The following is a 115,343-nucleotide window of genomic DNA, read 5'->3' on the forward strand; positions in this document are numbered from 1 at the left end:
CTCCCTTAACTTTTTTTATTACTTTCTTCCGCCTTTCCTTAACTCCATAATTCAACTTAAATGACCAATCTACGGCATAAACACATCCTACCTTATCTATATTCGCATCGAATGCAAGGAATTACATTACATGCATAGATCAATGAGCTATTGTAAGTTGGCAAGAGACTCGATAAATATAAAAAGAATGAACATTCATGAATCATGAGCTGTTTAATTAGAAAGAAAACAATCTTTATGGAAGAAAATCTATTCAATCAACTTGCAAACAAATATGATACGCCGGAAAGAAAAGAATTAGCAAAGATCATTGCCGGTGAAATCAAAACAGAATTAAAAAAATCAAAGAACCAGACCCTAATCGATTATGGATGCGGCACAGGGCTCGTTGGATTAGAGTTAGCCGCACTGGTAGACCGACTGATACTTATGGATTCTTCCGAACAAATGTTAGAGATCACAAAGAAGAAAATTGAAAAAGCGAATCTTCGAAATGCGGAAGCTATCGATTCCGATTTCACCAAAACAGGATCGGATACGAAAGCGGATATCATATTAGTTTCGTTAGTTCTGCTTCATATACCAGCTACCCAAGAAATTCTAAGCCAATTTTATTCAGCTTTGCATCCACAAGGAAAACTGATGATCGTCGATTTTGATAAAAACGAAAACATCAACCATCCGAAGGTTCATAATGGATTCGATCATTCGAATTTAAAATCCCTACTTACGGATGCGGGATTCCATTCTACGGAGATACGAACCTTCTATCATGGAAAAAATATCTTTATGAACCGGGATGCTTCATTATTTCTGTCCATCAGTCAAAAATAGTTAAAAACATTATATTTAAAATTGAGGATGCATAATATATTAGATATTATGCCATATCCTACACAAGGAATTCGTATAACTACGAATTTATGGGCGTCCATTCGCTACCGCCTTTACACAATTAGAATATTTATTCCTGAAATCGCCCCCCTTTCTTGAAATTATTTGACAGGTTCTTCAAAAACAAGCCCTCATAGATAAATTCAATTAAGGAAAAAAGATGAAAAAGATCTTTCTTATTTTACTCGTTGCTCTTTTGGCAAATGCAACAAACTGCGCTATGTTTCGCGAAGGGATTCAGCCTCCGAAAGCGGAAAACCCGATCAACCTCACCAAAGTAAAACCGGGAAAAACATTGGGTTATACGGTTCAATTTTCCGCAGCAGTCAACGGAAACGCTGTGACACCACATCCTGCTTATATCAGCATCTGGAATGAAATCATCGCAAAGGAATTGACCGGCTTAGGAACTTTCAAAGAAACAACTCCTGATAAAAAAGATGCGGATTTATTTTTCGAATGTGAAGTCAAAGACGTAGGAAAAGCAAACATTGGCTTAGCTTTACTCACAGGCTTAACATTATACATTTTCCCTTCCTCTGCATCTACGGAAGAAACTTTAAAAATCAACGTAAAAAACAAATCGGGCAAACTGTTAGGAACAGTGGAAAAAACGGAAGCATCTACAGTATGGCAACAAATTCTTTTGATCTTTGTAGCTCCTTTCGCATTTCCTACTGTAGTTGCGAAAGAACTAAAAAGAGACATCACCCATTCCGCTCTAAAAGAGATCGTCGAAAAAGGCTACATCAACTAATATAAGTTTTATTTTTCTAAAATGAGTTTTTATATCACAAATTTACGTAAAAACTCATTTTATTTTCCCGAATTTAGAATCGCTCACAACTATCTAGGAAAAAATAAAACTCTATTGTTACCTCCGTCGGCAACATAAAGCCCCGTCCTGTCTATATCCATCCCATAAGGATCATTCAATTCCTTATCAGAAAGCCCTGCAGCGTTCCCGGTGAAAGAACCGTTTTGCCCCCAGACTCGAGTGGCGATCGTTGCGTTTCCTTCATAACCTAAAATCCGATGGTTCCCTCTGTCCGAAATATACACATTTCCCGCATAACAACTTACGAACCAAGGATTACTCAACGTGGACGCAGTTGTTCCCACAACATTTGTCGTAAAATTTCCGTTTTGCCCGTACACTCTAGTTGCGGTAGTAGAAATACCCGGGTAAAATAAAACCCGGCTGTTGTTTGTATCCGCAACATATACACCGTCCTCATTTATGCATATCCCTCTAGGATTGTCCAAGGAATCCGCACTAATTCCTCCGTTGTTGGAAGTATTCGAAGTAAAACTTCCGCTTTGTCCGTACACTCTGGTCGCAGTTGTGGATGTTCCGGGATAAAATAGAATACGGTTATTGAAAGTATCCACAATATAAACTCCCGTGGAATCAGTGACGATTCCTTCCGGATTCGCCAATCCATCCGCTCCCGCTCCCACATTTACCGTAGTAAAATTTCCGTTTTGCCCGTACACTCTTGTGGCAGTCGTAGAGGTCCCCGGAAAAAATAAAACCCTACTCCCATATATATCGGAAACATAAACTCCCGTTGCATCCACGGCAATATCCGGAACATTTGCTCCAGGGACTCCGTAAAAAGTATTGTCAGTAACCGAACCAGTGTTTGCTGTTGTGAAGTTTCCTCCCTGACCATAGACTCTGGTTGCGGTTGTAGATGTTCCCGGATAGAACAAAACACGGTTATTTTCCTGATCCGCAACATAAAGACCTGAAGAATCGAGCGCAGGTTTGAAAGGGGAATGTAAACCGTCCGCAGTTGTGGAAATATTACTAGAAGTAAAATTCCCAGCTTGTCCGTACACTCTGGTCGCAGTTAAACTGGGAGGATTAAGTTGAACAACAGTTACTGTATAATTTTTCTGTAAACCGTCGCCGCCAATCACCGTATAGGTTCTAGTAACTGTAAAATCATTTGAAGTTACCCCGCTGACTTGCACCACTCCATCCACCAAAACAACCTCTCCCTCGTGGACAAAACTCATCACCAAAGAAGAGACATTCGAAAAGGAAACAACTACATTGATGTTCTCTCCATCGATCGTCCCAGAAACCTTAGGGGATGTAACGAAAAAGGAAAGGATCTCCGGAAAATGAAACGGGCGGACCTTTGTTCCACAGAGAGAAGAAGCATCCTTTGCCGCAGCTCGAAGGAAAAGGATTTTCAAAAAATCATTACTTCTGGTATCGCATGGATTTTCGAAAACAGGAGATTGGCAGTGGGTAAAGGAAAGGATTCCTGCAACAAGAAGGCAACGGACAAAAAGGAAAAAGATAGAAAAGGAACCTTTTTTCATCTGAATTTTCCGTTACGTTGAACCTATTTTATACAGATTTTGTTTCCAAACGGACGCAGAGTCAATTCTTTACCTCACCCAAACCACCTCCTCTTTTACAAAAATTAGAATAGAAATAAATTGCCAAAATTAGAGATTCCCAAATCGTCACATCATCTTATGAAAGACAAACACTCAGTAAAAACAAAATCGGACGTCATTTTGATCGGTGCGGGAATTATGAGCGCCACTCTAGGAGTTCTACTCAAAGAATTGAATCCCGGTTTGACGATTACCATTTTGGAAAGGTTAGATGCCGCCGCCAGAGAAAGTTCCAACGCTTGGAACAACGCAGGCACAGGCCACTCCGCTTTTTGCGAATTGAACTATACTTCTGAAAAACCGGACGGGCAGATAGATACGAAAAAAGCCCTTCAAATCGCTTCTTCCTACGAACTTTCCAAAGAGTTTTGGGCTTATTTGGTAGATAAGAGAAGAATCCTTCCTCCCGAAAGTTTTATCCATTCCGTTCCTCATTATAGTTTTGTTTGGGGGGAAGAAAACGTGTCTTTCTTGAAAAAAAGATACAATGCTCTTATAAAAGATCCTTTGTTTCAGGAACTTCAGTATTCCGAAGACAGATCCGTGATTTCGGAATGGATGCCTCTTGTGATGCAAGGAAGAGATCCTTACATCCCCGTTGCTGCCACACGCATGGACCTGGGAACGGATGTGGATTTTGGAAATCTAACAAGAGCTATGTTCAAGTATTTGGCTTCTTTCGAGGGAGTTTTTCTCAAGTTTTACGAGGATGTGAAAGATCTGGAAAGAGAACCGGATGGTCTATGGAATTTGACTGCCACAAATCTGCTCACAAAAGAAAAAGAACACCACGAAGCCGACTTCGTTTTTATCGGCGCAGGAGGAGGATCTCTCCCTCTTTTGGAAAAATCGGACATTCCTGAAGCGGAAGGATTCGGAGGATTTCCTGTCAGCGGCCAATGGTTGAGATGTAAAAACCAAGAAGTGATTTCTTCCCATTTCGCAAAAGTTTACGGTAAAGCTTCCGTAGGCTCTCCTCCTATGTCTGTTCCTCATTTGGACACAAGAATGATCAACGGGAAAAAAGAACTGTTATTCGGACCTTACGCAGGTTTCACGACCAAGTTCTTAAAAAAAGGATCTTACCTTGATTTGGTGAAATCTCTAGAGTTTGATAATATATTTCCTATGTTGTCCGCAGGGATGCACAACCTCCCTTTGACTAAATATCTGATCCACCAGGCTTTGCAATCCCACGAAGACAGAATCGAAGCTCTCAAAGAATACCTTCCGAATGTAAAGGCGGAAGATTGGGAATTGGAAGTGGCTGGACAAAGAGTTCAGGTCATCAAAGCGGACGAAGATGAAGGTGGAGTGCTTGAATTCGGAACTGAAGTAGTAGCGGCAAAAGACGGAAGTTTAGCAGCTCTTTTGGGGGCTTCTCCGGGAGCTTCCACTTCCGTGGCAATCATGTTAGAGGTATTAGCTGATTGTTTTCCGAAAGAGATTAAATCGGATGTTTGGGTTTCCAAACTGAAAGAAATGATCCCCAGCTTCGGTGAAAACCTGATCCAAAACCCTCATTTATGTTCTAAGACAAGAGAATACACTCACAGAGTTTTGAATCTTGAGAAACAAGCGCCAGGGACGGTAGCGGATATCCTTCCCCTTTCTCAAAAGGATGAACTGACTAGAAACAGTTAGGGGAAGATAGAAGCGAACGGCCCGGTCGCCGCAGAAAGGCGGCGAGGCGCCCACATAACGTAAATTAAAATTAGGTGGATTGTTTGGGATTTTTTTTAGTTATAAAGAAAGGATCTCATCCAATCTCTTCACAGAATATGTAGCGTGCTCTTTAAAAGGGAAGTTTCCTGTCGGATCGATATAAACGGTTTCCACTCCTGCGGACTTCCCAGCATCCAAATCATAAATATAATCTCCGATCATTAAGGTTTCTTTCGGATCCGCATTCCAAATCCGAAGCAGTTTAAAAATTCCTTCCGGGCTGGGTTTGGGTTCCGCATGTTCTCTGCAAAGAATGGTCTCTTGGGAGAAGTAACGAATTAGATCCGCAGCGTGCAAAGTTTCCACTGCATTTTCAAAACAATTTCTGGTGAGAATTCCCAATTGATTGGCTCCTTCTCTAATTTTGCGAAGAAGGTCATGCGTTCCGGGGGATGCTTGCGCTTGTTTTGCGATCTTCAACTCGATCGCATTTAGTTTTTTGTGTTTTTCCTCCGCTTCTTCCTTAGGAAGAAGTCCGATTCCCGTCAGTATATCCAAATGACCGGGAAGGCCTAATTCTTGTTTAATGGACGAGAAATCGTGCATGGCCAAAGTTAAAGTCCCGTCCATGTCAAAGATCCAGTTTTTTTTGGAGTGAAGAAGTTTCATGGTTACCATGTCAAAACTATCCGAGGAGGTAGTTTATGGAACTATTAAATCTTAAAATACAAGCAGCCATTCGAAAGAAAAGGCAAATGGTTTTACAACGCAATTTCAGAGCAAGACCCCCGAAACGCAGATACAACATTCGATTTTCATAAATGACAAATATAGATTTATTGCATGTTTTATATTTTTTTACAAAAAAACAAAAAAAAATGCATCAACCAACCAAACAAAAATTGGCAAATAATGTTTGCTTTACGATCATATATTTATCTTCCTAGAAACAGGAGAAAAACATGAAGTATGTTAAAATAATATCTGTTTGTATGCTCATTCTGAGCCTTTTCGAATGTAACGGACGTTCCAAGGGAAACGAAGACTTAATTTTAGCCTTAGGATTAAGCAGACTAACAAACGATTCATCCAATTCCACGGCGATTGATGCAAGCTCGGGAGGAATTGCAATTCTCAACCATAGTGTTCGATTGATCATTCCTGCAAATGCACTGCAAGAAAACGAAACAATCAGTTATCGCAAAATCACAAACCTTCCTTCCGAGAAAAACCAAGTAGTTCCCGTACAAGTAGGTTACGAGTTTGCTCCTCACGGTTTACAATTCAATGAACCAGCGATATTGGAAGTTTGTTACGATCATTCCGATTTACATCAAAAAGGTTTCGATGAAAAAACGGTTCAAATCCATTATTGGGATACAAAAACACAAGAATATATCAGTATGGGGGGACTTGTAGATACGGCTGCCCATTGCGTAAGATCCTCCATCTATCATTTTTCCAGCTATTTACTTACGGCACAAATCACAAGTGTAGGAGATAACCCTCCTTTGATCGGAGGTGCAACTTTTTTTCCTTCCACACCTATTGCAGGTTTACCGACTTATGTTCGTTCTAATATCACCGACTTCGACAATGGAGGCTCCATAGCAGGAGTTCTTTTTTACTTCAGAACTGCGGGCAGTTCGGCAGCATTCCAAGCGATAGAAATGCTTCCTGAAACGGAAGATGCATCCGGCAATTTTTACGGGGTATCTCTTCCTGATTATGCAATCACCTCAGCAGGATTAGAATATTATATTAAAGCCTATGACAGCTTGAATAAAAGTTCAACCTTACCGGCGAATGCTCCGATTACCTTCTCTACGAAGACTACGGATTCACCCGATCCAGTTTCTCCGATTCGATTCAATGCTACAATTGGTAATATGGCAGCGGGTTTCTCCAGAGATTTGACGATTCAAGTGAAAGGAGCATCCTCTCCCACTTACTTTCCTGTCATTCCTAGCTCATTCGGTTTTCCAGGAACATCAACTGCCAGCGGTTCCGTGTCCAAAGCAAGTTTAACTTCCATTCGTTATACGGCAAAAAAGATAGGTATCTCTTCTTTTGATGCAACTTATGGAACCCTATCAGTTTCTCAAAATATCAATATATTTCCAGGGACACTCAGCACAATCAAATGGTTAGATGAGAACGGAGTCTTCGTTCCTAATGAACTAATTGTAATGAAACAGGGAGAAGTCAAACAGTTCGATGTACAAGGCTTCGACGCATACAATAACTTCGTAATCGTATATCCTGAATTTACTGTCGATGGAAGCTTCGGTTCATTCGGTACAGGACCGAATGTTGGTAAGTTCACTGCAGGACCAGTTGCTCCGGGAGAATCCGCTGAAGGAAAGATTGTGGCTTCGGTAGGAACCAAAACCGCTGTTCGATTTGTTAAGGTAATTGAACCGACTTATATTTATGCCACTTTTCAAAACAACACCGGCAAAGGAGGAAGGTTAGGATTGAACGTATTCGATGTAAGTCAGCCGACCGTAAAAATAGGATTCGTGTCAGATTTTCTGAATTGGCCTGCCGGTCCAAAATTAGTTGGAGTTGTAGAAGGAACCGGTGCTTTGATGGTTTTTCCCGGTCAAACCATCAACTTCCAAGCGGAACATATGCAATTCACCTTACCGCTAACTCCAATGGAAGGAGTAAGCTGTACAACCTCCATTCCTTCCATAACAATTACAGAAGGAATGGGCAGAGTAGATGTAACGGTTGTTTGTAATTCAGTAGAATAAGGAAATTTCTTGTTTAGGGAGGGTTTTTGATAACCCCTCCCGATCTACTGCCCTTTTACGATTTCAGGAAACGATCGCATCAAATCGAATGCCGAATGATAGAATTTAACTCCATTCTGCTTAGCCCTGACTTTGGGGTTTGGAGACTTCCAATGAAAGAAATTGCAATCGATACGACCACAAGTTTCGACTACAAAAGCGAAAAATTACAAGTCCTCATTCGGAAAAACCAAATCCCAGCACTTCCTACAAATAAAGTTTCATTTCAGTATTCGCATCTTTGTAAGAAGCGATGGAGTCCGATCAAACCAACTAACCTTTGTATTCGATTCGAATCAGGGAGAGATCGTCCGTTGGCTCTCCCGCAGAATGAATAAGTCCGCTTCTCCTACAAATCCGATTTTATTCATAGAAACCGAATTTTCCATGTAATTTGTTTTTCCGTCTCTGTAGAGAATCTGGAACGGGTGTTCTGCGTTCCAAAAATGACATTTCCCGGTATCCTCTTCTATAATCCCTAAAATGGCGGACACAAGCATAGCTCCTTCGAAGCTGAGAAAAAATTGCGAAGCCCCTTATAAATTCCCCTCAGCCATTCTTCAGGAGAATCGGTTCAGGAACGCCCCGTTTTCGCTTAACAGTACGGAATGAACGGTAGAGCCCAATAATCCTGCCGCTCCTTACAGGGATTTTCCCATTGCATCCGCATTCAGATAAATCGTATAATATTTCCCGTCCGAAAATCAAATTCTTTCCGTGATGCATAGATCACCACCTTCTCGGAATCGTTGTTGTTTTTACCTTCAAAAGGCGGATCTTTTCGTGCGCCTCCTCTCTTTTGATGGCTCTTTGAAGATAATAGGTTCCGATTCCCAAAAGGGAAAGAAACAAGCCCTTCCCCGATCACCATGGATGCTTGTCCTCTGGAGGCGAATCTATAGATTCCCCCACCTGCAAAAACTTCCCTCCTTTCGATCCAAGTCCCAAGCAGATTGACACAAATATTCCTTGACGAGAATATAAAATATATTTTATATTCCTCTATGTGAATACAATGACTTTGAGCGCTTTGGCTGAACCCAATCGACTCCGCATCATAGAACTGCTCCGCAAAGACCCCCTTTCCGTGGGAGAAATCGCAGAGAGACTTTTTTTACGCCAACCTCAGGTATCCAAACACCTGAAAGTGCTAAATGAAGCAGGATTGGTAGGAGTGATGCCCAAGGCTCAGCTGCGTATTTACCAACTAGAGACAAAACCTTTCAAAGAATTGGATCTTTGGTTGGAGCCGTTTCGTGACCTATGGGAAAACAGATACGAAGAATTGGATGTTTTACTGGAAGAAATGAAAGCGGACGCAAAAAAAACAGGAATGTAAAGAGGATACCACCATGATGACAAACGAAAAATTAATCATCAAAACACCTTCGGACAAAGAACTAACATGGGTTAGAAAATTCAATGCGCCCAGAGAATTTGTTTTCGACGCACTTACAAAACCGGAGCTCATCCGAAGATGGTTACTTGGACCGGACGGTTGGTCTATGATTGTATGTGATGTGGATCTCAAAGTGGGAGGAGCCTATCGATATGTATGGAGTCATGCAGTCAAAGGAGAAATGGGAATGGGAGGAGTGTTTCAAAACATCCAAAAGCCCGAAAAACTAGTACATACGGAAGTATTCGACCAATCCTGGTATCCGGGAGAAGCGGTGATCACCTCGGATCTAATCGATAAAGAGGAAAAAACGGAACTCGTTGTAACTATGTTATTTGCTTCTAAAGAAGCAAGAGATGTAGTGATTCAGTCCAATATGGAGTCGGGACTCATCGCCAGTTACGATCGTTTGGCGGACATACTCTCCTCCGTTTGAGTTTCGTTTTTTAGAAAATAAAGACGGCATCTTACAAAGTAAAAATATAAGTAAGATGCTGCAAAAACAGACATCCATAAATATAAAACATGGCAATAAAAACAACCCGAGCTAAAGCGAAAAAGAAATCCTCCTCTTCCGGAGAAGTCGTAAAAAAAACGAATCCTACCGCCAAACAGTTCATAGAGAAATTGAACACTTTTCGCTCCGCGGAAGAGTTAAAAAAATATCATCGTTATTTCCGGTTCGACGAAAAATCCAAAACGGGAGATGCATTTATCGGGGTGAGAATGGGAACGGTTTTCGAGCTTGCGAAAGAATTTATTTCCATGGAACCTTCCGAAATCGAAAAATTATTGGAAAGCAGAATCCACGAAGTGAGAGCGGGAGGATGCAGCATCATGGGGAAACAATACAAAGCTCCTCGAACTACGGAAACTCGTAAAAAAGAGTTATACGATCTTTACTTGAAGAGGCATGATAGAATCAACGATTGGGATTTAGTCGACCTGGCCGCATATAAGGTTGTAGGCGGTTATCTATTCGAATTCGAAAAACCCAGAGAAATTTTATACGAATTGGCTCATTCTTCGAACCTATGGGAAAGAAGAACTTCCATCGTAAGCACGCTTCACTTCATCATGAAAAAGGAAACCGAGGATTGTTTTCGAATCGCAGAAATTTTATCGAAAGAGAAAGAAGATTTGGTAAACAAAGCGGTGGGATGGGCTTTGAGAGAAGCAGGGAAAGTGGATCGAAAACGACTGCTTCAATTTTTGGACCAACATGCATCCGTCATGCCAAGAGTCACTTTACGTTATTCCATAGAACGTTTGGAAGAAAAATTAAGAAAACACTATCTATCGCTCAAAAAAACTAACCATAATTAACTGTAAATAAATCTACACAGAGATTCCGAAAGAGTCGGAGACTTTTTTGGGGAACCACGGGTTGGTTTTGTTCTTAGCGGTGGCTTCGGCCAAGGATGACCGAAGCTCGTTCATCAGGACAGGAGATCCTGCAAAAAAGGGCAGGTATCCATCGAACCTTTTAACCGTTCGATTGCAATTGAGCGATGATTCCTTCTTTGCGATAATTCTCCTTATAGCGAGCATAATTGGCAGAAGTGCGAGTGATGATCTCTCTGTCTTTTTCCGTGATATCCCTGACGATTTTAGCAGGGCTTCCCATCACAAGCACCCCCGGTGGAATTTTTTTTCCGGGAGGGATGAGGGAACCGGCTCCCACAAACGACCATTCCCCGATTTCAACATCATCCATAATCATAGCTCCCATCCCCACAAAAGAATGATCTTTGAGAGTGCAGCCATGAATGGTGGCATGATGGCCTATGGATACATAATTTCCAATATGAACCGGATAGAGATCCCTGGCGACATGAACGAGAGTCATATCCTGAATATTCACATGATTGCCAATTTTGATGAAATTGACATCTCCTCGAAGCACACATTGAAACCAGATGGAAGATTCCTCACCGATCGTGACATCTCCCATGACGTCGGCAGTGGGGGCGACCCAGGCGGATGGGGAAATGATAGGCGTTTTGCCTTGAAAAGTATAAATCATACGTTTAGAACTCCCCTACTCATGACAATCTCAAGCCTTTTCGGATTTTAGCTTGCGTTTTTAGCTTTGTGCGAGCTATCGTAGTCTTAGATTCCATGGAATCCCAATCTCCACAACGCAATTTTTCTCAAAAACCTTTTCTTAGGAAATCTTCATGGCTATAGAAATCAAAGTCCCCGAGATGGGGGAATCCGTAACCGAAGCAACAATCAGTGCTTGGACCAAAAAAGAAGGCGACTCAGTAAAAGTAGACGAAGTGCTCGCCATCCTCGAAACCGACAAAGTCTCGTTAGAGATTCCTGCTCCCGTTTCCGGTGTTCTGAAAAACATCAGTAAAAAAGTAGGCGATGTAGTTCATGTAAGAGACATCTTAGGTGCCATCGAAGAAGGTGCGGTAGCGGCCGCTCCTGCAGCATCCGCTCCTACCCCTGCGGCAAGTTCTTCTCCTGCCGGTTCCGGAGCGACAAACGAAGAACTCCCACCTGCAGCCCGTAAGTTGATCGACGAAAACAAGTTAGATGCTTCTAAAATCAAAGGAAGCGGACGAAACGGTCAAATCACTAAAGAAGACGTTCTCGCTTTTATCGATTCTCAAAAATCGGCAGGTTCTTCCAACGGAACTTCCTCCAAAGCGGTGCAAACTCCTGAAATCGCAAAACAAGTTCCTGCCGCAGCAAGAAATGCAGGGCCTCGTGAATCTGTTGTTCCGATGACGAAGCTTCGTCAAACAATCGCTAGTCGATTAGTTCAGGCACAGCAAACGGCAGCCATCCTTACCACTTTCAACGAAGTGGATATGAGCGGAATCATGGACCTTCGCAATAAGTACAAAGAAAAGTTCAAAGAAGTTCATAATGTAGGTCTTGGCTTCATGTCCTTATTTACGAAAGCGGCAGTCGCTGCTCTCAAAGCTTTCCCTGCCATCAACGCAGAGATCCGAGGAACAGACATCGTTTATAAAAACTTCTACGACATCGGAGTCGCAGTCGGCGGTCCGAAAGGTTTGGTAGTTCCGATCGTTCGGGATGCAGACCTTCTCAGTTTCGCACAAGTGGAAGCTGAAATCGCTAGACTTGCAGGAAAGGTCAAAGACGGAAAACTCGCTTTGGAAGATATGGAAGGAGGAACTTTCTCCATTTCCAACGGAGGAGTTTACGGTTCCATGATGTCCACTCCGATCCTCAATCCTCCTCAATCTGCCATTTTGGGAATGCACAACATCGTCAAACGTCCGGTTGTTGTGAACGATGAAATCGTGATCCGACCAATGATGTATCTGGCTCTTTCTTACGACCACAGAATCGTAGATGGAAAAGAAGCGGTGCAGTTCCTAGTGAAAATCAAAGAATCTGTAGAAGATCCTACACGTCTTCTCTTCGAAGTATAAAGGCAGTTTATGGAAAATTATGATGTAGTCGTAATCGGTGCGGGTCCAGGCGGTTATGTGGCCGCCATCCGTGCCGCTCAATTGGGCAAAAAAGTAGCAATCATCGAAAAAAGAAAAACTCTAGGAGGAACCTGCTTAAATGTAGGTTGCATTCCATCCAAAGCACTTTTGGATTCTTCCGAAGAATACGATAAAGCAAAACATAAACTAGGTGATCATGGAATCACGATTTCTTCCGTCAAAATCGACATCAAGAAGATGATGGAAAGAAAAGAAAAGGTAGTGAACGAAGTCACTTCCGGCGTCGACTACCTGATGAAAAAAAACAAAATCACCCGTTACCTGGGTTTGGGTAAATTCGTTTCCAAAAATCAAATCCAAATCACTTCGGAAGACGGAAAATCGGAAACCATTTCAGGAACGAACATCATCATTGCGACAGGTTCCGTTCCGATCGAAATCCCTCCTCTTCCTGTAGACGCTAAAAACATCATCACATCCGACCATGCAATCTCTCTAGAATCGGTTCCTGAACACCTAATCATTGTAGGTGCAGGAGTCATTGGACTGGAGTTAGGTTCTGTTTGGGGCCGTTTAGGTGCAAAGGTAACCGTAGTAGAACTGATGCCTCGCCTTTTCGGAAATGCAGACGGAGCTACAGCTTCTCTTACGCAAAGAATTCTGGAAAAACAAGGAATCAACTTCCTATTCGAAACCAAAGTCCACGGAGCCAAAACCAAAGGGAAAAAAGTGGAAGTGGAAATCGAAGATAAGGAAGGGAAAAAATCCGTTCTGGAAGGAGACAAGGTTCTGGTATCCATCGGAAGACGCCCGAACACGGACGGACTCGGTGCCAAAGAAATAGGAATCGAATTCACCGAAAGAGGAAGAGTCAAAGTCAAACCGAATCATTTCCAAACAAACGTTCCTAATATTTATGCGATCGGTGACGTCATCGACGGACCTATGCTGGCCCACAAAGCGGAAGACGAAGGAATCGCGGTGGCGGAACTCATCGCAGGTAAATCCGGCCATGTCAACTACAGAGCCATTCCTTCCATCGTCTACACTTGGCCGGAAGTGGCTTGGGTGGGACTAGGTGAAGAGGAACTTAAGAGCCAAGGAATCGATTACAAAGTAGGCAAGTCCTTATTCAAAGCGAATGCGCGTGCGAAAGCGATGAACGAACCGGACGGACAAGTGAAAGTTTTATCCGATAAAAAAACAGATAAACTTTTAGGAGTCTACATCGTAGGTCCTCGCGCTTCCGACATGATTGCGGAAGTAGCAGTTGCATTCGAATTCGGCGCCAGTGCGGAAGACATCGCACGATCCACTCATGCCCATCCGACCCTTTCCGAAATTTTAAGAGAAGCCGCTATGGATGCGGATGCGAAATGGTCCATCCATTCCTAAGGAGACAAAGAAATGACTAGAGAACAGATGACTAGTTTATACGGTGATAACGTTGTCGTATTGGAGGAGTTATACGAACAATTCAAACAAGACCCCTCTTCTCTTTCTGCGGACTGGGTTCACTTCTTCCAAGATTTGGAAAGAAGTTCCACCTCCAACGGGAATGGGTTCAATGGAAACGGATATGTAAATTATTCCTCTTCCGAACACAGAAAAGACTCCTCTCTCAGCGATTTCGGAATCATCAACCTCCTCAATGCCTACAGAAGACAAGGGCACTTGGCGGCCAACTTAGATCCGTTAGGGATCAACAAGCCGAACAGAGAATTTATCGATCTAAAAATCCAAGCCCTCAAAGCAACGGACTTGGAAACGGAAGTAGATTCAGGTGTTGCCAATTTGGGAAAAACCAAATTGAAAAACGTAATCGATTGGTTCGAAAAAACATACTGTGGATCGATCGGATGCGAACACTACTATTTGGTGAACGACGAAGAAAGAGAATGGCTCCAAAACAGAATGGAACCTATCGCCAACCACGAACCTATCTCTAAAAAAACCGCATTACGTTTGTTTGAGAAACTCTACCAAGCGGATACTTTCGAGAACTTCCTGGCAAAAAAATTCGTAGGTAAAAAAAGATTCTCCCTAGAAGGGGGAGAATCCATGATCCCTATGCTAGACACTCTTGTCGAAGAAGCGGGAAGCCATAAAATGGATGCTCTTGTCATCGGTATGGCGCATAGAGGACGGCTCAACGTACTTGTAAACGTCATTCAAAAACCGGCAGGTCTGATTTTTGCCGAGTTCGAAGAAAAACTCAACCCCGGTCAACTCGGTTATGCGGACGTAAAATACCACTTAGGTTATTCCAACAACATCGCCACTCATTCCGGGAAAGAAGTAAAACTCTCTCTTGCATTCAACCCTTCCCATTTGGAAGCTGTAGATCCTGTCATCGCAGGTTCCGTTCGTGCCCGCCAAGAAATGGCAAAAGATTTGGACAGAGCCAAGTTTATGCCTGTCGCCATCCATGGAGATGCCGCCTTCGCAGGACAAGGTGTAGTTGCGGAAACTTTTAACATGATGAACCTGGACGGTTACACCATCGGGGGAACGTTCCATATCGTAATCAACAACCAAATCGGTTTCACGACTCTACCGAACGAATCGCGTTCCACATTGTATGCAACCGATCTTGCGAAAGGTTTCCAAGTTCCCATCTTCCATGTGAACGGAGACGATCCGGAAGCAGTTTACCGAGTCACAAAACTTGCGTTAGAATATCGTCAAAAATTCAAAAAAGACGTCATCATCGATTTGATCTGCTACAGAAGACTGGGACACAATGAAACGGACGAACCTAGTTTCACTCAACCTCAGATGTACGACATCATCAAAAAACATCCTAAGACAGTCACCTTGTATGAAGCAGCTCTTCTCAAAAGAGGAGACATCACAGAAGACGAAATCAAATTCATTAAGGATGGGATCACAGAAGGTTTGGAACTTTCCTTCAAACAAGCGAAAGAAAAAGACACACGCATCACCGTAGACACTCTCGGAGGTGTATGGTCTCGTTATTCCAAAGAACCTTTGGATTCCGATGTTCACACACAATTATTACAACAGCAATTAGGTGGAATCGTAAAAGCGGTCACAACCATCCCGGAAGGTTTTACTGCGAATCCGAAACACATTAAGGTTTTGGAAGACAGAAAAAAAATGGGAGCGGGAGAACTGCCGATTGATTGGGGTTTTGCGGAAGCTCTTTCTTTCGGATCCATTTTGGAAAACGGATTCCCTATCCGACTCGCAGGACAAGATGCGCAAAGGGGAACATTCTCTCACAGACACGCAACTCTGTCCGATATCTCCAACGGAGCCAAAGCGACACTGCTCAATCATATCAGCGACAAACAAGCGCGCATCGATATCATCAACTCTTCTCTGTCCGAATATTCTTGTTTGGGTTTCGAATACGGATACTCTTTGGCCGACCCTAGTTCTCTCGTTCTATGGGAAGCACAGTTCGGAGACTTTGCTAACAACGCACAGGTGATCTTCGACCAATTCGTATCCAGTTCCGAAATCAAATGGCAAAGGATGAGCGGACTTGTTTGTCTTCTTCCTCATGGATATGAAGGCCAAGGACCGGAACACTCTTCCGCTCGTTTGGAACGATTTTTACAACTCTGCGCATTGGACAATATGCAAGTGGCAAACCTGACCACACCTGCTCAGTATTTCCATATCTTGAGAAGACAAATCCTCCAAAGCTTCAGAAAACCTCTCATCATCACCACGCCTAAGTCCCTTCTTCGTCTGAAAGATGCAGCTTCCAGTTTGGAAGAACTAACAACCGGGGCTTTCCGAAAAATTCTACCGGACCCTGTCGCCAAACCGGAGAAAGTCGAAAAATTACTTTTCTGCTCAGGAAAAGTATACTACGACCTTCGCAAAGCGGTAGATACGGAGAAAAAGGAAAACGTGGCGATCGTGCGAGTGGAACAACTCTATCCTTTCCCTGAAACACACATCAAACAGATGATCGCAAGTTACTCCAAAGCAAAACGATTTGTTTGGGTTCAGGAAGAGCCGAAAAACCAAGGTGCTTGGTCTTTCATTCGAGACCGCATCGAAGGAGTTCTACCGGAAAACAAAAGACTTCATTATGCCGGCAGATCCGAATTCCCAAGCCCTGCTTGCGGTCACGTAGTCACTCACTTGAAAGAACAAGAAGAGTTGGTGAAAGACGCAATCAACTAGTCGAGATCGTTTCTAACTCTCGTTCGTTCAGGACTTCCTGTCATGACGAACGAGTTTCGGCCATCCTTGGCCTTCACCACCGCTAAAAACAAATCTCTCCGGTTTAAGAATAGAAAACAAACATCTTACTTTTGTTTGGTTGTAAGCTACTATTTACCAATAATTTATACAAGCCCGAAGAAACAAAGATGCTTCTCCCGGTGACGAAGGCATGGATGCCGGAGTTCGGGAGTCGAAACAGGAAGTTTCGCGACCGAGAGCGTGAAGTGTCTTTGTTTTGGCGCCATCTCCGGCTCTCCCTCGACGAGGGCGCTCGGTCGATCCGGGGCGCATGGAAATCAAAATCTTTCCTGCAAGCTTCCTTTTTAAGATTCACCTAGTGTGAATGAAAACAAACAACTTCGATTGAGGTTCTTAAAACAAGGAAGGAAAACTATATAACCGTTTCATAATTTTCTATCTTCCGACGAACATGCGATCTGCGAATCACAGATGCGAGTGCACTCCACCAAAGAACCGTTTTTCATAGCAGGCTGTCGAAAAGCATGTATAAATAGGAAAAATCTCTCTCTTTGCATACAATTGGATCTGCATTCTTTTTTCTCATCACAATCGGTGACCCATGTGTTTTCCGGTTTTTGATTGTAGTAATACAAATCTTTCCATAACTCTTGCTCTGCCGATAAACTCAGAGAAATCAAACACATCAAAAAGAAAACACGTAACATACTCTACCGCCGAATCTCAATACAACTCAAATGATAAAAGGCTCATTTCGAAAGGGCAAGTAAAAACAATGGCAAAAAAAATTCACAAATCCATTTTTACGAACGAATCCTTAGCAAAGAAAAGGAACAAAAACAGGGCAAAAAGGTGAAAACATTTGAAAAAAAAATTTAAAAAGAGGAAAGCAGGTTTTCAAAGAGGACAAAGTCGGATAGATGGAAAGCATTGGGTGGCGGGTTCAGAACCCCACCCTCAATCAGGGCGGGGAAAGTATACCCTCCCCAACCTCACCTAACAAACACAGAAGAGATAATTCAATCGAAAGGCTGGGCTAAAATTCCTTTTCCCGTAGAAACATCGTAGGAAAAAATTTCTTGAGGAGATTCCGTTTCTATCTTTTTACCTTTGATACCTTTCTCTTCTTTGGAAGAAGGAGAAAGGACCTTTTTTACGATTAAGGAAAGATTATTTTTTCCGGTGTTATAAAGAAGTTTTCTGAAAACATAACCCGGTGGAAGTATATCAACTAACTCTTCTTTATCGGGATCGTAAACATAAACTCTTTTTACATCCCTATGGTTCAAAACCCCGTCTTTATTACTGTCTTCGACTGCTGCAAAAATCAGAAGTTTTTTCTCTAAACTCAAAGAATGTTCTTTAGGCTCATCTATATTATTGGAAAGAATTTGTTTGGAAAATTCCCCAGGGAAATAATCCCAAACATATACGTTTCTAGGAAAAAACTTTTTAACAGAACCGGTCTTTAAATTTACTGAATATAAATTTCGAGCATGGCCGACGATTCCTTCCGGGCCGAACCCTCCCGTTTCCGTCACAAGTCCCACAGGATACACAAAAAACTGCTTCCATAGAACTTTTCCGCTGGAACTTTCCAAATCGAACTCGTCCGTAGGTTCCGGATCGGTATCTTTCTCTTCGTTAGGTGGTTCAACGGTAACCTCATAGCCGCCTTCATAGATCCTCCAGCTTTTAGAAAGACTGAAAGTCAATACAGCGAGAACTAGAAGTAAAAAGAGAAATACGCCGATTCGAAATTTTTCCATGACCTACCGTGTTGACTGATACTGTTTGATTGCGGAAAGCACTTCTTCCAATTCCGCATCCGTCATATATGCGAATAATGGAAAGTTTAGTACAGAAGCGGAGATCCGTCTAGCATTTTGATCTTTTCCAAATCTTTGAATTAAATGCGGTTTCGCACCTGGCTGGTCGGACATAGCGCCAGGATAAATATTTCCAAAACCGATCCCTTTGTCTTTCAAAACAGCTTCGATCTTAGGTCTTTCTTCCGGAGAAACAAGAGTTACATTGCAATAACCGTTTTCCGTATAATCTTTAGGAGGGTGAATGACCTGAATTCCCAAACCAGGAAGGGTTTTATAAAAGAACTCTGCGGATTTTTTCCTGGAATTGATACGAGCATCCAAATGTTTCAAGGACAGATTCAGGAAGGCAGCTTGCAAAGAATCCAATCTGGAATTCCAGCCGACGATTCCGTGTTCATAATGAGAAGTTCTACCGTGATTGGCGAGTCTTCTTGCGATTACGGACAACTCTTCGCTGTTGGTAAAAATAGCTCCTCCGTCTCCTGCAGCACCTAACACCTTAGCAGGATAAAACGAAGTCGTAGAGATAAGAGCATCTTTATAGATGGACTCTCCTTTGTATTTTACTCCGAAACACTGAGCTCCATCTTCAATCAAAGCCACATTCTTTTCAGAACAATACTTTCTGAATTCTTCGATTTGAGAGGATCCCCATCCATAAAGATGAACGATGATGGCGGCTTTAGGTTTCACAGTATCGACAGCTTCTTTGAAAGTGGCAAAGTCCATCTGTAAGTCGGTAGGATTCGTATCCACGGTATAAGGATCTGCACCTACGTTCACAACCGCTTCGAAGGTGGCCCAGAAAGTGGAATCCGGAACAAGAACTTTATCCCCTCTATTTACGCCTACTGCACGTAATGCGATCTGGAGAGCGTCCGTTCCGTTGGCACAAGCTACTGTATATTTCGTTTCCGTCCATTTGGATAAAGTAGTTTCCAATTCAGTCACTTCCGCCCCTCCGATGAACTGGGCGTTTACAGACATTGTTTTTACTTTTTCATTCCACTGGTCCAAAAAACCGGGTTCGAATCTTTTAATATCGATAAAGGGAACTGCCATAATGATTGTCCTTGTTAAATTACTTAGTATTGATGAAATCTTCGAGAAAGCGGCTCCATTCTTTCGAATAGAAAGACCAAAGAAAAAACAAGGCCCAATAAACAACCGTTCCATACGAAAGAACGGGAATCAAAGTTTTACTCAGCTGATTCGAAGCGGAATAATAAATTCGAACCAAAACCAAAGGCCATAATAAAAATAAAAAAACATAAGTGGCATTTCCTAAGCCGGAAATCCAAATCAAAAGTTCTCTCTTAGGCTGATCCCGGAAGCGGGAAATCCCCGCAAGAAACTCAGGAAAAAACTGAACCATATAAAAACAAAATACTAAAAAGAAAAAGAACTTCCAATGAGGTTCCAAATCTCTTCGGAAAAGAACGAGCAAAAGCCCGATAAACCAAAGAAATAATATAGGAAATGCAATCGATTCAAGTAGGTTCATTTGAATTGAGTCACTAATCGCAAACAAGAGATAAGCCCGGTAGGATCCGCCTTTCCTTTGCCGGCAATATCGAAAGCAGTTCCATGATCGGGAGATACGCGCAGAAACTGTAAACCTAAGGTTACATTCACCCCGAACTTTCCTTCAAGCATTTTAAATGGGATGAGGCCTTGGTCATGATAACAAGATAAATATAAATCGTATTTTTTCTGACCGGAAATAAAAGCGGAATCTCCGGGAATCGGACCGTCGATTTGTAACTTCGCTTCCCTAAAAAGTTCCATCTTTGGGATTAGAAGATCGATTTCTTCTCTTCCGATTTTCCCCCCTTCCCCCGAGTGAGGGTTCAAACCCAACATTGCGATTTTAGGTTTTTTCAAAAGTTTGGTGGATTTGATCGCAGAAATCAAATCATCCCACCTTACACGAGTCAGCTCATCAGCAACGCGGGAGATAGGGACATGAGTCGTTAGAGGAATCACCTTCCATGTTTTTCCGGTCATCATCATGAAAGTGGACGTTTTGTATTCTTCCGCAAGAGTTTCAGTATGTCCTCGGAAATAAGAAACTCCCGATTTAATGACCCATTCTTTGCTGAGAGGAAGAGTGATTAGATTCGCATTTTTGATTTGTTTCTGAAGAGAAATCGCATTCTGAAGTGATAAATAAGCGGTGCGGCCGGAAACATCACTCGGTTTTCCGAGTTTGATTTTTTTTGCATCCTCGGATGACAAAATGTCGTAATGCAGAGAAAAAAGGCCGTTTGTTTTAGGAAGTTCCGAAACGGTTTTAAACCCTTCGGCTTTTAGGTTGTGATTGCCTCTAACAAGGACAATACGATGAGTTTTTGAGGCAGTCCTGAGCGAAGAGAACCCCCCTTCCAGGATCTCGTAATTGATACTGGAGGGATCTCCTTCCGAGAGAAGAATTGTCTTCAATTATTCTTTTGAGTTCGGTTGTTTCCCGAAGATTTTTTCTACACTGAGAGAATCTTTAGAATACTCCAGTTCGATCAAATCTTTAGCACTGTGTTTGAGGTCATTGGAGATCATACAACGACCTTCCAAAATCACTCCGTTTTGGATGATGAGTTCAGGAGTTTTGATATCGCCTAAAATTTTGGAAGTAGGAAGAAGCATCACTCTGTTTCTAGCAGTTACGTTTCCTACTACGATTCCTTCCACGATCACACTTGCGGCGGTGATGTTTGTTTTTACCTTTCCGGTAACGCCGATATAAAGATGCTCTGCCTGAAGGGATTTTCCTTCGAATTTCCCGTCGATTTTAAGTGAGCCGTTGATAAAGAATTTACCATTGAAGTAGGAGTTTTCTCCGATTGTCGAGTTGGTTACTTCCGTTTGGTTTTTAACTAAAGCCATGCTTCCTACAGTCCGTAAAAGAGAGTTTTTCCCAGTCTGGGAGATGTCCCTGGGGAAGAAAAGGTTTTTTTAGCCTCTAAAAGAAGGGAGTTTAATCAAATCGCAAGCCTCGTCCACAAATTGCTGGAATTCCCGAAGCGCCTCCATGATGGATTTGCCTTCCAGCATGGTGGCCTTCTCGAACCTAGGGTTGAATTTCATAGGTTCTTCCATATTCATGATCACGTTGTTTCCTTCCTTAATTTCTGCGTTCACGGAATGCAAAAATTCCTGAAACTTGGAAAAAGTCTCGAAGGATTCCGCAATGAAGATACGGGATTGTTTGTTTTTCATACGAGAGAGCTGTTCACGAAACTCTTGTTTATCTGCGGCAGCATATTCCTCGATGGTTTCGATTAGAATCTTCATGTTGCGTCGCAGGTTTTCCATATACTTCAAAACAGAATCCCTTTCCGTTGCGTGAGAATAATCGAATTTAATATGAGCATCCCCCAAAATGGGAATATATTCCAAATCCATAATATTCACAAGAGTTCCGATCTGATTGATTTCCCCGTCGTTCGCATTCGGAGTGATCTTCATCACAGGGTATTGGGAAATCACTTTGTGTTTCACATTGTTCGGATTTTCAGCACGCGCTTTGACGTTTTTCATCGTCTGTTCTAGGTTATCCGGGATTCCTTCGGGAGAAACTTCCTGCATACGACGGCGGTATCTTTCTATGTCGAATGCGACTCTTTCCTTCTGGGTATCGTTCTTGGCATGCCTCTCTATTTTTTCCAAATTGCGAACCATCTTCTGCAATTTAGTGAGTTCTAAAATCTGCTCCTGATTTAAAGGCATCAGAGATCACCCAATTCGCTCGGAAATACGGGAAGTTTTCTCATTCTCTCCAATGCGGAAAGAATGGAGTTTGCCAAACCAGGCTGATTCTTTCTCTCCATAGCTCTTGCATAAAAATAAAGAGGAATAGGAAGATATCTCAATCTTCCTCCCTTTTGATAAAACTCCAAAAACAAATCGTAATTTCCTTCCCGATACGCCAAAAGAGACATCTGCAAATTGGAATAATAAGAGTAAGGCGTTTTTAGCAGATCCTCTCGTAAGGTTTTTGCAAAAGATTCTCCTTCCCTATCGTAACGAATGAGAGTGATGGAAAAAGGATCGAAAGGAATGGTAAGATCATAACCGAACTCTGCTTCCGGTTCTTCCAGATCCCCTCTGAATACTTTTTTCAAATTGAAGGCATATACGGGATATTCGGTTTTGGAAAGAAGTTTCTTCGCATAACGAAGAGACTGATACGCAGGAACTTTTCCCAAAGAAACATTTAAAAACTTGGCCTTTTCCCAATCTTTCCAATCGGAATAAAAGCCGGTTAAAAATTCCCAGAAAACGAGAGTTTTGTCTCCGCTCCAAATTCCTTTTGAGATGGAATCGAACAAAACCCCGGAGAACTGCCAAAACCCTTCCTTCAAAACGGAATCGGATAATAAAGGAAAATCGACATCAGAAAAACGACCTGAGGAATAAGCAACTAACGAAGAGAATAAGGAGTGGTCTTTCCCTGTCTCGAAGGTTTCCCAACCGAGAATCGTCAAAAAACGTTTGCAGTCTTCGGAAAGACCGAATTCCTTTTTCGTCATTTCCACCCAAGCTTTGAAATCGATGATGTCACCTGTCAGTAAAAAAGTAAGTCCCAATAGCTCCCAATTTTCCCGATCCACCTCTTCCCATTTTCTTTTTTTACAAAGAAGCCAGATGGAATCGCGAATGTCTTTGGAAATGGGGGGTCCAGGAGGAGAAAAAGGGAATTGAAAGGCATTCTTGTCCCGATTTCCGCCCAAAAAGGAACAAACTTTAAAACCTCCTGAAAAATCGGTCGATAAATACTGTAAGTAGCTGGTGAAACGGAAGTGCTTTCCCTGGAAAGAAGACCTAAGTGCGACCCAAAGCTCCCCTAAATTGGCGGGAGAAGGCTCCCATACTTCTTGTGGGATTGTTTCCGATTTTGGTCTGACGGTTTCCGCAGTTTTTGCGAAATGAATTCTGATTTCAGGCCAGGGTAGTTTGATTTCCGTACTAAAGCTCATAATGAGGGCGCCCTTTCCCTCTAAAATTCGTAATCATAGGAAGTATGCATGAGGTTTTTTTGGTTAGCAAGTAGAATTCTTTTGGTTTCTTTCGCAGTGACCTCTTTATCCGCACAAGAAGACCTATACTATTTGGTAAAATCCCATCAATGGGACAGATTGGAATCTCACTTTCAAAGAATTTCTCCTACAAAGGAAAGCGAAGTATACAGTCTCATAGAATATCACGAGAAAGCACCTAACGGAAATAAGGAAACAAGATTTCGTTATCTTATTTCTCTGGTCCGAGGAGTGTTTGTGAGCGACACATCCTCCGAAGAGGTGAAAAAAATCCTCACACAAACCATGCCTTTCCAGACAACACTCTTTCGACTCACCTACTGGAAGTTATATTCTGAAATTTCACAAAAGAACTATCTGAATACGGATGAAAAAATACAATTTTTATCCAGACTCAATTGGGAAGAAGATCCCATTTGCCGCAAGGCTTTCGACGAATTGATCCGGCTTTTGGCGATTGAAAACAAATGGCAGGATATCGTCGAAAAAACGGAAAGCCTCCCCGACTCAGTGAAATATTATTTAGTCACTCCCGATTCCCAATATCGTTACGGAAAAGCAAAACTTATGCTAGGTGACGAGAAGAAAGCGATAGAAGAATGGACCCACTGCCTGCAAAGAGATACGATTCAAGAATACACAGTGCAGTACATCGCAGCGGACTGGGGAAAATGGAAGGGAAACGGAAACATCCACCAACTTCCCGCATCGGAACTCACCTTATTTTTTCCTGCGATCAACGTTGCGGATAAAGAAGCGATCTTTCGTTCTAGACCCGAGCTTTTTTCCTCCAGACTTCAGTTTTTCCAAGGATACAAACATCTGACTCTACAACTGGTGAAACTGGACAGAACGGACGATTTGTACAGAACATTAAGAACGAATAGAAATTATGTGGATTTGGATCCGGGATGGATCGGACAACTTGCGGACATTTTGTATCAGCAGAACAAATTCGCCAAAGCAATCGACTTGGTAAAAAGTTTCGGAGGGAAAGATCCGGGTACCTATCGAATCTTGGCGGCATCTTACGATCGTTTGGGAGAGAAAAATCTTTATTTCGAGAATCTGGTTCTTTATCTGGGAAAATATCCGTTCAATCTGTTCTATCAAGACAGGCTTTTGGACTCTCTTGTCATTCGGGACAAAGGAAGCATTCAATACGCACCTATTTCCAAATTCGAAAAGGCTTTGGCAGAGATTCCCAATCTTCCCGTCAAAGGAAGATTAGTTTATTGGTATCTCAGAGCTCTTGATTCCGCAGGAGAAAAAGAAAGATTAAAAAAAGAACTGAAACGTTATTATCTTTTCTGCCCGGGTTCTTATTATACGAGAGTGATTCGGGAAGAGTTCATCACTCTGATCAAGGAAGAAAGAGCTCCGGATAATCCTGCTTATAACAAAGAAAATCTTTATGAGTATCTTTCTCATACGGCAGGTATTCCGGAAGAATCTCCAAACCTTCTGGGCAAAAATCTGGGATTCGCTTTTCCGAAAGGGTCTTACGAACTGGGAGTTCGGCTTTCCAATGCGGCAAGTAAAATCCAAGGAAACAAAACACTTTCCCTTGCGACGGATTATTTCCGTGTCGGGGAAGACAGTCTGGGATTGTCTTTGGTGCACCACTATGCTTTGAAAGAAAAACTTTCCGAGGAAGAGAAAGAAGAGATCCTCGTGGGAATCGGAGACCAATCAAAAAACACTTATTACACTGCTTTTTATACCCGTTCCCTTCTGAAACGTTACATGATTCCGGACGATCCGATCCTCCTCCCTCCTCAAGTTTCCATGCGTATTTTTCCGAGACCGCACAGGGATCTTGTGAAAAAATACGCCGATGAAAATTCGATTTCGGAAGATATGGTTTATGCCTTGATGAGGCAGGAATCTTTTTTCAAAGAAACAGCCACATCCAGATCCAATGCCAGAGGACTTATGCAGATCATGCCTGCCACAGGTAAGGAACTTGCTCAAAGAATGGGCGTCACAAATTACTCTTTGTACACTCCGAATGTCTCCATCCGCCTAGGGACAAAATTTTTGGCCTATCTGCTCAAATCAAATGAGAACCAATTGAGATGGGCCTCCATCGCTTACAACGGAGGGCCGGGGAACTTGCGGAAATGGAAAAAGCAAGTTTATAACGGAGACTTCAATCATTTTCTGGAAGACCTTCCCTACAAAGAATCAAGGGACTATTGTCGCATCGTAGTCTCTAATTATTATGCGTATGACATTTTGAAAAAATACCATAAGCTTTAAAAAAATCGCTTTTCCTGGGCTTATCTTACGTCTACCTTAAACAAAGAAAGAGATAATTAGGAGAAGATATGTCGGAAAAGGCAATTCTGAAAATAGATGGTAAGGAGTACGAACTCCCAGTCGTCGTTGGCTCCGAAGACGAGAAAGCCATAGATATTACAAAGCTCCGTCAATTGAGTGGTTATGTTACAATCGACAGCGGTTATTTGAATACGGGTGCCTGCACGAGTGCCATCACCTTCCTAGACGGAGAAAAAGGAATTTTAAGATACCGAGGAATTCCGATCGAAGATCTAGCCGCCAAATCGACGTTTACCGAAGTTGCCTATTTACTGATCCACGGAAAACTTCCCAACCAGGCAGAACTAAAATCCTGGAACGAATCCATCACAATGCACACGATGATCCACGAAGATCTCAAACGCTTGTTCAACGGTTTCCCTAAAGACGGACACCCGATGGCGATCATGTCCTGTATGATGGGATGTCTATCCACTTACTACCAAGACTCTTACGATCCGATGAATGAGGAACACCGCGACATTTCCATCATTCGCCTTCTTGCAAAGTTCCCTACCATCGCAGCTTTTGCTTATAAAAAATCGATCGGCCAGCCGACCATTCATCCGCTCAACAATCTGGACTATGCAAGCAATTTCCTCAATATGATGTTTGCAGTTCCTGCGGAAGAATATTCGATCGATCCTGAAATCGTTTCCGCATTGAACCTTCTTTTGATTCTTCATGCCGACCACGAACAAAACTGTTCTACATCTACTGTTCGTTTGGTGGGATCTTCTCTTGCGAACCTTTACGGTGCCATCTCTGCGGGAATCCTCGCTCTTTGGGGGCCTCGTCACGGAGGAGCCAACCAAGAAGTATTGGAGATGTTGGAAGGGATCAAAAAGTCCGGCCTAAGCGTCAAAAAAATCGTAGAACAAGCCAAGGACAAAAACTCTTCTTTCCGTCTCAACGGATTCGGACACAGGGTTTATAAAAACTTCGACCCTAGAGCGAAAATCATCAAAGTAGCTTGTGATAAAGTTCTCAATAAATTAGGAATCAAAGACCCTCTTCTCGATATCGCAAAGGAACTCGAAGAAGCTGCGTTAAACGATCCATATTTCGTAGAGAGAAAACTTTATCCGAACGTAGACTTCTATTCTGGAATCATCTACAGAGCCTTGGGAATCCCTACCAACATGTTTACTGTCATGTTCGCTATGGGAAGACTTCCAGGTTGGATCGCTCAGTGGAAAGAAATGATCGAAGACCCGAACCTAAAAATCGGCCGTCCTAGACAAATTTACACAGGTGCCAAAGAAACTGCCTACGAAGCCGCCAAAAAGAACGCCTAACGACAAGGCGAAAGGACGAGAGAATTCTCTCTTGTCCTTTTTGGTTTTTTCCCCTCTACTACGTTTCCTTTCTCTCTCTTTTTTTCTTCTAGTTTCCACTTCCCTTTTTCCTCTTCCGATCGCAATCACGGAAAACGAATTATCCAAACATACTAGAATCACTACAAACGCAGAAGCCTGGGAAGATGTTTCAGGAAAAACAAACATCGATTCTATTTTACAAACGCCCGATTCTTTTCCCTTTCAAAAAGCGGATTCCGATTTCATCAACTACGGTTTTACCAAATCCACCATCTGGACCAGGTTTCGGCTGGACGAAAATCTCCCAAAAGAGAAAGAATTCTATCTTCTCATCAAAGCACATAACATCGATTCTATTGAATTTTATTTCCCTGACGGGAAAGGGAATCTAATCACTAAACGATCCGGACATTTTATCCCAATGTCGGAAAGAGAAATCCCTCATAGGCATTATATAGTTTCCATTCCTAAGGAAAGTTACGGGCAGACGATCTATGTATCTTTCCGAACGGAAATTTCCCTTCAATTCGCATTCGACATTCTAACCAAGGATCAAATTCATTCCACCGATTATTCAGAGCAATGGTTATACGGACTTTTCTTCGGATGTCTGGGAATCATCATCATCTATAATCTGGCAATTGCCTTTTTTGTAAGGGATATCAACTATCTATTTTACATAGGTTACGTTTTGTTCTTCGCTTTAGGACAGATGAGCGTAATGGGATTCGCAGGATACTTTCTATTTCCGGAATCTCCCTTTTTTATGAGGAATGGAATTTCAGTATTCTTCAGTCTTTCCATGATCTTCTTCGTATTTTTCGCCGCAAGTTTTCTCAAACTGGAGAAAAGACTTCCGAAAGCATATCGATTTTCCAGAATCCTTCTGATCATTCTGATCCTCAACACCCTCTTCGGTCTTTGCGGCCAAATCTATTTGGCAACGATCGCAGTCACATGGCTCACTTCCATTCTCAGTGCCTTCATATTAGCGGTCATCCTTTGGGGATTCTACAGAAGAATCAAATCGTTCTATTATTTCGGGGCTGCCTTTTTCATTTTGATGATCTCAAGCGTCGTTTACAGCATTCTGAAAGTCACCACCTTACAAACAAATGTGTTCATTGAAGAGATGTTGTTTCCTGTCGCCTCATTGATAGACATCACTCTTTTTTCCTTCGCACTTGCGGATAGAATCCAACTCCTTCGTATGGAAAAAGACAATGCGGTTGCTGAAAATCTAATCCACCAAAGAGAAAGGGAAATCTCAAGAGACATTCTTATGCAGTCTCTGCCGAAAACTGTTCCTCAAATCACAGGAATGAATCTTCATATTTTCATACAACCTATGAAACAAGTAGGAGGAGATTTTTACGAGTTCTCTTCACCCAATCACAGAGAATTGGGAACCTTGGTCTGCGACGTTTCCGGCCATGGAATTCCCGCCTCACTTATTTCCGCGATGGGCAAAGTGGCGTTTGCCACACAAAAAGATAATATCTTTTCTCCCAAACGAGTGTTAGAGGGAATGAATCGGGTTCTTTACGGGAACTGCACTCCCCAATATCTTACCGCCGCTTATGCTTATCTGAATACGGAAACAAATACATGGAGATTCGGAAGAGCGGGTCACCCTTCCCTGTTTTTACAAAGAAGATCGGGAGAGATCATAACAATCCATCCTAAAGGCAAAGTGATAGGGCTCTTCCCAGAAATCACAGTCGATGAAGTAGGATTTCCTATGGAACCGGGAGACAGAGTCCTTCTCGTTACGGACGGACTCATTGAATCCTTCAATTCCCAAGGGGAAATGTACGGAGAATACAGGCTCATCCGATTTTTGGAATCCCAAACAGGAGTTCCGGGAGGCATCTTTTCCTGGAAACTTCTCTCCGAATTAGAATCGTTTTCAGGGAAGGTTTTAAAAGAATGGGATGACGATATTACTTTTATTCTTTTGGAACTGAAATGAAACAAAGTTACGAACTATTAGATTCAGGCGATTTTTCGAAATTAGAAATCGTGGGCGGTTATAAACTCGTTCGTTCCTCCCCCTCTTCCGCTTACGGAAAAGAAACTCCTAAAATTTGGAACGATCCTGACGCACGTTATATTAAGAACGATACAGGTTCAGGAAGTTGGAGTTTTCAGAAAAAAATTCCGGAAAGTTTTTCCATCGATTTCGCAAACTTAAAATTCAAAATCAAACTCACTCCTTTCGGCCATATAGGCATTTTCCCGGAACAAAAAACCAATTGGGATCGAATCAGGGAATTGGGCAAAAAAAAGGAAAAATTCGAGGTTCTCAATCTATTCGCCTACTCGGGAGGCTCCACCTTAGCCTGCTTAGATGCAGGAATGAGCGTCTGTCATGTGGATGCATCCAAAGGAATGGTGGATTGGGCCAGAGAGAATGCGGCTCTTTCTTCCTTAGCCGATAAACCTGTCCGCTGGATCGTAGACGATGTTTTGAAGTTCATCCAAAGGGAAATCAAAAGAAAGAAAAAATACCAAGGATTGATTTTGGATCCTCCCAGTTTCGGAAGAGGTTCCAAAGGAGAAGTTTGGAAAATAGAAGATCATCTTCCCGAACTGATGGACGCATTGATGGAATTATGCGATCATTCTCCGGAATTCGTGATTCTCAGCTGCCACAGCCAAGGATACAGTCCCCTTACATTGGAAAGAATTTTATCCAGCAGAATCAAATCCAAAGGACATTATCATACGGACGAACTGTACATCCCGGAAAAATCGGGGAAAAAATACCCTTCCGGATTCTGTTCCTTCTTTGAAAAAGGAAGGCAATAATATCTAAGTTATGCGGAATCAAAGACAATACATCACTAGTTTTTCCAACCCAAAAGTAAAATGGGTCTCTTCCTTGAAGGAAAAAAGAAACAGAGACGAGGAAAAAAAGTTTTTTATAGAAGGGTTTCGGGAAATTCAGAAAGCGGTATCCGGCTCACGAAACGGTTCCGTTCCCAGTCTGGAAATTAAAATCCATTCCTTGTTCATTTCCCCGGATTGTTTTTTGGGAGAAAACGAAGAGAAACTGATCGAAAAAGTAAAATGCCCCGTTTACGAACTTCCCAAAAAAATCTTCGAAAAAATCTCGTACAGGGACAGACCGGACGGGTTGATTGCGGTAGCAGAAACACCTAATGCTCATTACAATTGGGAAAATTTCCCTAAACTCGATTTGAATCCTATCCTCATCATTGAAGGAGTGGAAAAGCCGGGAAACTTGGGAACGATTTTAAGAACCGCAGAAGGTGCTGGTGTGGGACTAGTTCTTATCACAGATCCTAGAATCGATTTATTCAATCCGAATGTCGTGCGGGCAAGCACGGGAACTCTTTTCACCCTTCCCACATATATCTCCTCTTTGGAAGAAACGATTTCTCACCTAACAAAACAAGATTATCGAATTTATGCAGTGACTCCCGAAGGAAAAACGCTCTATACCAAACCCGATATGAAAAAAAAATCCGCGTTTCTTTTCGGAAGCGAACAGTACGGACTCACTCCCAATGCGAAAGAAAAAAGCCATGATACACTCTATCTTCCTATGTTCGGCGAAGCAGATTCGTTGAATTTAGCGATGTCTTGCGGAATCGTTTTGTATGAATCCCTCAGACAGAAAGGATAGGTTCTTCCTTTGAAAATTTATTATTACGCTTCCGGGCACGGTTTCGGTCATATCAGCCGAACCTCAGTGATTCTGGAAACGATGTTAAAAGACCCGAGACTCACGGAACTTCATTTGGTTTCGGACAGAATTTCCTTCGTGGAGTGGGATCATCCTAAACTCATCAAAAGAACGGGAAGAATGGATGTAGGAGTTTATCAAAAAGATTCCCTTTCCTTGGACGTGGGAAAAACCAAATCGGAGTTAATCGAATTCGAAAAGAATAAATCCGCCCTTCTGAGAGAAGAAACGAAGTATTGCAAAGAGAAAGGAATCAAATTGATCGTCACCGATGCAGGATCCTTCCCTATCACGATCGCACTCGAAGCGGGAATTCCTTCCGTATTCATCGGGAACTTCACTTGGGATTTTATCTATCAGAATTATGGTAAAATAGATTCTTATTTTTCAGGAATTGCAGAGATCCTACGAACGGAATACAGTTTTGCTACGGAAGCATTGTATCTCCCTTTCACTTGTCCGATGCCGCCTTTTTTGGAATCGTCAAATGTAGGACTTGTGGGAAGAAAACCTCGACTAACAAAAGAACAGGCAAAAGAAAGTTTCGGCTGGAAGCCGGATAAAAAATACATTCTAATTTCTTTCGGAGCTTACGGCTTGGAAGGGTTTTCCTTTCAGTGGGATAAACTCGATCCTAACATTCAAATCGTAGCGTACGGAGTTCCCGGACTTGTTTCGGATAGGGTGTTTACTCCGGCTCATTGTTATTATCCGGATCTAGTCACTGCCAGCGATTACGTTCTCACCAAACCTGGATACGGAATCCTCTCGGAATGTTACTACGCAAAAACACCTATTTTATATACGGATCGTGGCGATTTTTCCGAATATCCCTACTTAGTGAAATCCTTGGAAAAATATTTTCCAAGTGCATACATCAGCCATGAAGAAATTTCCAATTGCAGCTTTGAAAGTGCGATTTCTAGCATTGACAGAGAGGAAAAGGAAGTCAAAGTATCAAAGGTATCCGAAAACGGAGATTTAGAAATTTCAGAACGAATTTTTGAATATACTTAATTTTTATCAATGCCGTCCCCAGATTCTTATACAGAAAAAATCCTGCACGAATTGGAAGCCAACGAAAACGGCTTTTTCCAAATTGAAAACAAACAAGGAAAGGCGTATCTTCGTGTAACAAAGCCAGGTGTAAAAGGGCAAAAAGTAGAACTCAAAGACGTCATCTCCAGAATCCAATTGTTCGGAGTCGAAAATTACGACACGGATGTGATTCGAAAAATTTTGCTTCATTCCGACGGCAAAGAAGTGGAAATCGGTTATTGGTCCAAAGGAACTCCAGAGGACTCCTTTGTTGATATCAAAGTCAGCGAAGACAATATGAGTGCCAATCTTACACTTCATCCTCCCAAACACGGAGGTTCTCTGCTCACCGAACATCAATTAAGAGAAGTGATCGCCAATGCTGGAATCAGCGTGGGAATTATAGATTCGGTAATCATTGCCTGCATTAGAAACCCGGAATTTTTAATCCCCATTTCTTTCGCAAAAGGAGTGCTTCCGATTCCGGGAAGGGATGGAGAGATCAAAATCCATTTTCGTTCCGACAACAAACCTCAGTTAGAAGAAGATGAAAGAGGAAGGATCGATTACAAAAACATAGGAATCATCCAGTCAGTAAAACCGGGAGATCTGCTCGCAGAAAAAATTCCCCCTAAGCCGGGAGAATACGGAAAAACGGTCACGGGCACTCTCATCCCCTATCCGGAAGAGAAAAAGGTCGAGTGGATCATCGGTTATAATGTGGAAGAAAAAGCGGACAAACTCTATTCCAAAATCGCAGGCAGACCCATCCTAGATAGAACAGGCGAAATCAGAGTTGATCAAGTGGTTCAATTGGAAGCGGTCGACTACTCGACGGGAAATATCGATTTTCCGGGAACCATCATTGTAGAACAAAAAATAGGCGATGGTTTCTCTCTTACCACCAGCGGAAGTATCATCATTAAAAGTTCCGTAGGAAAAGCCTTTCTCAAAGCCAAGGGAGATATCGTTCTGTCAGGCGGCTTTATGGGAAGAGGAGAAGGTTATATAGAATCCGAAGGAAATATTTATGCGAAATTCGTGGAACAGGGAAAACTCACTGCTTCCGGTTCCATCTTCGTAGAAGAAGCGGCGATGCATTCCGAACTTTCCGCCAAAGATTTCATACAGGTTTTGGGAGGGAGAGGAGAGATCATCGGAGGCACCGTGATTGCAAGTAATTCCGTCACCTGCTCTAAATTAGGTGCAGTTGTGGAAACTAAAACAAAAGTCGCAATAGGAACTCCTCCCGAACTTTTGGAAGAATTGAACCGAATGAAACAAGATCTTTCGGAAAAAGAAACCACTTTAAAAAAGGTGCAGCTTACGTTGCAAAAACTCCAGGAACAAGGCCAAAAAAAGGAATTAAAGCCGGAAGAAAAGGAAATGGTTTCCAAGCTGAAAGAAGCAAATGAAAAATATACGGTTCTTTTAGAGTCCCTTCAAAAACAATTCGATACCGCTTTGGGTTCCTATGAACCGAATAAGAATGCTTATGTGGAAGTGGAAAGAGAGATTTTTCCAGGTGTGGAAGTGAGCTTCGGACTAGGAAAAATCTACAGACCGGGTCTCAACTCTGCCATTGGAAAAACTGTGGTTCAATTGGGAAGTGACGGTTCCGTGCAAACAGACAGAACCATTCCTAGAGAAAAAAGAGAATCGTAAAATTAGTTTTTAAAAATCTAAGATAAGAGGAAACCTGAATGGGAAATCAATCTCCGATCACTTCGTCTTCTTCATCTCGTTGAATTCTTTTTTCGGGAGTCATATCGGAATCAACGGACTTAGCGATTTCTTTGGATTTAGAAACCTTTCTTTTTTCGAATTTAACTCTGCTGAGTTCCTTTTTATCGAAAACAACCCATCGTTTATTTTTGAAGCCTTCCACAGTCCTAAATTGAAATTGAGAAGAAGGAAGTAGAAAACTTGCGTCAGGAGTATGATCGAAAGAAATATCAGGAATACGAGACCAGTCGAAGTAATTTCCTTGTTCCTCGAAACCGATTTCTTTTTGAATTTCCCCGAAAAGAATTTCAATCGACGATTCCGTAGACCAAATATAAAAACCTGTTCTTTCGTAATGAGAAACAACCGATTTCACTGAATTGTATTTGGAAACAACTAACAAAAGTTCATCCGGCTTAACTCTTTGTAATCCGTCCGCCAAATCGGATGCGAAATCTTTAATTTCCGCTTCTTCGAATACATAACGATCCAAGTTGCCGTAAGAACTTTCTTGTTTGTATCTCAAGTTTCCCAGAACATCCAAAATTTTTTCTTCGGAAATTTCCAATGGATGTGCAAAACGAGAATCTAAAGATTTTTCAACTTTAAGTCGGATGTTTTCTCTTTTTACGCTGTAAATCGCAAATTCATTGTTTCTAAAAAGAAGATCTCTCGATCTCACTCCTGTGGTACATGCGTCAAACAAAGTAAATGCGAGCAAAACAAAGAAAAAAAACTTAAATTTCATAATTAAGATTCCAAGGCTTTAGTAAATTCGGGAAATTTTGTGATGTATTCATCGAAGGTGAGAATGGACAAAATATGATTTAGACCGGAGAGACGAAATACAGAGTTGAGGTTCTTATTGAGATTGGTTACGTAAATTTCAATCCCTCTGTTATGAAGCGCAGAAGAAGCTTTGATCACAGCGCCGATCCCGGAAGAATCCAAAAATTTCACCTGAGCAAAGTCCAAAGTGAGTTTCCCGAATTTATGCCCTTCCATCGATTTTTCGAATTCTTGGTAAAACTCTCTTGAGTTTTCCATCAAAATATCCTTTTGAATGGAAAACAATAGGTGGTTGTCTTTGCTATGGGTTTGAATCAACATACTAGAGGAAGAGTTAGCAATAAGTTACCGAAACAAAGTTTTGTGTCAAGAAATTCGAATAGAGTTTAGGCGAGAGGAGCCAAATCTTCCAGGTTCATTTCCAGATCATGGGGATATCCCTCTTTGTCGTTGTAGATCACTAGGGCTTTCTCTGGATGAATTTCTTTGATTTCCACAGTGGAACCGGTAAAAATAAAAATTCCTTGGTGCAGAAAAGTTCTTTTGGTAAGTTTTACCTTGTCTCCCACTTTCATCGTAAAAAATTCATTCCTTGTCGGTCGGATTCAAATAGAGATCTTTTCCGGCCTTTTTCATTACTTCGAAAATATGCATTTGTTTTTGATCGACTCTGGTTCCGATATCGTAGAGAGCATCGGTGAAATCAGCGCCTTCTATATTGGCTCCCGCCAATTTGGCCCAACGAAGGTCAGCGCCTCTGAAATTGGCGTTTCTAAGATCAGCGCCGTTGAAAAAAGAAGCTTTGAGGTTGGCGCCTGAAAAATTGGCTCCTACAAAACTGGAATTTTGAAGAAAGGCATTGTGAAGATCCGCACCGGAGAAATCAACTCCGTTGAAATTTTCCTTTTCCAACATAACGCTAGAAAGTTGAGCCTCTTTCAAATGGCCTTGTGCGGACAAAAGATCCATCGCTTTCGCTTTGGTGACTCTTTTTTCAGAAGGAACCCCTCCTCCATTTTCCCAATCTTCCACTGCTTTTTTCAAAGCGGCAACTGCAGATTCAGGATAGTTTTTTCTTCTTTCCGGGAATTCGAAGAGTGTTTCCAAAGTCTCTGGAGTTAAGCTGCGAAGCTCCTCCATGGTTTTGCCTTTGGCGTATTCAGTTGCCATGGCCAAAGCTACGATTCCAAAACCGCAACCTGTTGTCGTATAACTAGCATCTTCTACAGTGGATTGGGAATTTACCTTGAGGTAGATGCGATATCCGTCTCCACAACCTGTGTTGCGGTAGTAGGATACCACATTGGCATCTTCCATTTCTCTATAATTCAACCTTTGGTCGTTGATTTCCTTATATCTTGCAAAGTCCATCACTGCCATGCGGTTTACTCCTTAGAGATGATCTAAAATTTAGACGGGTTCCGAAAGGAAACCCTACTTCATTTTGTATTTTTTCTTAAATTTATCTACTCGACCGGTTGTATCCACAAGTTTGGACTTACCGGTAAAGAAAGGATGGCAGTTAGAGCAAATCTCTACACTGATATCCCCTGCATAGGATCTAGTTTCGATCACATTGCCACAGGCACATTTGATTTTTGCAGCAACGTATTTTGGATGGATGTCAGTCTTCATATAGGCGCCTTTTACTAATTAGTGTTCATACTTGCCAAAAATTGATCATTCGTTTTGGCAGAACGCATCTTTTCGATCAATAGTTCCATACTTTCGGTGATGCTCATAGGAGAAAGTACTTTTCGAAGGATAAACACTCGAGTGAGAACATCTTGAGGAAGAAGGAGCTCTTCTTTTCTCGTTCCGGAGCGGTTGATGTCGATGGCAGGAAAAATCCTCTTGTCTGCCAGTTTGCGGTCCAGATGGATCTCCATATTTCCCGTTCCCTTAAACTCCTCAAAAATCACCTCATCCATACGAGAACCTGTGTCAATGAGCGCAGTAGCGATGATGGTGAGGGAGCCTCCCTCTTCGATGTTTCTAGCGGCACCGAAAAATCGTTTTGGTTTGTGAAGTGCGTTGGAATCCACACCACCGGAAAGGATTTTTCCTGAGGTAGGTACCACTTGGTTGTAGGCACGAGCCAAACGAGTGATGGAGTCGAGCAGGATGACCACATCTTTTCCATGTTCCACCAGTCGTTTTGCTTTTTCGATGACCATCTCCGCCACTTGAACGTGCCTTTGGGCAGGTTCGTCGAAAGTGGAACTCACTACCTCTCCCTTCACATGGCGAGCCATATCGGTTACCTCTTCCGGTCTTTCATCGATGAGGAGAACGATTAGGAAAATTTCAGGGTGGTTGCGAGTGATCGCATTGGCAATGGACTGCATCAAAATCGTTTTACCGGTTCTAGGCGGCGCTACGATCAAAGCTCTTTGCCCCTTTCCGATCGGACACATTAAATCCATAACCCGAGTGTCCAGATGGCTTGGGTCGAATTCCATGTTGATTCTTTCGTTAGGATAAAGAGGAGTTAAGTTGTCGAAAAGATTTCTTTTTTGAGCCACATCCACCGGATAACCGTTGATCGACTCTACCCGAAGCATTGCGAAAAATCGTTCCGCTTCTTTAGGAGGACGGATGAGACCTTCTACTGTGTCTCCCGTTCTCAAACCGAAAAGTTTGATTTGGGAAGGAGATACATAAATATCATCCGGACCCGGCACATAATTATAATCAGGCGATCTTAGGAAACCGTAACCATCGGGGAGTTTTTCCATAACTCCTTCCGCATGCACCTGACCGTCTTTTTCGGTCTGCGCTTGAAGGAGCGCGAACATTAGGTTTTGTTTTTTCAAACCGTGAGTGTTTTCCACTCCCAAACCTTTGGCAAGGTCTGCCAGTTCGTTGATGTTTTTTTTCTTTAATTCTACTAAGTCGAGAGGAGGAGGGATGGGACCTTCGTATTGGCGGCGTTTCTTCTTGAATTGTTTTGGGGGTTCGTTCCCCTCTTCTTGGTCCATTATGCCATTTGAATATTCTGGCTGTTCTTCTTGAGAAGTGTATTGTAGTTCGTCTTGTTTGCGTGATGCCATAGAAAGTTACATAACTGTAGATTTTTTAGAATTTTTGAATTTGGGAAACCATTTGTGCAGTGAGGTTGCTAGTGAAACAGCAATTGCGTATCGAGGCTTAGTAGATGTTTTACTAAATGGTAAGGAAAACTTGAGGCTTTGGAAAAATACGTCAACGCCTTTTTTTTGCCTTTTTTACAACTTTGCCCTTCTTCGCCGCAGTTTTGCCTTTCACTGCAATTTTTTGACGAACCGATCCGCTTTTTTTCGAAACTTTTTTCGGTTTGGAAGCCGGTTTTTGAGGCGCTCGCACTTCGATTTTAGGAACGATCCCTCTTTTACGAGGAATCACTTTCTTTTTCTCGGACTCTGATTCTTTGAATCTTTCCTGGATTTTCAAGTATTTGATTCTATTTTGCAGAGTGGTTCTGGGGATTTCCAAATCCGAAGCGGTATGAGAGATATTATTTTTGTTTCGTTTTAAGGTTTCGTAGATGTAACGGGACTCCATCTCTTCTAACACTCGTTCTAGTGGATATCTGGATGCGAATGCTTCTTCCAGGCTGGGGAATACATTCCCTTGTTTGGAAACATTTTCCAATTTGGAAGAGAGAGAAGAAAAATGATAAAGGAAGCCGACTACTTTTTTGTCTTTTTTCAAAGTGACTATGCGGATAAATGCATCCAGTTCTTTTACAATGGATTGAAGCTGATGAGTGGAATGGTCTTTGGATTCCATTTCCAAATCGTTTTCTTTCAAGTAGTTGGCGAATAACTCTCTGTTCAAATCTCTAAGATAACGTTCCGCCACTTGAACGGAGTCTTTGAAAAAAGGAAGAGGAAGGAATTTTTTCTCAAATGCTTCGTTGTAAAAAATGGTCTCCCCTGCTACATCCGTGGACAAAAGTCCGTCAGGGAAATTGGCGAGAATGAGTTCCATGTACCAATGAATGGAATCTTGAGAGTCTCTTTTTTTCTCTTGTTTGGCGGCGATCTCTTCCAGTTTAGGATCTCTCGCTAAAGAAGCATCCAGTTTAGAAAACTCTGCCAAAAATCTAGGTTTGTCCCAAAACTCTTTTCTTTCTCCGAACGAATCCAAAACAGGAATGCGGGTAGATTCCTTAAAAAAGCCGATGATGTTTTCGTTTAGATCTGTTTCTAGGATTTCGGAAGGGATCTGTTCGTATTCTGCACGTTCCTTCCCTAGGTCAGCTAACTCGCGCAATACTCTTTCCTTGGAAATGAGCCCGAGCAGACTGCCGGACTCACCTACTACAGGAAGATGAGTCGCTTTGGTCAAAAGAAAATGTTTGTAAATAGATTCGATTTTCACAGATCAGAGTCATTTTGAGAAAATTCTCCCAAGTGAAAATCGAAATTTTTAGTTTTCTCGGATGGAGCTGGACTTTTGTTGATTCACTGTTTGGAAAACCGGTTCGGCCCAAACATTAGCAGCAGTTTGATATCCTTCGGGGATTTCGGCATTTTGCGTTCTGAGAGATAGTAAGGAATAGAGAATGGATCGTTTATATGTGTGTAGAGACATATGATAGTTTCCCGATAGGAAAAAATCTTTTGCATGATCTTTCTCGCTTTTGGCCATGGAAAGGTAACGTTGGATTTTTTCCTTCGTTTCCCATTCCAATTTTTTACCGGAAGATTTTTCATCCGTTTCCAAACTATAATAAGAACTTTGCGCTTTTTGATAGATATCTGCGGAAAGTTCTTCCAATTTAGGACAAAGTTTTCTCGCAGCATAAACCACTTCTCCTTCTGCAAGAGAAAGAGTTTTTTCCATCTGAGCTCTTCCTCCCGCACGATACACTTCTTCCACTTCCGTACGAACCGTTCTAAGAGGATTTTTTCCGGGCTCTTCCTGAATGGAAAAGCTATCTTGGATGTCAGTGATCAGAGAAATTTTTTGATCGAATTGTTTTTTCCTCTCTCTGTAGGAAAGAGTCGATTTTCCAATCAAAGAAAAAGAAAAAAACAAAAGGATCAGGTAAACTAGGGGACGCATGGTTATTTCTTAGGAGCCTCTTCGGGATAAGTGGCTTTTCCTTGTTCGTCGAATTTTGGAACAGGAGGAACGGATTCTCTTTTAGCACCTTCGGTTTCTTTGATCTGAAGGTTAGCCTCTTGCAGAAGATCCAGTCTCTTGGAAGTGATGAAGCCGTAGTTGTCGTCGTGTTGTTCCAAAAGATCCAAAGGTTTTGCGTCAGGATTGCCCGGAGGAGCAACTGTTCTTTCCATTCTTTTGTTTTCAATGAAGTTGATCAAAGTATCTCGCACTTTCTCGTAGTTTCTTTGTTTTTCTTCGTTGCGTGCTTCTTTCAAATCTTCGTTGGAACGGTATTGGTATTCCGGTTTATCTTCATCGGGAGTTTTGGAATAGATCATCGCAAGGATTGCGAATCTTTTAGCTCTTCTAAGAGTCAAGATTCCTTCTTTATACAATGTTAGCTTGTAGCGGAATTGATGAGGGCTGGAGTTGAGTCCCGTTGTATAAAGATCTTCCGCAGAACGAAGGTCTCTGAAGCCCAGTCTAAGAAGCGCCTTGGAAGAGTTGTCGTTGGAACGGATGATGGAAGGAGCCGCAGATTCCAACAAGGAACGAGCGTCTTCGATATATTTTTGAATCACTACTTCAAAAATATTTTTCAATTCCCCTTGTGCCCCTCTCAACTGACGGAAAGCGTAAGTGTAGTTACTTTGCAGATACCACATGTTTCCACTAAAGTCCGTTTGGTTGGCGGCTTTCAATAATTTGAAATAATCGTTTTCCAGATTTTTCTTTGCAGGTTCCGGTGCCGGCTGACCTGGTGCAGGAGTGACAGTAGCCGCTTCTTCTTGAGGAGGAGCGAGATTACTCAATGCAACATTAATGAAATTAATGTTTTCTTTATTTTCGAATATCAATATCCCCAAATTCGTCTGTTCGGGGGACACTGCGTTCAAGTGAGAGATGTGCAAACTTGAAAGCGCAATCAAAAGGATGAATTTCCATTTTCCCATAGCTATACCTTGTTTAAATATATCGGAGCTATGGGAAAATCCTAGAATCATTTTTACATTTTTTGGATGCGTTCGATGGCGGAAATGACATCCTCCCTTTTTCCGAAGGCGGAAAGACGGAAATATCCCTCTCCTGCAGGCCCAAATCCGGAACCTGGAGTTCCCACAATTTGGGCTTTATTCAGCAATTCGTCGAAAAATTCCCAAGATTTTAGGTTTCTAGGGGTCTTCAGCCAAATATAAGGAGCATTTTGGCCTCCAAATACGCTGTATCCGGACGCAGACAAACCTTCTCGAATCAAACGTGCATTTTCCATATAATAGGCGATTTGTTCTTTGATTTCGATCTGACCTTGAGGAGAGAAAACTGCTTCCGCTCCTTTTTGAGTGATGTAAGATACTCCGTTGAATTTTGTGGTATGTCTTCTGCTCCAAAGGGAATTGAAAGAAACCTCTTCTCCTTTGCTTGTTTTTCCTTTGAGTTCCTTAGGAATCACAAGATAAGCGCAACGAGTTCCTGTAAAACCTGCCGTTTTAGAGAAAGATCTAAATTCCATCGCCACTTCTTTGGCACCTGGGATCTCATAAATGGATTTAGGAATGGCAGGATCTTGGATGAATGCTTCGTAAGCGGAATCATAAAGAATGATAGAACCTGTTTTTTTGGCAAAATTCACCCATTCCGTCAAACGAGCTTTAGATGCGACCATACCGGTAGGATTGTTCGGATAACAAAGATAAATGATATCCGCTTTTTCTTTCGGGAAATCGGGTTCGAAGGAATTGGCTTCTGTCGCCGGCATGTACACTATGTTCGCATAATGACCGCTTTCTTTCACTTCCCCCGTTCTTCCCGCCATCACGTTCGTATCCACATAAACGGGATAAACAGGATCCACCACCGCAATTTTGCTGTCTAAAGAAAAGATTTCCTGAATATTTCCGCAGTCGCATTTGGATCCGTCGGAAACGAACACTTCATCTTCGGAAAGAGTCACTCCTCTTTTGGTATAATCGTGTTCTATGATTTTCTGAAGTAAGGAAGAATAACCTTGTTCCGGGCCGTAACCGTGAAAGCCGGAAGAAGTTCCCATTTCTTTAGCGGCATCCACCATTGCATTTACGATGGTAGGAGCCAAAGGCAAAGTCACATCCCCGATACCCAAACGAATGATTCTTTGGTTAGGATTCGCTTCCGAATAGGCTTTTACTCTTCTACCGATTTCAGGAAAGAGATAACCTGCTTTTAGTTTTAAATAGTTTTCATTGATCTGAGTCATTTTTTTCCTCCCTAGATTCTCCAATTAATTTACGGGAACGAAATCCGTCATTATAGCCGTGTTCGTATAACACGTCTTCTTCGCCCCAAGTCCAACAATAATATCCTTTTCCATTATCGAAATCAACCAGCCAAAGTCCCTTTACATCAATGCCTAAACTTAGGATCTCATTGGACCATGCCTGTACCAAAGAGGAGATCTCCTCTTCCTTTTCTTCCAAAATATTTTCCGGAAGAATTTTATTTCTGATTTCGTCCGCGAGTTTACTCGATTTACGATAGTATTCGCTTGTGATGTCTTTGACTAAAGGCAAGGCTTCTTTTGCTTCATCTAAGGTCCAAACCTTTCTAGTCATGATGATTACCTGGTTCCTCCGAAAGGAACTCCCAAACTCATACAAAGAAGAGCCATTCTCACGACCACTCCGTACTTCGCCTGACGAAAGTAAGCTGCATTAGGAAGATCATCCACATCTGTGGACAATTCGTTCACTCTAGGAAGAGGATGCAGGATGGTGGTGTCTTTTTTGGAAGCAAGAACCAGCTCCTTATTCACTTTATAGATATCTTTCAATTTTTCGTATTCTCTATGATCGGGAAAACGTTCTTCCTGGATGCGAGTCACATAAGCTACGTCCGCATCCCAAAAGGTTTTGATATCTGTCGTTTCTTCCCAAGTCATCGGGAAACCGGATAGATTCTTTTTGTATCCTTCCGGCAGTCTTAACTCTTCCGGAGAAATGAGATAAAGATGCACAGGGTAATGTCTGAGAAGATTGATTAAAGAATGAATGGTTCTTCCATATTTGAGGTCTCCGATAAAGGCGATGTTCAAACCTTCTATTTTACCTTTTTCGGAAATGATCGTATAAAGATCGAGTAGTGCTTGAGTGGGATGCTGCCCTGCTCCGTCTCCTGCGTTGATGACAGGGATGGAAACGGCTCCTGCTGCGATGCGGGAAGAACCTTCTACAGGATGACGGATGACTGCGATGTCCGCATAGGCTTCGATCATCTTCATCGTATCGTAAAGGGTCTCCCCTTTGGAGATGGAAGAAAACTGAAACCCTACCGTGGAAACCAACCTTCCACCTAACCTTTCCATGGCAGCCTCGAAGGAAAGTCTGGTTCTTGTGGAAGCCTCGAAAAAGAGGGAAGCGAGAAGTTTGCCTTTCAAAATCCCGAAGGCTTCTCCGGTTTCATGTAAGGTCTGCATGACTCTGCTTTTTTCGATGATGAAATCGAGGTCTTCTTTGGAAAACTGAAGGGTGTCTAAAATGTTCCGATGAGAGTAGGATTGCATAGGGCGGAAATCTTTTATCAAGGGTTTTTGGTATCGAATAAATCGAAAACAAAATTTTACTGGTCACTATGTCGGCAGCAATTTTAGCAAAAATCAATGAAATGGATCTAGTGACCCAGCACCTTGTGCAACCGGATGATTTGAACTACCACAACAACCTGTTCGGAGGGAAAATGCTCTCCTGGATCGACGAAGGGATGGCCATGTTTGCGATGATGAAAATCCAATATACGAACATAGTTACCGTAAGTATGGACAATGTGGTATTTCGCTCTCCGGCAAGAGCGGGAGATATCATCCAAATCTACGGAAAAATCATCAAAACGGGAAAATCTTCCGTGACCGTAAAAACATTGGCGATCACCAACAATCCTCAAACGGGAAAATTAGGAGAAGTGATCGAAAGTGAAATCAGCTACGTATGTTTGGATGAAAGAGGAAAGCCCTACTTTCATTTTAGAAATTTCAAAATTCCTGTGAAGTAACAAACAACCTGGCAAAAAGGTGAAAACATTTTAAAAAAATTTGCGAAATCACCGAAGAAGATCGCCAAACAGACAGCGATATGATAAAAGGAACCCATTGGGTGGCGGGTCTGGTACCCCACCCTTCAGTCAGGGCGGGGAGATAATATTCTCCTACTTCTTAGGATCCCATTTAGGAAACAGTTCCGATTCGACTCCTAGCAGATTGAAAATCCTTCCTGCAATAAAGTCACCCAGATCGTCCAAAGACTTCGGCATTTGATAAAATCCGGGAGAGGCAGGCACGATGATTCCTCCTGCTTCGTCCAAACTCAGCATATTTCTCAAGTGAATTCTGTTGTAAGGTGTTTCTCTGGGAACTACGATCAAACGTCTTCTTTCTTTCAGACTCACATCTGCAGCACGTTCAATCAGATTTTCCGTAAAACCAGCATTAATCGATGCAACCGTTTTCATACTGCAAGGAACGACAACCATCGCATCCCAAGAATTTGACCCGCTGGCAATATCGGAACCTATATCGAAAAAATCGCGTATATGAAACTTGTGTTTTGTTTCCGGTTTCCACCTTTGTTGGATGAAATCCAAAACATCTTCTGCATTAGAGACTTTCGTTTCGTATTCTTCTGAAAAAATTCTCAGAGAAGCAGGACTTACCGTAAAATATGTATCCCCTGGAATTTCGGATAAGGCCCGCAAAAAACGAGCCGCATAAATGGAACCGCTTGCTCCCGCAAGCCCGACCACAAGCTTCACTGAAAACTGATTCCGGAAGAAACTTTCAAAAGAAAATCAGACCATTTGTCCGCTAAAATTGCCAAAAACAAAACCACACTGATCCAGGAATTGATTTGATAGAACCTAAGAGGAAGTTCCTTCGATTTATGATCCCAGGAAATGCGGTGTTCGTAAACAAGGAGACCAGTAATGACCAGAAGGATTAGAAAATAAGGAAATCCTAATTCGCTGACAACTCCCGCCAGACAGAAAATGGAAATCGAAAATATATGAAACAGAACGGCGATAATTCTGGATTTAGATTCCCCTAACTTAGCGGGTATGGAATGAAGGTTTTGTTTCTGATCGAAATCTGCATCTTGGATGGCGTATAATATATCGAAGGCGGAAATATGAAACAAAAGACCTGCGGAAAACAAAACGGGAACCAAATCGATTCGCTCTAAGATTGCGATCCAAGCCCCCAAAGGCGCCAGGGAAATGGCAAAACCCAAAACGATATGGCAGAAAAGAGTGAATCTTTTGGTGAGAGAATAAAGAAACAAAACGAATAAAGCGGGGAAAGAAAGTAAAAATGCGAGTTTGTTCACGAAAAAACTGGCAAAGATAAAAATAAAAGAAGAAAGCCCGATAAACAAAAGTGCGGACAGTTTGGAGATTTTTCCGGAAGGAATTTCCCTGTTTTCGGTTCTGGGATTTTTTTCATCGATTTCGGAATCCACATATCTATTGAACCCCATGGCGGCACTTCTGGCACTCACCATACAGATCACGATCAAAAAACCGATGCGAATGAGGTCTGCTGTTTCAAGAGAAGATTCAAGATACGCTAAGATAAAGGAAATCCCCGCAAAAGGGAGAGCAAAAAGAGTGTGAGAAAACTTGACCATTTGTCCGTAGAGAATTAAATTTTTGAAAAATTTCATCGTGGCTTCACTTCTTTAGCCCAACCTTTAGACTGGTTCCCAGTTTTTTGGTTCACTAAAGATCTTTTTTAACCGTTCTTCTCTAGTAGAGTCCTTGCAATGAAGTTTCTGCCCTATTTTAATTTTTTTCTGATCTTGGGAATCTCCCCTATTTTGGTAGCTCATCCTTCGGAAGAAGATCGTCCCGTTAAAATTTTCTTTCACTGCGGGAAAGAAGCGCATACCCGAATGAACTCCGAAGGGAGAGGTGGATTGGGAGCACTGCTGCAGTGGGTGGAAACGGAAAAGCTGGATTATGAAAAAAAGAACGGAAGAGCCTATCTTTTGTTTCCTTATTCCGACAAAAAAGACAAACGATTGAACTCTTATCCTTACGACGGTTATCAGGAAGAAAAACAATCCTTATTGGAATTCGGTCCAGTGAAACTAGGAATAGGTTATTTATCTTCTCACGGAAAAACGGAAGATCTCTCCGATTTTGACGGATGGATTTATTTCGTAAAAGAATCGGAAGAGGTTCTTTTGGCTACATTAGAATTTCCTAAAGATCCTTACTTCCCTATTTTTTTATTGGGTGAACCCGGACAGAGAGCCAACTTTCGTTATTCAAGAAACATACACCAAGTGACCTGTCCGAAAGACTTCGGAAAACTAGGCAGCCTGGAACTTTATTTTCGTAAAAGAGATATGATCCGAATCCATCATGAAGTGATCTCCATCAATCTAACGGATAGAAACAGATCTTGGAGAAAAAAACACGATTCCGTAAAAGAGGAAGATCTTCCTGTCAATTCTCGGAATAAGACGGACAAATCTTCGCCAGAACACAAGAAGGACAATCTGTACGGCGGGCTGCGCAATTCTTACGACCGAGAAATATTAGGTACAGAGACAGGTTTCTCCAATACTCCCTCGGCACAGTCTCCATAATTTCCTTTTCTATCTTCACAGGATCCGTTTGGTTCGTAAGTCCCAAACGTTTCGTCAGTCTCTTCACATGAGTGTCGACAACGAATCCGTCGGACACTCCGTAAAGCTCATTTAACACAACATTGGCGGTCTTTCTTCCGAAACCGGGAAGTAAAATCGCTTCTTCCAAAGTTTGAGGAATCACTCCTCCGTAATCTTTTAAAAGAAGTTTCGCAAATCCTTGTATGTTTTTCGCCTTATTGCGGTAAAAGCCCGTCGAAAAGATTTTTGTTTCTATATCCTGCAGCTTTGCATCCGCAAAAGATTGTAAGCTGGGGAAGGTTTTGAATAATTCAGGAGTGACTTGATTCACTCTTTCATCCGTACATTGTGCGGATAAAATGACTGCGATCGCAAGCTCGTGAGGTTGTTTGAAATGGAGAGGAGTTTCCACTTCCCCGAACTCTTTTCGCAACAAACGATAGAGTTCGCGGATATAGACTAAGTTAGGTTTTTTACCGGTCTTTTTCATAAAGACCGGTAACTAAAATTGATTTTACTTGGAAGGATTTGCCTGAGGAGCTGGGGAAGCAGTTGCAACACTCTTCACTCCTACATATTTTTTAGGAGCGATTGCTTGGATGTCTCCACCGTGGTCTTGGATCGCCACTTTCAATCCTTTTTTGCGAAGAGTTCTCAATGCTCTTGTGGAAATTTTAACGCGAACCCATCTGTTTTCATCTTCTAAAAATACTTTTTTAGTAACGACATTCACCTTCCAAATACGGCGGTTCTTTTTGTGCGAGTGAGATACATTGTTCCCCGCTGCCGTTCCTTTTCCAGTTACTACACATCTTCTAGCCATAAAATTTCCCTTTGTTTCGCTATGATTTTGTACTTAATTTTCGGGTCAATTCCAAACGAATGTTTTTTTGAAAGAAAGAGAAAGCTTCTTCAGGAGTGTCCGCAAAAGAGAAAAGCTGTAGATCCTCCTTGCTGATCAGTCCGAATTCCGCCAAAGCAGGGAAATTGATCACTTTTTTCCAAAACTCCGTTCCATAGAGAAGGATGGGAATTTTAGTTTTTTTCTCCGTTTGCACCAAAGTGAGAGTTTCGAACAATTCATCGAAAGTTCCGAACCCTCCCGGAAATGCGATCATTCCTCTGCAATGTTTCATAAACCATAATTTGCGCATAAAAAAATAGTGAAACTCAAAAGAAAGCTCTGGAACCGCATAAGGATTCACATGCTGTTCCATAGGGAGCACTATGTTCAATGCAATGGAGTTACCACCTGCTAATTTCGCTCCCCGATTCCCCGCTTCCATAATTCCAGGGCCGCCCCCAGTGCAAATGTGCAGATTTCTGCCGGGAAATTCCTTTTCCCAATGACAGGCCCATTCCGTCATCAAACGAGCAAATTCAACCGCTTCTTCGTAGTATCTGACAAATGGAGTCAGCCCGTTTAGATTAGGATTACCCGCCTTTTCTTCCGGGCTGGGAATTCTTGCGGAGCCGAAAACGACTACAGTGTCCGTAATTCCGTTTTTTGTCAGTTCCGCTTTGGGATGCAGATATTCGGAAAGCATCCGAACCGGACCAGCATTGTCCCCCCATAAAAAATCTTTGTTTTCAAAGGCTAAATCTGTCATTGTATGATTAGGATCGACCTTATCCTGCGGCACCTTCATAGGAAATTTTGAAAAGTATGATGAATTACTGGAAATCCTTATTTTCCCGAACGGGGAATCAACAAACAGACGTTCATCTATTTTTCCCTCATTTGAATTTCAGGGAAATCGAATTGAAAGAAAAATTCATCGAGTCTTGGGAAAACTATCATTCGAATCTTTGGAAAGAAGAGACAGATCTCGCATGGGAAATCCAGCCGGAAGCGGTTTTGAAATGCAACTTGAGGATCTATGTATCGTGGGTTCCCCAAGGAAAAGATAAATATTTCCATCTATTCTTTCCCGATCTGTTTCGAAAGGAAAAAGAAAAGAGCTTACGATCGCATATTCTCGGTTTTTTGGAAGATCGAACGGAAAAAGAAACTTTCCCTAAAACTAATTTTTTCTCACAACTTACGAACATTCCCAAATACTTTCATTGGAAAAAATTGACTTTGCAGGAAGGAGAATTGGATCTTCCGGAAGATTGGATTTGGACCAAAGAAGGATTCTCTCCTTTGGTGTTTCAAAACAAAATCCAAGTGAAAGTCAGGATCGGAAGATTGGAAAAAATTTTTTACAGATGGAAACACAGAAAGTTTTATTCTCCCTCGCCTCTTGTTGGAGAACTTTATGTGAAATGCAAAAGAAAGTATGCGGAAGGAAGTTACGGAGAAACTCTATTTCTCTTTTTAGGTTATTTTTTAGAGAACCCTAAAGATCATTATTTCTTAGAATACTGGAACCTAACTCCCATTTTGGATCCAAACATAACTCTTCGAATTCCCAAAGAATTATGGAACCATAACCGCAGCGGGAAAGAGAGATCTCCGATCTATTGGATCGAAGATCTTAAATTCGGTTACGAGAATACGTTTGAATCTAGGCCTGTCTACCGGGGCGCCACTTCTTCGCTTGATCGTCCAAAATAATGAAACGGGAGTTTTTCCCGATCACAACTTCGTTGATCTTTTTGTCCTGAAGAGCTCGATAAACAGAGGTTCTACTGGTGTTCTTTTTCTCTGCAAAATATTTTATTTCCAAAAGACTTTTGCTTACTTGTCTGCAAGATTGTATGATCGTATCGGTCATCGTTGCTTGAACCTCGTCTGTTAGACGTAATAGACGATTGATTATAACCTAAAAACTATCCATGCGAATAAAAAATTCGATCGTTTTTTCGGAATCCCTAGGTAAATCCATAGGATTAGAACCGGAAAAATGCAAAAAATTTCCAGTAGAAGTCATCGGTTCGATGGCGATTGATTTTCTATCGTTCGGAATGTACACCTGGAAGAAATGTCCTCCTCCTACGATTAATTTTTCCTTTCGATGGATGGAGAAAAGTCCTAACTGTCCGGTTCCTTCGATGGACTTATACAAATGGTCCATAGACCTTCCTTCCAGTTTCATTTCGTCCTTGAGACGAACTGTACCGTCTAATAGCCGTTCCGGTAGGAGATAGTCGCCTAATTTAACTTCGTAAAAACCGGAACCGAATAAGTACAAATCGTCTACATAAGACTCTGTTCCCCAGCGAAAGTAAGGATGAATTCCTAAAGAGAAGGGAAAATCTTTCCCGGAAAGATTTTCCAATCGATAACGAACTTTCAGTTCGTGATCCGTCAGCACAAAAGATTCAGTCACTCGGATTTCAGAAAGAATCGTATCTTTCCAAGAATCGGGGAGGCGGAAAGAAAAATGCGCTTCCGAACGGGAATCGGATTCCATTTCGAAAATCAAATCCCTGGGAAGATTATGATATAACCCATGTGAGGGGATTCCGTTTCCATCCGTAAGCCAGTGAACACTGGGATAAAAAGGTTCCTTGGCCCAAGGATTCGGATCCAAACGATTCACCCAAGGAAACATGAGAAAAGATCCGGAGGCGAAAAAAGGATCCGATTCTTTGTGTCCTGCTACGACGGAAATCGGTGAAAAATCCAGAGGAGACGCTAAAACTAAATCCAGCCACTGCCCTCCCGCTTCCGGGGAAATCTCGAAATTAGCCTGTTTCGTTCTCAAATGATACAAGATTCTCCCCCCAAAAATGATTGAATCCAAAGTTTCCGATCATACAAAGGTTCTTATGCCTTCCAGAAAGCACTTTCTTACAGTTTTCACAATCGTTTTTACCGCAGTTTTTCTGCAGTCCTGCATCATTGCCAGTTTCCCTGTCTTCGGAGGGGGAAAGGCGGATTTCGAAGAAAAGGTAATCTCCGGAACCGATAAAGATAAAATCTTAATCATCCCCATCGAAGGGATCATCAGTGATGAAAGCAAAGAATCGTTCTTCGGGGGCAGTACGGAATCAGTGGTCGCCCGCGTAAAAGAATCTCTCAAGTTCGCAGAAAGAGATCCTTTTATCAAAGGAGTCATTCTTAAAATCAATTCTCCCGGCGGAACGGTTACTGCGAGCGACATCATCTATCAAGAAATTCTGAATTTCAAACAAAGAAAGAGAATCCCTGTTTTCGCAGGATTCATGGACACTGCCGCAAGCGGTGCCTATTACATCGCAATGAGTACGGACTCCATCGGTGCCCATCCAACAACCGTTACAGGTTCAGTTGGGGTGATCATGCAGGGTTTCAACTTCAAAGAAGGTTTGGATAAGATCGGTGTCAAAGATCAGTCCATTACGTCCGGAGCGAACAAAGCGATCGGTTCCCCTTTCATCGACCAGTCTCCTGAACAAAAGAAAATACTCCAATCCATCGTAGACAATTTGTATCATCGATTCTTCCAGATCGTGAAAAAAGGAAGACCGAATGTTCCTGAAACCAGATTGAAAGAAATTTGTGACGGAAGAATTTTCACCGCAGAACAAGCTAAAAACGAAGGTATGGTGGATTTCATCGGATACTTCGAAGATTTCCAATACAGATTGATGCAGCACGATAAATATTCCGGCGATAAAAGCGGAAACCCGAAACTGATCGTTTACCAAAGAGGAAAAGGCAGAGTGGAGAATATCTACCAAGCGAACGGATCTTCCGAGAACCAAATCAAATTGGGAATCGTAGATAAGTTTTTAGGTCAGAACTCCGGCGCTAAATTCTATTATCTTTGGGATCTGTAGGCCGGACGTTTCATGTTATTTAATTCCATTGCCTATCTAGTTCTATTTGCAGTTACATATCTAGTTTACTGGAATATTCCTCAAAAAGGGAGAAAGCCGCTTTTGCTTCTTTCTTCCGTAATTTTTTACGCTTATTTCAGTTTTCCTTTTTTGTTTCACTTCCTGGGAGTCGTTTTAGTCAACTACTGGTTCAGTGAAATTATATTTAAAAGAAAATCGGAAGGGAAACCCTATCAATTTGCCCTAACTACGATTATCTGCCTCAACCTGGCAAACTTAGTTCTTTTTAAATATTTTTACTTCATCACAGGAACTGTGTATTCGATCTCTGGTTGGACGCAGGTAAAGACGTTCGCTGATTCTTGGAGCATCTTTCTCCCTCTTGCCATCAGCTTCTATACCTTTCAGATCATCGCCCTGCAAGTGGATCTTCACAGAGGAATCATCAAGGAAAGAATTAGTTTCTTAGACTACTTCATCTTCATTCTGTTTTTCCCTCAATTGATTGCAGGCCCGATCATGAGGTCGGATAATTTCCTTCCTCAAATCAACAATCCTGAAATAGACGATGACCGAATGAAAAAAGGTCTCTTCTTGATTTTAGGGGGACTTTTCAAAAAGGTAGTCATCGCAGAGAACGTAGCTCCCATCATCGCTCCTGTTTTTATGGATCCTGCGAAGTATGACAGTTATTCTCTTTTCTTTGCTGTATTAGGTTTTATCACACAAGTGTATTCCGACTTTTCCGGATACACCGATATCGCCAGAGGTTCTGCCAATTTACTCGGTTACGAAATTCCGGAAAATTTCAAAGGCCCCTACTTTGCTCAAAGTTTCAGAGATCTTTGGTCGAGATGGCACGTCACCCTTTCTTCTTGGTTGAGAGACTACCTCTACATTCCTCTAGGAGGAAACCAAGGAAGCATCTTTCGTTCTAATCTAAATATGTTCATCACTATGTGTTTGGGAGGACTTTGGCATGGAGCCAATTGGGCCTACGTTGCTTGGGGAGCTTATTTAGGCGCCTTCTTGTGGATCGAACGTTCTTTGTATTTGGCGAGAGGAAAAAAGAAAATCATACCGGACAGTTTCCCTTTTGCGACCCTCATCCGAACCATTTTCGTATTCCTTGCTTTTGCTTTTTCTGGAATTTTCTTCCGTTCTGCGGCCAGAGGGGACGAATCGATGTCTGTCGTTTATGAAATCTTCAAAGGGATTTTCACTTTTCGAAGCGTAGGGGACACACTGGACAGAGTGAACGAACTTCCTTTGTTGGTAGCGGCCGGCCTCTTCTTCAACTGGATGCAATATTCCGATGCCACTTATACGAAACTAAAGCCGTATCAAAATTATATCCTTCCTGTTTTGGCAGTGATCATGTTACTTTTGTTAGGTATTTTCGGAGACGGGGGACAGGATTTTATCTACTTCCAGTTCTAAGTCTAAGGAACGGTTTGTTTTTTTTCATAAGAAACAAGCCGTTCTTTTCCTCTATCTCCCCGCTTTTTTCTTTGTTTGGAATTGTCAAAACGATCCTTCTTGGATTCGCAAACTTCCTTCCGAATCAGGCAGCCAAGTTGTTTCTTATCCTGCTCTTTCCTTGGGAAACTACGAAAGACCTACTGAAAAAAAATCTCCCATGCATTCCAAAGACTTTCACTCCGATTGGACGGAATGGATTCTAATCGAAAAAGAAAACCGATTCCGTAAAGAATGGAGATCTTTCGTTTTTCATAAGGAAAAAAAGAAGTTTGTCCGCGTTTTAGGAGAAGGAAAATACAAACAAGAAGGCCCTTGGATTCTTTTCGAAACGGAATCGGTTCGTAAATACGAATGCAATGAAGAAGAAGTTTCTCATCCCTCCCGATGGAAACAAAGATCTTATTTACCTTGTCCTTCGGAAACATCCGTTTCTATTTCTGTAAACATTCCTCACAAACTATTGTATCATTTCGATTCGGAAGAACGTTCCATTGCACCTTTGCAGTATGAATCTGGTTATTTAGAGTCAGGCTTCGGAATCGGATGGGAATCCGGCAAACCGTATGAAGAAGGGATTTTGTTTAAAAAGGCGAAGAGTAAATACGTGAAAAAAGAATTCCAACCTCACGTATATTACTACGGGAGGTTGGATTGACTCTAGAACGAATCAAAGAGGGTAACCATCTCTAGAAAAGAATCATAACGTTTATTTATAAGCTAACACCGCGCAAGCTCTTCCGTATGTCACTACGTCTTTCGCTGCTTTTTCTTCGAATTTGGTGATGCCGTGTTGTTTGAAAGCGATGCTTGCTTGGTTTGCGAAATTACCCGCTTCACAATAGTTTCCCGCTTTAAATGCCGCATTGGATGTAAGATAAAGAATAGATGCGTAACTTTTATGCGCTTTCATTCCGATCGCTTCTCTGATCTTTAACGCACGTTTGTAATGAAGGGAAGCAAGTTCGTATTCTCCTTGGTTCTCCTCGGAAGTCGCTACTTTCAATAATTCGTTTGAAATTTCGGTCAAAGTTTCTTTGTCGTAAGAATTCACGAGAGAGCTGATCTCTTCGTTGTCCAATTCAGACTCAAAAGCAGAAAGAGAGAATGTTAAACCTAAAATCAAGAGTGTTGAGATAGTTAGCTTCATTTTGACCTCCGGGAAGAAACATTCTTTGCAGAATCCGTTTTCTTCGCTTTCGATCTATAGAATGCAACATCCGTGCCAACATTTCTACCGTTCCGGAAAATCAAGAAATACCGCTAGAATGCCTTGGATTGGCATTCTAGGAAATAGAGATAGTTTCTAAGAGTGTATTAAAAATAGGAAGGAAATCAAAATGGAAGCTAAATTGCCCAAAGTTTAGGCAATTTGTTCTAATTTTTATTAGGTTTTAGTTCATCGTCACTGATTTCCAACTCTCTTTGTAGAAAATCGTTCAAATCCATGGACCGGAAGTGATCTCTGTCTCCGTCACATTGTCTGCTACCCGGAACCGCCAAAGTTCTTCCTGCTACGGTGATCGGCTTCAAAAACATATTGGAAGTGAGAGGACAATTCGGTCCTGGAGCGAGTCCATTGAAAGAACAAGTGGCTCCTTTGATGACGTCTTCCGGAATGACATCCGGTTTTCCCGGGGTTTGGAAGGTAGGATAAGGACCTTCGTTGTACCAGCGAGAGTACATCCTTCCCCAAATCGGAACGGCAACCCCTGCCGCAGTCGTTCCCTGTCCCAAGGAAAGGGAAGATTTATCGAACCCCATCCAAACGACAGTCGTAAATTTAGGATCGAAACCGCAATACCATACGTTCGTGTAAGAAGAAGTGGATCCGGTTTTTCCTCCCGATTCCCCTTTGTAATTTCCTTTGTCGGAAGCACGAAGAGTCGCAGTAGGTGTTCCTCCTGTAGCCACACCGATCAACATTTGGCGGATGATGTATGCTGTGGATTCGGGAATGATCTGAATGGTTCCGTTTTTTGCTTCTTCTGCAAGTTCTTCCTGAACTTCTTTTTCTTTATTGTATATGACGGATCCGCTTTGATTTAGCACATAACGAACGCTAAAAGGAATTACATCCTTTCCTTTGTTCGCCATGATGGAATAAGCAAGCGCCATTTCATAAGGAGTGAGTTCCGCCACTCCCAAAGCAAGCGCTGGCCCTGTAGGATATCTTGTTTTGTTTGTTTTCGAAACCTTAGATGCAAAATCAATGACAGAGTCTGTGCCGGTTCTCATCAACACCTGAACGGATACGATGTTCAAAGACAAAGAAAGGGCTCTCGACAAAGGCACCATTCCCCTGAAGTCCCCGGAAATATCTTGAGGAGAATACCCTTCTCCTTCTTCCGTAATGGTTGTTAGTGGAGCATCCATAATTCCAGTTCCGGAACCGACCGCTCTGTTTTGAATCGCAGCGGCATACACCATCGGTTTGAAAGAAGACCCTGTTTGTCTTCTTGCCTGCATCGCTCTGTTGAACTGGTTTTTAGGAGTGAACCTGGATCCTCCCACCATTGTTTGTATATAGCCTGTTTGGTGATCAATCGTAACAACGGCTCCCTCTACGTGCAAATTAGAGGAGAACACTAGGGAAGATCTGCGGAATTCTTTCACAGCAGCACTTTCATTCTCTGAAGGTATGAAGTCTGTGAGTAATTCCAAAGAAGATGCCAGTTCCTTTTCCAAATGAAGTCGGAAGATTTGCCTGTCATCCAAATTGGTGATATAAGGAACTCCTACGGGGAAAATAGTGCCCATAAGATTGTACAAGGAAACTAATCCTCTGTCGGCTCTTCCCGCATAACGAAAGTTCGCTCCGAATGCGTATCGATCCTGGTCGATGAGTCCCTTTCTGAGTTCCTCTTCCGCAATCTCTTGTTTTCTTACATCCAGAGTGGTATAAACGCGAAGTCCTCCGGTATAAACCGCTTCCTCGCCCACTTCTTTTTCCAAAATTTGGCGCACCCATTCCGTAAAATGAGGAGCTCTGTTCAATTTCGTTCCCCATGTGGAACGAGAAGGAGATTGAGTGATTACGATCGGCCAATATTTTTCCCAAAATTCATCGTGGATCTTTTGCACTTGGTCTTTAGGAACGAATCCGTTTTTGGCCATCAAATTCAGAACGAGTAAATGTGCCGTTTTGGCATCTTTCGGATTTTTGAAAGGAGAATAGTTGACAGGTGCTTTCGGAAGTCTCGCAAGAAGGGCCGCTTCCGCAATATCCAAATCTCTTACGTCTTTTTGGAAATATACATTGGCCGCAGAAGAAAGACCTGTTGTTCCGTGACCCAGATAGATTAGATTGAAATAAATTTCTAAGATCTCTTCTTTTGTGTATTCTTGTTCTATCTGTAAGGTGAGGAGCGCTTCCAGAAACTTACGAGCGAATGTTTTTTTTCTTTCTTGTAAAATCGTTTTGGCAAGCTGCTGAGTAAGAGTGGAACCTCCCTGCACGATTCTTCCCGCCAGAACGTTTTTGATCGCCGCTCTTATGATGGCGGAAAAATCGATTCCGAAGTGATTGAAGAAATTATCGTCCTCTACGGAGAGAAACGCCTGGATCACATGAGGAGGAATGTCTTGGTATTTCAGAAGTTCCTGTTTGTGGCGATACAATTCCGCAAAAAGGATTCCGTTCGTATCGTACAGTTTGGTGGGAGTGGTCGGCTGGTAGGATGCCAGCTTTTGCAGCTCCTTACCTTGGTTGACTTCGGATAAAATGTATCCGAAGAAAATTCCGCCGAATAGGGCGAAAACGAAGAATGCTGTCAGCGTATATTTTAAAGTTTTTTCTTTGTCCATGATCGATCGTCTTTATAAATGAAAACGTAATCCTTCTCTTGCCAGATGGATTTTTAACTTCTTCTCTCCCAATAATTCCTTATGCTGTTCCGCAGCACGATAAATCTCGTAGATCTTTTCATCCGAATAACTAGGTTCATGATGAGTCAGTACCAGATTTTTCACATTCCAAGAAGTGGCACAGTTTACGGACATAGTGTACGATGTGTGCCCCCAGTCGAATTTGGAAAAGGATTCGTCCAAAGTATACTGAGTGTCCAAAATGAGAAGGTCCGCTCCTTGAAAGAAAGGAGCATAGTCGTGGATGATGCTCATATCCTGCCCTGTGAATTCCGCATCCGTAGCAAAGATAAAAACTTTCCCTTCTCTGTTTGTGAACTTATAGGCGTACGAACCGCCCGGATGTTTCAAAGGATGGCATTCTACTTTAAGCCCTCCCGAAAATTGCAAAACATCTCCAGGAGAAAAAAGCTGAAATTCTTTGGCGGAGCCAGTGCCGGAAAAATCCACGGGAAAAAATTCGGGAGATTGTTGGCGTTCTAATCTGGCTTCTAAATCCGCATAAGGAGAATGGAATTTTAATGTGAAGTCGGGGAAATAGATGGGCTTAAAAAAAGGAAGCCCTTGGATGTGATCCCAATGTGTGTGGGTGATGAAAAAGTTCACATCTTTCTTCTGTTTGTTTTTGAAATATTCTTGGATGAGGTCGTCCCCTACGTTTCTTGCCCCTGTTCCGATGTCCAAAACATAGAGTTCTCCGTTATCGTCCGTAACGGTCACACAAGTAGTATCGCTTCCGGTCACGAATTTCAAATGATAAGGAAGAGATTTCCAAAATTCCTCCGCAGATGCGGGGGTACGGTTGGGCTCTTTAGAGTACAATTCGATGATTTCTAGGATTTTTTTACGATAATCCTGATTGCGAAGCGGGGCGGCGATGGATCCACGTACCCCAAAGAGTTGAACGACCACTTCCTCGATCCTAGGAAATCGACTTTCCTTGTCACTCAAGATTTACGACCTTGAATTTATGGCCCCTCGTTACCCCAGTTATGAAACTCGATTCGGTCCAGAATTAACGACTGTCGTTCGTGCCTTACTTGTGGCAAATGGGATCGTATTTGTTCTTCAATTTTTAGAAAATCTGATCCTCAAAACTTCCTGGATCGGAGGCATTTTGGCGCTAAATCCCGCCCTAGTTTTGAAGGGATTCGTCTGGCAGGTAGTCACATATTCGTTTTTGCACGTTCAATTCTGGAATCTTTTGATGAACATGCTCATGTTATGGATGTTTGGCGGACAATTGGAGGAACATTGGGGAAGTAAACCTTTCCTGAAATTCTATATTTTCTCCAATTTGGCAGGTGCCCTTGCCGCTGTGATCGCCGCTTTTTTCGGAATGAGTCCGGGAATCGTCGTAGGGGCAAGTTCCGCCGTCTACGCTTTGTTATTTGCTTACGCATTGACCTGGCCGAACCGGGAAATGCTGTTTATGCTGATTTTTCCTCTCAAGGCGAAATATGTTGCGATCCTATTTATGCTGATCTTACTTTTTTCTGGGGGAGGAGCTATCGTTTATACCTCGCTCATCGGAGGGGTGGTTTCCGCATTTTTTCTGGTCCGATTTTATTCCGGTTGGAAAAAAATTTCTTCCGGTTCCTCTAGCTGGTCTCTTTCCAGATATCTTCAAAAAAGAAGGTTCTTGAGATACCAACAGGAAATGGAGAACAGGGAAAACGCGAAAGACAGAGTAGACAAACTTTTGGAAAAAATCTCCAAAGAAGGTATGGATTCTCTTTCTAGGAGCGAGAAAAAATTCCTCAACGATGCTTCCCAAAAGTATTTCAACGAGTGAGTCCTCCTTTTTTTCTTTTTCCTGTCACTCCGATCAGGTCGCCTTATTATAATTTAGCGATCGAAGAATCCATCGCTTTGCATTTATCTTCTTCCGGTCTTACGGGAGGAGTCAGGATTTGGACGAATCCTCCTTCCATCATACTCGGCCTTTCGGAAAATCCGTTTCGAAATGTACAAGAGGATGTGATCCGACCTTTTCTAGAAAAAGCGGAAACATCCTCCTTTCCCAAAAAAGCAATTCCAGATTTCACTTATATCGCAAGAAGAGCTTCCGGCGGGGGGACAGTGTTTCATAATCCTACGGGAAACGTGAACTATTCCATTTACGTGAATTTGGATGTAAGAAAGGAACTTTTTCCCGTTAAATCCTCTTATGACATTCTACTCGGTTTGGTGGCAAAGGCTCTCATCAAACAAGAAATAGGTGCTAGTGCGAAAGGAAAATCGGATCTGGCGATTGAAGAGGCGGGAGTGATCAAAAAAATCTCCGGCAATGCGCAATTTAGAAAAAGAAACTGCATCGTCCAACATGGAACCTTGATCTTAAAAAAAGATTTAATTCAATCTGTCAGCAATGTCCTTCACCATCCCCCTGAAGAGCCGGATTATAGAAAAGAAAGAACACATAGGGATTTTTTGACAAGTCTGCCGGATCATTTTTCCGTTCCGCAATTCCAGTCCGATTTATTTGCGGAATTTGCAAACTATCTGGGAGAAACACTCCCTTCCCAAAACAAAGATTTTTCCTTCTGGGGAAAAGGGTTTTCTTCTTTTCGGAAACTAGTCCTGAAAGAATCTGAAATTATTCGCAAGCGAAAATATGAAAGTTTACCATTTATACTAAATCGAGAAATTCCCACATGAGTTATTTACAAAAACAAGATCCTGAAGTTTTTTCCGCCCTCAAACACGAGGACGAAAGACAAGAAAATTCACTAGAAATGATCGCTAGTGAAAACTTCGTTTCCCAAGCGGTTTTGGAAGCTTACCATTCTACACTTACCAATAAATACGCTGAAGGATATCCGGGAAAAAGATATTATAACGGATGCGAAAACGCAGACAAAATCGAAGAATTGGCCATCGAAAGAGCCAAAAAGATGTTCGGAGCAGAATACGCAAACGTACAACCGCATAGCGGGGCACAGGCGAACATGGCGGTTTTCCTTGCGACCTTAGAACCGGGAGATTCCTTTTTAGGAATGAACTTGGCTCATGGGGGCCACCTTACTCACGGTTCCGCAGTCAACATCAGCGGAAAATACTATAAGCCGATTCCTTACGGAGTCTCCGAAAAAGAAGAGACTATCGATTATGCGGAAGTGGCAAAACTTGCCAAAGAACACAAACCGAAACTCATCGTTGTGGGTGCATCCGCTTATCCTAGAACCATCGACTTTTCCAAGTTCAGAGAAATCGCAGATTCCATCGGTGCTAAGATTATGGCCGATATCGCACATATCGCAGGTTTGGTGGTAGCGGGAGAACATCCTAGTCCGATCGGACTTTGTGACTTCGTAACTACAACCACTCACAAAACATTGAGAGGTCCAAGAGGAGGACTCATTCTTTCCAGCACAGAACACGAAAAAATTCTGAATTCGAGAGTATTCCCTGGAATTCAAGGAGGACCTTTGATGCATGTGATCGCCGCAAAAGCTGTAGCATTCGGAGAGGCTCTTCAACCGAACTACAAAACATACATCAAACAAGTATTAAAGAACGCTAAAATCCTTGCGGAAGTTTTCCAAAAAAGAGGATACCGCGTGATTTCCGGAGGAACTGACAACCATTTGGTGCTCCTGGATGTTTCCGTAAAAGGACTCACAGGAAGAGATGCAGCGGATGGATTGGACGGAGTGGGAATCACAGTGAACAAAAATGCGATTCCTTTCGATAAAAATCCTCCTGCAGTCGCATCCGGAATTCGATTGGGAACTCCTGCACTTACCACAAGAGGACTCAAAGATGCTGAGATGGAAAGAGTCGGAGGACTCATCTGCGATTTCCTAGACCATTTCGGAGACGAAAGCTGGAAGGCGAAAGTAAAGGACGGAGTCAAGGAAGTCACAAAAGGTTTCCCAATGACAAACTTCCGCTTAGGATAGAGCGGCAGTTAGGTGAGATGAGGTTCCCCCGCCCTGTATCTACTGGGTGGGGAGGAGTGGTTCGTGGGAAGCCGCTCCCCTTCTCCCCTAACACATCCTTCGTTTTTTGCAACTTACTATTCTAAATTTTTAAATTCCTTTCACCTTTTTGCCCGTTTTCATTCACCTATTTGAAATCGGTAACTGACAATCTCCCCTTCTTCCGCATCCGGCTCCTTATATGTCTTTTCCCAAAAGAAAACTTCTCCTTTTTCGGAAATAGCTACGATCGTACTCGCTCTCGTTCCATATCCTGGCGCTGTGATTCGAATGGAAGACAATGCTTTCTCTTTTTCCTTTCCAATTCCCGTATCCGGCAATCCTTCCGAATCGGCCATAGATCGATCGTTTAAAATTTCGAAAATCTTCTCCCAAGGAAACCCTTCATTTCTTCTTGCAGCGAAGTTATCTTCATACAAAGGAACCATCTTGGAACGAAGTTTCTCCGTTTTGGGCCAATTCGTATTCCAAAGAGCATTGCTTAAAGTATGAAATCCCTGTTCTATGACAGAACGCCTTCCTCCTCGGTTCGAAATGTAAACAGGCAAACTGCCTCCATCATAAACGAAGAGATTGAATCCTTCGTATTTGTCCGCATTTGCTTCTATCTCTTTGGAATAAGATTCGGAGGAAAGATCTGAAATCAAAAACTCGGACACAAGTTTCCCTCTGGAGAGAGGATCAGATATGGAAGGAATTCTTAGATTACGATTGTTCGTGACAAAAGCAACTCTACCTTGTTTGGTGACACCTAACCAAGTACCAAACGATTGAAGGTCTCTTCCCGCTAAAATCGCAGGATGATCTTCCCAAAAGGAAGCCTTCTCAGTAGCTCTATTGAAAAATTCATCCCGATTGGAAGCGATAACAATAGGATATCCGGGCCATACTTTGTATGCAAATCCGACCAAACACATACCTGCATCGGAATTCTTTTCGAAGTCTTTGTCAAATTCTTACCGATCTTAGCTCTAAATACGCCGATTAGAAAAGAGTAAATCCCGAAATATTTGGATTGAATTCGCAGGAAGACCCAAAACATTACAAAAAAGGGAAAATGATGAATTTTGACGCAAAAAAAGCAGTCTCCATCTTTCAAGAATCAGTTCTTGACTGGCATAAAAAAGAAGCCCCTCACACCAATCCATATCCAGATAACAGTATAGAAAACACACTCTATCAAAAAAATCATATCGATACCATCCAATGGCATATCGAAGACGATATCAGACGACCTGATATCCCGTTGGAAGAAGTCGTCAGCTTGAAAAGAAAAATCGACAAACTCAACCAAGATAGAACCGATATGGTGGAGAAATTAGACGATTTTATCATCGATCTCTTCAAAACGATCGTTCCCAAACCGAACGCAAGACTCAATTCAGAATCCCCTGCATGGCTTCTGGATCGAATGAGCATATTAGAACTTAAAATCTATCATATGCAGGAACAAGTAGAAAGAAAAGACAGTGCGGCATCCGCAGAACACATTCAAAAATGCCAAAACAAACTCACCATTCTACTCGACCAAAGAGAAGATCTCAAACTTTGTTTAGACGAGCTTTTGTTGGATTACAAAAACGGGGACAAAAAGGTAAAAGTATATCGTCAAATGAAGATGTACAACGATCAAAACTTGAATCCTTCACTTTATAAAAATAAGTAAAAATGAATCTTTTGGTACTTAGGTTTTCCGCCATGGGGGATGTTGCTCTAACGACCCCCGCACTGATTGCGATTGCCGCAAAGTATTCCAATATTCAGCTTACAGTCGTTACCAGGGGAAATTTCGCCCCTTTCTTTTACAATATCCCCAATCTAAACGTACTCGGAATCAATCTAAAACGATACAAAGGAATTATGGGGATTTGGAAATTGTACAAAGACATCGCCAAACTAGGTCCTTACGAACATGTAATCGATCTTCATGGTTCCGTTCGTTCCCGTCTCATTTCCTATTTCTTCAAATGGAAGGGAGTCCCTTTCGAAAAAATAATTAAGGGACGCAAAGAAAAGCTCCAACAGACAAGAAAATACAACAAAAAGCTAAACAAACTTCCCCACACTGTGGATCGTTATTTGAATGTATTCAAAAAAGCGGGATTCGACGCTCCGATCAGAAAGGGGCCTTGGTTGAATGTGGATGGAGAGTCGAAAATTTACGCAAAAGACTACTTAAAATCCATAGGGATAGATAAAAAAGCGGGACAGTGGTTCGGGTTCGCTCCTTTTGCAGGCCATGCTCTGAAAGAATGGAGTTTTGCAAATTGCAAAAAATTGACCGAAATTTTGCTGGAAGAATTTCCTGACTGCAACATATTTTTGTTCGGTGGCAAAGACGAGGCAGCCCAAATGGAAATCCTTCGAGACGGACAAAAAAGAATCAATATAGTCCAAGGGGGTTCCTTAGGAATCAGAGGGGAACTAGGCATTATGGACCGAATGGATCTAATGATCGGGATGGATTCGTCCAACGTTCATATTGCGGCCTTGTTAAAAAAACCAGTCATCGGCATCTACGGAACCACACATCCCATTTCCGGATTCGGTCCTTTCGCCCAAGAAGACTCAGGAGTGCTCCAAGTCGATTTGGCATGCCGTCCTTGTTCCATCTACGGCAATACAAAATGTTGGAGAGGAGATCATGCCTGTATGGAAATGATCGATCCGCTAGACGTTGTTAGACGCATACGATTTTTACAAAATGTAAATACGTTATGGTAACTAAAGTCCGTTTTTTCTTAATCCTCTTTTTAAGCCTAAGTCTTTACATTACCACATCCGTTTTCTCCGATCCTACTCCTTCCGACGAAGAAGATAATTTCAAATTCGAACCGGTATTCATTCCTTCCCCCAACAAACAAAAATTCGAAGAACAAATTTCATGCCGCGAAGATAGCTGCATTAAGTTCAATTTAAATAAAGATAAAAAAGATCTTTCCGGGGTATGGGATGCTTTCGGGAAAAACAGCGGAAAGATCGCCATCGAGATCGACGAACCTAAAATCAAAATCGACGACCCCCTTTTGGAAGACCTTGTGGAATACTTGAGAGAAATAGCAAAAAGAGAAGGTTCAGTGTCTTTCGAGCCTTATTACATAGGAATCAGAAGTTTAGGATTCACCGATCTTCCTCTTTTCAAAGATATATTCGGAGTTTCTTATAATATATACAAACGACTGAAATCTTATTTCGTTTTCGGAAGAATGGAACATTATAATGCAAAAGTTTTATATCACCCGCAAACCCATGATATCCTTCTCATTTATTTTTTTCACAGAAATTACGGAAATCTCTGCGACACGGTATATTCCGTTTGTGAAACCACTCAGTATTTCGATGACGAGACATTCGATCTTCAACTTTCTAAATTATTGACCAAAGCGGAAAAATCGGGGAAACCCATTGAAATCAAATTCCAACAAGTAGGCGCCGAACTTCCGCAGGCGAAGCTGGATGTAAACCATCTGTTGACAGCGAACAGATCTTCCCGACTTTATAAATGGTTGATTGCTTCGAAAGAAATCAATACTAAGAAAACGAAAAAAGAAAGATTTATCAGCCTAAACCTAGTCGTGACAGTGCTTGATTATACTCTCACTGCCTACGAACTAGTGGAAGCCATCCAACTCTATTGGCCGGCAAGATCCATGAAAACGGAAGTGGTTTATGACGACGCAAATGACAAAAAACAAGTTCAATCCGTAATTTTTACCCCGATTAAATCAAACTAAGTCTAAAAACATATCGAATAAACTTTGTTTTTTAGCCTTTCCTTTCATCGCTTCGATGACTTTTCTATAGATATCTTCCATTTCATCCACGCATTTCTCCATTTCATGGCCGGAAGCGATTTCTATTGAGTTTTTGGAAAACTCAGAATATTTTTTTCCATCTGACAAAAGTTTAATGGATAGATCTGCAAGTTGTTTTACATCGAAAGCGGGTGCGATGTATCCGTTCTTTTCGTGTTGGATGAGTTCAGGCAAAGCGAACGAATCTACTCCTACCGCAGGAAGACCGCAAGCGATCGCTTCTAAAACGACTAATCCTTGCGTTTCCATAGTGGATGCGGTTAAGAACAAATCGTACTTAGGATACACTTCATGAAGTTCCGCATTAGGAACAAACCCGGTGAAGATCACCGAGCCGGACAGACCTAAATGTTCCGCCTGTCTTTGCAAAGACGGAATTGCAGGACCTTCCCCTATGATGGTCAAAGTCGCTTTCGGATATTTCTCATGGATGAGTTTGAATGCATTGATCACTACGTCGCAATTTTTCTCATAAGAAATTCTTCCCACATGAAGAACCTTAGGGGCATCGGAGTCGAAGGATTTAACTACACCTGTGAATCGTTTTAAATCCATACCGTTTGACACGACAGTAACAGGTCGTGTGATTCCGTAATCGGCCAATTGTTTTTTGATCAAATGGCTGGGAGATATAACCACATCACATCTATTATATAAATCATTGCAGATCTTCAGAATGATTTTTTTACGGATATTAAAATTATCGAATTTAACGAACTTATCCAGATCCTCTATGTTCATCTTCTTTTTGAACTTATTGATCTTAAAAAACAGTTTGTCCAATTTGAACAGACGATAAAAAGAAACATACATTTCTTGTTCCGCCATCAAAGTATGATAGGTTCCTATGGTGGGAATTCCGAATCTCTCGGCAGCGTTGATGGCATACAGCCCCAAAAGCCCGGGAGTATGAATGTGTATCAAATCAGGTTGAAAGTCTTCGATGACTTTTTTAATTTTCCCCGGACTAGGCAAAACAACTTTGATGTCCGGGTAACTAGGCAGATACCCGGAACGGAAGCGGACTACCTGAATGTTCTGCCCCATTCTGTCAAAATCCCCCTCCCCGTAACGAGGAGCACAGATCGTAAATTCATGCCCTCTGAGAGACAAAAGTTCGGAGAAATTCTTAATGGAAACGGCCACTCCGTCCGTTTTAGGCAAAAATGTGTCTGAAAAATAAAGAACTCTCAAGCTGAACCTCTTTACAAAATGAAGAAAATCTATACTCTCGGGTATAATAATGTTATACCGAATCTATCTTTCTTTCTTAACTCTGTCTATCATTTCCTGTGCAATATCGGTCTCTATCAGTCAGCTCTTTTTAGCATTGTCTTTGATTACATTTCTGTTTCTGAAAGAAAAACCGAACTTCCGCACCCCCCTCGTTTTAGTGCTCGTTTGTTTTTACTCCTGGCAATTTATTTCCCTATTCTATCATTTCTGTGCGGAAGGATTCGACCCTCTCGTTCTCAAACGAGCCTTCCGAGACGAAATGAAAGATCTTTTCCTTCTCTCCGCTTTTTTCGTCATCCAAGGAGTGAAACAAGAAGATCACCCCAAACTTCATCGAGCCGTTTGGTATTTTTCCCTGCTGATTTTAATCACAGGACTCGTATCTCTATTCTCTCCGATCCGTTTGGCAAGAATCGTATCCGATCTTTATAAAACTTCCACTTCCTGGCCGTACACACAGCATTATGGGAACATATCTTTTTTAGACATCTATCTTCCCATCGGACTCATGAACACTCACCTAACATTCGGAGGACTAGTTTCTTTTATCTTTCCTTATTATTTCTTCAAGGTGTATGAGTCCTGGAAAAACGAGGATAGTTTTCGCAAAATAGCAACCTACGCTCTTTTGTTTTTACTTCTAGCAGCGGTTTATCTATTCAATAATGCTCGTTCGGCGATGCTGGGATCGATCATAAGCCTTCTTGTAGGGTTTTACATTCTGATCTTTAAAGAAAAAAATGTTTCCTTGAATATGATCAAAAACGCAAGCATCATCGCCCTTGTTGGAATCGGATCCATAGGGATCGCATACACACAATCGGATGCTCTAAAAAAAGTCATCAAACCTCTATTCGGATCGGAAAAACATACGGACTCGGGAAGAAGTTTCATTTGGGATTCCACCTTTCCTATGATCGAAAAAAATCCGGTCTTCGGGATCGGACCTGGCGCCTACCAAAAAGAGGTGGAGATCACAAGGAAAGAAAAAGAAATCGAACACAAAGAACTCGCTTACTTTTACGAAGTGACTCAAAGAGGCCATGCCCATAACGATTTTTTCCACCTAAGTGCGGTTTTCGGACTACCTCAAGTTTTGCTTTACATTCTTTTGGGAGCGATGATTCTCTACGGTTTTACGGACAACCGAGTCCCGAAAGAAACGATGTATTGGACGCTGGGTCTCACAGGATTCTTTTTTTCCGGCCTTTTACAATGTTACTTTCAAGACGATGAAGTTCTCATCATGTTTTATTATCTGTTAGGTTACTATCATATATTTTTAAGAAAGGAAGAATCGACAGTATGAAAAAAATCCGTCCTTCAGGCGAATGGTTCGTAGACGAATCCGGTAGAAAACTCATTTTGCGAGGAGTCAATTTGGGAGGGGATACGAAATGTCCTTATCCGAACGGAGGCACCCATCATCCTACCGATTTTTCGGATCATAAAGAAGTCAGTTTTATCGGTCGCCCCTTCCCTTTGGAAGAAGCCAAAGAACATTTTACCCGCTTGAAACAATGGGGTTTCAACTGCCTGCGCCTGCTCACCACTTGGGAAGCGGTGGAACACAAAGGTCCGAAAGAATACGATTTAGCCTATTTGGATTATTTTACAGAAATCACCAAACAAGCGGGAGACTACGGATTTTACGTATTTGTCGACTTTCATCAGGATGTTTGGTCCAGGATGACGGGAGGGGACGGTGCACCCGGATGGATCTTCGAAAAGGTGGGAATCGATTATACAAAGTTATCCGATGCGAATGCCGCTTTGGTGATGCAAAAATCTTACGATTATTCGAAACCGGGAACAAGACAGGAAAAAAATTATCCTACTATGTCTTGGTCACAAAACTATAAATATGCGGGGAACGGAATTTTATGGACTTTGTTTTTCGGAGGGAAGGATTTCGCTCCCTCCTTTCTGATCGACGGAAAAAACGTCCAAGATTATCTTCAAGAACATTATTTCGGAGCGATGCTGCAAGTCGCAGAAAGGGTGAAAGATTTTCCTCATGTTTTGGGATTCGATTCCTTAAACGAACCTGGAAAAGGTTTCATAGGAAGAGCTATGAACGATCGAGGAATCCTAAATACGGAGGAAGATCCTGCTAGACCCGGACTCGCTTGGTCCCCTATCGATGCTCTATATTCTTCCCAAGGTTTTACGATAGAACTCCCCTATCTAGAGTTAAATGTCTTAAAGGGAGGATTCGTCCCCGCGAGAACGGAAACAGTCAATCAGTCACAAACATCGATTTGGCTGCCCCATATGCAGGAAGACCCTTTCCAATCCGAAGGAGCCTGGTCTTTGACAAAAGACGGAACTCCTTTTATCGAAAAAAACGATTTTTTCCAAAACGTCAAAGGCAAAGTTATCGATTTCGATAGGGACTATATGATTCCCTTTATCAGAAGGATGGCTGATGCCGTACACTCCGTCCGATCCGACTGGATGATTTTTGCCGAAAGAGAAGCAACCGACGGATGGATGAATCCGAATTTTAACGCAGCTCTTCCTAAAAATTCGGTCAATGCGGCGCATTGGTACGACATCATGACATTGATCTTCAAAAGGTTTTTGTATCCTATCGCCATCGATCCTCTCCGCAAACTTCCCGTATTCGGAGAAAACGGCATCAGAAAGATGTATGTAAACCAACTCAAAAGAGTAAAAGATGCAAGTGCTGAAGTTCCTGGAAAAATCCCCAGCTTAATCGGAGAGTTCGGAATTCCTTTCGATCTAAAGGCAGGAAAATCATACAAACAATGGTTTAACGGAAATCATAAACCTTCCATTTGGAAACACCATATCAGAGCCTTAAATTGTATGTACAACGCAATGGACGATCTTTTATTATCCAATACAATTTGGAATTACACGGTTACCAATAGAAACGATTTGATGATAGGAGACGGATGGAACCAAGAAGACCTTAGTATTTATTCCCCGGACCAAAAACTTCCTCACAGCGAACCGGATTTATACGGAGGAGGAGGACGAGCCATCGAAGGTTTCTGCCGACCTTACGCTCAATTTACGCAAGGCACCCCTCTGGAAATGAAATACTCTCTGTCTTCGGGCAAATTTTACTTCAAATGGAAACCGGACCCTAGTTCCAAAGAGCCAACGGTCATAGTCACTCCCCGTTTCGTTTACCCGAAAGGAATTAAGATTGAAACGAAAAACTGCAAACAGGTGGATGCTCAGGAACATCATGTTTGCTTTATTTCCGAAGGCGAAGAAGAAGCCGAAATCACCATACAACCGTTATGATAGACTTAAACTATATATTAACAAAATATCCTTGGGATAAGGATGCCTCAAAACCGTTGGATTATTTATGGGAATTCGAACTAAAAGTCACAAGAGAGGATATTTGGCCGTATCTAATAGATACATCCTCCTTCAATCATAGGATCGGACTCCCCAGACTCAACTATATAGAAAAAAACGGCAAACTGTTCGGCTCCACCAAACAAGCAGGCTTCCAACTGGAATGGGAAGAAGTTCCTTGGGATTGGGAATATCTAAAAGAAATAGGAAACGCACGAATCTATTCCAAAGGATTCGGAAAACAAGTAAGATGCCGTTATTTTTTAGAACCTTATGGAGAAACAAGAACCAGATTATATGTTTATTTCGGCTGGATTCCTAGAAATTTCTTCTGCAGAAAACTTCTAGAATACGGAATGCCCAAACTGGAACAAGATTACAAAATTGCACTGGCAGAAATGCAGAAAGAAATCCAAAGGAACACTGCCGCATCTTTCCAATTAGGTGGAATCAACCAAATCCAATCCACATTTCAAGGAGAAACGAATTGGAATCATCCTGAAAAATTGGAGGAAGTAAAGCCGGAACTGGCCAAAAAGGGAATCCAAATCTCCTCCATAGATTCCGTATTCGAATGGATTCGAAATGCAAGCGACAACGAATTGGATCGAATCCGTATCAAATTTCTTTCCAAACTTCTACGGATCGATTTCGAAGAAATGCTTCTTTTATTTTTACACGGAAGCAGACTGGGAATCTTCACTCTCAGTTGGGATATCGTATGCCCTCATTGCAGGGGAGTTCGAACCTCCTTACAAAAACTAGGCGACTTGCCGGATAAAGATGAGTGCGAAGTTTGCGAAGTGGAATTCGAAACAACTGGAAAAAATTCGATCGAAGTTACCTTCCACATGCATCCTTCCGTCAGAAAAGTGGAAAAACAAATTTATTGTGCCGCAGAGCCTGCGACTAAAAAACACATACTTCTTACGAAATCGGTTCCTTCCGGAAAAGGATATTCCTCTCATTTACTGATTCCGCCCGGTTTGTATCGACTTAGAAAAAAAGGGGATAAATTATTTCATTTTTTGGATGTAAAAGACTCTTACGAATCACAAGAGATCTTATGGTTGGATGAAAGCATTCACCAGGAAATCAAAGTAAAGTCAAAACCGACTCTTGTCTTCCAGAACAATTCGGACAAACAAGAAACGATCATCCTGGAAGAACGAAAAGAAGATCAAATCAGCCTTCGTCCGTCGGAACTGTTTAACTTTTCCGAATTCAGGGATTTATTCTCCGAAGAAGCTATTGCCACCAATCTACAGTTAGATATAGGGCAGCAGACAATTCTTTTTACGGACATTGTAGGTTCCACGAAATTCTACGAAACGAAAGGAGATCACGGAGCTTTTCTACAAGTAAGAGAACACTTCATCAAAACATATCAAATCATTAAACAAGAGAAAGGTGCTGTCGTCAAAACGATAGGAGATGCTGTTATGGCATCTTTCCCTTCACCTACACAAGCCTTGAGAGCCGCCAAAGAAATGCAGGAATGGTTCCATCCGGAAAACCAACATACGCCCGTTAGGATTAGAATCTCCATCCACACTGGAAATTGTTTGGCGGTGAACTTGAACAGCAACATAGACTACTTCGGAAACACCGTCAATTATGCGGCAAAGATGCAAACCGCAACGGAATCGGGAGAAATTTCCATCAGCGAAACGGTCTTTCGAGATAAAAATTTGAGGGAATATTTAAGACAAACGGGAACCAAACTGAGAAAGACGGAATTTCCCCTCCCCTGGACGGAGAGAACGGACTTCATATATATCTGGAAGGTCTAAGAGGGCAAAAAGGTGAAACGTTTTGAAAAAAATTTTCAAAACTCCCTCTCTCCATTTACAAAACGAGCATCTTCTGATAAACGGCAGGGAAGGAATGGCCCACGAGCCACTCCCCTCCACCCTAACTCGGGTGGGGGTTTAAAAATTCTCCCCCGGATTATGTCTCTCCGTTATTTCTTCGCATGAGGGTGTGCATTTCGATAAACTTCTTTTAGGCGATCTCTGGAAACGCTCAAATATACTTGTGTGGAAGAAAGAGATGAATGACCCAATAACTCTTGTACGGCGCGAATATCAGCCCCTGCGTTAAGTAGATCCGTTGCAAACGTATGTCTGAATTTATGCGGTGTGATCGCTTTTTCCATCCCCATCACACTTCTTCTTTCGGAAAGAATATAACGAATTCCTCGAGTGGTCAGTTTGCCGCCTCTTTGATTTAAAAAAATCTCTTCTGCTTTGGCATTTCCTCTTTCGTCCAGATAATCCTTCAAAGCGGATCTTGCCTCATCTCCGATGAATACGAATCTTTCCTTTCTTCTCTTCCCCATCACCTTAAGGCTAGTGAGTTCCTCGTTCAAATCGCCCAGCTTGGCATTGACCAATTCGAATACCCTAAGCCCCGTAGAATAAAGTATCTCCACTATCGCTTTGTCTCTTCGATTCAAGGAAGAACTTTTTTCTTCATGATTATATTCTAATATATCTTCGGTTTCGATAGGTGTGAAATTTTTTGGAAGTTTCTTTTTCGTTCTAGGAAAACTTACGGAAAGGATAGGATTTGCAGCGATCTTCTCTTCTCTGAATAAAAACTTATAAAATGTCCGCAAAGAAGACAACTTCCTGCTTTGAGTGCGTTTATCCAACTTCTTATTTGCTTTCAGATCCGCAAAATAGGCACGTATATCCAACACATCGATGCTCAAAAAATCGATTTCTTCCTTCACACAAAACTCGAAGAAAAATTTAAGATCCCTAAGATAAGCAAATAACGTATGTTCGGAGTAGTTTTTCTCTATTTTTAAATAAGTCCGGTACATTTTAAAATATTCGGACATTTCGGAAGAAACATGTGCGGGGAGTTGGACTTCGAGATTGGAGGTCACCATACCCTCTTTCTATCGGCTCATTTTTCCCCTTCCCGGCGGAAAATTTTACTATACAAGTACTTACTCTCTGTTTAGCATTGTTTTAAAGAAAAAGCCGATTCCCTGCCAAAAAAACTTTGGAAACTTCTGTTTTGTCCGGGTAATCTGACATAATGGAATCAGACCGGAAGAGAAAAAGAGTGGAATTCTCTACCTGAGGCCTAGGGTTTCAGACAGAGGGATTTTTTTGGTGATTTGATTTTTTTAGGAACCAAGCCCTCGGAAACAAAACCTAGGTCTTTCGGAATACGGGAAATTTAGGAGACAAGTAATCTAGTATGAAAAAAGAAAAAGCAGAGAAAGCAGTAGATAAAGAAACCGACCAAAGAAAGCAGGCAATCGATGCCGCAGTCGGCCAAATTGAAAAACAATTTGGAAAAGGTTCCATTATGCGTCTTGGCGCAGACAACCGCATGGCAGAAGCCAGTGTTGTCTCTACAGGTTCCTTGGATCTGGACATCGCACTAGGTATCGGCGGGTTTCCTTCCGGTAGAATCGTAGAAATCTACGGCCCAGAATCCTCCGGAAAAACGACCCTCACTCTTTCCGCAATTGCACAAACGCAAAAAAAAGGGGGAATTGCAGCTTTTATCGATGCAGAACACGCCCTTGATCCTTCTTATGCAAAAAAATTGGGAGTCAATGTAGACGATCTTTTGGTCGCTCAACCAGACAATGGAGAAGAAGCGTTAGAAATCTGCGAATCTTTGGTTCGTTCCAATGCAATCGACCTCATCGTAATCGACTCTGTGGCGGCCCTCGTTCCGAAAGCGGAAATTGAAGGCGACATGGGAGACTCTCACATGGGCCTACAAGCAAGACTCATGTCTCAAGCTTTGCGTAAATTAACGGGAACCATCGCAAAATCAAACACAACTGTCATCTTTATCAACCAAATCCGTATGAAAATCGGAGTGATGTTCGGTAGCCCGGAAACAACTACAGGTGGAAACGCTTTGAAATTCTATGCATCCATTCGATTGGATATCCGTCGCATCGAAACTCTCAAAGAGAAAGAAGAACCGATCGGAAACAGAGTGAGAGTGAAGGTAGTGAAAAACAAATGCGCCCCTCCTTTCCGTCAGGCGGAATTCGACATCATGTATGCAACAGGAATCAACATCGAAAGTTCACTCATTGATCTTGCAGTTCGTCATGACATCTTCTCCAAGGCAGGGTCTTGGTATTCTCACGGCTCTGAAAAAATAGGCCAAGGAAAAGAACAAGTCCGCAACTATCTATTGGAAAATCCTGAAATTTCTCGGACTGTGGAAAATCAAATTCGAGATCTCAACGGGCTTCCGGTGCTAGACACTTCCAAAATCGCAACCAGAGAAGTGAAATCAGTAGAAAAAGAAAAGGAAACAAAATCCAAACCGGTAAGTTTCTCTACTGAAAAATTCGAAGAGGTAGCGGTCGGAGAGTAAATAATAACTAACGGCTTTCTTTTTAGGAACCATTGACCGGTGCCGATTTTATATCGGCTCCGGTCTTTTTTTATCCACACGGAAAGCTCGGTCTTTAAACGAAATTCAGTCCTAACAATTGATGGATTGCCTGTAATAAACGATCCGGCTCGTCCCAAGGTTTAGTAAGCATGATGCTGTTTTGATCGCCGCTATATGTGGACAGAATGTTCTTTCTAGTAGGGAACTCCCCCACCACAATCATTGGAAGGTCAGGATGTAATCTTTTGGCGCCTTCGAGCAGTTTATTTCCGGAAAGAAAAGGAGTTTTGATATCGGAGATCAATAGATCGGGCTTGTAAGAAGCTAAATACTGCAAAGCCACTTCGGGACCTCGGAAGTCCATAATATTAAACTTCACTCCTTTGGAACTTCTAACCACATGCATTAACTCCTGCTTCATGAAAGAAGAAATCGGCTTCATATCATCGACCATCACGATCTTGACCGCCCTTTCTCTGTTACCGTTTTGTCCCAAATTTCGATACAGAGAATCTTCTCTCAATCGATCCACGTTATCCATCAATTCCATTCCTTTTTTCACTCCGCAAACAGGCCAAAAACTTCTTACATTTTTGTGGTACCTACCGAGAAAAATAAGACGGAAAAAAGAATCGGATTTGAGCAGATGTACGTAAAAAAACAGAATCTTTTAGAGAAAAGGAACGGGCAGCAGGATCCCTAATTTACGTTTAGAAAAACCATTCTTCCGATTGAAAAAAGATTTTTGAAAAAACTATACCACGGTTTGGTAGCATCTGAGGATTTTTAGATTGTTGCAGGAAAGCCTCCAAATCATTTCCTTTCTTTTCCGTTCCTTAGGGTTTCCTATGAAATTGAAATAGAGTCAGGCACATCTTAAAATTCACCCCGACACAACATGACACGAAACATTATTTTCCTTCTCACATTTTCTCTAACCACTTTCTTCATTTCCTGCCAAGGGATGGAGGTAAAAAAACAAGACGAGTCTATTCGCCTAACATACGATATTTGGTCCGGTCTTGTTCCCTTTTCCCTCGCATCGGAACATTCACAGGAAATGGAATCTTCCTGGAAAATTATGAATGAAACAAGGAAAAAAATAGAGAATTTTGCAGAGTCCCAATCTTTCCATCCGAAACAAAAAACGATTCTTTATCCTTTCAGCGGGATCGATGTATTGAATCTATTCTCCTTTTTCCCAAAGGGAGAAAGATACATTCTGTTCGGATTGGAAGATCCCGGTTATCCTTTCGATTGGGATTCAAAATCCGATTCGGAAAAGAAAACGGTTCTTTCGGGAATCAGAAATCTTTCTTCCCATCTTGCAGGAAGAAACTATTTCACTTATAGAAAAATGAAAGAAGAGACGAAAAAACCGGCTCTCTCTGGCGCATATCCTGTGTTTGTAGCCTTTTTAAGAAGATTGGGAAAGGAAATTACGGATTCTAAATTTGAATCTATCGAATCTGCCAAAGGAACCTGGAAAGGATTTACGATCGAGTTTTACGATCCTGCCATAGGTAAAAAACAAACACTCACCTATTTTAAAATTTTTCTCACAGGGAAAGAAGGAGAACCGGGAGACGGACTCTATGAATACTTTTCCAGCTTAGGTCCGAAAGCGATCTTCACAAAATCCGCCGAATATCTGTTTCATGGAGAAAAAAGGGAGAAGTTCAGATCCCTTCTTCTGAAAGATACCGAGTTAGTCGTTCAAGACGATTCCGGATTTCCATTGCGTTTTTTCCCCAAAGAAAACTGGGAACGAACCTTATTCGGCCGTTATGAAAAATCGTGGAATCTTTCCGGAGCGGTAGAGCCTGAATCACAAACGGAATTGAAAGAAATCAGCAAGGAGATCGACAATCCTCCCCTTCCTTTTCCATTCGGATACGGTTTTTTAGGAACGAAAGATAACAAACAATCATCGATTCTAGTGGCTAGAAAAAAATAACTTAGATAGATGCGGCTCAAATATTGGGGCCGCAGATACCTACCACAGTTCATTTTTTAGAACTCAACCGGATCAATTCTTCCGTGACCAAAGAAGATAGAATTTTTCCGGAAACATCATTCAAATGAATTCCGTCAGTCAATAAAAGGTATCCGTTGTCTTCGGAGATATCGTTCCAAGATTTCGTAGTGGAATAGTATTTCAAAATGGAAACATACATTCCCCAAGGATTTCTTTTGTATTCCTTTAATTCCTTTTCGGGAGATTCTTTGAGCTTATTCACCAATGTTTCATTCAAAGGAATATAACCGGTTTTTTCCTCGGAGGCGATTTTTTTTATTATCTTAGAATAATCCATCGATCTTTGCAAAGGAATGGAATCCAACGCCTCCCCCAAAGGAGGAATCGAAATCAACACCAACTGTGAGTTTCGATTCTTTTTCAAGAACCGAACGATTGTCTTATAATTTTCTTGAAAGCGAGACTCTGTAGGATTTTCTTTCAAACCCCATTTTTTCTGATATGATAGAAACTCCCCTTCATTCAAAGAAGCCTTCAGGTCATTGGTTCCTATCAATAAAAAAATGATATCGGGAGATAGTTTCTCTATATTCTCAAATTGTTCTATGATCTGATCTGTGAGTCTGCTGTTGATTCCTTCGTTTATAAAATTAAAACGATCATGATCGTGATTTTGTTTCACATCGTTCACATAATTAAAGGATACGGTCCCATGAGTGATACTGTCTCCTAAAAACAAAACAACAGGACGAGCAGGTTTTCCTTTTTGCAAACTGTTCTCTATATTGTTTTCTGGGATTTTCGTTGCCTGAAAGAACGCACATCCGCAAAAAAGAAAAAATATAAGTGAGAATAAACCTTTATTCAAAAATTTCATAAACTATACCGATTTTCTACCCACAAATCGAATGACAGAACCTTTCCCGTTATGATAAAGACCTTCATTCAATTCAATTTCCTGTTCTACCATCTGAATCACTTCGTAATCCGCAAAATCGGATTTTAACTCTTCGATGGAAAACAACATACCTATCTCTTTAGGGCCTCCTACTTTTTCGTTCTTAGTAACATAATCGATATGTTTTTTACTAAATGCTTCAAAGATCAGGATTCCTCCTTTCTTCAGATATGGATTCAATGTTCGGTGGTATAAAGATTTTACTTCCGTTGGAAAATGAGCATAGATGAGTGCGATCGCATCGAATTGATTCGGATGGAACTGAAGATTCTGCAGTTCGCCTACCTGGTAATCGATAGAAACTTGGTTTTTCCGAGCGAGCAAAGAAGCTTTCTTTTTTCCTTCTTCACTGATATCGAAAGCAAAAGTATTCCAACCCAGCTTGGCTGCGAATACTGCGTTCCGCCCTTCTCCTTCCGCACCAAACAGAATCGCTCCGGGCTTTAGTTTCTCCAACTGTTCTTTTAGAAAAACATTCGGCTCTATCCCGAAAGCAAACTCTTCCTTCTCATAACGTTCGTCCCATCTTTTTGTCCAAGCATCCATATTCTATAGAAGATTCGATCGCAAAGGATTGTCAATGATTCAAACTACGGAAGTAGGATCCCAACAAGTACGAAAGTCTTCATTCCAAGTTTCCATAGACTTCATATCCTCGTCAGAAATCTGAAAGTCGAATACATCCGCGTTTTCCCGAATCCTCTCCGACTTCACCGATTTAGGAATGACCACCAAACCTTTTTGCAAAGACCATCGGATTAGAATTTGCGCATTTGTTTTTCCATAGCTAGCGGCAAGTTTTCCGATTCTAGGATCTTGCAGCTTTTGCCCATGAGCTAACGGGCTATAGGCTTCCAGGAGAATCCCTTTCTCTTGGCAGAATTGAAGTAGTTTCGAATCGTTCAAAAAAGGATGGAACTCCACTTGATTCATGGCAGGAACCAAAGAAGATGAAGAAAGAAGTTCTTTCAAATGAGGAATCATAAAATTACTAACCCCTACGGATTTTGCCTTTCCTTCCTCTTTGATTTTTTCCAAGGCTCTCCAAGATTCTTTTCTTTTTTCAGAAACAGGAAAATGGATCAAATACATGTCCACATAATTTGTTCCTAATTTTTCCAAAGAACGATCAATGGCCCGTAAGGCGGAATCGTATCCTTGGTCCGCATTCCAAAGTTTGGTGACTAAAAAAATGTCTTTTCTGGGGATTTTCGAATCGCGAATCGCCTTTCCCACATCCTCTTCGTTTCCATAGATGGCAGCGGTATCTATATGCCTATAACCTAATTCCAATGCGGAAAGAACAGACGAATAACATTCTTTAGGTTTTGACTTCCATACTCCCAGCCCCAAAACGGGGACGGATACGGATTGGTTTGTAGGAAGAGAAGAATTCGGGGATTGAATCGATGCCATATATACTTGGACATCGATTCAAACAGAGAAATGAGATAAAAACTAGAAGAAAAAAATTTACTTTAGATTTCGAATACTCCTGCAGGCTTCAAAGGGCAAAAAGATGCCTGAACATACACCTGAGCGGGAGGGGGATTATAACCGCCGCATTGAGAAATGTTCTGATACGCCATTCCTGCGAGAAAAGCATAAGTGAGCCCAAGTCTTTCATAGTTCTTTTTGCACTCCTCGAAAGATTCTCTCGTATAAATTTCGGAATCCTTCAGCCCGGATACCATCTTAAAAACGGCGGCAGGGAACAAAGCCTCCAAACTCAGAACACTTGAAAAACTGGTGGAACTTGCCGTAGAAGAAGTATTCGGTCTAGGGTTGAGGGAAAGAGTATAACTCGTATCGGATGCCGAAGTAGTAGAACAAAGAATAGAAACCGCTTTCGTAGAAGACGATAAGGTAAATGGGGAAGTAGTAGAGATGGTGATGGCAGTTGCCAACAAAGCGTCCGATGTAGCATAACATGTCACAGAGGAACTGGTCAAAGTAGGATAAACCGAAATCGACTCGGTAAGAGATACCGAGGTTTTCCAAGTTTGGGAATTCCCTATGGAAACGGAGCCTTGCAAGTTAACATTCGTATAATCCTTAGGAGAAGGCAGGATGAAATCAGGAGAAGAATCATCTGAATAAGATCCGATGCATGTTTTTGCGACTCCCCTTTGCGTGGAGCTGGACGAACCGGATGTACTTAAAATATTGAGACTGGCAACCAAACTTAAAGGAACGAGTGTTTCGTCCACTTTCTTCAATTCCGATTTCACATCTTTACCTGTGATCGTTCCCTTGTTCAAAGAAAAAGGCACAACATTACATTCGAAAAACAAAAAAGATAAGAATATACAAATTAGATAAAAAGTATTTTTCACTTATTATAAACCTCTAATTCTTCACACTTTTCACCTAACCTTGTAAGAGCAATCGAAATAGAGTATTACGGGAAAACGGCAGGATAAAAAAGTATTCCCGGAATTACATCCGGGAATACACATTGTTCGGCTTTTTAAGATCGGACTTCGGCGAACGACTCAAGCTTTTGAAACTTCAAACCTTCTCCGTCCCAATCCGCTCTATATTTACCTTCCGGTATGGTTCCGGATAAAATCTCTTTCGCCAAAGGCCTGTTGACGATTCGATTGAAAACGCTGTTCAACGGCCTTGCTCCGAACTTAGGATCGTAACCTTGTTCCGTAAGAATTCTTTCCGTACTTTCGGAGAGTTCGATCACGATTCCTTTCACCTTCAACCTTTCGTTCAAAAGTTTCACTTGTTTATCGATTAACTTTTCCATTACGGAAGAATCGATCGAATGATAAGTGAGAATCGCATCCAATCTTCCCAGAACCTCCGGTTTGAAATCGGAATGGATGTCCCTGGAATTCGTAGTCAAAAGAACGATCGTATTTTTAAAATTGATCGTTCTTCCTTTATTATCCGTTAAACGACCATCATCCAAAATCTGAAGCAAGATGTCAGAAAAATCGGGATGCGCTTTTTCCACCTCATCGAACAAAATCACAGAGTATGGTTTTCTTCGGATCGCCTCCGTTAAAACTCCTCCTTCTTCGTAACCGACATAACCTGCAGGAGCGCCGATCAATTTGGCTACGGAATGTTTTTCGGAGAACTCGGAAAGATCGAATCGAACCAAACTGGATTCATGATCGAAAAGAAATTTAGCCAAAGCCTTAGCCGTCTCAGTTTTTCCCACACCAGTAGGCCCTTTCAAAAGAAAAGAACCGAGAGGTCTGTGTTCCGAAGAGATTCCCGCATAACTCGTCAGCAAAGTTTCTGCGATTTCACGAATCGCTTCTTTTTGGCCGAAGACTGCGGAATTCAAATCTGCTTCCAGTTCCAAAAGGTTTTCCTGTTTGGTCTTCAGAATTTTCTCCACAGGAATCCCTGTTTGGCGAGAAATCACATTTCCTATATGGGTTCTTTCCAAAATCCATTCGTTTTGAAAGGTTTCCAACTCCTTCTCTAGCTCGGGAAGAATCGCATATTTCAAACGGGAAGCTTCCGTATAATCCGCCTTTTGTTGGGCCGCTTCCAAATCGAATTTAACTCGATCGATTTTATTTTTGATGGAAGCGACTTGTTTCAAGGAATTCACTTCCTTCTCCCACTCCGCTTTTCCGACGGAAAACTTTTTCTCCAGTTCTTCTATCTCTTTCAATATCTCTTCATTCTTTTTCTCCACTTGAGCGTAGATCTTTTTGGAACGAATCTCACTTTCTAATTCCGCCAAATGAGCAGGCATCGCCTCTGCGGAAAGTTTCAAAGCGGAAGCCGCTTCATCCACCAAATCAATCGCCTTGTCCGGAAGATTCTTATCGGTAATGTATTGATCAGAAAGAAACACAGCCGCATAGATGGCATCGTCGGAAATTTTAATTCCATGGTGAATCTCGTGTTTGTCTCGAATCCCCATTAAAATTTCAATCGCATCTTCCTTAGTAGGCTCATTGACCGGAACGGAACGGAATCTTCGTTCTAGTGCAGCATCACCTAATATATATTTTTGAAACTCTTCCGGCGTAGTTGCACCAATGCAATGTAAGTCGCCTCTGGCAAGAGCTGGCTTCAAAAGATTAGCTGCATCCATAGCTCCTTCCGTTCTTCCTGCACCGACCAACTGATGTATTTCATCGATAAAAAGAACAGCTTCCCCTGCACGCGATTTTACGAAGCGTAGAAGATGCTGCAATTTTTCCTCAAACTCTCCCCTGTATTTCGTACCAGCCATAAGCTGTCCCATATCCAAGGAATAGATCGTTTTGCCTCTTAAAACATCGGGGACTCTTCCCTTTACGATTTGATCGGCCAAACCTTCCACAATGGCGGTCTTTCCTACTCCCGCTGAACCGACTAACACAGGATTGTTTTTGGATCTTCTCCCTAAAATTTCCATTACGGAACGGATTTCTTTCGTTCTTCCGATCACAGGATCCAATTTACCGGCTTTAGCTTGTTCGTTGAGATCGATGAGGAAATTGGGAATCTCTTCGTCCGTTTCCTTTATATTCAAATCGTTATAATCGATTTTCAGCTCTGGAACGATATTGGGCAAAAACTTCAAAAAGTCGGCTTCCTTCAGTTCTTCTCTGCCGTTTTCGGCGGCTCTGGAAGATGCCATCGTCACCCATTGGGATAATTTCGGCGAAGTTCTTAGATTCTCAAACCGCACCTCGGAAGAGGCTCTAGGCTGCTTTCCTACGGCTTCCTCCACATTCGCTTTGTATTTCTGTAATGCCTTCCCGGAATAGGAAGAGGGATGAGAGATGAGCCCCCAAAGCAAATGGTAAGGAGAAATTTCGGTATTTTGTCTGCGAATGGCCTCAGTTTGGGCGATGTCCAGAGCCCCCTGCACGACAGAATCAAATTGTTTCATAGATAGAATCCCTCCATTAGCACTCTAAGCTTTAGACTGCTAATTTGTCCAAAAATAAAATCTTTTTCCATAGAAATCGGTTTTGAAAAAGATTTTGGAAAATCACTTTCCCTCTTTCTGCGAACCTGCATCTTCATCCGGGTGCAGCTAAGAATTTCCACACTCGCCCTTCTATTCCTCTGGTTACCGTTGTCTTCTCAGACAATGAAAGAAAGAATCGATTCGATTCCCAGTCCTCGCCCTGCGGGTGGATGGGTAGCGGATCAAGCCGGTTACTTGAAAGATTCAGGTGCAATCACAGATATCAATCAAAACATTTCTTTATTGGAAAAGGAAACAGGAGCGGAGATAGGTGTTGTCATATTACCAACGATAGGCGAGAATATTCCGAAAGATTTCGCTGTCTCTCTTTTCGAAACTTGGGGAATAGGAAAAAAAGGCAAAGACAACGGAATATTAGTGCTTCATGTTTTGGACCAAAGAAGGATCGAAATAGAAACAGGTTACGGCAACGAAGCCTCTTTGACCGACATCAAAGCCAAACGAATTATAGACGAACTCATCATTCCCGAATTCAAACAGGGGAATTTTTCTTCAGGAATGTACAAAGGCGTAAATGGGATCATCAAAGGAATTCGTAATCCGGATATCAGCGTATCTCAGTTAGTTGCGTTAGACCCCAAAACGATAAAAATTTACAAAGACCTGCCCATTGAAACCTACTTATCGAAACAAGTTGAATCTTCCGAAGTTTTTCCTGCAACTCCGATCGGACCTGAAAAACACGGAATCCTATATCGAATTTTCACTTCCCCCGTTTCCACATTCTCTGAATTTTTCACATTCTGGGCAGGACTTCTTCTGCTCTTTATTTCTATCTTGGTAGGAATCTTACTGTCCTTTCTTCCTTTCGGAAGCAGTTCCATATATAAATCTTACAGTTATATTTTAAGATGGATCGGTTGGTTTTCCGGAATCACCGCCTTCTCTTCCATTAGTATATCAGAATTAAAAGAATCGGACAGTATGTGGGGGATGTTTAATCTCATTCCGATGGGATTAGCTATTTATGCAATCAACGGATGGATTTTCAAAAGACTGAGAAATAACCCCAGAATTTGCAGCTCTTGCGGCGCCAAACAAACCAAACTTTCGGAAGCCATGGATGATAAATATTTGGATGCAGGAGAAAGAAAAGAAGAAGAGATCGATTCGAAAGATTACGATATTTGGCTTTGCAAAGAATGTAATTCCATTACGAAAGAATCTTATATGGGAGCATCACCCGCAGACGAATGCCCTAAATGCAAATACATGACATTTCAATTATTAAGCGTAAAAGTAATACGAGAAGCGGATTATGACCAAGGAGGAGAAGAACTTCATCACAGTAAGTGTGCGCATTGCAAACATTCCGAATCCAAAAGAGTCACTACTCCGAAACTTACCAGATCTAGCTCTTCCGGCTCGTCGTCTTCCTCCTACGGAGGTGGTGGCGGCAGCAGCAGTGGAGGTTCCTGGGGAGGAGGAAGGTCCGGAGGGGGAGGAGCCGGAGGATCTTACTAATCCACAGCCGGAATGAAATATTTATACATTCTACTATTCTTATTTTCTATTTCTATTTCGATTTCCTATTTGTCTGCGGAAACAATCGAACTCTCCGAAGATAAAAACTTTAGAAATATAGGAAGATATTTGGAATATGCCACTCCTTCCAAAGAACATTCCTCTCTGATCGATATTTTGAAAACAGAACAAACTTGGACTCAAAATCCTCAGAAAACGATTTCTTTTCCTAAATGGAAAGATCCGATCTGGTTTCGTTTTCACTTAAACTACGACGGGAATTCACCTCATACATTTTATCTGCACTTCTCTAGTCCGGTTGTGGATCATTTTGAAATGCACTACTTTTACAAAGGAAGATGGGTGAGCCTTAGATCCGGAGAACAGGTCTTACAAAAAGATAAACCTCTTTATTCTCATATTGCCGCTTTCCCCTTGCCTCTTTCTCCGGGAGAAGAAAGAACCATCTATGTTCGCATCGAATCAGCGAACCCTATTTTCAATTTCGTATCCATATACAATACAAGATCTTTCCTATCTTATGCGAAAAAGAACGATATATTTTTTGCCGCCTACTTCGGTGCAGGCGGACTTATGTTTTTATACAGCTTATTTTTAGCGTATACTCTCAGATACAGACAGTTCTTTTTTTACTTTTTCTATCTATCTACGATTCTATTGATCAATCTTTTTTCGACAGGCTTTATGCAGTATATAGAATTGGGATCTTCCCATGCTTGGAAAAATTACCTATTCCCGGTAGGAATTTATCTAACCTGCATATTCGGACTGATATTCACGATCGAGTTTCTGGACATTCGAAAACAATATCCTCGAATCGCGAAACTAACGAATGCCTTTATCATATCTTTTCTTCTACTCATACCCTCTTTATTGTTTATCGAGCTGCGACTTTACATTCAAATCGCAGTCTCACTAGTGATCGTTCCGATCATCTTTAGTCTTTCCATTTCCTTCTATTGCCTCATCCGCAACAGAAGAATGATAGAAAATTATCTCTTCTTTTTCGCAATGAGTTCCGTTTTGATCGGTGCGGCAATCAACAGTCTTACCGTGCAGGGAGTTTTAGAGCCTCATTCCATCGCTTTATATACACTTCCTTTAGGTTCTGCGGTGGAAATTTTTCTTTTGGCGATGGCCCTTATGGTAAAGGTGAGACAGCTTCGCAAAGAAATGGAAGCCAAACAAGAAATCGACATGCAGATGAAACTGGCACAAAAACTCCAGAAAGACCTTCTCCCGAAAAACATCGATTCTGTGTTAGGTTACAAACTGGGATTTCGTTATCTTCCCACTTCGGAAATCGGAGGGGATTTCGTACAGATCATAGAAAAGGAAGACAGCTTCGGATTATTTTTATGCGATGTATCCGGTCACGGAATTCCAGCCGCAATGGTCGCCAGTATGGCGAAAGTTTCTCTACAGATTTGGGCGGATCATCTCGACGAACCGGGTTTTGCCGTCGAAAAAATACGATCTTCTCTTTTGGACAATCTATCAGGACATTTTCTCAGCGCTTGTTTCGTTTACATCAACCCAAAACAGGAAATCATCAAGGTAGTCAATGCGGGACACCATCCTATGATCTATTTGGATCGGGAAGGAAATACTGAGTATTATACTGCACAAGGAAGAGCGATCACCGAATACATTTCCTTGGATGTACAAGAAAAACAATTCCCTCTTCCCAAAAAAGGCAGTCTCATTTTATATACGGACGGAGTTTTGGAAGCGAGAAATCCGAATAAGTCCATCGATCTATTCGGTGAAGAACGTTTGCTGGATGTGCTGAAGGAAAATGCAAAATCGGATCCTCAGACTATCTGCGATCATGTATTGGACGAAGTGTTCAAGTTTCAAAAAATAAAAAGAGCGGATGATGACATTACGATTCTATCGATCGCATTGGAACAAAACGCAAACTAAAACTCTAGTCTCCTCTCTCCAGATGATAGATCAATTTTAGATATAGTTCTTTCGGTAGAAACGGCTTTGCAATGTAATCGTTCATTCCGACCGTTTTGATTTTTTCCTGAGTTTCCAACTGTGCGGAAGCGGTCAAAGCAATGATAGGAAGTTGTCTTAACTCTTCTCCTGTTTCCCCTTCCCTGATTTTTTTCGTCGTTTGATAACCGTCTAACTCTGGCATATGAAGGTCCATCAAAATCAAATCGACTTTTTCCACAGCCAGGTATTTTAATACTTCCTCTCCATTCACTGCGTGAATGCACTGAACTCCCCATTTTTTCAGGAAACGAACCACTATATCCCTATTGATGGCAATATCATCCGCAACGATGATGGTTTTACCCACAAGAAGAGAATAACTTCCTTTGTCTTGCACGGACTCGGCACTGATCACTTCGTTGGATTTTTCCATAGGAAGGATCACCGAAAAAGAAGTCCCCTCATCTAACTTCGTACTCATGACCAAATGACCTTGCATCAATTCCACCAAACCTTTGGAAATGGCAAGACCCAGACCGGATCCTCCGTATTTGCGAGTGGTATCTCCGCTGACTTGGGTGAATTTTTCGAAAACGGTATGGATTTTATCATCAGGAATCCCGATTCCGGTATCGGTAACGATGAACTGAATGAACAGAGTGGAGTCTTTCTCGTAAAGAAGTTTGGCTTCGAAGGAAATTTCACCTTGTTGGGTGAACTTAACCGCATTGGAAAGCAGATTGTTCAAGATCTGAAGCAAACGAGTAGGGTCCGATTTCACTACCTGAGGAAAATTAGGTGCAATTTCGGAACGGAAACGAATCATCTTTTCTTTTGCTTTCTGCTCGAAGGAAAAGAAAATAGACTGAAGTAAAGTGTCCAAACGGAAGGAAATTGATTCCAGGATGATTTTACGTTCTTCTATCTTACTGAAGTCCAAGATATCATTGATGAGTGCGAGAAGGGTTTCACTCGAGAACTTCAAATTATTCAAGTTTTCGATTTGATCTGGTTTCGGATTTTCCTCCATAAGAATCATAGTAAGCCCGATCACGGCATTCAAAGGAGTCCTCAATTCATGACTCATACCGGACAAAAATTCCGACTTCGCCAAATTCGCTTCTTCCGCTTTTTTTCTAGCATGGATCAATTCACGTTCGGAGAGCACCAGTTTGGTGATATCTACGAAACTGGAACGAGTCATAAGAATATTACCTTTTTCGTCGTAAATCGCTGTACTAGACAATACGATATGTATTGTGGAGCCGTCTTTTTTAATGATTTCGAATCTGAGATCGTTGACATACCCTCTTCTTTTAAAGGCGGGAAATTCCCGATAGAAAGTCATTTTGCTTTCTTCCGTAAGTATTTCGGGAAATTTCTTTTTTCCGATCAGCTCTTCCTTTTTATATCCCAGCCATTTCGCTTCTGTGTCGTTCAGTTTCAAGAAACTGCCATCTCCATCTAATGAATGAAAGGCTACCGGAGAATTATTATATAAATCGTCCACTTCCAAATATTTTACAGTGAGTTCTTTTTTCTCCTGTTCCATTTTATTATTTTGAGAGATGAGATAAATGGTCCAAAGAATGAGTATGGCGATGCAGAAGAATCCGAACACGGAAACGGAAAAAAGAATGATATTGGTTCTGTCTTGTTCCCGCCTTTCTTCCGTTTCGATTCGATTTTTTTCGGACAGAACGAGACCCACTTCTTTGCGAATCTGATCCATCAAGGTTTTGCCTCGTTTGGTTTTGATTAAAAGAATCGCCTGCTGTTTTTTCCCTGACTGCGCCAAAGAAATGATCTGCTGCAAATGAGACCGTTTATCATTTGCTAAACGAATAATACTTTCCAGGGCACCCTTATATTTCGGTTCCACCTGAGAAACTAAGGCAACCTCCATTCCAGGAAACGATTTTTCGGCGTTATAATAGGGCTCCAGAAAACTTTCATCTTCAGAAATCAAATAACCCCTTTGACCTGTTTCTGCATCAGTCAAGGAAGAAAGATATTCTTCCAAGCCTCTTGACCAACCTAACTTAACCAAGGTTTCTCTTTCGTATTTTTTTGCGTCGATGATTTTCCAGATATCGAACCCGGAAAGAATGATGAATAAAATGAGAATTACGGAAAGAACCGATTTATATATAAACCCCCGATTGGAAAAAATCCACCAAGCCATGATTCTTTTTTTAAATTCTCCCTAAAGAATGTTAAGACGATACTAATATCGGTTAAAAGCAAGTGATTTCGGAGCTTATGCTAAACTTTCCCAGGCAGGAAAATAACAGTAAAAGGATGTACCGTTCCCAGGCTGACTGTCTACAGTCATTACACCTCCCATACGCCTCATCACTCCGTAAATGATAGGTAACCCTAATCCGGTCCCTTTTCTGCCTTTCGTAGTGAAAAACGGTTCGAAGATTTTGCCCATCAGATCTTTGGGAATTCCGGAACCGTTGTCCTTGAACTCTACTTCCCAGTAATATGTAGTTTTGAGAGAAGGAATGTTTCGTATGTTCGTGTCTTCGATCCAAACCTTTTTGGTGGAGATTTGGATTTTAGGAGACCTGCTTTCCGCCAAAGCGAAATGTGCATTTTCATAAAGATTGGAAAACACCTGATACAAAAAGTTAGGATCCGCCTGAACCAATGCCTTTGATTCGCTCAAATTCATCGCAAAATCACCATTAAATGGTTTCCCTTTCCTAAGTTCCGCAAAAATGGAGTTCAGGGAGGAATGCAGATCCACTTCCACCAAAGATACTGCATCCTTTTTGGAAAAGTCAAGAATTTGACTGATCAAAGCCTTTGCCCTTTCCAAGGATTTCATAAGTCCGTCCAAAGCGAAAAAGGTCCTTTTACGCTCAGGATCTTCCCGCAGAGGTTCCCATTCCGCCTGCAAATAACTGACGAAATTGAACATCGGAGTCAATAAATTATTGAAGTCGTGAGAGATCCCTCCCGCAAAAGTTCCCAATGCTTCCATTTTTTGAGCCTGTGCGTAAGATCTTTCCAATTCGATTTTTTCAGTGATATCTTTTCCTTCTAAAACCAAATACATCACGTCTCCCATAGGGTCGGTAACTGCGGAAATATCGCAGTCTAAAAAAATCGTCTTTCCGGAAGGAGAAATATAAGTGGCGAAAAGTTCAGTGGAGCGTTTTTGATTCGCATTCATAATCCCCTGGCGAAACTGTTTTTGGATTTCTTTGTTCACCTGGGAAAATAAAGAATCGATGAAGTTGGAACCTTGGATTTCCCTCTCTTCTCTTTCCAATAAAGAAACAGAAATTCGATTCATCTTCAAAACACGACCGTCCAAATCAAGTAGCAAGATCACCTGAGACGAGTTATTGAAAATACCCTTAAACAATTGTTCGTTGTGTCGGATGGCGGATTCAAGTGCATTGTAGTTGGAAGTATCGTGAATGGTTCCGAAATAGCGGGACTGCCCGTTAGAAAGATTCTCACACTCTAATGTGAGTCTGGCGAACTTGGAAGCGTGAGGCAGCCTAAGCTTTAATTCCAGTTCAAATTGTTTATCTTCGGTTTTTGCCTTGTCCCAAATTTCAATCAGATGGAGTCTGTCGTCTTCCGCAACTCTGTCAAAAAATTTTTCTTCCGAAGGGATTTCACCGTAGGAATATCCCAATATTTTGTATAATTCCAAAGACCAAAGAATTCTTTTTTCGGGATAAACGATTTCGAAATGTCCTAACTTAGCTAAACTTTGGGAACGAGTGAGCATTTCTTCGCTGTGAACTAACATCTCCCAGGCTTGTTTCTGTTGTTTTTTGGCGATATAACTTTCAAATTCCCTTTCCACGACATACGCCAGTTTGTTGATGTTCGATTTAAGGATAAAATCGGCGGCGCCCCAACGGAACATCTCCGTTGCCATCTCTTCACCCACAAACTCTGTAATAAGGATCACCGGAAGATCGGGAAACATAGAGTGAACCATTTCGATTGCGGTTTTCCCCGTAAAGTCGGCTAGATAATAGTCGGTAATGACCAAATCCCAGGCCCTTTTTTTTAGAGCCTCATCCAGATCCTTTTTCCATTCGACTCTTTCCGAATAGACATCCCAACCTCCCATATTCAGAATGTCTAAGACTGTATCGTAGGCGAACTTCGAATCCTCAATGATTAATATTTGTATTTTTCTTCGATCAATCATCTAATTGGCTAAAGGGATATGAAGCAAAAAGTGTATCTGAATATCGGAGAGGCATTTTTCACCTCCGGCAATTACGAGATTCGCACCATTCTCGGGTCTTGTGTATCTGTATGTCTTTTTCATAGCGAACACGGATTTTCTGCGATCAACCATATTCTTCTCCCCGGCACCGCAGATGTCAAAGAAGAAAAACAAAGTCTTCGTTACGGCATCACTTCGATGGAATTGATGATCAATGAATTTGTAAAACACGGCATAGCTCGAAATCATTTAAAAGCAAAAATTTTTGGCGGAAGCCAATCTCCTCGTTTAACAACAAACAATGCTGGACCGAAAAATATCGCATTTGTCACTGAATTTTTAGGAACCGAAAAAATCCCAATCGTTAGCAATGATACAGGCGGCGAGCAGTATCGGAAATTATCTTTCCACACTGATACTTATGACGTATTTATTACTAAAATTCAGCCAAACCTCGTTACGGAAGTTCAGACCCAAGAAAAACATTTCGAAACAAAAGTCAGAGAGAAGATGGTCAAAAAGTCTTCTATTTACACATTCTAGGACATTTGGGCAAGAGGCAGTTCCACTTCGAAATGAACGAAGTGCCTGGAACCCAAAGCATCCAGATAGTTTCTCACCAAATAAGGACGGACAAGTCCTCCGTGTTTTCGAACTACTTTGTCCACATAAGTTAGACCCAATCCGAAATCCAGAGTCGGAATTTTCTCATACACAAGTTTGGAAATTCTGAAAAAAGGTTCAAAAACAAGGCTTTCGTATTCTTCTATAATTCCGTAATTTCCCTGTTGGTCTTTTTCGGGGGGACTGAGAAAACCGAGCTGAATGTGATCGGACGATTTTCCCAAAGTGATATAGATCTTAGAATCTGGAATGGAGAACTTGATGGCGTTATAAATGATCTCTAAAAAGGTTTTTTTCAAACTCTCTAGATTGCCTTTAATAAACAAATTTTGGGTAACGAAATGATTTTTACCGAGCAGCAGGGTTTGTCCTTTAAGAGAAAGTAAATCTTGGACTTCGGAACGAACTTCTTCCAAACACTCGTAAATCTCTCCAATGGATATATAATTCGAAACGATATCGTTCGAAACGATCAGTTCCATTTCCTCAAAAAGATCGATCACCCGTTTGGCGGCTCTTCCGTTTTCAAAAAGGGCATGAACCAAAGATTCCTCTACTTTAAAATAATTCTCTTCTTTGACTGATTTCTTTTCGATTCGTTTGATAATGCTGACAAGAGCTCCAAAACCGGCTCCTTGGCTGAGTGAAGTTCGAATGCTTCCGATCAATTTCTGATCCGTACCGTCTGTATTTCCTTTGACTATTTTTTCTTTCCAAAGGTTCCAATCTAACTGTGCTTTGATACGAAGATCCCTTTCTTCTTCGACCCTTTGTTTTAAGAGTCGAAGCTCTGAGACCTCGAATGCTTTTTCCAAACGAACAATCAGTTCGTCAGAATGATAGGGCTTTAAGATGTAATCGTACACCCCTTCTCTCATCATCTTTACAACGGTATTGACGTCGGAAAATGCGGAGCTGATAAGGATGACAGGTTTCTGAGGCAGGCCTAAGACTCTTTGCACCAGGTCAAAGCCGTTCATTCGAGGCATTTCCAAATCGGTGACGATCACAGGATAAAAATGATTTGTGATTTTCTCCAAAGCTTCCACGCCATCGGAGGCAATATCTATCTGAAAGTCAGTAGCTTCTAAAATCAGCCTTAGTGCATCCAATGCCAGCAGATCATCATCAACGGCTAAAACTAATCTCCCTTCTTTCTTCAAAAAATAGAACCTTATTTAAGCCGTAATCTTACTTAAAACTTCTATCAAATCTTCGTCTTCGAACGGTTTTACGATCCAAGCTTTGACTCCTGCTTCCTTACCCGCTTGGCGGAGATGGTCGCTGGACTCAGTGGAAACGATAAGTATTTTAGCTCCCGAACCCTTCGGGTGCGCTAAAAAATCTCTGGAAAGTTCAATTCCGTTTTTACCGGGCATATTCACGTCGAACACACATGCGTCAAAAGGACCGGAGAGTTCCAAAACTTTCATCGCTTGTTCCGCATTTTCAGCTTTGTGAATCTCATAACCTTCGTCAGCTAAAACCATCTCCATCAACTTCAACGCAGTAGGAGCATCATCGCATAATAGTAATTTTTTGGCCATATTCTCTTCCTAACCTAATCCGATAGTATTTATAATTTCACTTGGAATCGTCTCTAGACTTCTTTGTTTTTCAACTGCACCTAATAAAAAAGCTTCTCTAGGCATCCCGTAAACCACGGAACTGTCTTCATCCTGCCCGATGGTCCTGGCCCCTTTTCCTCGAAGTTCCAACATTCCCTTGGCTCCGTCCCTTCCCATTCCTGTCAAAATCACAGCCAAACAATCGCCGGCTAATTTTGCGGAGGCGATGGAATTGAATAATACGTCGATAGACGGTCTATGGCCGCTCACTTTATCGAATGTTTCAATTTCCAGATACATTTTCCCTGCCATACGTCTTACTAACATATGTTTATCGCCAGGAGCGAGAAAAACACAGCCGTCTTCCAGAAGATCGCCGTTTTCCGCCTCTTTCACTTTTAAACCGCTCCCCTGTGCCAAACGCTGGGCAAAGAGAGTGGTAAAATGTTCCGGCATGTGCTGCACCATTACAATGGGAGGAAGATGATTTGGCAATTGATTTAATATATAATCGATCGCCTGTGTTCCACCAGTAGAAGCCCCTATTGCAATGAGTTTGATCGATGTTTTCTTTTGAGAAGATGTTTCCAATTTTCTGGAAACTTGTTGTCTGACAAACTGCCTGGGCCGAGATGCCACTCCCAACCTTTTGATTTTATAAGTGAGTTCATTTAACATACGAAGGAAATCTTCTTCAGATCCATCCGGTTTTTGAACAAAATCCATAGCGCCTTTTTGAAGCGCTTGCAATGTAATTTCAGCTCCAGTCTGCGTGTAAGTACTAAGCATGATGACCGGAGTGGGATGATTCGGAATCAGCCAATCTAAAAAGTCTAATCCGCTCATTCCAGGCATCTCCACGTCCAGACTGATCAAATCGGGCTTTAAATGAGGAATCAACTTCTGCGCTTCTATCGCGTTGGCAGCTGTTCCGACCACTTCGATCATCGGATCTTTTTTAAATGCTTCACCTAATACGTTTCTGACGACGGATTGGTCGTCAACTACCAAAAGACGGATCATGACTCTGTGTCATGTAACTTCTGAAAAACTGATTTCACATCTAGAATCAAACTTACATTACCGTTCCCCAAGATAGTAAAACCGTTCACTCCGCGTGCCTCTTCCATGATTCCTTGCAAAGGCTTGATTACCACGTTCTGATTTCCTACTACTTCATCTACTTGGATTCCCAGAAGTTTTCTCTCGTATTCAATCACCAACATAAGAGGATCTTTATTGTCATAAATAAGAGGTTCTCTGTGATTTAGAACTTCATTGATATCGAATATAGGAATAAATTTCCCTCTGACTTCAATAACTTTCTGTCCCGCTTCCAAGAAGATCGGATTTTTGTCTCTTAGACTTACGAATTCCCTCAATTCAATCGTTTGAACGGTAAAAAATTTCTCACCGATCCGTACTACGGTTCCCTCCATAATTCCCAGTGACAAAGGAATTCTAAGAATGAATGTGGTTCCTTTTTTGGGTTTGGAATGGATGTCTATCTTACCGCCTAACTTTTCAATGTTCTTTTTTACGATATCCATCCCCACGCCTCTGCCGGAAATGTCCGTGATCTCTTTTGCAGTGGATAAACCTGGAACAAAAATTAAATTATAAACTTCCGCATCGGAAAGCAGACTAGGATCCGTCGTAAGCACGCCTTTTTCTATGGACTTCTGGATGATTTTTTCTCGATCCAAACCTTTTCCATCGTCCTTGATCATAATCCAAACTTCGTTTACCGATTGTCTGGCACTTAGAAAAATGCTTCCGATTTCGGGTTTGCCCAATTCTTCTCTTTCGGAAGCGGACTCAATTCCATGATCGATGGAATTACGCAAGATATGAATGATAGGATCCGCAATCAAATCTACAATCGATTTATCGATCTCGGTTTCTTCTCCTTCGATTTGGAGAACCACCTTCTTCATGGATTTTTTCTGAAGATCCCTTACAAGTCGGGACATCTTCTGAAACACTCCAGAGATGGGAATCATCCTCGTGGAAAGTGCAACTTCCTGTAGATCCAATACGATTTTTCTCAGACGTGTGAGAGAAAGATTAAAATCGTCGTTTTTAACTCGTTTGACCAAATTGTGCTGAGTCACATTCGACTCCGCAATTACCAGTTCACCTACCAAATCCATTAGAGCATCTAACTTATCATTGGCGACTTTGATCTCTTTTTTCTGAACCGCAGAACTTTGTTTTGCAGTTGTATTGTTGGCAACGACCGCTTTCACTTCGGTCGGAACAGGTTCCTGTAAGGGAGATACTATTTTTATCTCTGGTTCTTTGCCGAAAATTTCGTATGGTTTGGAGCCAGGGGAATCGGAAGAAGGTTCGTCTTCGAAAACTTCAAACTTTGGTTTTTTGATTTCCTCTCCGAAAATCTCGAAAGGTTTGTTTTTCCGGGAAAAGCCTGAGTCGGCAGCAACTTCCGGCTTTAGGTTTCTTATCTCCCTTTTTAAAACCTCTACGATTGCCTGTGATTCATCGTCGAATTCAGGGTTCTGCCTTGTTTCATCCACTCTTTGAAACAACTTTCTAAGTTGGTCGCAAGTGTTGATAAGAACTTGGCAAGTATCCGTATTGGGAAGAAGGGATTCCTTTCTGAGTATGTCCAAAAGAGTCTCAGCTTCATGAGTCAGCTTAACGATGCTTTCCAGCTTCAATAAACCGGAAGAGCCCTTTAAGGTATGAACGGAACGAAATAAATTATTAATTAGGTCCTCATTATAAGAACCTTCTTCGTCCCCCAACTCTTCGATTTCCAGGATGGATGTTTCACAATCCTGGATGAGATCGAATGCCTCAGGAATAAAATCGAGTAAGAGCTGTTCTCTACTCATTTATTTCTCAAAACTTCTCGGTAACACCGCTTGTTTCATGTACGGATTCCGAAATTCCATTGGTTTTCAATTTAGTAGGGCCTTTGTTGTTTTGACCCAATAAAAAACCTTGTTTTTGGTTTTTTCCGAATTCGGCTGCGATGTTCTTCAATTCGTTTTGATTGTTCGGCAAAGTATGTCTTGTTCTCGCATGCATTATTTTTGCCTGATCGATACGAACCAGAGTTCCCATAATCTCCATTAGGTGATTTGCCTGTTCTTTCAATTCGTTGGATGTTGCTGCAAGTTCTTCGGATGCGGAAGCGGACAACTGAGTCGTTTGATCCATTTGGCTCATCGCAAGGGAAATTTGATTGATTCCTGCAGACTGTTCTTTCGAAGCATCTGCGATGCTGGAAACCAATTCAGCTGTTTTATTGATGCTTGGAACGATCTCTTCGATCACTTTCCCTGCTTGTTCCGCCAAGGAAACGCTGTTTGTGGATAGCTGATTGATTTCTTGTGCGGCGACTTGGCTTCTTTCCGCCAATTTTCTAACTTCGTCTGCAACGACAGCAAAACCTTTTCCGTGTTTTCCCGCTCTTGCAGCTTCGATTGCCGCATTTAACGCAAGTAAGTTGGTTTGATAAGCGATTTCTTCGATGATTTTAATTCGGGAAGAAATATTTTTCATCGCCTCCAAAGTCTTCATTACTGAATCTTGTCCTCTGGAAGTTTCTCTTGCGGAAGAGGATGCGATTTCATTCGTCTCCAATGCGGCTTGAGAGTTTTGAGTTACGGAAGATGACATCTCCTCGATGGAAGCGGTTGTTTCTTCGATGGAGGCAGCTTGCTCACTCGCACCCTGGCTGAGAGAATAGGAAGTGGAAGAGACCTGCTCTGCGGCACTGGAAACTGTAGCTGCGATTTCAACGGCAGAATTCAATGCTTTTGTAATCGTAAAGATGATCCAAAGAGCGATCAAAACTCCTAAAATGATGGAAATGATGATAAGAGAAGAAAGTAAAATCCAGGATTGTTGGTAGTATTCGTTTGTCTTTTGGTTCGCAACTTCCATCTCTTTGGTAGCAGCGTCCACAATGTCGTTACAGATTTTTTCGATTTTATCCGCAAGAGGACGAGTGACTTTATTCCCAAGTTCCTTCGATTCTAAGTTTTTATTCAAAAGAGAAAGTTCAATCCCTTGGTTTGCAGCAACATTATAATTATCGAAAGCGACTCTGAATTCTTCCAAACGAGCCTGATCTTCTTCTCCTGCGACTGACTTCAATTTGGTAAAGATTTCATTATGTTCCGCCATTTTGTCGGTTCGCATATTCACCAACTTCTTCATCTTCTCCAATTCAAGTTCGATCACGAGGTTTCTTTCGTTTCGATTCAGCCAAATGACGGAACTTCTTAAGTTCAAAGAATGTTCCACCTTCTTTCCGTAAATCTCTACGATCTCGGTCAGTTTGTTGTTGAAAACGCTCAGTAAATACAAACTGGCGGAAATTCCGATTCCTAAAAGCAGGATCATGGTTGAAAAACCTATGATCAATTTTGCTTTTACCGTAAGATTGTTTGTTTCTTTCATAAATTTATTCCTAACCTTGATTCACTGCGGTTTCAATCGCCAACACATCTTCTTCTTTCAATAGTTTATCTATATTAAGAAGAACCTTAACTTCATCCTTAATCTTTGCGATGGACTTCACAAAACGATTCCCTTCCTGTTCTCCGAATCGTGGAGCATCTTCCATATGACTATCTTGGATTTTAATCACTTCCTTGACGGTATCGACGATCAGACCCACCAACTGTTGATTCACATTCAAAATAATAACGCACGTTTTATCGTCGTATCCGACAAAAGGCATTTTGAAACGTTCTCTTACATCGATGAGAGCGATCACTTTGCCTCTCAGATTAATCACACCTTTCACAAAACTCGGCATATCCGGAATTTCAGTGATTGTCTGCATTCCTACGATTTCCGTAATATTTTTTATTTCGATACCATAACTACGATCAGCTAACGAAAAAATCAGAAAACGGCCATCCAGTGTATCGTCTTCTTCAAAGTCATCTTGATCATCTGTTAGCTGGTCAAATTCCTGGTCAGCGGTGCTCATATAGATCCTACTTGTGACATAATTTTATAATAGAGAAATTGTCCATTGGTATAGGGTGATTATCGGATATTCATACTTAAAACTTTTTTGTGAAACCAATTTATCATGGATTTACCAAAGAAAATTCAAGACTTACCGAAACTTCCATACTTTCATTTGCGTATAAATTCGAATGAATTACGTTCATATAGATTTTAGCTTCCATATCTTCCATAAGTTTCTTCACCACAGAAAGTCCCAGACCCAGACCGAATTCTTCCTTAGGATATCTTTCGTCTACGAACTTACTAACTCGGTAAAACGGCTGAAAAAGAACGATTTCTTCCGACTTTTTAAAATCAAATTGTTTAATATTAGGATCTATGGGAGGATTCAAAACTTTAATACTGAATTTATCCCCAGAACGGATGAGAAGCACTATGATGGAAGAATTTTCCGGGGAATATTTCATTGCATTGATCAAAATTTCCCGAAAACTCACCTGCAAAGATTTAGGATGCACTCGAATGAAGGATTGCGCTCCGTTTTTAATCTTAGAGATCATTACCGTCTGGCTTTTGATGGATAACATATCCGCCAGATACTTCTCTTCTTCTTCCAAAATATTCATCACTCTCTGTAAAGAGATCGTTTCTGCCGATCTGTTCGCTTCCTCGAAAACGATCTGAGCTTCCGCAAGGGTTTTGACCAGTTTTTTGGTGCTTTTGAAATTTTCTTCCACAAGCTCCAAATGCCCTGTAGGGATGGTCGAAACCTCTCCTTCTTTTTTGGCTTTGCGAAGCATTGCGCCAACTGCTGTCACAAGAGCCCCCAAACCGGAGCCTTGCATCAAAGAAGTATTCAAATTAGGAAGTGCCTGTTCCATCCACTTGCGATGGTTTCCCTTTCCTTCTATTTCCTGGCGCCAGTTGAAAATTTGAACCACTTCCCTATGCAGGTTTTCTTCATATTCGATCACTTTCCCTTGTTTTTCCAAAAGATCGTATAACTTTAACGCTAGTTTTCTGAACCGTGTGATATTTGAGCTGAAAAATAGTAAAACGTGAATGCTAAGTTGAGGAATTTTCACTTTTGTGATTTTGATTTCGTATGTTTCTTCCTCCTGGGTGAAGTCCGCTTCAAAGTTATTTCCTTCCCAAGCGGAACGAAGATGAATTCCCCACTTCTCTTCATGGTCAGGTGAAATCTCTTCTAAAGTTTTCCCTAAATAGTTTTCAGGATCTCTCCTAAGATTGTCGAAAACTTGGCCGCAAACTAATTTGATTCTAAAATCTTCTCCAAATACTGCAAAATTAGCATTAGGGATTGCGGAAAGAACCGGCTCCAATAAATCGTAATAGTCGATGAGGCTAGTTTCATTTGCGCTGTTCATATTATTCCTAGGGAATCTGTAATAATATGTTATGACGAAACTTCAATCTAAAAAATTAATTTAAATGTTATCAAAATATTGCAAAACCGGGAAAATCCATCGTACCTAGTATTTCTTCCTGATTTTTATACGCAGTACCTCTTCCTTCCGCCAAAGCGAATTTACCTTTTGAGAAATCTTTAGGAGAAAGGTAAGGAGTCTGAGTCTCAAGTCTGATCAGTTTTTTGCCTTTTTCCTTTGCAAGAAGGGTTTTTAAGTCTTCCGTTTCCGTTTCAATGATCTGAACGGAAGCGTCAAATGCACGTTTTATAATATTATTACTTAATGGCCGGTTATTATTGATTTGATGGATCACAATTCTATCGATACTGGAATCAAGAATCAGTTCTTTGATCGGTTCTCCGTCTCCGATTCCTCCGTCCAAAAATTCATCTTCCTTAACTTTCTGAACTTCGTATAAAAAAGGAAAAGCGATGGATGCCATTACTGCGTCCAAAACATTCCCTTCAGTGATCAATTCTCGCCTATTTTTTGTTAGATTGGAGACGGCAATACCTAATTGAAGAGGTAAATCGGAAAACTTTTTATTACCTAAATAAGGATAAAGTAAATTTCGAGTGGCTTTTCCTGTAAGAACTCCGCTGTATCCGTTGATTCCTTTTTTGATCAATCTGCCTAATTGAGTGAACGAATTTCCTTCCCAAAAATCATTCTTCTTTAATCCCAAAAGAAGACTTTCGAAATCGGCCATATCCGCACCGGAAGCATAAATAGCACCGATCATGGCACCGGAACTGGAACCCGTTACGATGGCAGGTTTGAAACCGATTTCCTGAAGACCACGCACAAAACCTGCATGGGCAAAAAAGCCGAAAAAGGCAGACTTAAGACAAAGTGCTGAATACTTTTTAGGAAAAAACAGTTCTATCATATCTGGGAGATGATTCTTATAAACTCGCCTTATTTTGCATAGACGAATCCTTTTTTCTCCAGATTAATTTTCCGAATTCAAACCAGATGACACTGAAAAACGCTACGAAAAAGGAAATCATAACTTCTTCTGCGGATAAAGGGACAAAATGAAACAAGGTCTGTAAATAAGGTAGATAAATCGATGCGAATAAAAAACAGGAACTTCCCACAAGTACGTAGGGAAGCGCCTGATTGGGAGCACGGAAGGATTGCCAAATGGTTTCAGACCAATTGCGATTCGTTAGAATCAGCAAAAGATTGGAAAAAATCAAACTCACAAATGCGGAAGTGCTTGCCGTTTTGTAGCGGTTCGGATCGAAATCCGTTCTGTACATCATGATCCAATAGACCAAAACTACTGCCGTTAGAGATAACACTCCTTGAAAAAAAGAGATCAGAAACAATCTTTTGTTCAGAAGAGGAACATTCGTTTGGCGGGGAGGAAGATCCATAATCCCTTTTTCCGCTGCCTCTTTTTCAAAGACCAAGGTACAAGTCGGGTCGATCACCAGTTCCAAGAATACAATATGAACGGCAGAAAGAATGGCAATGGGCCAATCGAAAACGATCGGCAAAAAGGCGGCACCTACGATAGGAATATGTACTCCTATGATGTAGGCTAAAGCTTTTTTCAAGTTATCGTAGATATGTCTTCCTTGTTCGACCGCTTTCAAAACGGAAGAGAAAGAATCATCTAACAATACTAAATCGGAAGCCTCTCTGGCAACGTCCGTTCCTCTGGCGCCCATAGCGACTCCGATATGAGCCGTCTTTAAAGCAGGGGCATCATTCACACCGTCCCCTGTCATCGCAACGATCTCTCCTTTTTTCTTCAACACACGAACAATATTCCATTTGTCGTTCGGACTGACTCTGGAAAAGATATTTGTTTCCATCACTGCCGCTTCGAATTCTTCTTCGGACAATTGGCTTAAACGATTTCCTGTCAGCACCTGATCGTAAGATTTTAAACCGATTTGTTTGGCGATGCTTACCGCTGTCTCGGGGTAATCTCCTGTGATCATGATGATCCTCATCCCGGAACGATAGGCAAGTTTCACTGCATCCGGTACAGACTCACGGATCGGATCCTCAAAACCGACAAGACCCAAAAAATCCAAATCGAAATTTTGTTTTTCGGAAGGGATGTCTTCCTTGCGATAATGACCGGATGCGACTGCAAGTATCCTCAAACCTTGTTTGGCAAGCGAGGAAGTTTGTTCTAAAATTCGAGTCTTACTATTCTCATCTAACTTTGAAATTGCGAGAATCGCCTCCGGTGCTCCTTTAGCAAAACTGTTATTTGTTTCATTCGTATCCCATATATGAATCATCGCTAAAAAATCGGGACTGAGAGGAAATTCCTTTTCCAATCTAATGGATCTGTCAAAAATCGAATCCGTTTTCGAAAGGAGAGTTTCTCCTAAAGAAAAAAACGCTTTTTCCATAGGATCGAAAGAATTCGGTTTACTGGCAAAAATTCCCGCTTCCAAAAGAGAAATAAGTTCTTTATCCTCTTTCGTTTTTTTACCGGAAACTGTATGGAGCCTCCCATCCGGAAAAAGGAAGGAATGGATTTTCATTTTGTTTTGTGTGATTGTTCCTGTTTTGTCCGTACACAAAACGGTGGCAGCACCTAATGTTTCGATGATGGAAGGTCTTCTGGCCAACACCTTCGCTCTGCTGAGTCGATAAGCGCCAAAAGCGAAAAAAATCGTTAATACAAGAGGAAGTTCTTCTGGCAAAAGTGCGATCGCTAAAGTGAGTCCGGAAAGAAGTCCTTGCAACCATTCTCCTTTCACCAAACCGAAATAAGCCGCTAAAGAAACACAAAGTATGCTCGCAAATACAAAGATTCTTTTTACAAGAATCTGCACTTCTTTTTCCAAAAGGGTATTTTCCGATTTTTCTTCGGAAATCGTTTTTCCTATTTTTCCTATCTGTGTTCTTTGACCGGTCAAACGTACGGAGCACACCCCTCCTCCGGAAGAAACCAGTGACCCGCAATAAATTTCATCCTCTTTCTTTTTGGAAACGGGAACGGATTCACCAGTTAACAAAGATTCGTCCGTAGAAATGTGTTCCGAAGAAAGAAGAATACAGTCCGCAGGGATTCGATCCCCTTCTCCGATAAAGATAATATCGTCAGGAACGATGTCTCTTCCGTCTACCCGAACGATCCGTCCGTCCCGCAATACGTTGGTTCGTGGGCTGGCTAAACTTTTTAAAGCATGAATTGCAGTTTCCGTTCTTCCTTCTTGGTAGACAGTAATGATCATGATCAAAAGAACAGAACAAGAAAGTAAAATCGCCTCTCCGGCATCACCGACGAGCAGATAAACGAATACGATCGACAGAAGAAGACTGATCATCGGTTCCGTAATCACTTCCATGATTTTGGAGAACAGACTGCCGGATTTAGGAGAAGATAACTCATTGTATCCGAAAAGTTTTCTTCGGGAGATCACTTCCTTTTCGGAAAGTCCCTTGCCATATTGAGATTCAATTTCGTTTAACATAGTATGATCGTATTTCCCCTAAACCATTCTAAAGAGGCTAAGCAAGATAAGTTCATCGAAATCCTCTTGTGTTTTTTAGAAAGAAAAATAAGATTCGTTTATGTGCGACACATCGCTTGCCACGGAAATTTTTACCAAAACAAGCAAAAGAATTTTCTCAAAAAATTCTGATAGAGAACCGAACGAAGCTCAATCGGTGATCCATCTTCCCAAAACGGAATATCAAAAAGGAACTTCCTTAAAAACAACTTTCATAGAAATTCCTCAAGCACTCCAAACTCATGAGGTTCTTTTATGCAAACCGTTTCAGATGTGGGGAGCGGAAATGGGAGTGAACGAATACGGACTTACGATAGGCAACGAAGCTGTATTCACCAAACTTACCAAACCGAAAAAAAACGACGGCCTCACTGGAATGGATTTAATCCGACTAGCACTCGAAAGGTGCAAAACTGCGAATGAAGCACTTTTTCTCATCACGGAACTTCTCGAAAAATACGGTCAGGATGCCTGCGGAGGCTACGAAAACGATTCCTTCTTTTATCACAATAGCTTCATCATCGCAGACCTTTCAGAAGGATTCGTTTTAGAAACTGCAGATCGTTTTTGGATTGCACGAAAAATACAAAAGTTTTATGCGATTTCAAACGGACTCACAATCGATTCCGATTACGAATACTCATCCGCAAATCTAGAAGATAAAACTCTTAAGTTAGGTCTTCATAAAAAAGGGAAAGATTTTTCATTTCGAAACAGTTTTTCCGATTCCTTTTATACTAAGATGAGCCATTGTCATGATCGTCGCAAATTCCATGAATCCCTAGCGCAGGAAAGATCCCAAAACAAAGAAACCTATTCCGTCAAGGATGCAATGCATGTTTTACGATCCCATCCTATACCGAGCGAAAATTTTCATGCATCCAACTCGGATATGAGTTCCCTTTGCCTTCATGCCACGGGGCCAATCACTCCGAACCAAACCAATGGTTCTTTGATCGTAGAGTGGAACACTTCCGCAAACAGTGCAGATCCTCTACGGGTTTGGTATACTGGAACCTCAACTCCTTGTTTAAGCGTTTTTAAGCCTTTCTTTTTCGGTACGAAAAACCTAATTGCAGAAAAACTTCTGGAACCGGAAAAAAAAGCGGACACTTCTTTGTGGTGGTCTCATGAAACTCTCGCTAGACGATCTAATTTCGACTACCAAGCGGTTCATTCCTTGTATCTTCCCGATGCGAACGCATTGGAACATCAAATCGAATTGTCCGTGACGGACAATATGAACGATGCGAAAAAAGAAGATCTGCAAAAGAAAGCTTTGAAAGACCATGTCCAGTTGATCCACAAAACGAACGAAGAGCTGAAAACCCTTTCCTTGGGAAAATCAAAATGGACTTCACCTTTGTTTCAAATCTATTGGCAGCACCAAAATCGAAAATGCGACGTCAAACTTTGATCAGTCGTTTCCCAGAAGAAGAATCAATATATCGTTTACATTCGTTCCGGCAGGCCCTGTAAATAGAAGAGAATCCGCTTTTTTCAATGCAAAATTAGAATTTGAGTTTTCCAACTCGGATTTAGGAATATGAGAGTCTTTCGTCAGAATATAACCAAAATCAGGTGAAATAATCTTATCCAAGGAAGAAGCCATTGCATACGCTGCTTTGCCCAAAGAAAAACAAAAAATACGACCGCCGGAGGATCTAAGTTATTTCAAATTATCCAGAATTTCGGGATGGTTCTTAAAAAATTCAGGAAGGATGGAATCAGGATGAGATACGGATACTCCTTCCCTAAATATATTTTCTGTATCTTCTCTTAACTTGGTTTCGTTATAAGACGGCACTTACCGAATCCCTTATTTCTTTTCCGTTCGAATCACGCCCGAAACTGAGAACATCCGTAGGGCATAAGGAAACGCATGCGGAACATCGAACACATTGTACGCTATCCATAGGAATTCCTTTGTTCGCATAATTCATCACATCAATCCCTTGGTGACAGTTTTTAGTGCATATATTGCAAGAGATACACTTCTTTTTATCGGAAAAAATTCTAAACTGGCTGAATCTAGCGTAAATATGCATCAAAGCAGAAAGAGGACAGAACATTCTGCACCAAATCCTTCCTGATAAGAAGAAATAACAACCTACTCCTATCACCCCGGCAAGACCTATATCTACAACCAAATCGTAAATCCATTTGATTGAATCTGCTGCATACTCCAATCCTACCAAGTCCGGTAGAAGTGTTTTCCCGAATACACCGCCTAATTTTAATATAGTGAGAATCGCTGCAAGAAATAGAATGATCTGCCCTGAGTGTTCCAAACGATAGGCCCATTTTCCATGAGGCATTTTCGTTCTATGTTCATCTCCCAATGTTTCGGCAAGTCCTCCGCAAGAACAAATCCAACCGCAGTAAGCACCTTTCCCGTACCGGTATACCAACAAGGGAATCAATCCGAAAGTAAAAGCAATTCCGTAAACCAACCAAAAGGTGGTAATGGAACCGTCGTACAAAACCCCCATGCTGAGGGGCCATGCAAGGATAAACCCGTATGCTTTCCAATAAGATTCTTTAGGAAATACCTGAGTGAGTAAAAAACCGTCCGGACCTCCCAAATACCCTGCTTTACCTAAAAAAGGCAGAATGATTTCCGGAAGAAGAAACAAAAAGAACACTTGTACGAAAATCAAACTGAATGTTTGTAATTTTATGTATTGAGTCGGACGAACGTAGATTCTTCGAATTCCGAAAACCAAAATCGTAAGAGAATACAAGAAGGTATAATGGAATGAAGGGTATTTATCCAAAAACACATAACTGAAATAAGTTGCTCCGAAATAAACGAAACTAAAATAGGAAGCAGCTAAGAATAGATATGTGTTTCTAAAGAAAGTCCATCCATTGAATTTAAACCCACGGCTTTTTAAGCCGAAAAACAACCAAACCGCAGCAGACACGAAAAAGAGTCCGCCAGAAACACTTGCCAAAGGAGAGAACCAACCTGCGGCATAAAAAGACGCTTTCCCGAAATAGGCAAGAGTCGCAAAACACATTAAGGAAAAAAAACCGATCCAATCTCGTATCGTTTTTTCATTTTGGATGCGAATCCCCAATCGTTTTAAAAAAGGAATAGGAGGTTCGGCTCCGATCGAAATAAGCACCTGACTTGCTGAAATTTTTTTGGAAGAAGTTGCGTCTTTTACAAACACATGAGAAGGAGTGATTTCGGTTAACACCGATTCGTTCAAAAAACTAATCCTGCCTGACTCCACCAAATTAAAAAATTGTTTTTGGTTTTCTTCCTTAGGTCGAGAAAGCCGTTTTCCTCGATAAATAAATGTTACGTGAGATCCCTTTTTTGCGATAGCGATGGAAGCTTCTAAAGAAGAATCACCTCCGCCCACTACTACAACATTGTCTCCTTGAAAATCATTCGGATCGATCAGTCTGTAAGATACATGAGGGAGATCTTCTCCTTTGATTCCCAATCTTTTAGGATCGCCCGATTTCCCCATCGCCACGATCACATGATTGGTAAGAAACTCCTTTCCTGATTCCGTTTTCACGGAAAACACATCTTTACTACGATCATTTTTGACTTCGATCACTCTTTCATCTTCCAACAAAGGAAGGGATGAAGATCGTAAAACATGATTTAAATGATCAAGAAGGGATTCTTTGGTCCCGTCTTCTATCCGAAGCAAGGAGTTGCTGGAAAAATGTTTCGGTTCTGCGAAAATCGGTTTTCCTTTCGGATAACTCACAATTGTTTGGAACGCTTTGTTCGCTTCCAAAATAACAAATTTTTTATTCAAACGTTTCGCTTCCAATCCTGCGGAAAGACCGCTCGGACCAGCACCGATAATGACTGCGTCCAAAAATTCATTTTTAGCAGGAGGAATCTTCTGCCAAACTTTAGAGCCGCTGTCAGAGGCGAATCTAAGCAAAGGAACGCCTGTTAAATCTCCAATGATATAAATGCCAGGAAAATTGGTTTCGAAATTTTCGGAAATGACGGGATAGGTTTCTACGGCTCCCGTAGGAGCCTCTTTTTTTAGCCAACGAAAGTAACTGGAAAACATTATATAGTAGCTACCGAGTCAATTTCCAAAATGAAAATGAATTTAATTCACCTTCGGCAAATGAATTGTGAATTTTGTCCCAAATCCTAATTCACTTTCCATATCAAATTTTCCATTCTGCTGCCGGATGAGATCGAAAGCGACTACCAGACCGAGTCCGGTTCCTTTTTCTCCCATGGTTCCGAAACTTGAGGAAGAAGGCTGCACTTGCTTCAATATCTCCTCCAATTTATTTTTTGCGATCCCTATCCCGAAATCTTGAACGTGAAGTTCGATAAACTCTCCGGAATCTTTGGAATCGATTTTGATTCTGCTGTTAGGATTGGAAAATTTAATCGCATTGGAAAAAACGTTTCGAAGCACAGTGGATGTCATTCTTTCATCCGCATAGGGAAAATGTTCCTCTGAAACATTCACTTCAAAAACAATTTGTTTCTCAGAACATTGGATTTGAAGAAGATCCAATGTTTCCCTTACCAGTCTGTGTAATTTTACGTGATCCGGTTGATAACGGATTTTATTGGAATCTTTTCGAACCCAATCCAGCACATTCTCAAGAATCACATAACTTTGGTTTGCATTCTTTTGAAGTTCTTTCAGGCCTTTGATTACATCTTCCTCACTCATATTATTTTTTTGTTCCACAAGAATCCCAAGGAAAGTTCCCATGCTTCCTATAGGTCCTTTCAAATCATGAGCCAATATGGAAAAAATTTTGTCTTTATAAAGATTCGTTTTTACAAGTTCCGCCTGATTGCGATGAGTATTTCTTAAAAAATACAAAAGAACAAAAGAAAGAGCAGAGAATGTGACTGCAACGGCAATTCCCCTGAACAGACTCTGAGTATGCACGTCCAAAAAAGAACTGTTCGCAGGAAGAAACAGAGGAACAGTAAAGTATTCCACATAGAAAAAACAAAATATATTTATGATAAAATAAACAGCGATCAGATATCTGTCCGAATAAGACAGATTCGTAAAAGGCAGGATGGCAAATAACAGAAAGTAAATGTGTCCTCCTAAAAGATTGCCGATAAACAAAACACTGATGACGAACACTGCCAGAGGAACTGTCACAAAAAGAAGGAACTTAGAGACTCTATAAAACTTCTTATGATTCAGATAAATGGAAAGAGCGATAAAAAAAGCGGATGGTGCATTCGTAAGAGCAACCAAAGTATGACCTGAGAAATAAAAAAGAAGCGTATAACCGATATTAACAATTACAGCGATTAAAGAAGCAAAATTCGCAATTTGTAATCCGTGAGAAGTCTCCAAACTCATCCCTTTGGTGACTCCCGCATAAACGAGGTTTCTGATACCCAATCTCATTAAAAAAGAATAGATCAAAAATAAAAGCCCTCCTGAAAACAAATCTGATTAGATATGCATAAAACGAATTTCAGTTCAAGCAAAAACCTTCTTTTAGTCCAAATCGTTCGAAATCGACTGAGATGCCGCTTTTTCGAATTCAGCTACTCTTTCCTTGGTGATTCCGATGAGATTGTGAGTTAAAATAAGTTTATCTCCTAAAAAATCGGGAGACAATCTAATTTCCACTACACGATACCAGGTTTCTCCCGCAGGAATCGAAAACGCATGATTCACACACAAACATTTAAACTTAAACCCGAAACTATGTTCGACTGGATGTGCATGATGTGGCGCAGCAAAAAAATGAACCGCTTTGTCGGAAGGATTTTCCATAACGAGCAAAAACTGTTTCTTTGAGCCGGGTTTCAAAAAGATTTTAGAATCAGGAATGGAAACGGAAAAAGGAGCAGGCCTACCCTTCGCAACGGTTCCCGTCGCCCAAAGAGTGAGACTTTGTGAGCCGGAAGGTTCCCGAATGTCCATTCGCAACGGGATTTGGGAATATTCCCATTTAATTTGAATTTCAACCACATTACTTTTATTTGGCGAGCTGGGAACATCCGCAACTGTAGAAGAATTGCCTTCCTCTTTACAAAAAAGAGAAAGGCAAAATACAAGAAAGAGAATTGTTTTGAAAAAAAAGCGCATTCGTTTTTATTCCAGACTCAACTCCAGAGTGGAAAAATCCAAATTGGCCTTTTTGATGTTTGTCATATAATATTTATTTCCTCTCGCCTGTAAATATACGGACTCTTGGAAAATCTTTTCTATGTTATTCGGATCAGGATTTTTAACAAGATTACAATCCCTTCCGCATCCGTTACAATCCCCTCCACCGTAATCTAAAAAGTTAGTGAAAGTTTGTTTGCGAAGGAATCCGAAAATACGCAGTTCCAGTTTACCGTCTAATGCGGAAACTACTTGATAATTTCCCATCCCGTAGAATTTTTTGGAACTTTCCTGACCGGCATCGTAATCTTCTCTAAGAGTACTTCCCTCCAAAAAGAAAGTTCCATCGGAACGAAGTCGGATGGTCCAATCGGAAGATACGGGAGGATCTTGGTTCTCTGGAATCTCCACTTCGGGAGAAGCTCCTTGAGGAAGATCCACAACTGCGGCTTCTTCGCTCATGGAAGTGATTTCCAAACCGGTCAATCCTCGATTCAATACCTTAGCCAAAGAAGCTTTGGCGAAATCGGCCAAATTTTTAGATGCTGTTTCTTTGAACTTAGGAAGTGTGTCGATTACGAACCATCCGTCATCGTTTCCGAATCTAAGCTCGGAAAGAACGAATCCTACTTCCGAATAACCAGGATAAAGCGAATCAACGGTTAGTTTTAGGTTTTTACCTTTGAAAGGTTGTTTCAAGGCCAATTCCAATCCGCCCATAGAATCTTCCAGAGAAAGTTTTTCCGAATAACCGTTGTCACCTGTTAGAGTAAACTCCTTCACTCTTCCGTTTTTGATGCAATGAACGTCGGATCTTTGGTAACCGTTCCAGATTTTTAACTTGGAAATCTTTTTCTCCGATTCGAACTGAAAGGAAATGGTAACACCTTTTCCTCCGTTTTTGGAAGCATACCCGTTTTCGTATTTGGAATCGAAAAGGTTGTAAACGGAATAGCTGCTTTCCGGTTTGCCTGTTTCGGATGCGACCGCGCTTCCTTGTGTGATTTCAGGAAAATAGGTTCTGTATTTTTTCTTTGCTTCGTCGTAAAACTTCACGTTTTTGAGACAGATATTTCTGTTTCTCTGGAAGTTCAATGTGACCGACCTAGCCTGAACGACCGGCTCGAAAAGCACTTCAGGGTTCGCATTCTGAGGATCTACACTGCCGTACACTTCGTCGAAGTTGACATAGGCGGCGACCTTATCCGTGAGTTTTCCGTCACAGGTTTCGAAAGAAACCTTGCTGAGTGCGAACGGTTCGTCCGCATAAAAATGGAGCTTAACGAATTCGGCGCCCGATTCGGATTTCCATTCTTTCCCATCTAACAGAAGGAAAGGTAAACCGTTGTCCATAGAGGTTGCGGTTACCATAGAAAAATGTATTTTTTTTCCGCAGTTGAAAACGGAAAAAAGAACAAATAACAAAAACAATGTTCTTTTCAAGTTCATAAATTTCCCGGCAAAATGCCAATTTGATATAAAGTGGAGAGAAAAAGTCTGCAAGATATTTTTCGCCTATTTCGTTTCATTCAGTATCTTTTTCCATTTTTTTTCATCCAAAGCTCCCGTAATCCAACGGCCGTTTACCCAAAAACGGGGGATAGACTGAATCCCTAGCTCCAAGGCCTCCCTATGATCGGAAAGAGTTAGTACATTATATTTTTCTAATTTTCCTTCATCCGAACAAACCTCATAGGGGGAAAGTTTTTTTTCGGAAATTTTTTGACCGTTTTTATATAAATTCCCTGACTCTTTCCAGTATAAGGATTTGGAACGATTCCAAAGACACCTGGACAGGGCCAGAGGGAAAATCCCTTCTTCCGAATCGGGATCCAAAGGGTAGTCCTTGTGATACCAAACGATTTCTTCCGGATGAGAGTTGCGTATCTTCTCCGAAGCAGGGTGGGTTTCCTTACAAAAATGGCATAAAAAATCGCTCCATTCCACTACCACCCAAACCGCCTTTCCTTTAGGATTTCCAAACACGGGGGAACGAGTTAAATCCAATCGAGAAAGAAGATCCAAAGAAGGAAGCGTCTTTTTTTCTTCCGCCTTCAAACCCGCTCTGGAAAAAAGTTTTGTCCAAACAATTCGGATGCGAATGGATTCACGGAACCTATCGATTGCATCCGTATCTTCCCATCCGAATCCTTTTGGCTTTTTTTCCTTACTCGCATAACGACTGATTTCGGAGTCAGTAACTTTGCTTTTTTCGGATCGTTTTAAGGACTCCAAATCCGTAGAAAGAGACTCCGCATAATTTGTCAGTTTTCTCAAATTTCCCGATTCCCCCAAAGCTTCCTTGATGGCGGCCTCGGAATACAAAAAAGGCAGATCCTCTTCCCCCGGAGGCTCCGGGTAACAATGGAGAAGACAAAGAATTAAAAATAAGGAAAAAACCTTCATTCGGAATGATGGGATTTCGGAACGAAATAAAATCCAATCAATTAATTGATAAGAATCCAAATATAGAGTGGACAGAGTATTCCTAAAAAAGGAGAATCTGTCCCGACCGATTCCACAGGAGAGTCAAAATGAGAATCTTGTTCTTTGTTACAATCATCAATATTTTATTGATCTCAAGTTTTCCTCTGTCCGCAGATGCAGGAACCAAACCTAAGTCGGGATACTATGTAGTGATGTATAAAAACTACTCGGTAAATCTGGATCTGGATGTGAACGGTTATGAAATCACGAATAGTTCATCTAACAATGACTCATCGGGTCAGGCAGACATTAATTATTGGATCCTTCCCGGCAAAAACCGTCTTAAAATCAAACTCTCTCCTCGAAAAGGAGGCAAAGAATCCTCCCTAGGTTCCAAAACTGCCGTTCGTCTTTTTATCGCACAAGCGGGACAATTCCCGGATGAAGGGGAACAACAATTTTCTTTCGAATGGCCGGAAGCAGGAAAAGAGGAAACCTTATCATCTAACTTGGAAAAAACGATCGAATTCGAACCACCGTTTCTACCACCCACTTCTCTTTGGGAAAAAGCCAAAACACTGGAATGGAGCTCTGCACTGGAAACATCCTCTTTAACATTCGCAGAAACATTTACGAAAGCGTTAAACACTAAAAAGGTGGATCAGATTTACCCGTTTATCGAATTTCGATCCAAAGACACTTCCTTAGTGAGATACGCACCATACCAAGAGAAGGAAGAAAAACAATCCTTAGAAGGAATGATCCAAGCTATAGGAGCCACTTGGAAACTGAACAAGAAGAAAGTGAAATTTACATTATTATGTGATAATAAAATAGTCTCTTTAACGGATATGAAAGGAGCACCCATTCTCACAGGAAAAAAAGGTGCGGCCATCCCTTTGTATCTTTCTCAAATCGACGGAACCTGGGTCATTGTAAGATGATTTCCATCCGGCAATTTCCGATAAAACCTTCGATCATTTATCGTTAAAGACTTCGATTCCGTCCCATTCAGGAGGAGCGCCGAATTTATCGTAAAACTCGGCTCTCTTCAGATAAAAAGCGCAGGCGGAATCGTAAGGATTGGATTCGATCACCTTCTTAAAAAATTCGATGCTCGCATGAAACGCTTTTTCTTTGTACAAAAGATGGCCGATCTCGAAATCTTTTCTGTTTTCCAGAAAACGATTTTGCAATTCTTCCGGATATCCATCTAACACTTCGATTACGAACGTGCTCGTTTCCTTTCCGTGAACCATCACATTGTCCAAAAGCCGAACATTGTATTTTTTGGGATCTTTCAATGCATGAAACGTATCTTCGCTTATTAAAATATTGCTTCCGTAATATTTGGTTAGACCTTCGATGCGGGATGCCAAATTGACTGAATCGGAAATCACAGTTCCTTCCATTCTTTCCACATGCCCGATGGTTCCTAAGATCAAATTTCCCGTATGAAGCCCGATCCCTACTTTCAGCGGAGACTTTCCCGATTGTTCCCTGGATCTGTTATAAGAATAAATTTCCCTTTGGATGGAAATAGAAGCTTCCAAAGCATTGTCTGCGTGCTCAGGAAAAAGCCCCATAATGGCGTCACCCAAATACTTATCGATAAAACCCTTGTTTGTCTCTATAACAGGCGCTATTTTATTCAGATAAGAATTTAAAAAATGAAAATTTTCACTCGGAGACATCTTTTCCGACAAAGATGTGAAAGACCTAATGTCTGAGAACAATATGGTCATCTCTCTTTGAACATGGTCCCCCAAATTGATATCCAAAATGGTTTTCTTTTCCAATAGATTCAAAAACTCTCTGGGAACGAATCGGCTGTAAGCTCGGTTCGTCTTCGAAAGATTCAAAGAAAGTCTTTCCGCCATAAGAAAGTCGCGAGTGAATACCTTTGCGATCATGATCGCCTGGAGAAGGATCATCACAGTTAATCCATATTTGGCGAGGCGAGGAGTGTTGATGACGGATCTTCCCGTCAACATATCATTGATGGCACAGGCAAAGATAAAAAGAATCCCCAATAAAAAGAGGACACTTCCTTCCCTTTTTTGGGAAATAAAGTACACCAAATTGGAGATGATATATATTCCCGTGGCGATCCTAAGAACATCCATAAAGACCAAATATTCAGTAAACACTACAGGTTCGGAAAAAAGAGTGAAGAACGCAAAACCGCAGTTCAATACGTTGATGGATTGAGCAATAGGAAGGTATTTCGTATTTACGTCTTTATAAAGTTCCGTGAAAAAGCTAAGAAAGAATACTGAGATCATACAGATCAGGATGAATTCCAAACGATACCGGTTTTCCCATCCGATGGATTCAGGAAAATAATAGTAAAACAGTCGTTCTCCGGTTATGATGGAATAAAACAAAACGGCAATACAGAAGATTCCGAAATAAAGAGGAGCGGGACTTTTTCTTCTGAAAAAATAAATAGCAAAATGATAGAGGGAGATGATGAAAAACCCTCCGTATAAAAATGCCTCTATCAAAAAGGATTTCTGTATTTCAAAAAGAATTTTCTCTTCCGTTCCCAAACGGATGTCGTAACGCAAGCCCCCCACTCTATGATGAAAGTTAGAAACGTGAAAGATAAGTTCCATCTCTGCATTTTGAGTTTCGAAAGAATAAATACGAGGCCGAGCATCCGGACGCATGGTCTCGAAACTTTCTCCCACAGTTCCCGATTCTACGACAAGAACCCCATCAACAAATAGGCGATAGGCGTGCGCTTGATCAGAGATACGAAACGCCATCTTCTTTTTCAAACCGGGGGAAAATTTAATTTTCAAACGATAGGAACCGTACCCATGCCCTGGGATTTTTTCTCCGTTTATTTCGGTTCCGTTCCAAACGGCAGGAATGTATTTGTATATGATATCTTTCTCTTCGATTGCAGCTGGTTTCCCTTTTCCTGAAGGAATAAAATCGGAATGAGAAACAAATTTTTTCCAATAGAACTCTGCGTCCCCTTTGAGACTGAAAGAACCGTCTTGTTCCCAATCCCTTTCGGAAACATCCAAACTGCCTTGGATCAGAAGAGGTAATTCCGATTTGGCTTCATTGCAATGCACTAAGAAAACTAGAGATAAAAAAAGAAAAGAAAGCCGCATGCGTGGAAGCAGTTCTAGCGAATGGAAAATTTATGGCAATGAAAATACCTAAAGAGAGAACAAACATCGGCTTAGAATGTTTAGCCGCCGTCTTTTCCTCGTACTTGATCGCAAAGTTTGGCGCCGGGATACCCGTAGGCCTTTCCTAGGGAGAATACGTAATTGATGTAGATATCTCCGTTTTCTCTCCAGACTTTTCGCACCTTGGCATTTCCGTTCTCATAAAAAGCATACGTATATACTTTCCCTGAATTGTACCATTCCCAGTATTCCCCATGAAATGAATTGTCTTTGTAAGAATATAAAAAACGAGGTTTCTGATCGGGGAAGTATCCTTTGTGAATTCCTACTTTTTTCCCATCCTCATATAATCTTTGTGAAGCGGTCACTCCATTGGCATACAAATCCAATTCTTCTCCGTTGAGAAGACCGTTCTTATAACTAGATTCCCTTTTGATCGAAACAGAAGGCAGATCGGTCACTAAAATTCCAGTGAACGGATGAGCTTCATAAAGAAGATATTCTCCCGCATAAGAGATTTTAGGATCCGTAGATTGAATTTTAGTTTCAGTACATGAAAACGGCAGGATAAAAACGATCCCGAAGAAAAAGAATCGATCAAATAGTCGGTTCATCTTTTTTCAAAGTTTCTATGTCTTTGGCAAGTTCTTGGATCGAAGAAGGCATCCTTCCGTTATACACTCCTCTGATTCTCTGTTCCTGATCCACAAGATATACATTTTCAGAATGAAGAAAGTCGTCCCCAGTAACTTCTTTGATACGGTTTTCTTTCACAGAAAAATTATCCGCATTAAACACAGTACGAGCCAGATGATAGATCTCTTCTTTATTTCCTGTCAATAGATGCCAGGAGGAAGAATGAATCTTTTTCCTTAAAGCGAATTCTTTCAGCTTTTCAGGGCTGTCGAATTCGGGAGTGACGGAGAAAGAAATCAAAACCAAGTTTTTATCCTTCGAAAACCGGCTTTGAATTTTGGAAAGATTTCCCGTGATCATCGGACAGATCCCTCCGCAACTAGTATAAAAGAAAGAGACTACCGCCAAACGACCTTTTAGGTGATCCAAAGTCACTGTGGACTTGTTTTGATCCACAGCAGTGAAAGGCAAAACCTTTCGAATGTCCTTTGCCTCTTTTTTCCATGTGACTTCCATATCTTTTCCCCGGAAAAAAGGAAGGCCTTCTCCGGGAGTCTCGAAAGAAGCTAAGGATTTGTTTTTCTGTGCTTCAAATTCATCCGCACAGGAAAACAAAAACAAAAAAGAAAATAGCAAACGAAAGATCATGGGATTTAGTTTGAGCTTCCCTTTCTTCCTCGGAAACTGGTAGCGATCATATAGGTATCAACTCCTGTGTTGGTTCCACTGTGACCTACATGGTAGCAGTAAGTTCCGCTAGGGAAATGTGTTGTTGTGCAGGAAGTTGTATTTGTGGTTCCATCCAAAGTAGGATAACTTCCACTTTGTGATCTTTTCCCGTAGATAGGATATCCATCCAACATAATTCCTACAAGTTTAGAATCGTCAGAAGTGATTTTATAAGGTTCCGTATGGTAGTGATACTTACCTGCGTTTTGCGGATGCCCTTCCGATTGGTCCATAGTTTGGTATTCGGTCGCCAAACTGTCTCCCGGAGCTGCTTGGTTGTTAAAGATCACTACACCATAAACAGTGATCCCCACTGAGTCAATTCCTGCAGTAGAATCCAAACCACTGGAAACATAAGTAGGAGTGGCAGGGATGGTGAGAGTGATATTTTGTGAGCTTATATTATTTGGGTTTTTAGTTCTTCCTGCACCCATTGATTCATTATAACCAGTACTGGTGCTATAATATGCACTTTTATGAGGAGGAAGATTTGTGGTTTTGAATAAATAGTTGGTTCCCGATTTTGTTACCGTTACGCAGTGAAAGTTGTCGGTGATCCAGCTTGGGACATCAGAACCGAAACAAGTTTGGCAGCTTGGTCCGCCAGTGTTCAGTGTTTCTGTTTTACAAGTGGTGTTCGACTGCAGGGCAAGTATTGCCAAAAGCGCTGTATCGTCTTTACTTTCTTTTTTCTTACAACCGGATACGACTGTCAGAACCAAAAGAACAGCCAATAATTTATTTATCATTTTCATTCCTCTTCATTTGCAAATTATTTACAAAACGACATTCATGTTAACACGAAAGCCGTTTTATGACTAGAGAAATCTTAACGGGAAAAAAGGTTTCAGTCGTCCGAACCGATCGGCTAGGACTCATTTTTTAAGGATTTTTCCTTAAGATAATCACTGGGAGATTTTCCTGTCACCCTTTTGAAAGAGTCATTGAAAGTGGATTTGGAATTAAACCCGTTCTGCAAGGCCAAATGCAGCAGGTTGATTTTCCCGGAACGGTTTGCCTCCATCTCGGAAATGATCTCCCGAACCCTATATTCATTTACGAATTGGTAAAAATTCGTTTCCAAAACCTCGCTGAGAGACTGGGTCAAATGAGATCTGGGTTTTCCCAAGGCGGAAGACAGATCGTCCAAAGAAAAATCCCCGTCCCGATAGGGTTTTTGATTCTCCATATACTTTTGGATGGAGGCGGCATATTCGTTTAATTTGGATTCGGTTAGACCCGACTTTTTGTATTTCTTTTTAGGCGCTGCCTTTCGAATCGATTCATGACCCAAGAGCCAGGCGGAATAAAGAAGGTTTTGTCTCACACCGAAGATGGAAATCACAAACGTGAACGTCAGAACATCGAAACCTTTGATGGGAGGAAGAAAAGGAAGCACTTCGTGTCCGTAATAGCTTCGGATGTATCCCCAAACGATATGATAGGAAACGATAAAGAAAAAAAGAAAAAGAACTCCGAAGGTCCATCTCAAATCCAAAACATCTATGGGATAAGCCAAATCCGAAGTTTCATCTTTGCGGATTCGATTCACATACCAAAGGGAATAAACGGAATACGATGCCAAAGAAAACAGGGAGATATATTTTAAAATAGAATCCCTGGTATGAAAGAAAG

103 protein-coding genes and 1 pseudogene (1 of these 104 running past the window's edge) are annotated in these 115,343 nt (G+C 41.5%); 39 read left to right on the forward strand and 65 right to left on the reverse strand.

The window, feature by feature from the left end; translation table 11 throughout:
* Nucleotides 1-237: 237 nt before the first annotated feature.
* Nucleotides 238-834, forward strand: a complete 597-nt coding sequence (locus EHS15_RS05840) for a class I SAM-dependent methyltransferase (protein ID WP_135759620.1) — start codon at nucleotides 238-240, stop codon at nucleotides 832-834.
* 220 nt (nucleotides 835-1,054) lie between these two features.
* Nucleotides 1,055-1,651 (forward strand): hypothetical protein, encoded by a 597-nt coding sequence (locus tag EHS15_RS05845; RefSeq protein ID WP_135759621.1) that lies wholly within the window; start codon nucleotides 1,055-1,057, stop codon nucleotides 1,649-1,651.
* Between the two features lie 89 nt (nucleotides 1,652-1,740).
* Here the strand turns inward: EHS15_RS05845 and EHS15_RS05850 are convergent, their stop codons facing one another.
* Nucleotides 1,741-3,231, reverse strand: a complete 1,491-nt coding sequence (locus EHS15_RS05850; protein WP_135759622.1) for an NHL repeat-containing protein — start codon at nucleotides 3,229-3,231, stop codon at nucleotides 1,741-1,743.
* Nucleotides 3,232-3,390: 159 nt separating this feature from the next.
* On the opposite strand from EHS15_RS05850, the gene EHS15_RS05855 reads away from it, so the two are divergent.
* Nucleotides 3,391-4,956 carry a malate:quinone oxidoreductase gene (locus EHS15_RS05855; RefSeq protein WP_135759731.1) on the forward strand — a complete coding sequence of 522 codons (1,566 nt, stop codon included), beginning with the start codon at nucleotides 3,391-3,393 and terminating at the stop codon, nucleotides 4,954-4,956.
* 99 nt (nucleotides 4,957-5,055) lie between these two features.
* On the opposite strand, the gene EHS15_RS05860 is transcribed toward EHS15_RS05855, so the two are convergent.
* Nucleotides 5,056-5,655: an HAD family hydrolase gene (locus EHS15_RS05860; RefSeq protein WP_342775503.1), complete on the reverse strand. Its 600-nt coding sequence runs from the start codon at nucleotides 5,653-5,655 to the stop codon at nucleotides 5,056-5,058.
* 284 nt (nucleotides 5,656-5,939) lie between these two features.
* On the opposite strand from EHS15_RS05860, the gene EHS15_RS05865 reads away from it, so the two are divergent.
* A complete protein-coding gene (locus EHS15_RS05865) occupies nucleotides 5,940-7,736 on the forward strand; it encodes a hypothetical protein (RefSeq protein WP_135759623.1) in 1,797 nt (598 codons plus the stop codon).
* A gap of 152 nt (nucleotides 7,737-7,888) precedes the next feature.
* Nucleotides 7,889-8,113 (forward strand): hypothetical protein, encoded by a 225-nt coding sequence (locus EHS15_RS19060; RefSeq protein WP_167884164.1) that lies wholly within the window; start codon nucleotides 7,889-7,891, stop codon nucleotides 8,111-8,113.
* Here the strand turns inward: EHS15_RS19060 and EHS15_RS19480 are convergent.
* A pseudogene (locus EHS15_RS19480) lies at nucleotides 8,072-8,281 on the reverse strand (SpoIIE family protein phosphatase); the annotation flags it as partial. The gene EHS15_RS19060 and the pseudogene EHS15_RS19480 overlap by 42 nt on opposite strands.
* Nucleotides 8,282-8,790: 509 nt before the next feature.
* Between EHS15_RS19480 and EHS15_RS05875 the strand changes: the two are divergent.
* From EHS15_RS05875 to EHS15_RS05885, 3 genes are all read left to right on the forward strand, one after another.
* The gene (locus EHS15_RS05875) at nucleotides 8,791-9,114 is read left to right on the forward strand and encodes an ArsR/SmtB family transcription factor (RefSeq protein ID WP_135759625.1); all 324 of its coding nucleotides are present in this window, start codon (nucleotides 8,791-8,793) and stop codon (nucleotides 9,112-9,114) included.
* Nucleotides 9,115-9,127: 13 nt separating this feature from the next.
* Nucleotides 9,128-9,610 (forward strand): SRPBCC family protein, encoded by a 483-nt coding sequence (locus tag EHS15_RS05880; RefSeq protein WP_135759626.1) that lies wholly within the window; start codon nucleotides 9,128-9,130, stop codon nucleotides 9,608-9,610.
* 89 nt (nucleotides 9,611-9,699) lie between these two features.
* Nucleotides 9,700-10,500, forward strand: a complete 801-nt coding sequence (locus EHS15_RS05885) for a DNA alkylation repair protein (protein ID WP_135759627.1) — start codon at nucleotides 9,700-9,702, stop codon at nucleotides 10,498-10,500.
* A 160-nt stretch (nucleotides 10,501-10,660) separates the two neighbouring features.
* Here the strand turns inward: EHS15_RS05885 and EHS15_RS05890 are convergent, their stop codons facing one another.
* Nucleotides 10,661-11,200 (reverse strand): gamma carbonic anhydrase family protein, encoded by a 540-nt coding sequence (locus tag EHS15_RS05890; protein WP_135759628.1) that lies wholly within the window; start codon nucleotides 11,198-11,200, stop codon nucleotides 10,661-10,663.
* Nucleotides 11,201-11,354: 154 nt separating this feature from the next.
* Here EHS15_RS05890 and odhB point away from each other — a divergent pair, with 154 nt between their 5' ends.
* The 3 genes from odhB to EHS15_RS05905 are packed head-to-tail and all read left to right on the forward strand — an operon-like array spanning nucleotide 11,355 to nucleotide 16,772.
* Nucleotides 11,355-12,587, forward strand: a complete 1,233-nt coding sequence (gene odhB, locus EHS15_RS05895; protein WP_135759629.1) for a 2-oxoglutarate dehydrogenase complex dihydrolipoyllysine-residue succinyltransferase — start codon at nucleotides 11,355-11,357, stop codon at nucleotides 12,585-12,587.
* A gap of 9 nt (nucleotides 12,588-12,596) precedes the next feature.
* Entirely contained in the window at nucleotides 12,597-14,003 is a 1,407-nt protein-coding gene (gene lpdA / locus EHS15_RS05900; protein WP_135759630.1) for a dihydrolipoyl dehydrogenase, read from the forward strand.
* A 12-nt stretch (nucleotides 14,004-14,015) separates the two neighbouring features.
* A complete protein-coding gene (locus EHS15_RS05905; protein ID WP_135759631.1) occupies nucleotides 14,016-16,772 on the forward strand; it encodes a 2-oxoglutarate dehydrogenase E1 component in 2,757 nt (918 codons plus the stop codon).
* A gap of 446 nt (nucleotides 16,773-17,218) precedes the next feature.
* Here the strand turns inward: EHS15_RS05905 and EHS15_RS05910 are convergent, their stop codons facing one another.
* From EHS15_RS05910 to EHS15_RS05945, 8 genes are all read right to left on the reverse strand, one after another.
* On the reverse strand, nucleotides 17,219-17,500 hold the full coding sequence (locus tag EHS15_RS05910; protein ID WP_135759632.1) for a hypothetical protein: 282 nt from the start codon (nucleotides 17,498-17,500) through the stop codon (nucleotides 17,219-17,221).
* Between the two features lie 312 nt (nucleotides 17,501-17,812).
* A complete protein-coding gene (locus tag EHS15_RS05915) occupies nucleotides 17,813-18,562 on the reverse strand; it encodes a hypothetical protein (protein ID WP_135759633.1) in 750 nt (249 codons plus the stop codon).
* 3 nt (nucleotides 18,563-18,565) lie between these two features.
* Nucleotides 18,566-19,687 carry a DegT/DnrJ/EryC1/StrS aminotransferase family protein gene (locus tag EHS15_RS05920; protein ID WP_135759634.1) on the reverse strand — a complete coding sequence of 374 codons (1,122 nt, stop codon included), beginning with the start codon at nucleotides 19,685-19,687 and terminating at the stop codon, nucleotides 18,566-18,568.
* A gap of 19 nt (nucleotides 19,688-19,706) precedes the next feature.
* Nucleotides 19,707-20,129: a hypothetical protein gene (locus EHS15_RS05925; protein WP_135759635.1), complete on the reverse strand. Its 423-nt coding sequence runs from the start codon at nucleotides 20,127-20,129 to the stop codon at nucleotides 19,707-19,709.
* Nucleotides 20,126-21,067 carry a PdxA family dehydrogenase gene (locus EHS15_RS05930; protein ID WP_135759636.1) on the reverse strand — a complete coding sequence of 314 codons (942 nt, stop codon included), beginning with the start codon at nucleotides 21,065-21,067 and terminating at the stop codon, nucleotides 20,126-20,128. The genes EHS15_RS05925 and EHS15_RS05930 overlap by 4 nt, the downstream gene beginning before the upstream one ends.
* Nucleotides 21,068-21,508 carry a bactofilin family protein gene (locus EHS15_RS05935; RefSeq protein ID WP_135759637.1) on the reverse strand — a complete coding sequence of 147 codons (441 nt, stop codon included), beginning with the start codon at nucleotides 21,506-21,508 and terminating at the stop codon, nucleotides 21,068-21,070.
* Between the two features lie 69 nt (nucleotides 21,509-21,577).
* Nucleotides 21,578-22,351: a hypothetical protein gene (locus EHS15_RS05940; RefSeq protein ID WP_135759638.1), complete on the reverse strand. Its 774-nt coding sequence runs from the start codon at nucleotides 22,349-22,351 to the stop codon at nucleotides 21,578-21,580.
* A complete protein-coding gene (locus tag EHS15_RS05945) occupies nucleotides 22,351-23,601 on the reverse strand; it encodes an LBF_1011 family protein (protein WP_135759639.1) in 1,251 nt (416 codons plus the stop codon). The genes EHS15_RS05940 and EHS15_RS05945 overlap by 1 nt, the downstream gene beginning before the upstream one ends.
* A 48-nt stretch (nucleotides 23,602-23,649) precedes the next feature.
* Between EHS15_RS05945 and EHS15_RS05950 the strand changes: the two genes are divergently transcribed.
* The 7 genes from EHS15_RS05950 (at nucleotide 23,650) to EHS15_RS05980 (ending at nucleotide 33,717) form a co-directional block, all read left to right on the forward strand.
* Nucleotides 23,650-25,923: a lytic transglycosylase domain-containing protein gene (locus EHS15_RS05950; protein ID WP_135759640.1), complete on the forward strand. Its 2,274-nt coding sequence runs from the start codon at nucleotides 23,650-23,652 to the stop codon at nucleotides 25,921-25,923.
* Nucleotides 25,924-25,991: 68 nt separating this feature from the next.
* Nucleotides 25,992-27,281 carry a citrate synthase gene (locus tag EHS15_RS05955; protein ID WP_135759641.1) on the forward strand — a complete coding sequence of 430 codons (1,290 nt, stop codon included), beginning with the start codon at nucleotides 25,992-25,994 and terminating at the stop codon, nucleotides 27,279-27,281.
* Nucleotides 27,282-27,312: 31 nt separating this feature from the next.
* On the forward strand, nucleotides 27,313-29,274 hold the full coding sequence (locus tag EHS15_RS05960) for a SpoIIE family protein phosphatase (RefSeq protein ID WP_246051912.1): 1,962 nt from the start codon (nucleotides 27,313-27,315) through the stop codon (nucleotides 29,272-29,274).
* Complete coding sequence (locus EHS15_RS05965; protein WP_135759642.1) at nucleotides 29,271-30,113, forward strand: class I SAM-dependent methyltransferase; 843 nt, start codon at nucleotides 29,271-29,273, stop codon at nucleotides 30,111-30,113. The genes EHS15_RS05960 and EHS15_RS05965 overlap by 4 nt, the downstream gene beginning before the upstream one ends.
* Before the next feature lie 10 nt (nucleotides 30,114-30,123).
* Complete coding sequence (locus EHS15_RS05970) at nucleotides 30,124-30,954, forward strand: TrmH family RNA methyltransferase (protein ID WP_135759643.1); 831 nt, start codon at nucleotides 30,124-30,126, stop codon at nucleotides 30,952-30,954.
* Between the two features lie 9 nt (nucleotides 30,955-30,963).
* Nucleotides 30,964-32,031, forward strand: a complete 1,068-nt coding sequence (locus tag EHS15_RS05975) for a glycosyl transferase (protein WP_135759644.1) — start codon at nucleotides 30,964-30,966, stop codon at nucleotides 32,029-32,031.
* A 9-nt stretch (nucleotides 32,032-32,040) separates the two neighbouring features.
* Nucleotides 32,041-33,717 (forward strand): DUF342 domain-containing protein, encoded by a 1,677-nt coding sequence (locus EHS15_RS05980; RefSeq protein ID WP_135759645.1) that lies wholly within the window; start codon nucleotides 32,041-32,043, stop codon nucleotides 33,715-33,717.
* A 46-nt stretch (nucleotides 33,718-33,763) separates the two neighbouring features.
* Here the strand turns inward: EHS15_RS05980 and EHS15_RS05985 are convergent, their stop codons facing one another.
* From EHS15_RS05985 to pyrB, 12 genes are all read right to left on the reverse strand, one after another.
* Complete coding sequence (locus tag EHS15_RS05985; RefSeq protein ID WP_135759646.1) at nucleotides 33,764-34,525, reverse strand: LA_1326/LA_4305 family lipoprotein; 762 nt, start codon at nucleotides 34,523-34,525, stop codon at nucleotides 33,764-33,766.
* Nucleotides 34,526-34,527: 2 nt separating this feature from the next.
* Nucleotides 34,528-34,887: an STAS domain-containing protein gene (locus tag EHS15_RS05990; RefSeq protein ID WP_135759647.1), complete on the reverse strand. Its 360-nt coding sequence runs from the start codon at nucleotides 34,885-34,887 to the stop codon at nucleotides 34,528-34,530.
* A gap of 65 nt (nucleotides 34,888-34,952) precedes the next feature.
* On the reverse strand, nucleotides 34,953-35,141 hold the full coding sequence (locus EHS15_RS05995) for a hypothetical protein (RefSeq protein WP_135759648.1): 189 nt from the start codon (nucleotides 35,139-35,141) through the stop codon (nucleotides 34,953-34,955).
* 10 nt (nucleotides 35,142-35,151) lie between these two features.
* Complete coding sequence (locus EHS15_RS06000) at nucleotides 35,152-35,946, reverse strand: pentapeptide repeat-containing protein (RefSeq protein WP_135759649.1); 795 nt, start codon at nucleotides 35,944-35,946, stop codon at nucleotides 35,152-35,154.
* Between the two features lie 54 nt (nucleotides 35,947-36,000).
* Nucleotides 36,001-36,201, reverse strand: coding sequence for a 50S ribosomal protein L31 (gene rpmE, locus EHS15_RS06005; protein ID WP_135759650.1), 201 nt, complete (start codon nucleotides 36,199-36,201; stop codon nucleotides 36,001-36,003).
* 14 nt (nucleotides 36,202-36,215) lie between these two features.
* Complete coding sequence (gene rho, locus EHS15_RS06010; RefSeq protein WP_135759651.1) at nucleotides 36,216-37,619, reverse strand: transcription termination factor Rho; 1,404 nt, start codon at nucleotides 37,617-37,619, stop codon at nucleotides 36,216-36,218.
* A gap of 151 nt (nucleotides 37,620-37,770) precedes the next feature.
* Nucleotides 37,771-38,931 carry a CBS domain-containing protein gene (locus EHS15_RS06015; protein ID WP_246051913.1) on the reverse strand — a complete coding sequence of 387 codons (1,161 nt, stop codon included), beginning with the start codon at nucleotides 38,929-38,931 and terminating at the stop codon, nucleotides 37,771-37,773.
* A gap of 48 nt (nucleotides 38,932-38,979) precedes the next feature.
* Nucleotides 38,980-39,618, reverse strand: a complete 639-nt coding sequence (locus EHS15_RS06020; RefSeq protein WP_135759652.1) for a hypothetical protein — start codon at nucleotides 39,616-39,618, stop codon at nucleotides 38,980-38,982.
* 2 nt (nucleotides 39,619-39,620) lie between these two features.
* The gene (locus tag EHS15_RS06025) at nucleotides 39,621-40,613 is read right to left on the reverse strand and encodes an adhesin OmpL37 family surface protein (protein WP_135759653.1); all 993 of its coding nucleotides are present in this window, start codon (nucleotides 40,611-40,613) and stop codon (nucleotides 39,621-39,623) included.
* Nucleotides 40,614-40,666: 53 nt separating this feature from the next.
* Nucleotides 40,667-41,893, reverse strand: a complete 1,227-nt coding sequence (locus EHS15_RS06030; RefSeq protein ID WP_135759654.1) for an LL-diaminopimelate aminotransferase — start codon at nucleotides 41,891-41,893, stop codon at nucleotides 40,667-40,669.
* A complete protein-coding gene (locus tag EHS15_RS06035) occupies nucleotides 41,877-42,248 on the reverse strand; it encodes a DUF2203 domain-containing protein (protein ID WP_135759655.1) in 372 nt (123 codons plus the stop codon). The genes EHS15_RS06030 and EHS15_RS06035 overlap by 17 nt, the downstream gene beginning before the upstream one ends.
* Before the next feature lie 5 nt (nucleotides 42,249-42,253).
* Nucleotides 42,254-43,195 carry an aspartate carbamoyltransferase gene (gene pyrB / locus EHS15_RS06040; RefSeq protein ID WP_135759656.1) on the reverse strand — a complete coding sequence of 314 codons (942 nt, stop codon included), beginning with the start codon at nucleotides 43,193-43,195 and terminating at the stop codon, nucleotides 42,254-42,256.
* A 68-nt stretch (nucleotides 43,196-43,263) separates the two neighbouring features.
* Between pyrB and EHS15_RS06045 the strand changes: the two genes are divergently transcribed.
* On the forward strand, nucleotides 43,264-43,680 hold the full coding sequence (locus tag EHS15_RS06045) for an acyl-CoA thioesterase (protein WP_246051914.1): 417 nt from the start codon (nucleotides 43,264-43,266) through the stop codon (nucleotides 43,678-43,680).
* Nucleotides 43,681-43,833: 153 nt separating this feature from the next.
* Here the strand turns inward: EHS15_RS06045 and EHS15_RS06050 are convergent, their stop codons facing one another.
* The 5 genes from EHS15_RS06050 to EHS15_RS06070 all read right to left on the reverse strand — a co-directional run bounded on the left by EHS15_RS06050 (nucleotide 43,834) and on the right by EHS15_RS06070 (nucleotide 47,905).
* Nucleotides 43,834-44,436: a UbiX family flavin prenyltransferase gene (locus EHS15_RS06050; RefSeq protein ID WP_135759657.1), complete on the reverse strand. Its 603-nt coding sequence runs from the start codon at nucleotides 44,434-44,436 to the stop codon at nucleotides 43,834-43,836.
* On the reverse strand, nucleotides 44,433-45,344 hold the full coding sequence (locus EHS15_RS06055) for a UbiA-like polyprenyltransferase (protein ID WP_135759658.1): 912 nt from the start codon (nucleotides 45,342-45,344) through the stop codon (nucleotides 44,433-44,435). The genes EHS15_RS06050 and EHS15_RS06055 overlap by 4 nt, the downstream gene beginning before the upstream one ends.
* Before the next feature lie 787 nt (nucleotides 45,345-46,131).
* Nucleotides 46,132-46,785: an endonuclease III gene (gene nth / locus EHS15_RS06060; RefSeq protein ID WP_135759659.1), complete on the reverse strand. Its 654-nt coding sequence runs from the start codon at nucleotides 46,783-46,785 to the stop codon at nucleotides 46,132-46,134.
* Between the two features lie 24 nt (nucleotides 46,786-46,809).
* Nucleotides 46,810-47,118, reverse strand: a complete 309-nt coding sequence (gene rpmB, locus EHS15_RS06065; protein ID WP_135759660.1) for a 50S ribosomal protein L28 — start codon at nucleotides 47,116-47,118, stop codon at nucleotides 46,810-46,812.
* Between the two features lie 19 nt (nucleotides 47,119-47,137).
* Complete coding sequence (locus EHS15_RS06070; protein WP_135759661.1) at nucleotides 47,138-47,905, reverse strand: LOG family protein; 768 nt, start codon at nucleotides 47,903-47,905, stop codon at nucleotides 47,138-47,140.
* 56 nt (nucleotides 47,906-47,961) lie between these two features.
* Here EHS15_RS06070 and EHS15_RS06075 point away from each other — a divergent pair, with 56 nt between their 5' ends.
* A complete protein-coding gene (locus EHS15_RS06075; RefSeq protein WP_135759662.1) occupies nucleotides 47,962-48,855 on the forward strand; it encodes a hypothetical protein in 894 nt (297 codons plus the stop codon).
* A gap of 208 nt (nucleotides 48,856-49,063) precedes the next feature.
* Here EHS15_RS06075 and EHS15_RS06085 read toward each other — a convergent pair whose 3' ends face one another.
* Complete coding sequence (locus EHS15_RS06085; RefSeq protein ID WP_246051915.1) at nucleotides 49,064-49,948, reverse strand: aldose epimerase family protein; 885 nt, start codon at nucleotides 49,946-49,948, stop codon at nucleotides 49,064-49,066.
* Nucleotides 49,949-50,012: 64 nt separating this feature from the next.
* Here EHS15_RS06085 and sppA point away from each other — a divergent pair, with 64 nt between their 5' ends.
* The 3 genes from sppA to EHS15_RS06100 all read left to right on the forward strand — a co-directional run bounded on the left by sppA (nucleotide 50,013) and on the right by EHS15_RS06100 (nucleotide 53,142).
* Nucleotides 50,013-51,005: a signal peptide peptidase SppA gene (gene sppA, locus EHS15_RS06090; RefSeq protein WP_135759737.1), complete on the forward strand. Its 993-nt coding sequence runs from the start codon at nucleotides 50,013-50,015 to the stop codon at nucleotides 51,003-51,005.
* Nucleotides 51,006-51,017: 12 nt separating this feature from the next.
* The gene (locus EHS15_RS06095) at nucleotides 51,018-52,445 is read left to right on the forward strand and encodes an MBOAT family O-acyltransferase (protein WP_135759664.1); all 1,428 of its coding nucleotides are present in this window, start codon (nucleotides 51,018-51,020) and stop codon (nucleotides 52,443-52,445) included.
* 199 nt (nucleotides 52,446-52,644) lie between these two features.
* Nucleotides 52,645-53,142 carry a hypothetical protein gene (locus EHS15_RS06100; RefSeq protein ID WP_135759665.1) on the forward strand — a complete coding sequence of 166 codons (498 nt, stop codon included), beginning with the start codon at nucleotides 52,645-52,647 and terminating at the stop codon, nucleotides 53,140-53,142.
* 51 nt (nucleotides 53,143-53,193) lie between these two features.
* On the opposite strand, the gene EHS15_RS06105 is transcribed toward EHS15_RS06100, so the two are convergent.
* The 3 genes from EHS15_RS06105 to EHS15_RS06115 all read right to left on the reverse strand — a co-directional run bounded on the left by EHS15_RS06105 (nucleotide 53,194) and on the right by EHS15_RS06115 (nucleotide 57,263).
* Nucleotides 53,194-53,634, reverse strand: coding sequence for a tetratricopeptide repeat protein (locus tag EHS15_RS06105; RefSeq protein WP_135759666.1), 441 nt, complete (start codon nucleotides 53,632-53,634; stop codon nucleotides 53,194-53,196).
* 227 nt (nucleotides 53,635-53,861) lie between these two features.
* On the reverse strand, nucleotides 53,862-56,291 hold the full coding sequence (locus EHS15_RS06110; protein ID WP_135759667.1) for a penicillin-binding protein 1A: 2,430 nt from the start codon (nucleotides 56,289-56,291) through the stop codon (nucleotides 53,862-53,864).
* Nucleotides 56,292-56,303: 12 nt separating this feature from the next.
* Nucleotides 56,304-57,263: an MBL fold metallo-hydrolase gene (locus EHS15_RS06115; protein ID WP_135759668.1), complete on the reverse strand. Its 960-nt coding sequence runs from the start codon at nucleotides 57,261-57,263 to the stop codon at nucleotides 56,304-56,306.
* A 28-nt stretch (nucleotides 57,264-57,291) separates the two neighbouring features.
* Here EHS15_RS06115 and EHS15_RS06120 point away from each other — a divergent pair, with 28 nt between their 5' ends.
* The 3 genes from EHS15_RS06120 to glyA are packed head-to-tail and all read left to right on the forward strand — an operon-like array spanning nucleotide 57,292 to nucleotide 60,256.
* Nucleotides 57,292-58,146, forward strand: a complete 855-nt coding sequence (locus tag EHS15_RS06120) for a rhomboid family intramembrane serine protease (protein WP_246051916.1) — start codon at nucleotides 57,292-57,294, stop codon at nucleotides 58,144-58,146.
* Complete coding sequence (locus EHS15_RS06125) at nucleotides 58,143-59,012, forward strand: lipoate--protein ligase family protein (protein WP_135759669.1); 870 nt, start codon at nucleotides 58,143-58,145, stop codon at nucleotides 59,010-59,012. Before EHS15_RS06120 ends, EHS15_RS06125 begins: the two co-directional genes overlap by 4 nt.
* The gene (glyA, locus tag EHS15_RS06130) at nucleotides 59,009-60,256 is read left to right on the forward strand and encodes a serine hydroxymethyltransferase (protein WP_135759670.1); all 1,248 of its coding nucleotides are present in this window, start codon (nucleotides 59,009-59,011) and stop codon (nucleotides 60,254-60,256) included. Before EHS15_RS06125 ends, glyA begins: the two co-directional genes overlap by 4 nt.
* 158 nt (nucleotides 60,257-60,414) lie before the next feature.
* On the opposite strand, the gene EHS15_RS06135 is transcribed toward glyA, so the two are convergent.
* Nucleotides 60,415-61,212, reverse strand: coding sequence for an NRDE family protein (locus EHS15_RS06135; protein WP_135759671.1), 798 nt, complete (start codon nucleotides 61,210-61,212; stop codon nucleotides 60,415-60,417).
* Between the two features lie 143 nt (nucleotides 61,213-61,355).
* Here EHS15_RS06135 and EHS15_RS06140 point away from each other — a divergent pair, with 143 nt between their 5' ends.
* The 3 genes from EHS15_RS06140 to EHS15_RS06150 are packed head-to-tail and all read left to right on the forward strand — an operon-like array spanning nucleotide 61,356 to nucleotide 64,029.
* A complete protein-coding gene (locus EHS15_RS06140; RefSeq protein ID WP_425460629.1) occupies nucleotides 61,356-61,961 on the forward strand; it encodes a DUF4254 domain-containing protein in 606 nt (201 codons plus the stop codon).
* 2 nt (nucleotides 61,962-61,963) lie between these two features.
* On the forward strand, nucleotides 61,964-63,019 hold the full coding sequence (locus tag EHS15_RS06145; protein ID WP_210416305.1) for a glycosyltransferase family 9 protein: 1,056 nt from the start codon (nucleotides 61,964-61,966) through the stop codon (nucleotides 63,017-63,019).
* On the forward strand, nucleotides 63,013-64,029 hold the full coding sequence (locus EHS15_RS06150) for a hypothetical protein (protein WP_135759673.1): 1,017 nt from the start codon (nucleotides 63,013-63,015) through the stop codon (nucleotides 64,027-64,029). Before EHS15_RS06145 ends, EHS15_RS06150 begins: the two co-directional genes overlap by 7 nt.
* Here EHS15_RS06150 and EHS15_RS06155 read toward each other — a convergent pair.
* Nucleotides 64,021-65,304 (reverse strand): glycosyltransferase, encoded by a 1,284-nt coding sequence (locus EHS15_RS06155; RefSeq protein WP_135759674.1) that lies wholly within the window; start codon nucleotides 65,302-65,304, stop codon nucleotides 64,021-64,023. The genes EHS15_RS06150 and EHS15_RS06155 overlap by 9 nt on opposite strands.
* A gap of 49 nt (nucleotides 65,305-65,353) precedes the next feature.
* Here EHS15_RS06155 and EHS15_RS06160 point away from each other — a divergent pair, with 49 nt between their 5' ends.
* From EHS15_RS06160 to EHS15_RS06170, 3 genes are read left to right on the forward strand one after another with little or no spacing between them, the layout of a single operon-like run.
* The gene (locus EHS15_RS06160) at nucleotides 65,354-66,655 is read left to right on the forward strand and encodes an O-antigen ligase family protein (RefSeq protein WP_135759675.1); all 1,302 of its coding nucleotides are present in this window, start codon (nucleotides 65,354-65,356) and stop codon (nucleotides 66,653-66,655) included.
* On the forward strand, nucleotides 66,652-68,625 hold the full coding sequence (locus EHS15_RS06165) for a glycoside hydrolase family 5 protein (protein ID WP_135759676.1): 1,974 nt from the start codon (nucleotides 66,652-66,654) through the stop codon (nucleotides 68,623-68,625). Before EHS15_RS06160 ends, EHS15_RS06165 begins: the two co-directional genes overlap by 4 nt.
* Nucleotides 68,622-70,478, forward strand: coding sequence for an adenylate/guanylate cyclase domain-containing protein (locus EHS15_RS06170; RefSeq protein WP_135759677.1), 1,857 nt, complete (start codon nucleotides 68,622-68,624; stop codon nucleotides 70,476-70,478). Before EHS15_RS06165 ends, EHS15_RS06170 begins: the two co-directional genes overlap by 4 nt.
* Before the next feature lie 170 nt (nucleotides 70,479-70,648).
* Here the strand turns inward: EHS15_RS06170 and xerA are convergent, their stop codons facing one another.
* Entirely contained in the window at nucleotides 70,649-71,584 is a 936-nt protein-coding gene (gene xerA, locus EHS15_RS06175) for a site-specific tyrosine recombinase/integron integrase (protein ID WP_135759678.1), read from the reverse strand.
* A gap of 317 nt (nucleotides 71,585-71,901) precedes the next feature.
* Here xerA and recA point away from each other — a divergent pair, with 317 nt between their 5' ends.
* On the forward strand, nucleotides 71,902-73,050 hold the full coding sequence (gene recA, locus EHS15_RS06180; protein ID WP_135759679.1) for a recombinase RecA: 1,149 nt from the start codon (nucleotides 71,902-71,904) through the stop codon (nucleotides 73,048-73,050).
* A gap of 94 nt (nucleotides 73,051-73,144) precedes the next feature.
* On the opposite strand, the gene EHS15_RS06185 is transcribed toward recA, so the two are convergent.
* Nucleotides 73,145-73,621 carry a response regulator gene (locus EHS15_RS06185; RefSeq protein ID WP_135759680.1) on the reverse strand — a complete coding sequence of 159 codons (477 nt, stop codon included), beginning with the start codon at nucleotides 73,619-73,621 and terminating at the stop codon, nucleotides 73,145-73,147.
* A 348-nt stretch (nucleotides 73,622-73,969) separates the two neighbouring features.
* On the opposite strand from EHS15_RS06185, the gene EHS15_RS06190 reads away from it, so the two are divergent.
* Nucleotides 73,970-75,028: a hypothetical protein gene (locus tag EHS15_RS06190; RefSeq protein WP_135759681.1), complete on the forward strand. Its 1,059-nt coding sequence runs from the start codon at nucleotides 73,970-73,972 to the stop codon at nucleotides 75,026-75,028.
* Between the two features lie 49 nt (nucleotides 75,029-75,077).
* Here EHS15_RS06190 and EHS15_RS06195 read toward each other — a convergent pair whose 3' ends face one another.
* From EHS15_RS06195 to EHS15_RS06215, 5 genes are all read right to left on the reverse strand, one after another.
* On the reverse strand, nucleotides 75,078-75,926 hold the full coding sequence (locus EHS15_RS06195; RefSeq protein ID WP_135759682.1) for an SGNH/GDSL hydrolase family protein: 849 nt from the start codon (nucleotides 75,924-75,926) through the stop codon (nucleotides 75,078-75,080).
* A gap of 3 nt (nucleotides 75,927-75,929) precedes the next feature.
* Nucleotides 75,930-76,553: a class I SAM-dependent methyltransferase gene (locus EHS15_RS06200; protein WP_135759683.1), complete on the reverse strand. Its 624-nt coding sequence runs from the start codon at nucleotides 76,551-76,553 to the stop codon at nucleotides 75,930-75,932.
* 39 nt (nucleotides 76,554-76,592) lie between these two features.
* Nucleotides 76,593-77,423 carry an aldo/keto reductase gene (locus EHS15_RS06205; RefSeq protein ID WP_135759684.1) on the reverse strand — a complete coding sequence of 277 codons (831 nt, stop codon included), beginning with the start codon at nucleotides 77,421-77,423 and terminating at the stop codon, nucleotides 76,593-76,595.
* A 62-nt stretch (nucleotides 77,424-77,485) separates the two neighbouring features.
* On the reverse strand, nucleotides 77,486-78,280 hold the full coding sequence (locus EHS15_RS06210; protein ID WP_135759685.1) for a hypothetical protein: 795 nt from the start codon (nucleotides 78,278-78,280) through the stop codon (nucleotides 77,486-77,488).
* A 197-nt stretch (nucleotides 78,281-78,477) separates the two neighbouring features.
* Nucleotides 78,478-80,865, reverse strand: coding sequence for an ATP-dependent Clp protease ATP-binding subunit (locus EHS15_RS06215; protein WP_135759686.1), 2,388 nt, complete (start codon nucleotides 80,863-80,865; stop codon nucleotides 78,478-78,480).
* Between the two features lie 204 nt (nucleotides 80,866-81,069).
* Here EHS15_RS06215 and EHS15_RS19065 point away from each other — a divergent pair, with 204 nt between their 5' ends.
* Nucleotides 81,070-82,431 (forward strand): TPM domain-containing protein, encoded by a 1,362-nt coding sequence (locus EHS15_RS19065; RefSeq protein WP_167884169.1) that lies wholly within the window; start codon nucleotides 81,070-81,072, stop codon nucleotides 82,429-82,431.
* Between the two features lie 12 nt (nucleotides 82,432-82,443).
* Nucleotides 82,444-84,378: a SpoIIE family protein phosphatase gene (locus tag EHS15_RS06225; protein WP_135759687.1), complete on the forward strand. Its 1,935-nt coding sequence runs from the start codon at nucleotides 82,444-82,446 to the stop codon at nucleotides 84,376-84,378.
* Between the two features lie 4 nt (nucleotides 84,379-84,382).
* On the opposite strand, the gene EHS15_RS06230 is transcribed toward EHS15_RS06225, so the two are convergent.
* Together EHS15_RS06230 and EHS15_RS06235 are read right to left on the reverse strand one after the other, a co-directional pair.
* Complete coding sequence (locus EHS15_RS06230; protein WP_135759688.1) at nucleotides 84,383-86,584, reverse strand: ATP-binding protein; 2,202 nt, start codon at nucleotides 86,582-86,584, stop codon at nucleotides 84,383-84,385.
* A 75-nt stretch (nucleotides 86,585-86,659) separates the two neighbouring features.
* Nucleotides 86,660-88,585, reverse strand: a complete 1,926-nt coding sequence (locus EHS15_RS06235) for a hybrid sensor histidine kinase/response regulator (RefSeq protein ID WP_135759689.1) — start codon at nucleotides 88,583-88,585, stop codon at nucleotides 86,660-86,662.
* Nucleotides 88,586-88,603: 18 nt separating this feature from the next.
* Here EHS15_RS06235 and EHS15_RS06240 point away from each other — a divergent pair, with 18 nt between their 5' ends.
* Nucleotides 88,604-89,149: a chemotaxis protein CheD gene (locus EHS15_RS06240; RefSeq protein WP_135759690.1), complete on the forward strand. Its 546-nt coding sequence runs from the start codon at nucleotides 88,604-88,606 to the stop codon at nucleotides 89,147-89,149.
* On the opposite strand, the gene EHS15_RS06245 is transcribed toward EHS15_RS06240, so the two are convergent.
* From EHS15_RS06245 to EHS15_RS06285, 9 genes are all read right to left on the reverse strand, one after another.
* Complete coding sequence (locus EHS15_RS06245; protein ID WP_167884166.1) at nucleotides 89,146-90,393, reverse strand: hybrid sensor histidine kinase/response regulator; 1,248 nt, start codon at nucleotides 90,391-90,393, stop codon at nucleotides 89,146-89,148. The genes EHS15_RS06240 and EHS15_RS06245 overlap by 4 nt on opposite strands.
* A 15-nt stretch (nucleotides 90,394-90,408) precedes the next feature.
* Entirely contained in the window at nucleotides 90,409-90,777 is a 369-nt protein-coding gene (locus EHS15_RS06250) for a response regulator (RefSeq protein ID WP_135759692.1), read from the reverse strand.
* Nucleotides 90,778-90,786: 9 nt separating this feature from the next.
* Complete coding sequence (locus EHS15_RS06255; protein WP_135759693.1) at nucleotides 90,787-91,821, reverse strand: protein-glutamate methylesterase/protein-glutamine glutaminase; 1,035 nt, start codon at nucleotides 91,819-91,821, stop codon at nucleotides 90,787-90,789.
* Nucleotides 91,818-93,656: a chemotaxis protein CheA gene (locus EHS15_RS06260; RefSeq protein WP_135759694.1), complete on the reverse strand. Its 1,839-nt coding sequence runs from the start codon at nucleotides 93,654-93,656 to the stop codon at nucleotides 91,818-91,820. The genes EHS15_RS06255 and EHS15_RS06260 overlap by 4 nt, the downstream gene beginning before the upstream one ends.
* A gap of 7 nt (nucleotides 93,657-93,663) precedes the next feature.
* Entirely contained in the window at nucleotides 93,664-95,232 is a 1,569-nt protein-coding gene (locus EHS15_RS19460; RefSeq protein ID WP_135759695.1) for a HAMP domain-containing methyl-accepting chemotaxis protein, read from the reverse strand.
* A gap of 10 nt (nucleotides 95,233-95,242) precedes the next feature.
* Nucleotides 95,243-95,770: a chemotaxis protein CheW gene (locus tag EHS15_RS06270; protein WP_135759696.1), complete on the reverse strand. Its 528-nt coding sequence runs from the start codon at nucleotides 95,768-95,770 to the stop codon at nucleotides 95,243-95,245.
* A 103-nt stretch (nucleotides 95,771-95,873) separates the two neighbouring features.
* Nucleotides 95,874-97,142 (reverse strand): ATP-binding protein, encoded by a 1,269-nt coding sequence (locus EHS15_RS06275; RefSeq protein ID WP_135759697.1) that lies wholly within the window; start codon nucleotides 97,140-97,142, stop codon nucleotides 95,874-95,876.
* Between the two features lie 70 nt (nucleotides 97,143-97,212).
* Nucleotides 97,213-98,073: a patatin-like phospholipase family protein gene (locus EHS15_RS06280; RefSeq protein WP_135759698.1), complete on the reverse strand. Its 861-nt coding sequence runs from the start codon at nucleotides 98,071-98,073 to the stop codon at nucleotides 97,213-97,215.
* Between the two features lie 16 nt (nucleotides 98,074-98,089).
* Nucleotides 98,090-100,633 carry a cation-translocating P-type ATPase gene (locus EHS15_RS06285; RefSeq protein WP_135759699.1) on the reverse strand — a complete coding sequence of 848 codons (2,544 nt, stop codon included), beginning with the start codon at nucleotides 100,631-100,633 and terminating at the stop codon, nucleotides 98,090-98,092.
* 100 nt (nucleotides 100,634-100,733) lie between these two features.
* Between EHS15_RS06285 and EHS15_RS06290 the strand changes: the two genes are divergently transcribed.
* Nucleotides 100,734-102,089 carry a C69 family dipeptidase gene (locus EHS15_RS06290; RefSeq protein ID WP_135759700.1) on the forward strand — a complete coding sequence of 452 codons (1,356 nt, stop codon included), beginning with the start codon at nucleotides 100,734-100,736 and terminating at the stop codon, nucleotides 102,087-102,089.
* On the opposite strand, the gene EHS15_RS06295 is transcribed toward EHS15_RS06290, so the two are convergent.
* From EHS15_RS06295 to EHS15_RS06320, 7 genes are all read right to left on the reverse strand, one after another.
* A complete protein-coding gene (locus EHS15_RS06295) occupies nucleotides 102,090-102,284 on the reverse strand; it encodes a hypothetical protein (RefSeq protein ID WP_135759701.1) in 195 nt (64 codons plus the stop codon).
* A 57-nt stretch (nucleotides 102,285-102,341) separates the two neighbouring features.
* Nucleotides 102,342-102,479, reverse strand: coding sequence for a hypothetical protein (locus EHS15_RS19070; protein WP_167884167.1), 138 nt, complete (start codon nucleotides 102,477-102,479; stop codon nucleotides 102,342-102,344).
* Entirely contained in the window at nucleotides 102,466-104,724 is a 2,259-nt protein-coding gene (locus EHS15_RS06300) for an NAD(P)-binding domain-containing protein (protein WP_135759702.1), read from the reverse strand. Before EHS15_RS06300 ends, EHS15_RS19070 begins: the two co-directional genes overlap by 14 nt.
* A 42-nt stretch (nucleotides 104,725-104,766) precedes the next feature.
* A complete protein-coding gene (locus tag EHS15_RS06305; RefSeq protein ID WP_135759703.1) occupies nucleotides 104,767-106,074 on the reverse strand; it encodes a sensor histidine kinase in 1,308 nt (435 codons plus the stop codon).
* A 75-nt stretch (nucleotides 106,075-106,149) separates the two neighbouring features.
* A complete protein-coding gene (lsa20, locus tag EHS15_RS06310) occupies nucleotides 106,150-106,746 on the reverse strand; it encodes an LIC11469 family lipoprotein adhesin Lsa20 (RefSeq protein WP_135759704.1) in 597 nt (198 codons plus the stop codon).
* 6 nt (nucleotides 106,747-106,752) lie between these two features.
* Nucleotides 106,753-108,216 (reverse strand): NADase-type glycan-binding domain-containing protein, encoded by a 1,464-nt coding sequence (locus EHS15_RS06315; RefSeq protein ID WP_210416306.1) that lies wholly within the window; start codon nucleotides 108,214-108,216, stop codon nucleotides 106,753-106,755.
* Nucleotides 108,217-108,282: 66 nt separating this feature from the next.
* On the reverse strand, nucleotides 108,283-109,173 hold the full coding sequence (locus EHS15_RS06320) for a DsbA family protein (protein WP_135759705.1): 891 nt from the start codon (nucleotides 109,171-109,173) through the stop codon (nucleotides 108,283-108,285).
* A gap of 128 nt (nucleotides 109,174-109,301) precedes the next feature.
* Between EHS15_RS06320 and EHS15_RS19325 the strand changes: the two genes are divergently transcribed.
* On the forward strand, nucleotides 109,302-110,138 hold the full coding sequence (locus tag EHS15_RS19325; protein ID WP_246051917.1) for a hypothetical protein: 837 nt from the start codon (nucleotides 109,302-109,304) through the stop codon (nucleotides 110,136-110,138).
* Nucleotides 110,139-110,171: 33 nt separating this feature from the next.
* On the opposite strand, the gene EHS15_RS06330 is transcribed toward EHS15_RS19325, so the two are convergent.
* The 5 genes from EHS15_RS06330 to EHS15_RS06350 form a co-directional block, all read right to left on the reverse strand.
* Entirely contained in the window at nucleotides 110,172-112,322 is a 2,151-nt protein-coding gene (locus EHS15_RS06330; RefSeq protein ID WP_135759706.1) for an adenylate/guanylate cyclase domain-containing protein, read from the reverse strand.
* Nucleotides 112,323-112,402: 80 nt separating this feature from the next.
* Nucleotides 112,403-112,957, reverse strand: coding sequence for a toxin-antitoxin system YwqK family antitoxin (locus tag EHS15_RS06335; RefSeq protein WP_135759707.1), 555 nt, complete (start codon nucleotides 112,955-112,957; stop codon nucleotides 112,403-112,405).
* Entirely contained in the window at nucleotides 112,941-113,627 is a 687-nt protein-coding gene (locus EHS15_RS06340) for an SCO family protein (protein WP_135759708.1), read from the reverse strand. Before EHS15_RS06340 ends, EHS15_RS06335 begins: the two co-directional genes overlap by 17 nt.
* Nucleotides 113,628-113,632: 5 nt before the next feature.
* Nucleotides 113,633-114,457, reverse strand: coding sequence for a YHYH protein (locus EHS15_RS06345; RefSeq protein WP_246051918.1), 825 nt, complete (start codon nucleotides 114,455-114,457; stop codon nucleotides 113,633-113,635).
* Nucleotides 114,458-114,576: 119 nt separating this feature from the next.
* Nucleotides 114,577-115,343, reverse strand: partial view of a helix-turn-helix domain-containing protein gene (locus EHS15_RS06350; RefSeq protein ID WP_135759710.1) — the 3' portion only. The gene runs 388 nt beyond the window's last position; 767 of the gene's 1,155 nt are visible here — the last part of the coding sequence; the start codon falls outside the window, past its right edge; the stop codon is at nucleotides 114,577-114,579.

The organism is Leptospira idonii (assembly GCF_004770995.1).
Classification (GTDB): domain Bacteria; phylum Spirochaetota; class Leptospiria; order Leptospirales; family Leptospiraceae; genus Leptospira_A; species Leptospira_A idonii.

Excerpts from the sequence above, each read along its gene's own strand:
- EHS15_RS05840 (WP_135759620.1), top strand. The coding sequence starts at position 238 with ATGGAAGAAAATCTATTCAATCAACTTGCAAACAAATATGATACGCCG.
- EHS15_RS05845 (WP_135759621.1), top strand. The coding sequence starts at position 1,055 with ATGAAAAAGATCTTTCTTATTTTACTCGTTGCTCTTTTGGCAAATGCA.
- EHS15_RS05850 (WP_135759622.1), bottom strand. The coding sequence starts at position 3,231 with ATGAAAAAAGGTTCCTTTTCTATCTTTTTCCTTTTTGTCCGTTGCCTT.
- EHS15_RS05855 (WP_135759731.1), top strand. The coding sequence starts at position 3,391 with ATGAAAGACAAACACTCAGTAAAAACAAAATCGGACGTCATTTTGATC.
- EHS15_RS05860 (WP_342775503.1), bottom strand. The coding sequence starts at position 5,655 with ATGGTAACCATGAAACTTCTTCACTCCAAAAAAAACTGGATCTTTGAC.
- EHS15_RS05865 (WP_135759623.1), top strand. The coding sequence starts at position 5,940 with ATGAAGTATGTTAAAATAATATCTGTTTGTATGCTCATTCTGAGCCTT.
- EHS15_RS19060 (WP_167884164.1), top strand. The coding sequence starts at position 7,889 with ATGAAAGAAATTGCAATCGATACGACCACAAGTTTCGACTACAAAAGC.
- EHS15_RS05875 (WP_135759625.1), top strand. The coding sequence starts at position 8,791 with ATGACTTTGAGCGCTTTGGCTGAACCCAATCGACTCCGCATCATAGAA.
- EHS15_RS05880 (WP_135759626.1), top strand. The coding sequence starts at position 9,128 with ATGATGACAAACGAAAAATTAATCATCAAAACACCTTCGGACAAAGAA.
- EHS15_RS05885 (WP_135759627.1), top strand. The coding sequence starts at position 9,700 with ATGGCAATAAAAACAACCCGAGCTAAAGCGAAAAAGAAATCCTCCTCT.
- EHS15_RS05890 (WP_135759628.1), bottom strand. The coding sequence starts at position 11,200 with ATGATTTATACTTTTCAAGGCAAAACGCCTATCATTTCCCCATCCGCC.
- odhB (WP_135759629.1), top strand. The coding sequence starts at position 11,355 with ATGGCTATAGAAATCAAAGTCCCCGAGATGGGGGAATCCGTAACCGAA.
- lpdA (WP_135759630.1), top strand. The coding sequence starts at position 12,597 with ATGGAAAATTATGATGTAGTCGTAATCGGTGCGGGTCCAGGCGGTTAT.
- EHS15_RS05905 (WP_135759631.1), top strand. The coding sequence starts at position 14,016 with ATGACTAGAGAACAGATGACTAGTTTATACGGTGATAACGTTGTCGTA.
- EHS15_RS05910 (WP_135759632.1), bottom strand. The coding sequence starts at position 17,500 with ATGTTACGTGTTTTCTTTTTGATGTGTTTGATTTCTCTGAGTTTATCG.
- EHS15_RS05915 (WP_135759633.1), bottom strand. The coding sequence starts at position 18,562 with ATGGAAAAATTTCGAATCGGCGTATTTCTCTTTTTACTTCTAGTTCTC.
- EHS15_RS05920 (WP_135759634.1), bottom strand. The coding sequence starts at position 19,687 with ATGGCAGTTCCCTTTATCGATATTAAAAGATTCGAACCCGGTTTTTTG.
- EHS15_RS05925 (WP_135759635.1), bottom strand. The coding sequence starts at position 20,129 with ATGAACCTACTTGAATCGATTGCATTTCCTATATTATTTCTTTGGTTT.
- EHS15_RS05935 (WP_135759637.1), bottom strand. The coding sequence starts at position 21,508 with ATGGCTTTAGTTAAAAACCAAACGGAAGTAACCAACTCGACAATCGGA.
- EHS15_RS05940 (WP_135759638.1), bottom strand. The coding sequence starts at position 22,351 with ATGCCTTTAAATCAGGAGCAGATTTTAGAACTCACTAAATTGCAGAAG.
- EHS15_RS05945 (WP_135759639.1), bottom strand. The coding sequence starts at position 23,601 with ATGAGCTTTAGTACGGAAATCAAACTACCCTGGCCTGAAATCAGAATT.
- EHS15_RS05950 (WP_135759640.1), top strand. The coding sequence starts at position 23,650 with ATGAGGTTTTTTTGGTTAGCAAGTAGAATTCTTTTGGTTTCTTTCGCA.
- EHS15_RS05955 (WP_135759641.1), top strand. The coding sequence starts at position 25,992 with ATGTCGGAAAAGGCAATTCTGAAAATAGATGGTAAGGAGTACGAACTC.
- EHS15_RS05965 (WP_135759642.1), top strand. The coding sequence starts at position 29,271 with ATGAAACAAAGTTACGAACTATTAGATTCAGGCGATTTTTCGAAATTA.
- EHS15_RS05970 (WP_135759643.1), top strand. The coding sequence starts at position 30,124 with ATGCGGAATCAAAGACAATACATCACTAGTTTTTCCAACCCAAAAGTA.
- EHS15_RS05980 (WP_135759645.1), top strand. The coding sequence starts at position 32,041 with ATGCCGTCCCCAGATTCTTATACAGAAAAAATCCTGCACGAATTGGAA.
- EHS15_RS05985 (WP_135759646.1), bottom strand. The coding sequence starts at position 34,525 with ATGAAATTTAAGTTTTTTTTCTTTGTTTTGCTCGCATTTACTTTGTTT.
- EHS15_RS05990 (WP_135759647.1), bottom strand. The coding sequence starts at position 34,887 with ATGTTGATTCAAACCCATAGCAAAGACAACCACCTATTGTTTTCCATT.
- EHS15_RS05995 (WP_135759648.1), bottom strand. The coding sequence starts at position 35,141 with ATGAAAGTGGGAGACAAGGTAAAACTTACCAAAAGAACTTTTCTGCAC.
- EHS15_RS06000 (WP_135759649.1), bottom strand. The coding sequence starts at position 35,946 with ATGGCAGTGATGGACTTTGCAAGATATAAGGAAATCAACGACCAAAGG.
- rpmE (WP_135759650.1), bottom strand. The coding sequence starts at position 36,201 with ATGAAGACTGACATCCATCCAAAATACGTTGCTGCAAAAATCAAATGT.
- rho (WP_135759651.1), bottom strand. The coding sequence starts at position 37,619 with ATGGCATCACGCAAACAAGACGAACTACAATACACTTCTCAAGAAGAA.
- EHS15_RS06020 (WP_135759652.1), bottom strand. The coding sequence starts at position 39,618 with ATGCGTCCCCTAGTTTACCTGATCCTTTTGTTTTTTTCTTTTTCTTTG.
- EHS15_RS06025 (WP_135759653.1), bottom strand. The coding sequence starts at position 40,613 with ATGGGAAAATGGAAATTCATCCTTTTGATTGCGCTTTCAAGTTTGCAC.
- EHS15_RS06030 (WP_135759654.1), bottom strand. The coding sequence starts at position 41,893 with ATGACTCAGATCAATGAAAACTATTTAAAACTAAAAGCAGGTTATCTC.
- EHS15_RS06035 (WP_135759655.1), bottom strand. The coding sequence starts at position 42,248 with ATGACTAGAAAGGTTTGGACCTTAGATGAAGCAAAAGAAGCCTTGCCT.
- pyrB (WP_135759656.1), bottom strand. The coding sequence starts at position 43,195 with ATGCAATCCTACTCTCATCGGAACATTTTAGACACCCTTCAGTTTTCC.
- EHS15_RS06045 (WP_246051914.1), top strand. The coding sequence starts at position 43,264 with ATGTCGGCAGCAATTTTAGCAAAAATCAATGAAATGGATCTAGTGACC.
- EHS15_RS06055 (WP_135759658.1), bottom strand. The coding sequence starts at position 45,344 with ATGAAATTTTTCAAAAATTTAATTCTCTACGGACAAATGGTCAAGTTT.
- nth (WP_135759659.1), bottom strand. The coding sequence starts at position 46,785 with ATGAAAAAGACCGGTAAAAAACCTAACTTAGTCTATATCCGCGAACTC.
- rpmB (WP_135759660.1), bottom strand. The coding sequence starts at position 47,118 with ATGGCTAGAAGATGTGTAGTAACTGGAAAAGGAACGGCAGCGGGGAAC.
- EHS15_RS06070 (WP_135759661.1), bottom strand. The coding sequence starts at position 47,905 with ATGACAGATTTAGCCTTTGAAAACAAAGATTTTTTATGGGGGGACAAT.
- EHS15_RS06075 (WP_135759662.1), top strand. The coding sequence starts at position 47,962 with ATGATGAATTACTGGAAATCCTTATTTTCCCGAACGGGGAATCAACAA.
- sppA (WP_135759737.1), top strand. The coding sequence starts at position 50,013 with ATGCCTTCCAGAAAGCACTTTCTTACAGTTTTCACAATCGTTTTTACC.
- EHS15_RS06095 (WP_135759664.1), top strand. The coding sequence starts at position 51,018 with ATGTTATTTAATTCCATTGCCTATCTAGTTCTATTTGCAGTTACATAT.
- EHS15_RS06100 (WP_135759665.1), top strand. The coding sequence starts at position 52,645 with ATGCATTCCAAAGACTTTCACTCCGATTGGACGGAATGGATTCTAATC.
- EHS15_RS06105 (WP_135759666.1), bottom strand. The coding sequence starts at position 53,634 with ATGAAGCTAACTATCTCAACACTCTTGATTTTAGGTTTAACATTCTCT.
- EHS15_RS06110 (WP_135759667.1), bottom strand. The coding sequence starts at position 56,291 with ATGGACAAAGAAAAAACTTTAAAATATACGCTGACAGCATTCTTCGTT.
- glyA (WP_135759670.1), top strand. The coding sequence starts at position 59,009 with ATGAGTTATTTACAAAAACAAGATCCTGAAGTTTTTTCCGCCCTCAAA.
- EHS15_RS06135 (WP_135759671.1), bottom strand. The coding sequence starts at position 61,212 with ATGTGTTTGGTCGGATTTGCATACAAAGTATGGCCCGGATATCCTATT.
- EHS15_RS06140 (WP_425460629.1), top strand. The coding sequence starts at position 61,356 with ATGAATTTTGACGCAAAAAAAGCAGTCTCCATCTTTCAAGAATCAGTT.
- EHS15_RS06145 (WP_210416305.1), top strand. The coding sequence starts at position 61,964 with ATGAATCTTTTGGTACTTAGGTTTTCCGCCATGGGGGATGTTGCTCTA.
- EHS15_RS06150 (WP_135759673.1), top strand. The coding sequence starts at position 63,013 with ATGGTAACTAAAGTCCGTTTTTTCTTAATCCTCTTTTTAAGCCTAAGT.
- EHS15_RS06160 (WP_135759675.1), top strand. The coding sequence starts at position 65,354 with ATGTTATACCGAATCTATCTTTCTTTCTTAACTCTGTCTATCATTTCC.
- EHS15_RS06165 (WP_135759676.1), top strand. The coding sequence starts at position 66,652 with ATGAAAAAAATCCGTCCTTCAGGCGAATGGTTCGTAGACGAATCCGGT.
- EHS15_RS06170 (WP_135759677.1), top strand. The coding sequence starts at position 68,622 with ATGATAGACTTAAACTATATATTAACAAAATATCCTTGGGATAAGGAT.
- xerA (WP_135759678.1), bottom strand. The coding sequence starts at position 71,584 with ATGGTGACCTCCAATCTCGAAGTCCAACTCCCCGCACATGTTTCTTCC.
- recA (WP_135759679.1), top strand. The coding sequence starts at position 71,902 with ATGAAAAAAGAAAAAGCAGAGAAAGCAGTAGATAAAGAAACCGACCAA.
- EHS15_RS06185 (WP_135759680.1), bottom strand. The coding sequence starts at position 73,621 with ATGGAATTGATGGATAACGTGGATCGATTGAGAGAAGATTCTCTGTAT.
- EHS15_RS06190 (WP_135759681.1), top strand. The coding sequence starts at position 73,970 with ATGACACGAAACATTATTTTCCTTCTCACATTTTCTCTAACCACTTTC.
- EHS15_RS06195 (WP_135759682.1), bottom strand. The coding sequence starts at position 75,926 with ATGAAATTTTTGAATAAAGGTTTATTCTCACTTATATTTTTTCTTTTT.
- EHS15_RS06200 (WP_135759683.1), bottom strand. The coding sequence starts at position 76,553 with ATGGATGCTTGGACAAAAAGATGGGACGAACGTTATGAGAAGGAAGAG.
- EHS15_RS06205 (WP_135759684.1), bottom strand. The coding sequence starts at position 77,423 with ATGGCATCGATTCAATCCCCGAATTCTTCTCTTCCTACAAACCAATCC.
- EHS15_RS06215 (WP_135759686.1), bottom strand. The coding sequence starts at position 80,865 with ATGAAACAATTTGATTCTGTCGTGCAGGGGGCTCTGGACATCGCCCAA.
- EHS15_RS19065 (WP_167884169.1), top strand. The coding sequence starts at position 81,070 with ATGAAAGAAAGAATCGATTCGATTCCCAGTCCTCGCCCTGCGGGTGGA.
- EHS15_RS06225 (WP_135759687.1), top strand. The coding sequence starts at position 82,444 with ATGAAATATTTATACATTCTACTATTCTTATTTTCTATTTCTATTTCG.
- EHS15_RS06230 (WP_135759688.1), bottom strand. The coding sequence starts at position 86,584 with ATGGCTTGGTGGATTTTTTCCAATCGGGGGTTTATATATAAATCGGTT.
- EHS15_RS06235 (WP_135759689.1), bottom strand. The coding sequence starts at position 88,585 with ATGATTGATCGAAGAAAAATACAAATATTAATCATTGAGGATTCGAAG.
- EHS15_RS06240 (WP_135759690.1), top strand. The coding sequence starts at position 88,604 with ATGAAGCAAAAAGTGTATCTGAATATCGGAGAGGCATTTTTCACCTCC.
- EHS15_RS06250 (WP_135759692.1), bottom strand. The coding sequence starts at position 90,777 with ATGGCCAAAAAATTACTATTATGCGATGATGCTCCTACTGCGTTGAAG.
- EHS15_RS06255 (WP_135759693.1), bottom strand. The coding sequence starts at position 91,821 with ATGATCCGTCTTTTGGTAGTTGACGACCAATCCGTCGTCAGAAACGTA.
- EHS15_RS06260 (WP_135759694.1), bottom strand. The coding sequence starts at position 93,656 with ATGAGTAGAGAACAGCTCTTACTCGATTTTATTCCTGAGGCATTCGAT.
- EHS15_RS19460 (WP_135759695.1), bottom strand. The coding sequence starts at position 95,232 with ATGAAAGAAACAAACAATCTTACGGTAAAAGCAAAATTGATCATAGGT.
- EHS15_RS06270 (WP_135759696.1), bottom strand. The coding sequence starts at position 95,770 with ATGAGCACCGCTGACCAGGAATTTGACCAGCTAACAGATGATCAAGAT.
- EHS15_RS06275 (WP_135759697.1), bottom strand. The coding sequence starts at position 97,142 with ATGAACAGCGCAAATGAAACTAGCCTCATCGACTATTACGATTTATTG.
- EHS15_RS06280 (WP_135759698.1), bottom strand. The coding sequence starts at position 98,073 with ATGATAGAACTGTTTTTTCCTAAAAAGTATTCAGCACTTTGTCTTAAG.
- EHS15_RS06285 (WP_135759699.1), bottom strand. The coding sequence starts at position 100,633 with ATGTTAAACGAAATTGAATCTCAATATGGCAAGGGACTTTCCGAAAAG.
- EHS15_RS06290 (WP_135759700.1), top strand. The coding sequence starts at position 100,734 with ATGTGCGACACATCGCTTGCCACGGAAATTTTTACCAAAACAAGCAAA.
- EHS15_RS06295 (WP_135759701.1), bottom strand. The coding sequence starts at position 102,284 with ATGGCTTCTTCCTTGGATAAGATTATTTCACCTGATTTTGGTTATATT.
- EHS15_RS06300 (WP_135759702.1), bottom strand. The coding sequence starts at position 104,724 with ATGTTTTCCAGTTACTTTCGTTGGCTAAAAAAAGAGGCTCCTACGGGA.
- lsa20 (WP_135759704.1), bottom strand. The coding sequence starts at position 106,746 with ATGCGCTTTTTTTTCAAAACAATTCTCTTTCTTGTATTTTGCCTTTCT.
- EHS15_RS06315 (WP_210416306.1), bottom strand. The coding sequence starts at position 108,216 with ATGAACTTGAAAAGAACATTGTTTTTGTTATTTGTTCTTTTTTCCGTT.
- EHS15_RS06320 (WP_135759705.1), bottom strand. The coding sequence starts at position 109,173 with ATGAAGGTTTTTTCCTTATTTTTAATTCTTTGTCTTCTCCATTGTTAC.
- EHS15_RS19325 (WP_246051917.1), top strand. The coding sequence starts at position 109,302 with ATGAGAATCTTGTTCTTTGTTACAATCATCAATATTTTATTGATCTCA.
- EHS15_RS06330 (WP_135759706.1), bottom strand. The coding sequence starts at position 112,322 with ATGCGGCTTTCTTTTCTTTTTTTATCTCTAGTTTTCTTAGTGCATTGC.
- EHS15_RS06335 (WP_135759707.1), bottom strand. The coding sequence starts at position 112,957 with ATGAACCGACTATTTGATCGATTCTTTTTCTTCGGGATCGTTTTTATC.
- EHS15_RS06340 (WP_135759708.1), bottom strand. The coding sequence starts at position 113,627 with ATGATCTTTCGTTTGCTATTTTCTTTTTTGTTTTTGTTTTCCTGTGCG.
- EHS15_RS06345 (WP_246051918.1), bottom strand. The coding sequence starts at position 114,457 with ATGATAAATAAATTATTGGCTGTTCTTTTGGTTCTGACAGTCGTATCC.